Origin of the sequence: Rhodococcus gordoniae (assembly GCF_001646655.1) — a bacterium.
Lineage (GTDB): Bacteria > Actinomycetota > Actinomycetes > Mycobacteriales > Mycobacteriaceae > Rhodococcus > Rhodococcus gordoniae.
On sequence record NZ_LPZN01000003.1, the window covers coordinates 115,344 to 226,245 of the forward strand.

Annotated in this window: 126 protein-coding genes, 4 tRNA genes and 1 pseudogene (2 of these 131 only partly in view); 43 read left to right on the forward strand and 88 right to left on the reverse strand. The window is 68.5% G+C overall.

Features of this window, described 5'->3' with window-relative positions; translation table 11 throughout:
• The 12 genes from rplJ to A8G18_RS02270 form a co-directional block, all read right to left on the reverse strand.
• Positions 1-21 carry the 5' portion of a 50S ribosomal protein L10 gene (gene rplJ / locus A8G18_RS02215; protein WP_016932672.1) on the reverse strand. It extends 507 nt beyond the left edge of the window, so 21 of the gene's 528 nt are visible here — the first part of the coding sequence; it begins with the start codon at positions 19-21; the stop codon falls past the left edge of the window.
• A gap of 398 nt (positions 22-419) precedes the next feature.
• Positions 420-1,133 carry a 50S ribosomal protein L1 gene (gene rplA, locus A8G18_RS02220; protein ID WP_016932671.1) on the reverse strand — a complete coding sequence of 238 codons (714 nt, stop codon included), beginning with the start codon at positions 1,131-1,133 and terminating at the stop codon, positions 420-422.
• 91 nt (positions 1,134-1,224) lie between these two features.
• Positions 1,225-1,659 (reverse strand): 50S ribosomal protein L11, encoded by a 435-nt coding sequence (gene rplK / locus A8G18_RS02225; RefSeq protein ID WP_016932670.1) that lies wholly within the window; start codon positions 1,657-1,659, stop codon positions 1,225-1,227.
• 95 nt (positions 1,660-1,754) lie between these two features.
• A complete protein-coding gene (nusG, locus tag A8G18_RS02230) occupies positions 1,755-2,588 on the reverse strand; it encodes a transcription termination/antitermination protein NusG (protein WP_064062581.1) in 834 nt (277 codons plus the stop codon).
• A 52-nt stretch (positions 2,589-2,640) separates the two neighbouring features.
• Positions 2,641-3,066 carry a preprotein translocase subunit SecE gene (secE, locus tag A8G18_RS02235; RefSeq protein WP_064062582.1) on the reverse strand — a complete coding sequence of 142 codons (426 nt, stop codon included), beginning with the start codon at positions 3,064-3,066 and terminating at the stop codon, positions 2,641-2,643.
• 32 nt (positions 3,067-3,098) lie between these two features.
• A tRNA-Trp gene (locus tag A8G18_RS02240) sits at positions 3,099-3,171 on the reverse strand.
• A gap of 179 nt (positions 3,172-3,350) precedes the next feature.
• On the reverse strand, positions 3,351-3,776 hold the full coding sequence (gene hadB, locus A8G18_RS02245; protein WP_016932668.1) for a (3R)-hydroxyacyl-ACP dehydratase subunit HadB: 426 nt from the start codon (positions 3,774-3,776) through the stop codon (positions 3,351-3,353).
• Complete coding sequence (hadA, locus tag A8G18_RS02250) at positions 3,763-4,338, reverse strand: (3R)-hydroxyacyl-ACP dehydratase subunit HadA (RefSeq protein WP_016932667.1); 576 nt, start codon at positions 4,336-4,338, stop codon at positions 3,763-3,765. The genes hadB and hadA overlap by 14 nt, the downstream gene beginning before the upstream one ends.
• 84 nt (positions 4,339-4,422) lie before the next feature.
• The gene (rpmG, locus tag A8G18_RS02255; protein WP_016932666.1) at positions 4,423-4,590 is read right to left on the reverse strand and encodes a 50S ribosomal protein L33; all 168 of its coding nucleotides are present in this window, start codon (positions 4,588-4,590) and stop codon (positions 4,423-4,425) included.
• A 59-nt stretch (positions 4,591-4,649) separates the two neighbouring features.
• Positions 4,650-4,725 (reverse strand) — tRNA-Met (locus tag A8G18_RS02260).
• A 43-nt stretch (positions 4,726-4,768) separates the two neighbouring features.
• Positions 4,769-4,841, reverse strand: a tRNA-Thr gene (locus tag A8G18_RS02265).
• Between the two features lie 289 nt (positions 4,842-5,130).
• A tRNA-Tyr gene (locus A8G18_RS02270) sits at positions 5,131-5,213 on the reverse strand.
• A 149-nt stretch (positions 5,214-5,362) separates the two neighbouring features.
• Between A8G18_RS02270 and A8G18_RS02275 the strand changes: the two genes are divergently transcribed.
• Complete coding sequence (locus A8G18_RS02275; protein WP_064062583.1) at positions 5,363-5,854, forward strand: YajQ family cyclic di-GMP-binding protein; 492 nt, start codon at positions 5,363-5,365, stop codon at positions 5,852-5,854.
• Positions 5,855-5,927: 73 nt separating this feature from the next.
• On the opposite strand, the gene htpX is transcribed toward A8G18_RS02275, so the two are convergent.
• Positions 5,928-6,788 carry a zinc metalloprotease HtpX gene (gene htpX, locus A8G18_RS02280; RefSeq protein WP_064062769.1) on the reverse strand — a complete coding sequence of 287 codons (861 nt, stop codon included), beginning with the start codon at positions 6,786-6,788 and terminating at the stop codon, positions 5,928-5,930.
• A 101-nt stretch (positions 6,789-6,889) separates the two neighbouring features.
• A complete protein-coding gene (locus A8G18_RS02285) occupies positions 6,890-7,936 on the reverse strand; it encodes a polyprenyl synthetase family protein (protein WP_064062584.1) in 1,047 nt (348 codons plus the stop codon).
• 111 nt (positions 7,937-8,047) lie between these two features.
• On the opposite strand from A8G18_RS02285, the gene A8G18_RS02290 reads away from it, so the two are divergent.
• A complete protein-coding gene (locus tag A8G18_RS02290; RefSeq protein ID WP_064062585.1) occupies positions 8,048-9,319 on the forward strand; it encodes a geranylgeranyl reductase family protein in 1,272 nt (423 codons plus the stop codon).
• A 62-nt stretch (positions 9,320-9,381) separates the two neighbouring features.
• On the opposite strand, the gene A8G18_RS02295 is transcribed toward A8G18_RS02290, so the two are convergent.
• The 4 genes from A8G18_RS02295 to menD all read right to left on the reverse strand — a co-directional run bounded on the left by A8G18_RS02295 (position 9,382) and on the right by menD (position 13,416).
• Positions 9,382-10,083 (reverse strand): demethylmenaquinone methyltransferase, encoded by a 702-nt coding sequence (locus A8G18_RS02295; protein WP_026002958.1) that lies wholly within the window; start codon positions 10,081-10,083, stop codon positions 9,382-9,384.
• Between the two features lie 39 nt (positions 10,084-10,122).
• Positions 10,123-11,265: a glycosyltransferase family 4 protein gene (locus tag A8G18_RS02300; protein ID WP_064062586.1), complete on the reverse strand. Its 1,143-nt coding sequence runs from the start codon at positions 11,263-11,265 to the stop codon at positions 10,123-10,125.
• Positions 11,266-11,347: 82 nt separating this feature from the next.
• Positions 11,348-11,800 carry a DUF3592 domain-containing protein gene (locus A8G18_RS02305; RefSeq protein ID WP_064062587.1) on the reverse strand — a complete coding sequence of 151 codons (453 nt, stop codon included), beginning with the start codon at positions 11,798-11,800 and terminating at the stop codon, positions 11,348-11,350.
• Positions 11,797-13,416, reverse strand: a complete 1,620-nt coding sequence (menD, locus tag A8G18_RS02310) for a 2-succinyl-5-enolpyruvyl-6-hydroxy-3-cyclohexene-1-carboxylic-acid synthase (protein ID WP_064062588.1) — start codon at positions 13,414-13,416, stop codon at positions 11,797-11,799. Before menD ends, A8G18_RS02305 begins: the two co-directional genes overlap by 4 nt.
• 52 nt (positions 13,417-13,468) lie before the next feature.
• On the opposite strand from menD, the gene A8G18_RS02315 reads away from it, so the two are divergent.
• Both A8G18_RS02315 and A8G18_RS02320 read left to right on the forward strand, forming a co-directional pair.
• Positions 13,469-14,098 carry a flavin reductase family protein gene (locus A8G18_RS02315; protein ID WP_084421375.1) on the forward strand — a complete coding sequence of 210 codons (630 nt, stop codon included), beginning with the start codon at positions 13,469-13,471 and terminating at the stop codon, positions 14,096-14,098.
• A gap of 66 nt (positions 14,099-14,164) precedes the next feature.
• Positions 14,165-15,025 (forward strand): siderophore-interacting protein, encoded by an 861-nt coding sequence (locus A8G18_RS02320; RefSeq protein ID WP_064062589.1) that lies wholly within the window; start codon positions 14,165-14,167, stop codon positions 15,023-15,025.
• A gap of 93 nt (positions 15,026-15,118) precedes the next feature.
• Here A8G18_RS02320 and A8G18_RS02325 read toward each other — a convergent pair whose 3' ends face one another.
• From A8G18_RS02325 to A8G18_RS02335, 3 genes are all read right to left on the reverse strand, one after another.
• Positions 15,119-15,559, reverse strand: coding sequence for a DUF6918 family protein (locus tag A8G18_RS02325; RefSeq protein ID WP_016933854.1), 441 nt, complete (start codon positions 15,557-15,559; stop codon positions 15,119-15,121).
• A 73-nt stretch (positions 15,560-15,632) separates the two neighbouring features.
• Positions 15,633-16,628: an o-succinylbenzoate synthase gene (locus A8G18_RS02330; RefSeq protein WP_064062590.1), complete on the reverse strand. Its 996-nt coding sequence runs from the start codon at positions 16,626-16,628 to the stop codon at positions 15,633-15,635.
• Positions 16,625-17,257 carry a PaaI family thioesterase gene (locus tag A8G18_RS02335; RefSeq protein ID WP_064062591.1) on the reverse strand — a complete coding sequence of 211 codons (633 nt, stop codon included), beginning with the start codon at positions 17,255-17,257 and terminating at the stop codon, positions 16,625-16,627. Before A8G18_RS02335 ends, A8G18_RS02330 begins: the two co-directional genes overlap by 4 nt.
• 64 nt (positions 17,258-17,321) lie before the next feature.
• Between A8G18_RS02335 and A8G18_RS02340 the strand changes: the two genes are divergently transcribed.
• A complete protein-coding gene (locus tag A8G18_RS02340) occupies positions 17,322-18,215 on the forward strand; it encodes a 1,4-dihydroxy-2-naphthoyl-CoA synthase (RefSeq protein ID WP_016933851.1) in 894 nt (297 codons plus the stop codon).
• Between the two features lie 77 nt (positions 18,216-18,292).
• On the opposite strand, the gene A8G18_RS02345 is transcribed toward A8G18_RS02340, so the two are convergent.
• The gene (locus tag A8G18_RS02345) at positions 18,293-18,589 is read right to left on the reverse strand and encodes a DUF4193 domain-containing protein (protein WP_016933850.1); all 297 of its coding nucleotides are present in this window, start codon (positions 18,587-18,589) and stop codon (positions 18,293-18,295) included.
• A 185-nt stretch (positions 18,590-18,774) separates the two neighbouring features.
• Between A8G18_RS02345 and A8G18_RS02350 the strand changes: the two genes are divergently transcribed.
• The 7 genes from A8G18_RS02350 (at position 18,775) to A8G18_RS02380 (ending at position 23,628) form a co-directional block, all read left to right on the forward strand.
• Complete coding sequence (locus A8G18_RS02350) at positions 18,775-19,221, forward strand: hypothetical protein (RefSeq protein WP_232284743.1); 447 nt, start codon at positions 18,775-18,777, stop codon at positions 19,219-19,221.
• A 1-nt stretch (position 19,222) separates the two neighbouring features.
• Complete coding sequence (locus tag A8G18_RS02355) at positions 19,223-19,606, forward strand: VOC family protein (RefSeq protein ID WP_064062592.1); 384 nt, start codon at positions 19,223-19,225, stop codon at positions 19,604-19,606.
• A 193-nt stretch (positions 19,607-19,799) separates the two neighbouring features.
• Complete coding sequence (locus tag A8G18_RS02360; protein WP_064062593.1) at positions 19,800-20,981, forward strand: inorganic phosphate transporter; 1,182 nt, start codon at positions 19,800-19,802, stop codon at positions 20,979-20,981.
• Positions 20,978-21,238, forward strand: coding sequence for a hypothetical protein (locus tag A8G18_RS02365; RefSeq protein WP_064062594.1), 261 nt, complete (start codon positions 20,978-20,980; stop codon positions 21,236-21,238). The genes A8G18_RS02360 and A8G18_RS02365 overlap by 4 nt, the downstream gene beginning before the upstream one ends.
• A 12-nt stretch (positions 21,239-21,250) precedes the next feature.
• Positions 21,251-21,550, forward strand: coding sequence for a DUF3349 domain-containing protein (locus A8G18_RS02370; protein WP_016934446.1), 300 nt, complete (start codon positions 21,251-21,253; stop codon positions 21,548-21,550).
• Complete coding sequence (gene menE / locus A8G18_RS02375; protein WP_064062595.1) at positions 21,523-22,692, forward strand: o-succinylbenzoate--CoA ligase; 1,170 nt, start codon at positions 21,523-21,525, stop codon at positions 22,690-22,692. The genes A8G18_RS02370 and menE overlap by 28 nt, the downstream gene beginning before the upstream one ends.
• A gap of 66 nt (positions 22,693-22,758) precedes the next feature.
• Positions 22,759-23,628, forward strand: coding sequence for a 1,4-dihydroxy-2-naphthoate polyprenyltransferase (locus tag A8G18_RS02380; RefSeq protein ID WP_064062596.1), 870 nt, complete (start codon positions 22,759-22,761; stop codon positions 23,626-23,628).
• Between the two features lie 27 nt (positions 23,629-23,655).
• On the opposite strand, the gene A8G18_RS02385 is transcribed toward A8G18_RS02380, so the two are convergent.
• A complete protein-coding gene (locus A8G18_RS02385) occupies positions 23,656-24,045 on the reverse strand; it encodes a phage holin family protein (protein ID WP_064062597.1) in 390 nt (129 codons plus the stop codon).
• 110 nt (positions 24,046-24,155) lie between these two features.
• Between A8G18_RS02385 and A8G18_RS02390 the strand changes: the two genes are divergently transcribed.
• A complete protein-coding gene (locus A8G18_RS02390; RefSeq protein ID WP_064062598.1) occupies positions 24,156-25,160 on the forward strand; it encodes a hypothetical protein in 1,005 nt (334 codons plus the stop codon).
• Between the two features lie 42 nt (positions 25,161-25,202).
• Here the strand turns inward: A8G18_RS02390 and A8G18_RS23565 are convergent, their stop codons facing one another.
• From A8G18_RS23565 to A8G18_RS02400, 3 genes are all read right to left on the reverse strand, one after another.
• The gene (locus tag A8G18_RS23565) at positions 25,203-25,325 is read right to left on the reverse strand and encodes a hypothetical protein (RefSeq protein ID WP_280746493.1); all 123 of its coding nucleotides are present in this window, start codon (positions 25,323-25,325) and stop codon (positions 25,203-25,205) included.
• A 133-nt stretch (positions 25,326-25,458) separates the two neighbouring features.
• A complete protein-coding gene (cds1, locus tag A8G18_RS02395; protein WP_064062599.1) occupies positions 25,459-26,556 on the reverse strand; it encodes an L-cysteine desulfhydrase Cds1 in 1,098 nt (365 codons plus the stop codon).
• The gene (locus A8G18_RS02400; RefSeq protein ID WP_064062600.1) at positions 26,553-26,936 is read right to left on the reverse strand and encodes a DUF4229 domain-containing protein; all 384 of its coding nucleotides are present in this window, start codon (positions 26,934-26,936) and stop codon (positions 26,553-26,555) included. The genes cds1 and A8G18_RS02400 overlap by 4 nt, the downstream gene beginning before the upstream one ends.
• Before the next feature lie 208 nt (positions 26,937-27,144).
• On the opposite strand from A8G18_RS02400, the gene A8G18_RS02405 reads away from it, so the two are divergent.
• Complete coding sequence (locus tag A8G18_RS02405) at positions 27,145-27,354, forward strand: BldC family transcriptional regulator (protein WP_006552323.1); 210 nt, start codon at positions 27,145-27,147, stop codon at positions 27,352-27,354.
• Positions 27,355-27,560: 206 nt separating this feature from the next.
• Positions 27,561-27,761 (forward strand): hypothetical protein, encoded by a 201-nt coding sequence (locus tag A8G18_RS02410; protein WP_016932633.1) that lies wholly within the window; start codon positions 27,561-27,563, stop codon positions 27,759-27,761.
• On the opposite strand, the gene A8G18_RS02415 is transcribed toward A8G18_RS02410, so the two are convergent.
• The 7 genes from A8G18_RS02415 to hemL form a co-directional block, all read right to left on the reverse strand.
• On the reverse strand, positions 27,743-28,798 hold the full coding sequence (locus tag A8G18_RS02415; protein WP_064062601.1) for a MinD/ParA family ATP-binding protein: 1,056 nt from the start codon (positions 28,796-28,798) through the stop codon (positions 27,743-27,745). The genes A8G18_RS02410 and A8G18_RS02415 overlap by 19 nt on opposite strands.
• Before the next feature lie 51 nt (positions 28,799-28,849).
• Positions 28,850-29,821 carry a c-type cytochrome biogenesis protein CcsB gene (gene ccsB, locus A8G18_RS02420; protein ID WP_064062602.1) on the reverse strand — a complete coding sequence of 324 codons (972 nt, stop codon included), beginning with the start codon at positions 29,819-29,821 and terminating at the stop codon, positions 28,850-28,852.
• Positions 29,821-31,488: a cytochrome c biogenesis protein ResB gene (gene resB, locus A8G18_RS02425; RefSeq protein WP_016932636.1), complete on the reverse strand. Its 1,668-nt coding sequence runs from the start codon at positions 31,486-31,488 to the stop codon at positions 29,821-29,823. The genes ccsB and resB overlap by 1 nt, the downstream gene beginning before the upstream one ends.
• Complete coding sequence (locus A8G18_RS02430) at positions 31,485-32,306, reverse strand: cytochrome c biogenesis CcdA family protein (RefSeq protein WP_064062603.1); 822 nt, start codon at positions 32,304-32,306, stop codon at positions 31,485-31,487. The genes resB and A8G18_RS02430 overlap by 4 nt, the downstream gene beginning before the upstream one ends.
• A complete protein-coding gene (locus tag A8G18_RS02435) occupies positions 32,306-32,911 on the reverse strand; it encodes a TlpA disulfide reductase family protein (RefSeq protein ID WP_026002952.1) in 606 nt (201 codons plus the stop codon). Before A8G18_RS02435 ends, A8G18_RS02430 begins: the two co-directional genes overlap by 1 nt.
• Positions 32,908-33,558 carry a histidine phosphatase family protein gene (locus A8G18_RS02440; RefSeq protein ID WP_016932639.1) on the reverse strand — a complete coding sequence of 217 codons (651 nt, stop codon included), beginning with the start codon at positions 33,556-33,558 and terminating at the stop codon, positions 32,908-32,910. Before A8G18_RS02440 ends, A8G18_RS02435 begins: the two co-directional genes overlap by 4 nt.
• A gap of 62 nt (positions 33,559-33,620) precedes the next feature.
• Positions 33,621-34,946, reverse strand: coding sequence for a glutamate-1-semialdehyde 2,1-aminomutase (gene hemL, locus A8G18_RS02445; RefSeq protein ID WP_064062604.1), 1,326 nt, complete (start codon positions 34,944-34,946; stop codon positions 33,621-33,623).
• Between the two features lie 126 nt (positions 34,947-35,072).
• Here hemL and A8G18_RS02450 point away from each other — a divergent pair, with 126 nt between their 5' ends.
• Positions 35,073-37,019 carry an acyl-CoA dehydrogenase family protein gene (locus A8G18_RS02450; protein WP_016932641.1) on the forward strand — a complete coding sequence of 649 codons (1,947 nt, stop codon included), beginning with the start codon at positions 35,073-35,075 and terminating at the stop codon, positions 37,017-37,019.
• Here the strand turns inward: A8G18_RS02450 and A8G18_RS02455 are convergent.
• The 8 genes from A8G18_RS02455 to A8G18_RS02490 form a co-directional block, all read right to left on the reverse strand.
• Positions 37,001-37,498, reverse strand: a complete 498-nt coding sequence (locus A8G18_RS02455) for a hypothetical protein (protein ID WP_064062605.1) — start codon at positions 37,496-37,498, stop codon at positions 37,001-37,003. The genes A8G18_RS02450 and A8G18_RS02455 overlap by 19 nt on opposite strands.
• A 209-nt stretch (positions 37,499-37,707) precedes the next feature.
• Positions 37,708-38,241: a hypothetical protein gene (locus A8G18_RS02460; RefSeq protein WP_016932644.1), complete on the reverse strand. Its 534-nt coding sequence runs from the start codon at positions 38,239-38,241 to the stop codon at positions 37,708-37,710.
• Positions 38,238-39,215 carry a porphobilinogen synthase gene (gene hemB, locus A8G18_RS02465; RefSeq protein WP_064062771.1) on the reverse strand — a complete coding sequence of 326 codons (978 nt, stop codon included), beginning with the start codon at positions 39,213-39,215 and terminating at the stop codon, positions 38,238-38,240. The genes A8G18_RS02460 and hemB overlap by 4 nt, the downstream gene beginning before the upstream one ends.
• A gap of 79 nt (positions 39,216-39,294) precedes the next feature.
• Positions 39,295-40,860: a bifunctional uroporphyrinogen-III C-methyltransferase/uroporphyrinogen-III synthase gene (locus A8G18_RS02470; protein ID WP_064062606.1), complete on the reverse strand. Its 1,566-nt coding sequence runs from the start codon at positions 40,858-40,860 to the stop codon at positions 39,295-39,297.
• Positions 40,861-40,923: 63 nt separating this feature from the next.
• Positions 40,924-41,934, reverse strand: a complete 1,011-nt coding sequence (gene hemC / locus A8G18_RS02475) for a hydroxymethylbilane synthase (protein WP_016934688.1) — start codon at positions 41,932-41,934, stop codon at positions 40,924-40,926.
• Positions 41,931-43,352, reverse strand: coding sequence for a glutamyl-tRNA reductase (locus A8G18_RS02480; RefSeq protein ID WP_064062607.1), 1,422 nt, complete (start codon positions 43,350-43,352; stop codon positions 41,931-41,933). Before A8G18_RS02480 ends, hemC begins: the two co-directional genes overlap by 4 nt.
• Positions 43,349-44,218, reverse strand: coding sequence for a redox-sensing transcriptional repressor Rex (locus A8G18_RS02485; RefSeq protein WP_084421384.1), 870 nt, complete (start codon positions 44,216-44,218; stop codon positions 43,349-43,351). Before A8G18_RS02485 ends, A8G18_RS02480 begins: the two co-directional genes overlap by 4 nt.
• A 159-nt stretch (positions 44,219-44,377) precedes the next feature.
• Positions 44,378-44,668 carry a glutaredoxin family protein gene (locus A8G18_RS02490; protein ID WP_016935629.1) on the reverse strand — a complete coding sequence of 97 codons (291 nt, stop codon included), beginning with the start codon at positions 44,666-44,668 and terminating at the stop codon, positions 44,378-44,380.
• A gap of 209 nt (positions 44,669-44,877) precedes the next feature.
• On the opposite strand from A8G18_RS02490, the gene A8G18_RS02495 reads away from it, so the two are divergent.
• Positions 44,878-45,834 (forward strand): HAD family hydrolase, encoded by a 957-nt coding sequence (locus A8G18_RS02495; protein WP_064062608.1) that lies wholly within the window; start codon positions 44,878-44,880, stop codon positions 45,832-45,834.
• 17 nt (positions 45,835-45,851) lie between these two features.
• Here A8G18_RS02495 and A8G18_RS02500 read toward each other — a convergent pair whose 3' ends face one another.
• The 10 genes and pseudogenes from A8G18_RS02500 to A8G18_RS02540 form a co-directional block, all read right to left on the reverse strand.
• Positions 45,852-46,835: a lysophospholipid acyltransferase family protein gene (locus tag A8G18_RS02500; protein ID WP_064062609.1), complete on the reverse strand. Its 984-nt coding sequence runs from the start codon at positions 46,833-46,835 to the stop codon at positions 45,852-45,854.
• Complete coding sequence (locus tag A8G18_RS02505; RefSeq protein WP_026003238.1) at positions 46,832-47,863, reverse strand: NAD-dependent epimerase/dehydratase family protein; 1,032 nt, start codon at positions 47,861-47,863, stop codon at positions 46,832-46,834. The genes A8G18_RS02500 and A8G18_RS02505 overlap by 4 nt, the downstream gene beginning before the upstream one ends.
• A 224-nt stretch (positions 47,864-48,087) precedes the next feature.
• Positions 48,088-48,189 (reverse strand): 30S ribosomal protein bS22, encoded by a 102-nt coding sequence (locus tag A8G18_RS22270; protein WP_003402602.1) that lies wholly within the window; start codon positions 48,187-48,189, stop codon positions 48,088-48,090.
• A 249-nt stretch (positions 48,190-48,438) separates the two neighbouring features.
• Positions 48,439-48,675 (reverse strand): helix-turn-helix domain-containing protein, encoded by a 237-nt coding sequence (locus A8G18_RS02510; RefSeq protein ID WP_006552345.1) that lies wholly within the window; start codon positions 48,673-48,675, stop codon positions 48,439-48,441.
• 167 nt (positions 48,676-48,842) lie between these two features.
• A complete protein-coding gene (gene proC, locus A8G18_RS02515; protein WP_016933934.1) occupies positions 48,843-49,703 on the reverse strand; it encodes a pyrroline-5-carboxylate reductase in 861 nt (286 codons plus the stop codon).
• A 102-nt stretch (positions 49,704-49,805) separates the two neighbouring features.
• Positions 49,806-50,663 carry a thioesterase family protein gene (locus A8G18_RS02520; protein ID WP_064062611.1) on the reverse strand — a complete coding sequence of 286 codons (858 nt, stop codon included), beginning with the start codon at positions 50,661-50,663 and terminating at the stop codon, positions 49,806-49,808.
• The gene (locus tag A8G18_RS02525; RefSeq protein ID WP_064062612.1) at positions 50,660-51,325 is read right to left on the reverse strand and encodes a MerR family transcriptional regulator; all 666 of its coding nucleotides are present in this window, start codon (positions 51,323-51,325) and stop codon (positions 50,660-50,662) included. Before A8G18_RS02525 ends, A8G18_RS02520 begins: the two co-directional genes overlap by 4 nt.
• 161 nt (positions 51,326-51,486) lie before the next feature.
• Positions 51,487-52,429, reverse strand: a pseudogene (locus A8G18_RS02530) (sugar phosphate isomerase/epimerase family protein).
• 4 nt (positions 52,430-52,433) lie between these two features.
• Complete coding sequence (locus tag A8G18_RS02535; protein ID WP_064062613.1) at positions 52,434-53,648, reverse strand: hypothetical protein; 1,215 nt, start codon at positions 53,646-53,648, stop codon at positions 52,434-52,436.
• Positions 53,645-54,598, reverse strand: a complete 954-nt coding sequence (locus A8G18_RS02540; RefSeq protein ID WP_081494135.1) for a Ppx/GppA family phosphatase — start codon at positions 54,596-54,598, stop codon at positions 53,645-53,647. The genes A8G18_RS02535 and A8G18_RS02540 overlap by 4 nt, the downstream gene beginning before the upstream one ends.
• 45 nt (positions 54,599-54,643) lie before the next feature.
• Here A8G18_RS02540 and A8G18_RS02545 point away from each other — a divergent pair, with 45 nt between their 5' ends.
• On the forward strand, positions 54,644-55,462 hold the full coding sequence (locus A8G18_RS02545) for a DUF3109 family protein (RefSeq protein ID WP_064062614.1): 819 nt from the start codon (positions 54,644-54,646) through the stop codon (positions 55,460-55,462).
• Here A8G18_RS02545 and A8G18_RS02550 read toward each other — a convergent pair.
• The 9 genes from A8G18_RS02550 to A8G18_RS02590 all read right to left on the reverse strand — a co-directional run bounded on the left by A8G18_RS02550 (position 55,444) and on the right by A8G18_RS02590 (position 65,007).
• Positions 55,444-56,133 (reverse strand): response regulator transcription factor, encoded by a 690-nt coding sequence (locus tag A8G18_RS02550; RefSeq protein ID WP_016933291.1) that lies wholly within the window; start codon positions 56,131-56,133, stop codon positions 55,444-55,446. The genes A8G18_RS02545 and A8G18_RS02550 overlap by 19 nt on opposite strands.
• 61 nt (positions 56,134-56,194) lie before the next feature.
• Entirely contained in the window at positions 56,195-57,367 is a 1,173-nt protein-coding gene (locus A8G18_RS02555) for a sensor histidine kinase (protein ID WP_026003098.1), read from the reverse strand.
• Positions 57,368-57,545: 178 nt separating this feature from the next.
• Positions 57,546-58,292, reverse strand: coding sequence for a phosphoglyceromutase (locus A8G18_RS02560; protein WP_016933293.1), 747 nt, complete (start codon positions 58,290-58,292; stop codon positions 57,546-57,548).
• A 175-nt stretch (positions 58,293-58,467) separates the two neighbouring features.
• Entirely contained in the window at positions 58,468-60,054 is a 1,587-nt protein-coding gene (locus A8G18_RS02565) for an AMP-binding protein (RefSeq protein ID WP_064062615.1), read from the reverse strand.
• Positions 60,055-60,255: 201 nt separating this feature from the next.
• Positions 60,256-60,585: a transglycosylase family protein gene (locus tag A8G18_RS02570; RefSeq protein WP_026003099.1), complete on the reverse strand. Its 330-nt coding sequence runs from the start codon at positions 60,583-60,585 to the stop codon at positions 60,256-60,258.
• A gap of 441 nt (positions 60,586-61,026) precedes the next feature.
• The gene (locus A8G18_RS02575; protein WP_064062616.1) at positions 61,027-61,581 is read right to left on the reverse strand and encodes a type III secretion system chaperone family protein; all 555 of its coding nucleotides are present in this window, start codon (positions 61,579-61,581) and stop codon (positions 61,027-61,029) included.
• Positions 61,578-62,912 carry a D-inositol-3-phosphate glycosyltransferase gene (gene mshA, locus A8G18_RS02580; protein ID WP_064062617.1) on the reverse strand — a complete coding sequence of 445 codons (1,335 nt, stop codon included), beginning with the start codon at positions 62,910-62,912 and terminating at the stop codon, positions 61,578-61,580. Before mshA ends, A8G18_RS02575 begins: the two co-directional genes overlap by 4 nt.
• On the reverse strand, positions 62,909-63,808 hold the full coding sequence (locus A8G18_RS02585; RefSeq protein WP_064062618.1) for an alpha/beta fold hydrolase: 900 nt from the start codon (positions 63,806-63,808) through the stop codon (positions 62,909-62,911). Before A8G18_RS02585 ends, mshA begins: the two co-directional genes overlap by 4 nt.
• A 5-nt stretch (positions 63,809-63,813) precedes the next feature.
• Positions 63,814-65,007, reverse strand: a complete 1,194-nt coding sequence (locus A8G18_RS02590; protein WP_064062619.1) for an MFS transporter — start codon at positions 65,005-65,007, stop codon at positions 63,814-63,816.
• A 183-nt stretch (positions 65,008-65,190) separates the two neighbouring features.
• On the opposite strand from A8G18_RS02590, the gene A8G18_RS02595 reads away from it, so the two are divergent.
• Entirely contained in the window at positions 65,191-66,285 is a 1,095-nt protein-coding gene (locus tag A8G18_RS02595) for a tocopherol cyclase family protein (protein ID WP_064062620.1), read from the forward strand.
• A 16-nt stretch (positions 66,286-66,301) separates the two neighbouring features.
• Here the strand turns inward: A8G18_RS02595 and A8G18_RS02600 are convergent, their stop codons facing one another.
• The gene (locus tag A8G18_RS02600) at positions 66,302-67,627 is read right to left on the reverse strand and encodes an ROK family transcriptional regulator (protein WP_064062621.1); all 1,326 of its coding nucleotides are present in this window, start codon (positions 67,625-67,627) and stop codon (positions 66,302-66,304) included.
• Between the two features lie 283 nt (positions 67,628-67,910).
• Positions 67,911-68,588 (reverse strand): TetR/AcrR family transcriptional regulator, encoded by a 678-nt coding sequence (locus A8G18_RS02605; RefSeq protein WP_016933511.1) that lies wholly within the window; start codon positions 68,586-68,588, stop codon positions 67,911-67,913.
• Positions 68,589-68,685: 97 nt separating this feature from the next.
• Here A8G18_RS02605 and A8G18_RS02610 point away from each other — a divergent pair, with 97 nt between their 5' ends.
• On the forward strand, positions 68,686-69,435 hold the full coding sequence (locus A8G18_RS02610) for an SDR family NAD(P)-dependent oxidoreductase (RefSeq protein WP_016933512.1): 750 nt from the start codon (positions 68,686-68,688) through the stop codon (positions 69,433-69,435).
• Between the two features lie 64 nt (positions 69,436-69,499).
• The gene (locus tag A8G18_RS02615) at positions 69,500-70,534 is read left to right on the forward strand and encodes a DUF2804 domain-containing protein (protein WP_064062622.1); all 1,035 of its coding nucleotides are present in this window, start codon (positions 69,500-69,502) and stop codon (positions 70,532-70,534) included.
• 31 nt (positions 70,535-70,565) lie between these two features.
• Here the strand turns inward: A8G18_RS02615 and A8G18_RS02620 are convergent, their stop codons facing one another.
• Positions 70,566-71,660: a UDP-N-acetylmuramate dehydrogenase gene (locus A8G18_RS02620; RefSeq protein ID WP_084421433.1), complete on the reverse strand. Its 1,095-nt coding sequence runs from the start codon at positions 71,658-71,660 to the stop codon at positions 70,566-70,568.
• A 23-nt stretch (positions 71,661-71,683) separates the two neighbouring features.
• On the opposite strand from A8G18_RS02620, the gene A8G18_RS02625 reads away from it, so the two are divergent.
• From A8G18_RS02625 to A8G18_RS02635, 3 genes are all read left to right on the forward strand, one after another.
• Positions 71,684-72,193: a DUF2505 domain-containing protein gene (locus tag A8G18_RS02625; protein WP_064062624.1), complete on the forward strand. Its 510-nt coding sequence runs from the start codon at positions 71,684-71,686 to the stop codon at positions 72,191-72,193.
• Positions 72,194-72,268: 75 nt separating this feature from the next.
• Positions 72,269-72,769: a DUF2505 domain-containing protein gene (locus A8G18_RS02630; protein WP_026003148.1), complete on the forward strand. Its 501-nt coding sequence runs from the start codon at positions 72,269-72,271 to the stop codon at positions 72,767-72,769.
• Positions 72,770-72,773: 4 nt separating this feature from the next.
• A complete protein-coding gene (locus tag A8G18_RS02635; protein ID WP_016933517.1) occupies positions 72,774-73,604 on the forward strand; it encodes a hypothetical protein in 831 nt (276 codons plus the stop codon).
• 22 nt (positions 73,605-73,626) lie between these two features.
• Here the strand turns inward: A8G18_RS02635 and A8G18_RS02640 are convergent, their stop codons facing one another.
• Complete coding sequence (locus tag A8G18_RS02640) at positions 73,627-74,244, reverse strand: type IV toxin-antitoxin system AbiEi family antitoxin domain-containing protein (RefSeq protein ID WP_064062625.1); 618 nt, start codon at positions 74,242-74,244, stop codon at positions 73,627-73,629.
• A 104-nt stretch (positions 74,245-74,348) separates the two neighbouring features.
• On the opposite strand from A8G18_RS02640, the gene A8G18_RS02645 reads away from it, so the two are divergent.
• Positions 74,349-75,110: an LmeA family phospholipid-binding protein gene (locus A8G18_RS02645; RefSeq protein ID WP_064062626.1), complete on the forward strand. Its 762-nt coding sequence runs from the start codon at positions 74,349-74,351 to the stop codon at positions 75,108-75,110.
• A 36-nt stretch (positions 75,111-75,146) separates the two neighbouring features.
• On the opposite strand, the gene deoC is transcribed toward A8G18_RS02645, so the two are convergent.
• On the reverse strand, positions 75,147-75,812 hold the full coding sequence (gene deoC, locus A8G18_RS02650; RefSeq protein ID WP_064062773.1) for a deoxyribose-phosphate aldolase: 666 nt from the start codon (positions 75,810-75,812) through the stop codon (positions 75,147-75,149).
• Between the two features lie 132 nt (positions 75,813-75,944).
• Here deoC and A8G18_RS02655 point away from each other — a divergent pair, with 132 nt between their 5' ends.
• From A8G18_RS02655 to purU, 3 genes are read left to right on the forward strand one after another with little or no spacing between them, the layout of a single operon-like run.
• Entirely contained in the window at positions 75,945-76,478 is a 534-nt protein-coding gene (locus A8G18_RS02655) for a GNAT family N-acetyltransferase (protein WP_064062627.1), read from the forward strand.
• Positions 76,475-77,359, forward strand: coding sequence for a class I SAM-dependent methyltransferase (locus A8G18_RS02660; RefSeq protein WP_064062628.1), 885 nt, complete (start codon positions 76,475-76,477; stop codon positions 77,357-77,359). Before A8G18_RS02655 ends, A8G18_RS02660 begins: the two co-directional genes overlap by 4 nt.
• 45 nt (positions 77,360-77,404) lie before the next feature.
• Positions 77,405-78,292, forward strand: coding sequence for a formyltetrahydrofolate deformylase (gene purU / locus A8G18_RS02665; RefSeq protein ID WP_016935297.1), 888 nt, complete (start codon positions 77,405-77,407; stop codon positions 78,290-78,292).
• Between the two features lie 27 nt (positions 78,293-78,319).
• On the opposite strand, the gene A8G18_RS02670 is transcribed toward purU, so the two are convergent.
• From A8G18_RS02670 to A8G18_RS02695, 6 genes are all read right to left on the reverse strand, one after another.
• A complete protein-coding gene (locus A8G18_RS02670; protein ID WP_064062629.1) occupies positions 78,320-79,357 on the reverse strand; it encodes an alpha/beta fold hydrolase in 1,038 nt (345 codons plus the stop codon).
• Positions 79,358-79,397: 40 nt separating this feature from the next.
• The gene (locus A8G18_RS02675; RefSeq protein ID WP_016934517.1) at positions 79,398-80,321 is read right to left on the reverse strand and encodes an AurF N-oxygenase family protein; all 924 of its coding nucleotides are present in this window, start codon (positions 80,319-80,321) and stop codon (positions 79,398-79,400) included.
• Positions 80,322-80,439: 118 nt separating this feature from the next.
• Positions 80,440-80,730, reverse strand: coding sequence for a DUF2516 family protein (locus tag A8G18_RS02680; protein WP_016934518.1), 291 nt, complete (start codon positions 80,728-80,730; stop codon positions 80,440-80,442).
• Between the two features lie 64 nt (positions 80,731-80,794).
• Complete coding sequence (locus A8G18_RS02685; RefSeq protein WP_016934519.1) at positions 80,795-81,709, reverse strand: hypothetical protein; 915 nt, start codon at positions 81,707-81,709, stop codon at positions 80,795-80,797.
• Positions 81,706-82,182, reverse strand: a complete 477-nt coding sequence (locus A8G18_RS02690; protein ID WP_026003373.1) for a helix-turn-helix domain-containing protein — start codon at positions 82,180-82,182, stop codon at positions 81,706-81,708. The genes A8G18_RS02685 and A8G18_RS02690 overlap by 4 nt, the downstream gene beginning before the upstream one ends.
• A 61-nt stretch (positions 82,183-82,243) precedes the next feature.
• On the reverse strand, positions 82,244-83,455 hold the full coding sequence (locus A8G18_RS02695; RefSeq protein WP_425337685.1) for a DUF445 domain-containing protein: 1,212 nt from the start codon (positions 83,453-83,455) through the stop codon (positions 82,244-82,246).
• A gap of 156 nt (positions 83,456-83,611) precedes the next feature.
• Here A8G18_RS02695 and A8G18_RS02700 point away from each other — a divergent pair, with 156 nt between their 5' ends.
• From A8G18_RS02700 to A8G18_RS02710, 3 genes are read left to right on the forward strand one after another with little or no spacing between them, the layout of a single operon-like run.
• Entirely contained in the window at positions 83,612-84,355 is a 744-nt protein-coding gene (locus tag A8G18_RS02700) for a TetR/AcrR family transcriptional regulator (RefSeq protein WP_115311496.1), read from the forward strand.
• A gap of 44 nt (positions 84,356-84,399) precedes the next feature.
• Positions 84,400-84,780 (forward strand): DUF4873 domain-containing protein, encoded by a 381-nt coding sequence (locus tag A8G18_RS02705; RefSeq protein WP_016932926.1) that lies wholly within the window; start codon positions 84,400-84,402, stop codon positions 84,778-84,780.
• A 28-nt stretch (positions 84,781-84,808) separates the two neighbouring features.
• On the forward strand, positions 84,809-85,666 hold the full coding sequence (locus tag A8G18_RS02710) for a polyphosphate kinase 2 family protein (RefSeq protein WP_016932925.1): 858 nt from the start codon (positions 84,809-84,811) through the stop codon (positions 85,664-85,666).
• 108 nt (positions 85,667-85,774) lie between these two features.
• On the opposite strand, the gene A8G18_RS02715 is transcribed toward A8G18_RS02710, so the two are convergent.
• The 4 genes from A8G18_RS02715 to A8G18_RS02730 form a co-directional block, all read right to left on the reverse strand.
• Complete coding sequence (locus A8G18_RS02715) at positions 85,775-85,996, reverse strand: hypothetical protein (protein ID WP_016932924.1); 222 nt, start codon at positions 85,994-85,996, stop codon at positions 85,775-85,777.
• Positions 85,997-86,059: 63 nt separating this feature from the next.
• Positions 86,060-86,623 carry a dihydrofolate reductase family protein gene (locus A8G18_RS02720; RefSeq protein WP_016932923.1) on the reverse strand — a complete coding sequence of 188 codons (564 nt, stop codon included), beginning with the start codon at positions 86,621-86,623 and terminating at the stop codon, positions 86,060-86,062.
• Complete coding sequence (locus A8G18_RS02725) at positions 86,620-87,555, reverse strand: helix-turn-helix transcriptional regulator (RefSeq protein ID WP_064062630.1); 936 nt, start codon at positions 87,553-87,555, stop codon at positions 86,620-86,622. The genes A8G18_RS02720 and A8G18_RS02725 overlap by 4 nt, the downstream gene beginning before the upstream one ends.
• Positions 87,556-87,626: 71 nt before the next feature.
• Entirely contained in the window at positions 87,627-88,484 is an 858-nt protein-coding gene (locus A8G18_RS02730; protein WP_016932921.1) for an SDR family oxidoreductase, read from the reverse strand.
• Positions 88,485-88,610: 126 nt separating this feature from the next.
• Between A8G18_RS02730 and A8G18_RS02735 the strand changes: the two genes are divergently transcribed.
• Entirely contained in the window at positions 88,611-89,630 is a 1,020-nt protein-coding gene (locus A8G18_RS02735) for an iron-containing redox enzyme family protein (RefSeq protein WP_016932920.1), read from the forward strand.
• A 79-nt stretch (positions 89,631-89,709) separates the two neighbouring features.
• On the opposite strand, the gene A8G18_RS02740 is transcribed toward A8G18_RS02735, so the two are convergent.
• The 3 genes from A8G18_RS02740 to A8G18_RS02750 all read right to left on the reverse strand — a co-directional run bounded on the left by A8G18_RS02740 (position 89,710) and on the right by A8G18_RS02750 (position 91,749).
• Positions 89,710-89,982: a hypothetical protein gene (locus tag A8G18_RS02740; protein ID WP_026003012.1), complete on the reverse strand. Its 273-nt coding sequence runs from the start codon at positions 89,980-89,982 to the stop codon at positions 89,710-89,712.
• An 80-nt stretch (positions 89,983-90,062) separates the two neighbouring features.
• Entirely contained in the window at positions 90,063-91,163 is a 1,101-nt protein-coding gene (locus A8G18_RS02745; protein ID WP_016932918.1) for an NAD-dependent epimerase/dehydratase family protein, read from the reverse strand.
• A 40-nt stretch (positions 91,164-91,203) separates the two neighbouring features.
• The gene (locus A8G18_RS02750) at positions 91,204-91,749 is read right to left on the reverse strand and encodes a Dps family protein (RefSeq protein WP_016932917.1); all 546 of its coding nucleotides are present in this window, start codon (positions 91,747-91,749) and stop codon (positions 91,204-91,206) included.
• 216 nt (positions 91,750-91,965) lie between these two features.
• Here A8G18_RS02750 and A8G18_RS22955 point away from each other — a divergent pair, with 216 nt between their 5' ends.
• A complete protein-coding gene (locus A8G18_RS22955) occupies positions 91,966-92,121 on the forward strand; it encodes a DUF6131 family protein (RefSeq protein WP_006552398.1) in 156 nt (51 codons plus the stop codon).
• A gap of 228 nt (positions 92,122-92,349) precedes the next feature.
• Here A8G18_RS22955 and A8G18_RS02760 read toward each other — a convergent pair whose 3' ends face one another.
• From A8G18_RS02760 to A8G18_RS02775, 4 genes are all read right to left on the reverse strand, one after another.
• Entirely contained in the window at positions 92,350-92,616 is a 267-nt protein-coding gene (locus tag A8G18_RS02760) for a CDGSH iron-sulfur domain-containing protein (protein WP_051017500.1), read from the reverse strand.
• 4 nt (positions 92,617-92,620) lie between these two features.
• On the reverse strand, positions 92,621-93,247 hold the full coding sequence (locus A8G18_RS02765; protein WP_016932914.1) for a HemK2/MTQ2 family protein methyltransferase: 627 nt from the start codon (positions 93,245-93,247) through the stop codon (positions 92,621-92,623).
• Positions 93,248-93,445: 198 nt separating this feature from the next.
• Positions 93,446-95,038: a phytoene desaturase family protein gene (locus A8G18_RS02770; protein WP_064062632.1), complete on the reverse strand. Its 1,593-nt coding sequence runs from the start codon at positions 95,036-95,038 to the stop codon at positions 93,446-93,448.
• Entirely contained in the window at positions 95,035-95,478 is a 444-nt protein-coding gene (locus tag A8G18_RS02775) for an SRPBCC family protein (RefSeq protein ID WP_016932912.1), read from the reverse strand. The genes A8G18_RS02770 and A8G18_RS02775 overlap by 4 nt, the downstream gene beginning before the upstream one ends.
• 116 nt (positions 95,479-95,594) lie before the next feature.
• On the opposite strand from A8G18_RS02775, the gene A8G18_RS02780 reads away from it, so the two are divergent.
• Together A8G18_RS02780 and surE are read left to right on the forward strand one after the other, a co-directional pair.
• Positions 95,595-96,551: a 1-phosphofructokinase family hexose kinase gene (locus tag A8G18_RS02780; RefSeq protein ID WP_064062633.1), complete on the forward strand. Its 957-nt coding sequence runs from the start codon at positions 95,595-95,597 to the stop codon at positions 96,549-96,551.
• Positions 96,548-97,339, forward strand: a complete 792-nt coding sequence (gene surE / locus A8G18_RS02785; RefSeq protein ID WP_016931997.1) for a 5'/3'-nucleotidase SurE — start codon at positions 96,548-96,550, stop codon at positions 97,337-97,339. The genes A8G18_RS02780 and surE overlap by 4 nt, the downstream gene beginning before the upstream one ends.
• Before the next feature lie 56 nt (positions 97,340-97,395).
• Here the strand turns inward: surE and A8G18_RS02790 are convergent, their stop codons facing one another.
• Positions 97,396-98,382, reverse strand: a complete 987-nt coding sequence (locus tag A8G18_RS02790) for an alpha/beta hydrolase (protein WP_245207761.1) — start codon at positions 98,380-98,382, stop codon at positions 97,396-97,398.
• 258 nt (positions 98,383-98,640) lie between these two features.
• Between A8G18_RS02790 and A8G18_RS02795 the strand changes: the two genes are divergently transcribed.
• The 4 genes from A8G18_RS02795 (at position 98,641) to A8G18_RS02805 (ending at position 102,623) form a co-directional block, all read left to right on the forward strand.
• A complete protein-coding gene (locus A8G18_RS02795; protein WP_064062635.1) occupies positions 98,641-100,167 on the forward strand; it encodes an FAD-dependent oxidoreductase in 1,527 nt (508 codons plus the stop codon).
• A gap of 88 nt (positions 100,168-100,255) precedes the next feature.
• On the forward strand, positions 100,256-100,822 hold the full coding sequence (locus A8G18_RS02800) for a type 1 glutamine amidotransferase domain-containing protein (RefSeq protein ID WP_064062636.1): 567 nt from the start codon (positions 100,256-100,258) through the stop codon (positions 100,820-100,822).
• Between the two features lie 74 nt (positions 100,823-100,896).
• Positions 100,897-101,043, forward strand: coding sequence for a hypothetical protein (locus A8G18_RS22960; RefSeq protein ID WP_016931993.1), 147 nt, complete (start codon positions 100,897-100,899; stop codon positions 101,041-101,043).
• Between the two features lie 137 nt (positions 101,044-101,180).
• Positions 101,181-102,623: an alpha,alpha-trehalose-phosphate synthase (UDP-forming) gene (locus tag A8G18_RS02805; RefSeq protein ID WP_016931992.1), complete on the forward strand. Its 1,443-nt coding sequence runs from the start codon at positions 101,181-101,183 to the stop codon at positions 102,621-102,623.
• Between the two features lie 71 nt (positions 102,624-102,694).
• On the opposite strand, the gene A8G18_RS02810 is transcribed toward A8G18_RS02805, so the two are convergent.
• Positions 102,695-102,895 (reverse strand): hypothetical protein, encoded by a 201-nt coding sequence (locus A8G18_RS02810; RefSeq protein WP_064062637.1) that lies wholly within the window; start codon positions 102,893-102,895, stop codon positions 102,695-102,697.
• A 278-nt stretch (positions 102,896-103,173) separates the two neighbouring features.
• Between A8G18_RS02810 and A8G18_RS02815 the strand changes: the two genes are divergently transcribed.
• Together A8G18_RS02815 and A8G18_RS02820 are read left to right on the forward strand one after the other, a co-directional pair.
• A complete protein-coding gene (locus A8G18_RS02815) occupies positions 103,174-103,530 on the forward strand; it encodes a hypothetical protein (protein ID WP_016931990.1) in 357 nt (118 codons plus the stop codon).
• A 131-nt stretch (positions 103,531-103,661) separates the two neighbouring features.
• On the forward strand, positions 103,662-104,915 hold the full coding sequence (locus A8G18_RS02820) for a glycosyltransferase (protein WP_084421389.1): 1,254 nt from the start codon (positions 103,662-103,664) through the stop codon (positions 104,913-104,915).
• A gap of 24 nt (positions 104,916-104,939) precedes the next feature.
• On the opposite strand, the gene A8G18_RS02825 is transcribed toward A8G18_RS02820, so the two are convergent.
• Both A8G18_RS02825 and A8G18_RS02830 read right to left on the reverse strand, forming a co-directional pair.
• Positions 104,940-105,446 carry a hypothetical protein gene (locus A8G18_RS02825; protein ID WP_026002809.1) on the reverse strand — a complete coding sequence of 169 codons (507 nt, stop codon included), beginning with the start codon at positions 105,444-105,446 and terminating at the stop codon, positions 104,940-104,942.
• A 188-nt stretch (positions 105,447-105,634) separates the two neighbouring features.
• Positions 105,635-106,093, reverse strand: coding sequence for an STAS domain-containing protein (locus A8G18_RS02830; protein ID WP_342434916.1), 459 nt, complete (start codon positions 106,091-106,093; stop codon positions 105,635-105,637).
• 297 nt (positions 106,094-106,390) lie between these two features.
• On the opposite strand from A8G18_RS02830, the gene A8G18_RS02835 reads away from it, so the two are divergent.
• Together A8G18_RS02835 and A8G18_RS02840 are read left to right on the forward strand one after the other, a co-directional pair.
• The gene (locus tag A8G18_RS02835) at positions 106,391-106,810 is read left to right on the forward strand and encodes an ATP-binding protein (protein ID WP_026002807.1); all 420 of its coding nucleotides are present in this window, start codon (positions 106,391-106,393) and stop codon (positions 106,808-106,810) included.
• Positions 106,807-107,589 carry a SigB/SigF/SigG family RNA polymerase sigma factor gene (locus A8G18_RS02840; protein ID WP_016931985.1) on the forward strand — a complete coding sequence of 261 codons (783 nt, stop codon included), beginning with the start codon at positions 106,807-106,809 and terminating at the stop codon, positions 107,587-107,589. Before A8G18_RS02835 ends, A8G18_RS02840 begins: the two co-directional genes overlap by 4 nt.
• 57 nt (positions 107,590-107,646) lie before the next feature.
• Here A8G18_RS02840 and A8G18_RS02845 read toward each other — a convergent pair whose 3' ends face one another.
• Together A8G18_RS02845 and metE are read right to left on the reverse strand one after the other, a co-directional pair.
• The gene (locus A8G18_RS02845) at positions 107,647-108,705 is read right to left on the reverse strand and encodes an NAD(P)-dependent alcohol dehydrogenase (protein ID WP_064062638.1); all 1,059 of its coding nucleotides are present in this window, start codon (positions 108,703-108,705) and stop codon (positions 107,647-107,649) included.
• Between the two features lie 107 nt (positions 108,706-108,812).
• On the reverse strand, positions 108,813-110,902 hold the 3' portion of the coding sequence (metE, locus tag A8G18_RS02850) for a 5-methyltetrahydropteroyltriglutamate--homocysteine S-methyltransferase (RefSeq protein ID WP_026002806.1). Its footprint extends 202 nt past the window's final position; the window shows 2,090 of its 2,292 coding nt (coding positions 203-2,292); the start codon falls outside the window, past its right edge; its stop codon occupies positions 108,813-108,815.

Here is a 110,902-nt window from a genome sequence, read left to right on the forward strand (position 1 = left end):
AACCTTCTCGGGCTTTGCCATACTTCGCCTCCTCTCAGTAACAGTCGTTTTCCCGGTGTCCCGACTGGGACGCCCCACCGGGGGACCGCGGTGGCCGGAAACGACGAACGCCCCGGCGCAGGGCACACGGGGCGTACAGGAGGAGGAACATCGATCGCGCGCGGAGCACGTTCGCGGTTCGCATCTTTCCTGACCTCGTCCTCCTGCGTGGGCCGCCGGACAACTCCGGACCTTCAACCGATCCGCACGCGGATTCGGTGACCAACGGTCTTGGGTAGAACATGATCGGGGTGAAGATCGGCACACGCCGAACTACCCGACCACTGTAGCGGACGAGCTCCTTCGAATGCAAAACGGCCGGCACAGCGATGCTGTGCCGGCCGTTCCGGATGCAAGATCTGCGCTGCCTGCAGGGCGAATTACTCCGCGGTCTCGAGGAGGTTGCGGGTGCGCTGCGGATCCACCGGGATGCCCGGTCCGGTGGTCGTAGCGATCGTGACCTTCTTGATGTAGCGGCCCTTCGCGCTGGACGGCTTGGCGCGGAGCACCTCGTCCAGAGCAGCAGCGTAGTTCTCGACCAGCTTGGTCTCGTCGAACGAGGCCTTGCCGATCACGAAGTGCAGGTTGGCGTTCTTGTCGACGCGGAAGCTGATCTTGCCACCCTTGATGTCGGTGACGGCCTTCGCGACGTCCGGGGTGACCGTACCCGTCTTCGGGTTCGGCATCAGACCACGGGGACCGAGGACGCGGGCGATACGACCGACCTTCGCCATCTGATCGGGAGTCGCGATGGCGGCGTCGAAGTCCAGCCAGCCGCCCTGGATGCGCTCGATCAGATCCTCGGCGCCGACCACATCGGCACCGGCGGCCTCTGCCTCGGCAGCCTTCTCGCCCACCGCGAAGACGATGACGCGAGCGGTCTTACCCGTGCCGTGCGGCAGGTTGACCGTGCCGCGCACCATCTGGTCCGCCTTACGGGGATCCACACCGAGTCGCATGGCGACCTCGACGGTGGCGTCGTAGTTCTTCGAGGTGGTCTCCTTCGCGAGCTTGGCAGCTGCGAGGGGGCTGTACAGGTTGTCCGAGTCGATCTTCTCGGCCGCGGCGAGGTATGCCTTGCTGCGCTTTGCCATGTTCTTTCCTAACTTCTCACCGACAGGTGAATGGTTCGGGCGTGGTAGCGGGCCTGGCCGGCCCTCCCACGAGTACTACTTGGGGTGGGACTCAGCCCTCGACCGTGATGCCCATCGACCGAGCGGTGCCGGCGATGATCTTCGCGGCGGCCTCGATGTCGTTGGCGTTCAGGTCTTCCTGCTTGGTCTTGGCGATCTCGCGCACCTGATCCATGGTCACCTTGGCGACCTTGGTCTTGTGCGGCTCGCCGGAGCCCTTCTGCACGCCCGCAGCCTTGAGCAGCAGCTTGGCGGCCGGAGGCGTCTTCAGCTTGAAGTCGAACGAGCGGTCCTCGTAGACCGTGATCTCGACCGGCACGACGTTTCCGCGCTGCGACTCGGTCGCGGCGTTGTACGCCTTGCAGAACTCCATGATGTTGACGCCGTGCTGGCCCAGTGCGGGGCCGACCGGCGGAGCCGGGTTGGCCGCGCCGGCCTGGATCTGGAGCTTGATGAGCCCGGCGATCTTCTTCTTCTTGGGGGGCATCTCTATTCCTAGTTTCTTGCTCGGTGTGGTTCTTGCGTACTGCTACTGCAAGTCTGTGCGCGCCGGATGCCGGCGCCGTCGGGTCCTGGGGACCGTCAGATCTTCGACACCTGGTTGAACGACAACTCCACGGGAGTCTCACGGCCGAAGATCGACACCAGGACCTTGAGCTTCTGCTGCTCGGCGTTGACCTCGCTGATGGAGGCGGGCAGCGTGGCGAACGGACCGTCCATCACGGTGACGGACTCGCCGACCTCGAAGTCCACCTCGATGGCGGGCTTCGCAGCTGCGGCGGGAGCCTGCTCGCCTGCGGCCGGGGCGCCTGCCGCCGGCTTCTTCTTCGCCTGCTGCGGAAGGAGGAACTTCACGACCTCCTTGATCGTCAGCGGCGACGGACGCGAGGTGGCTCCGACGAAACCGGTGACGCCGGGCGTGTTCCGGACGGCACCCCACGACTCGTCGTTGAGTTCCATCCGCACCAGGATGTAACCGGGCAGGACCTTGCGGTTGACCTGCTTGCGCTGGCCGTTCTTGATCTCGGTGACCTCTTCGGTCGGCACCTCGACCTGGAAGATGTACTCGGTGAGGTCGAGGTTCTGCACGCGGGTCTCGAGATTGGTCTTGACCTTGTTCTCGTAGCCGGCGTAGGAGTGCACGACGTACCAGTCGCCGGGCTCGCGCCGCAGCTGCTTCTCGAGGGCCTCGGCCGGGTCGACCTCGTCCTCGGCGGCGTCGGCTTCGGCGCCATCCGTTGCGTCGGATACATCGGCATCGGACTCGGCAGCAGTGTCGGACTCGGCAGCAGTGTCGGACTCGGAGACCTCGGTGTCCGCATCCGCCGACTCGGCCGTCACGTCGTCAACCAAGGCCTCGTCCGAAACGTGCTCCTCGGCCGAAGCCTCGTACGAGTCGTTCTCGGGGGTGCTCACCGGGCACTTTCCTCTCGTCGATCACATTTTTCGTCTCGCGCGCGGACAGGCGCTAACCGAACAACCAGCTGACGCCCTGCACGAACGCCAGATCCAATCCGAAGATGAACGCCGTCATGACGGTCACGAACGCAATGACCACGAGCGTGTAGGTGGTCAACTGCTTGCGATTGGGCCAGATCACCTTGCGGAGCTCGGCGACGACCTCACGGAAGAAGCGCGCGAGACGCTTGAAGATGTTCTCGGACTTCGCGGCGGGACGATCGCTCACGGCCGTGGCCGCACGCGACGTCTTGTTCGTGGACACCGCGCTCGTCGTGGACGCCGAGGAACCGGCTGCACCACGGCGGGTGACCCGCTTACCGGTAGGCCGAGCGACCGCGGAGGAACCGTCGGGGGTTGCGCCGGTAGCCGTTCCAGCGTCGCCGGGAGTGTTCCCTGCGGTGCCGCTGTGGCGCTGACCGCGCTCCTCGCTCACATCGTTCCTCTCGGTCGCTGGCAGTCCGGGGGCAGGGGCGACAGGACTTGAACCTGCAACCTGCGGTTTTGGAGACCGCTGCTCTGCCAATTGAGCTACGCCCCTCTGGTCGGACATCCACACTCGTACGAAGCGAGTGTCCGGAACCGACCCATCTGCGACCACATGACACGCGCGCTACTCCGTCGGGCCGTGACGGCCTTCGAAGAGCAGCGCGCTGCTATGCGATCCCAGAAGCCTAAGTGTACTGCATTGCCCCGGGACAAACCCAATCCGCTCGGCCGTCAGGCCAAACGGACCGTTGCCGTGGCCCGCCCGAAGATCTTCCGACCGTCGGACTTCGCCACGATAGCGACCACTGCTGTCTTGCTCTCCTCGTCCACCGACTTGATCCTGCCGGTGAACTCGATCTCGGCGGCCTTGTCGGCCTCCACATACACCGGGCTGGTGAAACGAACGTTGTATTCGGTCACCGCGCCGGGGTCTCCCAGCCACTCCGTGACGAAGCCGGCCGCGATGCCCATCGAGAGCATGCCGTGCCCGACGACATCACGCAAGCCGGCCAGTTCGGCCACCTTGTCGCTCCAGTGGATCGGGTTGGGATCACCCGACACACCTGCATAGTTGACCAGATTTCCGCGCGTGAGTGTGACGACCTTCGACGGAAGCTCGTCCCCCACCGCGACATCCGCGAAGCTACGGAGTGTCACTGTGCATCACCACATCCTTGACCGCGTGTGCGATGTTGTCGTCGACCTCGCCACCGGATCGGGCCACGAGCGTCGTCCAGGACGTGAGCACGAGGTTGTCGTACTGGTCCGTGATCACGTTCTTCGTGGTGATGATGTCGCTGCCGGCCGCCTGACGGAAATCGTCGAGGTAGACGTCGCAGAAGAGCCGGTCGCCGGCCTGGATCGGGCGGTGGTAGACCATCCGCTGATCGGTCTGCATGATCTGGCTCAGGTCGTATCCGGTGACGACCTCTTCGAACAGCTTTCGCTGCGCGATCATGCCGACGATGGACACGAAGGTCAGCGGGGCGATCACCCCGTCGTAACCCAGTCCGCGGGCAGCGTCGTCGTCGTGATGCGCCGGATGCGCATCGCGCACGGCCCGGGCGTACTCGCGGATCTTCTCGCGACCCACCTCGTAGTAGTCGTCCACCCGGTAGTGGTGCCCGACCATGGACTTGGCGTGCGCGGCGGCATCGAACGGGATCCCGGCCTGTTCGGTCGCGTCCACCGATTCCTGGTTCTCGAGTACGTTCGTCATACGCAAAACCTCCGCAATCCCGACGACGCCAACTGGCACGGTCGGTATTGCGGAGACCTTATGCGTCGACGTCGTTCCGACCGGCTACTTGGACTCGCGGTGCGACTGGTGCGTACCGCAGTTCGGGCAGAACTTCTTCAGTGCGAGCCGGTCGGGGTCGTTGCGACGGTTCTTCTTGGTGATGTAGTTGCGGTGCTTGCACACCTCGCAGGCCAAGGTGATCTTCGGCCGAACGTCAGTAGAGGAGGCCACGGGATGCCTTCTTTCGCGTCAATCCGATCAGTATCGATCAGGGTGGATCAATGAACTTTTGGTAGCGGTGACCGGACTTGAACCGGCGACGCAACGATTATGAGTCGTTTGCTCTACCAACTGAGCTACACCGCCTCGGTGCCGAGTGTCGCTACGAAGGCGGCACCTCAATCCAGCGAGCCCCCTGACGGAATCGAACCGTCGACCTTTTCCTTACCATGGAAACGCTCTGCCGACTGAGCTAAGGGGGCGTGGCCTCCGGAGCATCTCTGCTCGCTGCGGCCTCCAAAAGATTACACACACTCGGTCCCGGTGCAAAATCCGCAGGTAGAGACACATAAACGGGCACTGCTCGTCGGGCACTGCCCGTCGGGCTGCGCCTGCCGAGTCCTTGCGTCGGTGGGCGTACACGCGTTCACCGCCGGCGGTGAACACCCGAAGGGTGGCCACCGAGGACGACGCGACGTCGAAGAGACCGGCATGCGAGACGACCCGGAAATGCAGAACGGCCCCGGTTCCGAAGAACCGGGGCCGTTCCGGTGGCAGGTGTAGGATTCGAACCTACGTAGGCGTAAGCCGACGGATTTACAGTCCGCTCCCATTGGCCGCTCGGGCAACCTGCCGGGTGCTATCGGGACCGCGTCCTCGATGCGTTTGGAAGAATACAACGCATACCCCCCCGAAACGCAAACCGAGTGGTCACAGCTCCGCGCGACCCGATAGCGTCGGGTGGACAGAACCCTTACAGATCGACCCGGAAGTGGAGTGAGACGTGGCTGATTCGTCGTTCGATGTGGTGAGCAAGGTCGACCGCCAGGAAGTGGACAATGCGCTGAACCAGGCGGCGAAGGAGATCGCCAACCGCTTCGATTTCCGGAACACCGGGGCGCACATCGAGTGGTCGGGCGACGAGGCGATCACGATCTCGGCCGAGACCGAGGACCGCGCGCTCGCGGCGCTGGAGGTCTTCAAGGAGAAGCTGATCCGTCGCGATCTGTCGCTGAAGTCGTTCGACGCCGGCGAGCCGGCGCAGTCCGGCAAGGTGTACAAGATCACCGGCACCCTGGTGCAGGGCATCAGTCAGGAGAACGCCAAGAAGATCTCCAAGCTGATCCGCGACGAGGGCCCCAAGGGCGTCAAGGCGCAGATCCAGGGCGAGGAGCTGCGCGTGACCAGCAAGAAGCGCGACGACCTGCAGGCCGTCATCGCTCTGCTCAAGAACGCCGATCTCGACATCGCCCTGCAGTTCGTCAACTACCGCTGACGCACTCCCGTCCTACGACTCGGCCCGCGACGATCGTCGCGGGCGGAGTCGTCCCGGTCGTGGAGTTCCCGGATCAGCGCATCCCCGCCATGCGTTCGAGACGCTCGATGCGATCGGCCATCGGCGGGTGGGTGGAGAACAACCGGCTCATCTTGTCGCCCGCGCGGAACGGTTCGGCGATCATCAGGTGCGACTGCGCCGCGAGTTTCGGTTCGGGCGGTAGCGGCGCGGCCTGCGTGCCGAGCGCGAGCTTCCGCAGCGCCGACGCGAGAGCCAGCGGATCACCCGTGAGCTCGGCGCCCGACTGGTCGGCCTGGTATTCGCGCGACCTCGACACGGCGAGTTTCACCACCGACGCCGCGATCGGGCCGAGCAGGGAAACCAGTAGCAGCGCCAGCGGATTCGCACCGCCCTCCCGGTTACCGAAGGCCGACGCGAAGAAGGCGAAGTTCGCCAGACCCGAGATGACGGCGGCCATCGCGCCGGCAACCGACGAGATGAGGATGTCGCGGTTGTAGACATGGGCGAGTTCGTGTCCGAGCACCGCGCGCAGTTCCCGCTCGTTCAGGATCTCGAGGATGCCCGTCGTGCAGCACACGGCGGCATTGCGAGGATTACGCCCCGTCGCGAACGCATTGGGAGCGTTGGTGGGACTGATGTACAGCCGCGGCATGGGCTGGTGCGCCGCGGTCGCCAACTCCCGCACGATCCGGTACATCGCCGGTGCCTGCACCTCGGTGACCGGCTGGGCGTGCATCGCCCGCAACGCGAGCTTGTCGCTGTTGAAGTACGCGTAGCCGTTCATGCCGACCGCGAGGACGATCGACATCAGCAGGACGGTCGAGTTCTGGAACAACGACCCGACGAACACGATCAGCGCGGACATTCCGACCAACAGACCGGCCGTCTTGAGACGGTTCGAGTATCCGTGCACGTCGCACCCCTTCCGCACCACGATTCCCCACTCGTTCGTCCAACGAACGAGCAGGCGGTGCGGTTCCCGCCCCGAAGGGGGCGGGAGTGCGCGACGGTCCGTCAGCCGACCCGGGCGACCGTGAAGTCCACGAGACGCCGCAGCGCCTCGTTCGCCGGGCCCTGAGGTAGGGCGTCGAGCTCGGCGTGAGCGCGGGCCGCGTAGGTCGCGAGGGTCGCTTTCGCCGCGTTCATGCCGGGCGAGCGGACGAGCAACTCGAGTGCTTCGGCGACCAGCGCTTCGTCCTCGATGGGACCGACGAGCAGTTCGCGGAGGCGATCCGCCTCGGGCCCGCTCTCCTGCAGCGCGTACAGCACCGGCAGGGTGTACACACCCTCGCGAAGATCGGTTCCCGGCGTCTTGCCCGACTCCGAGGTGTCCGACGCGATGTCGATGATGTCGTCGACGATCTGGAAGGCGGTGCCGACGGCGTCGCCGAGCCGTTCGAGACGCTCGACGTGTTCCGGAGCGGCTCCCGAGAACGTTCCCCCGAACCGCCCGCTGGCGGCGATCAGAGAACCGGTCTTCTCCCAGATCACCCGCAGGTAGTGCTCGATGGGGTCGTCGTTGGTACGCACACCGATGGTCTCGCGCATCTGGCCGGTGACCAGCTCGGCGAAGGTCTCCGCGATGATCTGCACTGCCGACGGACCGAGAGTCGACACCAGCCGGGAGGCATGGGCGAACAGATAGTCGCCGGCGAGGATCGCGACGCTGTTACCCCAGCGCACGTTGGCGCTCGGTGCTCCACGTCGCATCGTCGCCTCGTCCATGACGTCGTCGTGGTACAGCGTCGCGAGGTGCACGAGCTCGACGACGGTCGCCGCCGTCACCACGGCGGGATCGGTCGGTTTCGGCCCGAGCTGTGCGGTGAGGATCGTGAACAGCGGCCGGAACCGCTTGCCGCCCGCCTTCGCCAGGTGCAGCGCGGCCTCCGTCAAGAAGTCCTCACCGTCGGACAGTTCCTCGACCAGGAGTTTCTCGACGCTCGCGAGGCCGTCCCCGACAGTCGCGGCGAGGATCGGATCGCCGAGTTCCACACCGGCCACGACGGTGCTCGGCGTCGCATCGGCCGAACCGGCGGTCCGAGCCGCCCCCTCAGTGCTCACGATGACGTACCCATCCTGTCTGTCGCCTCGACTTCACCGTAGTGAACCTAGCCGTTCGTTCCCCGATCCACCTCGTCGAGGCGGCAGATCGCGGCCTGAGAAGATGGAACGGTGGTGGCCGAACACTCCGCGCGAGATCCGCGGCAATCCCAGTCCTGCGTTCCCGACAGTACCGATGTTCTCGTCGTCGGTGCCGGTCCAGCCGGTTCCGCCGCTGCCGCATGGGCTGCCCGCGCCGGTCGAGACGTCCTGCTCGTCGATGCCGCGACCTTCCCTCGCGACAAGACCTGCGGCGACGGACTGACGCCGCGTGCCGTCGCCGAACTCGACCGACTCGGGCTGGGCGACTGGCTGCGCACCCGCACCGTCAACCGCGGTCTGCGCCTCGAAGGCTTCGGTGGACGCTTCGAACTCCCGTGGCCCGACTCGTCGTTCCCCACCGTGGGCAGTGCCGTGCCGCGCACCGAACTCGACGCGCGGATCCGGCAGGTCGCGCTCGACTCGGGAGCCCGCGCCGTGGACGGAACGAAAGCCGTCGACGCCGAACGCGACGGCGACCGGGTCTCGGCCGTGCTCTTCCGCACCGCCGACGGGCCGCGGACCGTCGCGTGCCGCACCCTGATCGTGGCCGACGGGGTGCGATCACCCCTCGGCAAGGTTCTCGGTCGCCGCTGGCACCGCGACACCACCTACGGCGTGGCCGCTCGCGCCTACGCCACCTCCCCGCGCAGCGACGATCCGTGGATCACCTCGCACCTCGAACTGCGCGACGACGCCGGGGCCGTCCAGCCGGGCTACGGCTGGGTGTTCCCGCTCGGCACCGGCGAGGTGAACCTGGGGGTGGGCACCCTCGCGACCGCCTCGCGACCGGCGAACGGATCGTTGCGCCCACTCATCGATCTGTACGCGCGGCAGCGCCGCGCCGAGTGGGAACTCGGCGAGGTGACACGGGTGGCGTCGGCGCTGCTTCCCATGGGCGGAGCGGTGTCGGGAGTCGCGGGCAGGAACTGGGCGCTGATCGGCGATGCCGCGGCGTGCGTCAACCCGCTCAACGGCGAGGGCATCGACTACGGACTCGAAGGCGGTCGGCTGGTCGCCGGACTGCTCGACGCCGACGACCTCACCGACCTGTGGCCGACGACTCTGCGCTCCCATTACGGTCGCGCGTTCTCGACCGCACGTCGCCTCGCGAGCCTGCTCACGATCCCGAAGTTCCTGCCGACGACGGGCCCTGTCGCGATGCGGTCGCGGGCGATGATGTCGGTCGCAGTGCGGGTGATGGGCAATCTCGTCACCGACGAGGACGCCGATCTCGTCGCCCGCGTGTGGCGCACGAGCGGTCACCTCTCGATGCGATGGGATCGGCAACCACTCTTCGCCTGAGCAGTGCACGGCAGCGCTACCGCACACCAGCGCTACCGCACTACAGCGGTACCGACGCGCGGCTACGTGCGCACCGCGCGGTGCAGCGCCGTGATGCCACCGGTGAGATTGCGCCACTTCACGTCGCTCCATCCCGCGGCCTCGATGCGCCGGGCGAGCTGTTCCTGATCGGGCCAGGCCCGGATCGATTCGGCGAGGTAGACGTAGGCGTCGGGATTGCTGCTGACCGCCCGCGCGACCCGCGGCAGCGTCCGCATCAGGTACTCCATGTACACCGTGCGCAGCGGTTCCCGCACGGGCGTGGAGAACTCGCACACCACCAGGCGCCCGCCCGGCTTGACCACGCGGGCGATCTCGCGCAGCCCCTCGTCCGGGTCGGCGACGTTGCGCAGTCCGAAGGAGATGGTCGCGGCGTCGAAGACCGCGTCGGCGAACGGCAGTCGCATCGCGTCGCCGGCGACCATCGGGACGTTGCGGAACTCGCCGGCGTGCAACATGCCCTTCGAGAAGTCGGTGGCGACGACCCACGCGCCGGAGCGTCCCAGTTCGACGGTGGACACCCCGGTGCCCGCGGCGAGGTCGAGTACGCGCTCGCCCGGCTTCAGATCGAGTGCCGCCCGGGTCGCGCGACGCCACCCGCGGTCCTGCCCGAACGACAGGACGGTGTTGGTCAGGTCGTAGCGTGCAGCCACCCCGTCGAACATGGACGCGACCTCACGCGGGTCCTTGTCGAGCGACGCGCGTGATCCCTGAGTTGTTGCCACGGCCGAAACGTTACCCGCTCCCCTGCCGGGCCTCGGCCGTCACGCCGCCCCGTGGAGAGAGTGCACGGGCAGGCCCTGAACGCGGTTGTAGTGTGCAAGAAGCTGCTCGCACACCACCGGCCAGGTGCGTCCGAGCACTCCACGGCGCGCCGCACGCCCGAATTCGTCCCGGACCCCGGGAGCGAGCAGTGCGTCGACGGCTCCGGGCAGCAACTCGGCGAACCGGTCCACGGGCAGGCGGTAACCGTTGCGGCAGTGGGCGACGAGGTCTCGGGGGCCACCTGCGTCCGGCACGATCGCCGGGACTCCGCTCGCCAGTGCTTCCTGCACGGCCTGGCAGAAGGTCTCGTGTTCGCCGGGGTGGACGAACACGTCGAGGCTCGCGTAGGCACGGGCCAGTTCCTCTCCCCCGAGCTGTCCGGTGAACACGGCCGACGGCAGGTGCCGTTCGAGCCGCGACCGTTCGGGACCGTCGCCGACCACGACGAGCTGCAACCGCGGGTCGTGGGCGAGGGTCGCGAGCCGTTCGACATGCTTCTCGGGCGCGAGGCGCCCCACGAAACCCACGATCGGGCGGCCCTCCGGCGCCCAGCGGGCGCGCAGATCCTCGTCCCGCCGGGACGGCGCGAAACGATCGGTGTCGATGCCCCGCGACCAGCGCTGCACGCGCGGGATGCCGTGGGCGACGAGGGCATCCACAGCGGCTGTCGAGGGCGCGAGGGTGAGATCGCAACCGCGGTGCAGGCGCCGCGTCCATCGCCAGGACGCACGCGCCGCGAGGCCGAGCCCGTAGCTGGAGGCGAATCCGGCCACATCCGTCTGGTAGACCGCGACCGCCGGAACGTCGAGGCGTCCCGCGGCGGCGAGACCGCCGGCACCGAGCACGAACGGGGACGCGAGGTGCACCACGTCCGGTGCGAAATTCCGCAGGACCGGTAGGAGCTCCGGGCCGGGCACGCCGATCGGGAGGGAGCTGATCCTCGGTACCCGCACGGCCGGTAGGCGGTGGACGGGTGTCCCGTGATGGTCGGACGGAGCGGGCGGACCACCGGCGACCGTGTCGGGCGCGACGACCAGCGCATCGTGGCCGGTGCGGTCGAGGTGCTCGAGGATGCGGAGCACCGAGTTGGTGACACCGTTGACGTTCGGAAGGAAGGATTCCGCGACGATGGCTACTCGCACCCCGCCAGCGTGGCGAGGTTCCGGGTCGAGCAGGTGCGCCCTCGGTGACCGGCGAGCGAAGTCGCGGCGAACGTTCCGTTCGTCACATCCGCAGCCGCCGATCCTGCCTTCCGCGAGCGGGAGCGGGAGCGACGCCGCCCTTCCGCCCGAGCCGGATCAGCAGGGGCGTGGCGATCATCCATGTGACGACGATCACGGATCCGGTGGGGATCAATGCGACGCGGGCATCGCGTCCGGTCACTCGCACGAGATCGGGATCGCTGCGGGCGTACTCGACGGCGATCCGCTGACCGGCGGTCAACCCCGTCGGGTACAGGACCCCGAGTTCGGGATTGTGCGTGACGCCGTCGGGGGTGACGAAACTCACCGCCGAGCGGAGGGATCCGGCCGAGAGCACCTCCGCGACGGCCGTCCCGGTGTCGGACCGGATGGTGAGGTCGTTGCGGAGTGCGCCGAGGAACAGGATCACCGCGAGACCGGAGATCGCCACCGCGACGACGAGAACCGCGCGCCGCGCGCGCTCGGATCCGCTCACAGCTGCGCTCGCACCGCCGCGTGGAGTTCGCGCAGCCCTGCCCGGTCGGTGGTGACCTCGACGACGCGAACGCCTGCGGGCGGCGGCGCCGTATCGGCGAGGGCCAGAGCGAGTCCCTGCAGATCCACCCGCTCGTGCGGAATTCGGTAGGCCGCGCACAGCGCCGCGAGGTCCATGCCGTGCGGAGTGCCGAAGACACGCTCGAAGACACCCGCGTACTGCGGGTCGCCCTGTTCGAGCAGTTCGAAGATTCCGCCGCCGTCGTCGTTGGCGACGACGATGGTGAGATTCTGCGGACGCGGTTCGGACGGCCCGATGAGCAGACCCGACGCGTCGTGCAGGAAGGTCAGGTCGCCGAGCAGCGCGACGGTCCGTCCCTGCTCGTAGGCCAATGCGGCACCGAGCGCGGTGGACACGGTGCCGTCGATCCCCGCGACACCGCGGTTCGACAGCACCTTCACCTCCGGCTTCGGGTAGCCGACGAGCGCAGCGTCGCGCACCGGATTCGACGCGCCGAGCAGCAGCTGGTCGCCGGGCTTCAAGGCGTCCGTCACGATCGCGGCGACGTGCAGCCCGGTGGGCTTCGGATGCCCGTCGAGCTGGGCGCGCACGGCCTTGTCGGTGTGCGCCGACAGCTGGCGGCACCGTTCGAGCCACGCCTCGTCGGGTGTTCCCGACACCACCGCGCGGGTGCCGGTCGCGATGACGTTGCCCGAGACGTCGGGCCAGCGCGGACCGGTGGTCAGCGCGTACACCGCGACGGCGGGGTCGGCGAGCAGGTTCGACACCGGCCGGTGCAGTGTGGGCCGGCCGGTGATGATCGCCTGCCGCGGCTTCAGGTGCGGCAGCGCCATCGGATGCAGCGGAATGCCGTGCAGCGGGGCAGTGGGTTCGGCGACGGTCGGCAGCCCGGACAGTTCGGAGCGGAGCGCCGAGCCGTGACCGGAGATCACGACCGTGTCGGGGGTCAGGTCGATCTCGAGTGGGACGTCGAGCGTGGCGTGCACCGTCGTGGTCCAGGCCTTGCCGCCGGGACGTCCCTCGGGCACCGGGCCCTTCGCGTCGAGCTCGGGCACGAGCGGTTCGCGCAGCGGGATGTCGAAGTGGACCGGGCCCGCGTTGCCCGATCGGGTCCCCCGGGCAGCGGCGAGGACGCGCGACACCGCCGAACGCCACTGACTGTTCTGCTCGATGCCTTCGGCGAGACCGAGGCTGATGGTCGCGCGCACCTGGCTGCCGAACAATCCGAGCTGCTCGACGGTCTGGTTCGCGCCGGATCCGAGCAACTCGTAAGGACGGTTGGCGCTGAGCACGACCAGCGGCACGCGGGCGTAATTCGCCTCGAGCACGGCCGGCGCGAGGTTGGCCACGGCGGTACCCGAGGTCATGACGACGGGAACGGGACGACCCGAGGCCAGTGCCAGACCGATCGCGAGGAATCCGGCGGTGCGCTCGTCGATACGCATGTGCAGGCGCAGACGCCCCGCGCTGTCGGCGGCCTGGAGCGCGAAGGCGAGTGGCGCGTTGCGCGAGCCCGGGCACAGCACGACGTCCCGGACACCACCCCGGGCGAGTTCGTCGACGACAGCGGTGGCCTGGGCAGTGGACGGATTCACGAAGTCCAGGGTAATTGCGCCGCAAGTGTGGCCGGGGGCAGGTGCGGTCAGAATGGAGCGCGTGCGCACAGTCTTCGATCCCGCCGAGTCGAGCCCGGGCCGCTTCTATCGCCTCCTCACCGCGACAATCGTGCCGAGACCCATCGCGTGGGTGTCCACGGAGGCGGAGGACGGTGTGTTCAATCTCGCGCCGTACAGCTTCTTCACCGTCGCCAGTACCTCACCGCCGGTCGTGCAGTTCACCTCCGTGGGGCGTAAGGACAGTCTGCGGAACATCGAGCAGACGGGCGAGTTCGTGATCAACATCGCGACCGTGCCGTTGATGGAGAAGGTCAACGCCTCGTCGGCGGCGTTCCCGCACGATATCGACGAGTTCACGGAAGTGGGCCTGCACGCCGAGCCGAGCGAGCGGGTGCGGCCGCCGCGGGTCGCGGAGGCGCCCGCGTCGATCGAGTGCCGGCTGCACCGCGTGATCGAGATCGGCGACTCGTTCGTCGTGATGGGTGACGTGCTGGCCGTGACGGTCGATCCGGCGGTGCTGGCGGAGGACGGTGCACCCGACTTCGCGGCCCTCGGCGCGGTGAGTCGGCTGGGACGGGCGGAATGGGGACTGACACCCGAGGTGCGGAGACTCGAACGCCCCGGCACTCCCCGAGGTCGCTCCGAGCCGGAGCGAACATAGGTTAGGCTTCGCTGAACGATTGTCGGGATGCCGTGTGGCGCATCCGTACAACCCACGGAGGGTCGCATGGCGAAGAGCACGGGAACCGCGCGGCGCAATCCGTACATCAAGCCGGCCTCCCGGCGCATGGTGCGCGCGCAGGTACTCGCCGCCGAACGGATCAGCCCGACCTTCGTCCGCATCACCGTGGGGGGCGAGGACGTCGACTCGATCGCACCCATGGGTTTCGACCACTGGTTCCGCATGTTCCTCCCCGCCCCGGGCCGGCAGGAACCGACTCTTCCCCGTGCGACCGACGACCGCTGGTGGCCCGAATATCAGGAACTGCCCGAGGAGCGCCGCCCGGTACTGCGGAACTACACCATCCGCCGCGTGCGACCTGCGGGCGCGGGACTGTTCGGCACGACCTCCGAGATCGAGATCGACTTCGCGTCGCACGGGGATCTGGGTCCGGCATCGGCGTGGGCGGAACGGGCGAAGCCCGGCGACGAGATCGGCATCCTCGACGAGGGCATCAGCACTCTGCCCCTCGACGAAGCACATTCGTGGCTGCTCGTCGGTGACGAGAGCGCGGTGCCCGCCGTCGCCGGCATCCTCGGGTCGATTCTCGCCGCCGATCCCCTCGCGGCCGTGGAGGTGTTCGTCGAAGTTCCGCACCCCGACGATCTCACCGCCCAGGACCTGCCGACGGGCGAGAACGTGCAAGTGCATCCGGTGATCAGAACGGATGCGCAGGCCGTCCCGGGCAGTCTGGTCGCCGATGCGGTGCGGGAGGCGGCCCCGTCGCCGGATTCCACCCATGCGTTCGTCGCGGGCGAGTCGTCGCTCGCGACCGGCGTGCGCCGCCATCTCGTGCGTGAGTGCGGCTGGGACCGGTCGGCGGTGACCTTCATCGGATATTGGAAGTACGGCGAGCCCGTCTACTGAAGGCCCGAATCCCCTCGAAACGACGAACGCCGCGGCACCGACCGGCGAACCGGTTCGGGACCGCGACGTTCTGGTGTCGCTGGTGTCGGCGGGTCAGCCCGCGTGCTTCTGGATGAGATCACCCAAGCGCGGCAGCGCCTCGACGACGTGCTTCTTGGCCGAGGGACGCAGCGAGTCGTAGACCTTCTTGACGCCGGCCTTCGACGTGCCGGCGATGCGCTCGTCCGTCACTCCGAGAAGAGCGTCGGCGACGACCTCGCCGCGGGCGACCAGGTAGTCCGAGAACGAACCGTTGCCTGCGTACTCCACCCAGAACGGCTGGAGCTTCTCGACGAATTCGGGCAGAAGACCTTCGACCGCGCCCGGCACGATGCCCGGGCCGACCTTCTTCACTGCTGCGTAGCCACCCTTGAGGGCGAGACCGGACGCACCCTTCTTGTCCGACACCTCAGCATCGATCAGGGCTTCGACGTCTGCCTTGACCGCCGGGAACTTGTCGGCGCCGAGGAGGGCATCGCCCAGAGCTGCAACCACTTTCACTGCCTCCGTAGATGTGACACTTGTGACCGTTGGGACGCGGGGAACGATATACGACGATTCCGCCGCATCACAGTCCGCGTCCGGCGAGCACCGTACGGCAACGCCGCAGCCGTTCGCACCACCACTCGACGCGGTCGGGATCGGCTCGCAGCGCATCGAGCATGTCCGGTTCGGGCGCGACGGGGACGACGTCGAGCGCGCCCTCGGACAGGTGCAGAGCGGGGGCGACATCGGCCTCGAAGAATCCTCCCGTGCCGAGTCCGCAGGCGTAGGGAAGCTCCGGCAGGGCCGCTGCCGCGGCGAGGCCGGTGGCGATGCCCACCGCGGAGTCGAGGGCACTCGAGACGACCACCTCGACGCCGTGACCGGCCAGTTCGCCGGCGAGCGCGACCAGACGTCGGACCCCGCCGAGCGGCGCGACCTTCACGATCGCGACGTCCGCTCCCCCGGCGTGCACGACACGCAGCGGGTCCTCGGCCCGGCGGATGCTCTCGTCCGCGGCGATGCGCACGCCGGGCAGGCGCCGGCGCACCTCGACGAGTTCGGGCACGGTCGCGCACGGCTGCTCGGCGTATTCGAGCGGGGCATCGGCGGTGAGCGCCGTGAGCGCTCGGACGGCCTCGTCCACGCTCCAGCCGCCGTTGGCGTCGATCCGCACGTTCGGTAGGTGTTCGCGCACGGCGCGGACGCGGGCGAGGTCCTGCGCGAGGTCCTGCCCCGGCTCCGCGACCTTCACCTTCGCGGTGCTCGCACCGGGGAAACGGGCGAGCACGTCCGCGACCCGCTCCGGGCCCACGGCGGGCACGGTGGCGTTCACGGCGATCCGGGAACGCCGCGCGGGCGGATACCCCTGCCAGGCGGCCTCCATCGCCGACTGCAACCAATATGCCGCCTCGTCGTCGCCGTACTCGGGGAACGGACCGAATTCTCCCCACCCCGCGGGTCCGCGCAGCAGCAGGACTTCGCGCTCGGTGATACCGCGGAAGCGGACACGCATGGGCAGCGAGACGACGACGGCTCCGTCGAGGAGTTCGTCGGCGGACGGCAGCGGACGGGGGGTCACGGCTGGCCCGGCAGCAGCTGGATCATGAGGGCCTCGCAGTCGGCGAGGAGCGTGCCGTCGGTTTCGCGCAATTCGGCCGCACAGAAGATCTTGCGGCCCTCGACGCGCTCGACTCTCCCCTCGACGACGAGTTCGGTCCCGAGCGGCGTGATCTTGCGATAGTTGATGTGGAGATAGCCGGTGCGCGCGATGGGATGCCCCGAGGCGTGGACGACCATGCCGAACAGGTCGTCGAAGAGCAGCGGCAGGGTTCCACCGTGCGCCGCTCCGTTGCCGCCGCGGTGATAGAGCCGGAAGACGCCTCGGGAGCGGACCGATTCCTCGTCGAACTTTTCGATCTGCCAGGGCAGCATCAGCAGGCTGCCGCGACCCGGAAGGTCGGGATTGAAACCGGCCGGGGACCTGCCCTCCGGAACGCGATGGGGAGCGAGCAGATCACCGAGCGCCTCGGCCTGCTCGATCGCGCGGTCGATCACCTCGTCGGGTGCGTGGGTGGACACCGCCAGGTCCTGCAGCCGTCGCAGCGCTTCGACGAATCGACCGTAGTTCGGCCCCGCCTTCACCGGTTCGTAGACCGGGAATCCGCCGTGATGCTCGTAGTCGTCGCGGGGGTCGGTCTGCTCGCTCATGCCTGTGCACGTTATCGGGCCGCAGGTCGCGGCGGACCGGTGCCCGGCCCTTTATGGTGGCGAGGTGACCTTCGATCCAGAACTGTGGCGCCCGGTACCCGGGTTCGAGAACCTCACCGACATCACCTATCACCGACACGTCACGCAGGGCACCGTCCGCGTCGCGTTCGACCGCCCCGAGGTGCGCAACGCGTTCCGTCCGCACACGGTGGACGAGCTCTACCGCACACTCGACCACGCGCGGACCACCTCCGACGTCGGCGTCGTGCTGTTCACGGGCAACGGCCCGAGCCCGAAGGACGGCGGATGGGCGTTCTGCTCCGGCGGCGACCAGCGGATCCGCGGACGCAGCGGCTACCAGTACGCGAGCGGCGAGACCGCCGACACGGTCGACAAGGCCCGTGCCGGCCGCCTGCACATCCTCGAGGTCCAGCGACTGATCCGGTTCATGCCGAAGGTCGTCATCGCGCTGGTCAACGGCTGGGCCGCCGGTGGCGGGCACAGCCTGCACGTCACGTGCGACCTGACACTCGCCTCCCGCGAGCACGCCCGCTTCAAGCAGACCGACGCCGACGTGGGCAGCTTCGACGGCGGCTACGGCAGCGCCTACCTCGCCAAGATGGTCGGCCAGAAGTTCGCGCGCGAGATCTTCTTCCTCGGCGACACCTACACGGCCGAGGAGATGCACCACATGGGTGCGGTCAACAAGGTCGTCGACCACGACGAACTCGAGAACGTCGCGCTGGAGTGGGCACAGAAGATCAACGGCAAGTCGCCGCAGGCCCAGCGCATGCTCAAGTACGCCTTCAACCTGCAGGACGACGGTCTCGTCGGCCAGCAGTTGTTCGCGGGCGAGGCCACGCGTCTGGCGTACATGACGGACGAAGCGATCGAGGGTCGCGATGCCTTCCTCGAGAAGCGCGACCCGGATTGGTCGCCCTATCCGCACTACTACTGATCCTGACGCGGTGAATCGGGCTTCGCCCCTGCTACAGCAGGCGCACGGCCCGGTTCACCGCGTGAGGCGTGTGATCGTCAGACGCAGTCGCCGCAGAATGCCTGCTCGCCGTCACCCGTGGCGCGACGGCTGTGGTGCTGGACGAGGAAGCAGCCCATGCAGGTGAACTCGTCCGACTGCTTGGGCAGGACCTGGACCGAGAGCTCTTCCGCCGACAGCGCCGACAGGTCGGCGCCGGGCAGATCGAGGGTCTCGAGGATCTCGCCTTCGTCGGTGTCGGCGGCCGCGGTGGGCTTCAGGTCCAGCTCGTCCAGGGCAGTGCCACCGCCGCCCAGGATGTCGGTGGTGCGGGGAGCGTCGTAGTCGGTCGCCATGGCAGTTCTCCTCACTCGATGTCAGCGGTGCCGCGCAGCCACGGCGTGCGGCTGCGACGGACCCGCTGTGGCAGGCCGGCGCTGTCACGGGCACCGTTGCCGTCAGTAATGTCCCAACCGAAGCTTCGTCAAACACATATGTCCAGTTACGTTCGAACCGTGTGCTCTCGGGCACACTGTGGGTCATGACCGACCGCCAGAGTCCGCGAACCGCCCACACCCGCCCGCACGGCGTCTCCGACGCCACCGTCGAAGCGACCGGCAAACTGTCCGAGGCCCTCGAGACCGTCGAGCAGGCGCGGGGCCATCTCTACGCCTTCCACCAGCTGATGGGCCGCGCCGATCTGCTCACCGGCGACGCCGAGGAGCTGATGCGCAAGGCCGGGCACGACGACATCGCCGAGCGACTCGGCACCGAGATCATCGGACGCAACATCGCCGAGGGACGCTGGACCTTCCAGCTCGTCGAGGAGTTCGACGACGGCTACTGGTCGGATTTCCGGAATTTCGAGAAGCAGGTACGCGACGAACTCGTGCAGGGCCGCCGTCACCTGTTCGAAGCCGAGATGAAGGAGTCGCGGCGCACGCACGGCCGCCGGCATCACGAGGCCCGCCCGGCCGAGGAGCAGTGACGTGGAGATCCTCAGCAGCCGCACGATCCTCCGCCCGCGCGATTACGAGGCCGCCCTCGAGTTCTACGGCTCGACGCTCGGACTGGCCGTCGCGCGGGAGTATCCCGGCGGAACGGTCTTCTTCGCGGGGCAGTCGCTCATCGAGATCGCCGCGCACGGTCGGCCCGACGACACCGGCGAGGTCTTCCACGGTGCCCTGTGGCTCCAGGTGCGCGACGTCCACGACGCGGAGGCCGAGCTCGCGCGCAAAGGTGTGCACATCGTCCGCGGCGCGAAACAGGAGCCGTGGGGGCTGCACGAGCTGTGGGTCGCGGATCCCGACGGGATTCCGATCGTCCTGGTGCACATCCCCGAGGACCATCCGCTGCGCCGCGACCTCCGCTGACGGATCGAGTTACCCGGCTGCGTCCGGAAGCAGTCCCGCAGCGCCGGTGATCTTGCACACAAGCCATGTGGTCTGCTCTCGACTCCGCGCATGGTCGGAGTCCGAAAGAACCACGGCGGCGCGACGACGCGACACAGAATTCACACCCCCGTCGCTGTACATTCACCTGCCCGCTACCCCACAATCGACAGACGTGACCGCAGAGTTCGTCGTGCTCCTGGTGGTGGTCGTCACTGCCCTCGCATTCGATTTCACCAACGGCTTCCACGACACCGGCAATGCCATGGCGACATCCATCGCCACCGGCGCCCTCAAACCGAAAATCGCGGTCACTTTGTCCGCGACCCTCAACCTCGTCGGCGCCTTCCTGTCCGTGGAAGTCGCCGCGACCGTCGCGAAGGGTGTCGTCGACCTCGACACCGTCGGCGGTAGCGATCTGTTGCTCATCGTCTTCGCCGGTCTGGTGGGCGCGATCCTCTGGAATATCGCGACCTGGTTGTTCGGCTTGCCGTCCAGTTCGTCGCACGCCCTGTTCGGCGGTCTCATCGGTGCCGCGCTCGCGTCGATCGGTGTCCAGGGTGTGGTGTGGGACGGCGTACTGGGCAAGGTCCTGCTCCCGGCTGTGCTCGCGCCCGTCATCGCCGCACTCGTGTCGACGGTGGGTATCTGGTCGATGCACCGCCTCACGCGTCCGGTCTCCATCGAGAACCGCGACCGGGGATTCCGGATGGGCCAGATCGGCACCGCCTCCCTGATGTCGCTCGCTCACGGCACCAACGACGCGCAGAAGACCATGGGCGTGATCTTCCTGGCCCTCGTCGCGCACGGCAGCATCACCGCCGACACCGAGATGCCGTTCTGGGTCAAGGTCGCGTGTGCCGTGGCGATCGCGCTGGGCACCTATCTCGGCGGTTGGCGCATCATCCGGACGCTGGGTAAGGGCCTCGTCGAGATCGCCCCGCCGCAGGGCCTGGCCGCCGAGTCGTCCTCGGCGGCGATCATCCTCACCTCGAGCCACTTCGGGCTGCCACTGTCGACCACGCATGTCGCCACGGGATCGATCCTGGGTACGGGCCTGGGAACGAAGGGCGCCGAGGTGCGCTGGTCGGTGGCACGGCGGATGGTCGTCGCGTGGCTGATCACCCTGCCGTGTGCCGCGGTCGTCGGAGCCGTCTGCTGGGCGATCGCTCATATGATCGGCGGGATGCCCGGTGTTCTCGTGGTCTTCGCCATCCTGTGCGGTCTGGCCCTGTTCATGTGGCTCCGCTCGCGCCGGCAGCCCATCGACGCCTCCAACGTCACCGCCGAGTGGGACGACTCGCTCGCCCCGACGCCGGGTGCCTCCGAAGCGGTCACCGGGGAAGGACGCTCGTGAACCTGCTGACGCACACCCTCGACTCGTTGTGGCAGGTGGTTCTCGTGGGCCTGCTCCTCGGCGCGGGCCTGCCCTGCCTCTTCGCGCTGGGGGTCCGCGCGCTCGACACCGGTCGCGGCAGCGACGGCACCCCGAATCCCGCGGCCAAGACCGCGGCCGTGCTGTGCTTCGCCGTGGTGGCCTGTGCAGTCCTGGCAGGAATCCTCCTGCTGGCCGACGACTTCCTCGCCGGAACGTTCGGCATCGACATCTTCTGATCGGAGTGACGGGTGGCCCTCCCGCCGTTTCTCGCTTCCATCGTCGAGTGGCTCCGCGCCGGTTACCCCGAAGGGGTGCCGGAGCAGGACTACGTACCCTTGTTCGCGCTGCTCGCGCGGCGCCTGTCCGACGAGGAGGTCGCCCAGGTCGCGGACACGCTGATCGAGGACGGCGACCTCTCGATCACCCGCATCGACATCGCAGTCCTGATCAGCAAGATCACCAACAACATGCCGTCGCCCGACGACGTGGACCGGGTCCGCCGCCAACTCGAGGCGGGCGGATGGGACACGACACAATACGATCTGTGACCACACTCGATCTTCTTCCCGTCCCGGCCGGGGCCGCCGTCCGCTCCGTGCTGCCCGGCCTCCGGCGGATGCTCGACGGTGACGGACCGGCACTGCTCCCCGTCCCTGCCGGGGACGAACGGGAGACACTCCGGCTCACCGACGCGCTGCACCCGGGTGAGCCTGTCGCGGACGGCGTCGGCCTGGTGGTCGCAACCTCCGGCACGACCGGCACCCCGAAAGGCGCCCTGCTCTCCGCGGACGCACTGCGTGCGAGCGGCGACGCCACCCACGCCCGGCTGGGCGGAACGGGCTCGTGGCTGCTGGCGCTGCCCGCCCATCACATCGCGGGCATGCAGGTGCTGCTGCGCAGCCTCCTCGCGGGAACCGAACCCGTCGTCGTCGACGTGTCCGCCGGTTTCGATCCCGAGGTTCTGCCGGAAGCGGTGGACGCCGTGCCGGGCCCTCGCCGGTACAGCTCGATGGTCCCCACCCAGCTGATCAAGGCTCTCGACCATCCCGACGCGACCGCGGCGCTCGCCCGCCTCGACGCGATCCTGCTGGGCGGTGCCGCGACTCCCGTGCCGGTCCTGGAACGCGCCCGTGCGGCCGGAATCACGGTGGTCCGTACCTACGGCATGAGCGAGACCTGCGGCGGCTGCGTCTACGACGGCGTGCCCCTCGACGGGGTGCAGGTGCGGGTCGACACCGACTCGCGCGTGTGGCTCGGCGGCGCGACCCTCGCCTCGGGTTACCGGAACCTGCCCGACCATCCGGCCTTCGCCGAACCCGGCTGGTTCCGCACCGACGACGCGGGCACGTTCGAGAACGGGGTCCTGCACATTCTGGGACGACTCGACGAAGCCATCTCGACCGGTGGTCTCACGGTGGTCCCGCAGGTGATCGAGGCCGTACTCGTCGAGCACCCGGCCGTACGGGAGGTCGCGGTGGTGGGTCTGCCCGACACCCGGCTCGGTCAGCGCGTCGCGGCGGTCGTCGTGCCCGTTCCCGGCGCCGTACCGACGCTCGCGGAGCTCCGCGACCACGTCACGGCGACGCTCGACGCGACCGCTGCGCCGCGTGAGCTGCAGGTCGTGGACGCACTGCCCCTGCGCGGACCGGGCAAGGTGGATCGCCGGGCACTGGTCTCGCGATTCTCCTGACAGGTGCGCTCGAGGCCGACGGGTGTGCTCGACGCGGTGGCCGGGCCCGGGTGCGAAGATCGACCCATGGCAACGGCTGGTCAATGGCTCGAAGGCGCTCGTCCGCGCACCCTCCCCAACGCGATAGCGCCCGTCCTGGCAGGAACGGGAGCAGCGGCGTGGCTCGGCGAGGCCGTGTGGTGGAAGGCGCTGCTCGCGCTGGTCGTCGCGCTCGGGCTGATCATCGGCGTGAACTTCGCCAACGACTACTCCGACGGTATCCGCGGCACCGACGACGAGCGGGTCGGCCCGATGCGGCTGGTCGGCTCGGGCGCAGCGAGCCCCGGTGCCGTCAAGCGCGCGGCGTTCGTGTGCTTCGGTATCGCGGCGGTCGCGGGACTCGCCCTCGCTGTCACCACCGCGTGGTGGCTCGTCCTCGTCGGCGCGGTCTGCATCGCCGGTGCCTGGTACTACACCGGCGGAAAGAACCCCTACGGCTACAGCGGCTTCGGGGAGATCGGCGTGTTCGTCTTCTTCGGGCTCGTCGCAGTGCTGGGCACACAGTTCGTCCAGGCCGGTCGCATGGACCGGGTGGGCCTGGCGTGCGCGATCGCTGTCGGCTCGATCTCGACGGCCGTGCTGGTCACGAACAATCTCCGCGACATCGCCACGGACACGGAGACCGGCAAGCGGACCCTCGCGGTCAAGCTGGGCGACCCGAGGACCCGCACACTGCACCTGGTGCTGGTCGTCGTGCCGTTCGTGATGTCGCTCGTGCTGGTCGCGGCGACGCCCTGGGCGCTCGCCGGCTTCCTCGCCGCGCCGTTCGCGATCCGCGCGCACAAGCCGGTCCGGGCCGGTGCTCTCGGTCTCGCGCTGATTCCGGCGTTGAGCGATTCGGGTGTCGCGATGCTGGTGTGGGCGGTGGCCACCGCACCCGCGCTGGCCTTCGGCTGACCGTGACGCGGGCGCGGAGACGGGAGGTCAGTCCCCGTCGGGCACGACCAGTCCGAGGACGAAGTTGACGATCGCGATGATCACGCCGCCCCACAGGGCGGCCCAGAACCCGTCGATCGTGAGCCCGTACTCGGTGAATCCGCTCAGCCACGCGGTGAGCAGCAGCATCAACGCGTTGACGACCAGCAGGAACAACCCGAGGGTGAGAATCACCAGCGGCAGCGACAGCAGCTTCACCAGTGGTTTCACGAGTGCGTTGACGATCGTGAAGATGAGTGCGAGGACGACGAGGGTGACGACCTTTCGGGTCGTGTCGGATGTGCCCGCGGCATCGGTGTAATCGATCCCGTCGACCAGCTCGACCGCGAGCCACAATCCGACCGCGTTGATGATCAACCGCAGTATCAGAGAAATCATGGTGCCACTGTGGCACACGGCGCCCGGTCCCGGAACGGGCGAATCGGGCGGGTGCAGGAGTCCCCCTCCCCTCAGGGGTCTCTCAGCGACGCTCGGTAGCGTCGACGAGCGTGCGTTCACGTCTTCTCCCCCTGTTCCTCGCCGTGGCCGGACTGCTCCTCGTGGGCACGGGTGCGGTGTTTGCCTGGACCGATCACCCCGAGCCGGCGGTCGCGGCCGCTGCGGACCAACCGGCCCCCTCGGCGGACGGCGTCGACGAGGCCCGGAGCAATCTGCAGCGGGCCGGACTGCCGTTGTCGGTGCTCGGCGGCGGGGTCGGGCAGCTGACGGAGGGCAGTACCCAGCTCGACGACGGCGCCCGGCAACTGTCGGACGGCCTCCGGCAGGCACGCGCCGGCGGTGAGCAGCTGGCCGACGGCCTCGGGCAGCTCGACGGCGGTGTCGACATGCTCGGCGACGGTGCTCGTCAGGTCAGCGGCGGCGTCGACGAGGTCGTCGACCGGCTCTCCGGTTTCGGAGAGATGCAAGGGGACGTGACCGCCCGGCTCACCTCCGTCGCCGCCACGCTCGGCGCGTCACCGGATCCGATCTCCCGGAACGCGGCCGCCCAGCTCCGCGGGCTCGTCGAGACCCTGGACACGCAGGGCCTCGGACCGGACACCCTCGACCAGCTCGGACAGTTGCGCGACGGCGCGCAGCAGCTCGCCTACGAACTCACCGATCCGAACGCGCAGTTCGTCGCGGGTATGGCGCAGGCGGCCGACGGGTCGAGGCAGCTACGCGACGGTCTCGTCCTCCTCGACGACGGCGGACGGGCCCTCACGGACGGCACAGGCCAGCTCGTCGACGGTGTCGGCCCTGTGGCCGATGTCGTCGGCGGCATCGCGGACAACGTCCGGTCGGCGACGGAAGCACTGCCGCGCACCGCGGCAGATGATTCCGCGGCCACGCAGGCCACGGCCGTGCAGGCCGAAGCGGCGGCCGTGCCGGCCGATCGTCTCCGGTGGCCGTTCGCAATGATCGCGATCGGCACCCTCCTGCTCGTCGCGGCGACGGTCGTTCCGCTCGTCGCCGCCCGCCCCGTCGCTGTCGTGCCGGCGCAGGCCGGCCGGTAGCACCGTCCGGAAGTCGGCGTCAGGCGGCGTCGAGGTGCGTGTTCAGCAGTTGCCGTAGCTCGTCGCGCGGAATCCGCGATTCGACGAGAGCGGTGGTCGGCGGATCGCCTCTTGCCGGGCTGCCACGACGCCGGATCCGGCACCGTCGGCGAATCGTTCGAACATGTCGATCACCTGCGCTTCCGGGTGTGTTTCTGATGCACCGCCTGGCGGCTGACCCCGAGTTCGTCGGCGAGGTTGACAACCGGGGTGCGTCAACGAAAAGTGACAACCGCCCGGTGCGCGGGTCGCAGAGGCTCTACCGGGGCCAACGGCCGGTAGCCGTGAACTTCTCCAGCACCGCGAGCGGCCCGGCGAGGTCCATCCCTTCGGCGGCGACCCACTCGTCGGAGAAGTAGGTGTCGGCGTAACGCTCACCGCCGTCGCACAGCAACGTCACGACACTGCCCTCGCGGCCCGCGGCGAGCATCTCGGCGATCAGGCCGAAGGCTCCCCACAGGTTCGTGCCCGTCGAGCCGCCCACGCGACGTCCGAGCGCGGCACTCGCGTGCCGCATGGCAGCGATCGATGCCGCATCGGGCACCCGCACCATCCGGTCGACGACCTCGGGCACGAAGGACGGCTCGACGCGCGGACGTCCGATCCCTTCGATGCGCGAGGACATCCCGGTGGTGTAGTCGGCCGATCCCGTCTCGTATCCGCCGAAGAACGCCGAGTTCTCCGGATCGACGACGGCCAACCGCGTCCGATGCCGGCGGTAGCGGATGTATCGGCCCAGGGTCGCGCTCGTGCCGCCGGTCCCGGCGCCGACGACGATCCACTCCGGCACGGGATGACGCTCGAGGCGCATCTGCGAGTAGATGCTCTCGGCGATGTTGTTGTTGCCGCGCCAGTCGGTGACCCGCTCGGCGTTCGTGAACTGGTCCATGAAGCATCCGCCGAGCTCGTCGGCGAGCCGCTGCGCCTCGGTGTAGATCTCCGGCGGCCGATCGATGTAGTGGCACCGGCCGCCCTGAGCCTCGATGAGCGCCACCTTCGCAGGCGACGTGCGACGCGGCACGACCGCCACGAAGTCGAGGCCGAGGAGGCGCGCGAAGTACGCCTCACTCACGGCCGTGGAACCGGACGATGCCTCGATGATCGGAGTTCCCTCTCGGATCCAGCCGTTGCACAGGGCATAGAGGAACAGCGAGCGCGCCAGACGATGCTTGAGGCTGCCCGTGATGTGCGTCGACTCGTCCTTGAGATAGAGAGCGATGCCCCAGTCCCCCGGGAGCGGATAGCGGAGGAGGTGGGTGTCGGCGCTGCGCTGGGCGTCGGCCTCGATGAGCCGGACGGCGTTGTCGACCCAGTCCCGGGCTGCGCTGCGGTCGACGACCGCTCCGGGCGTGGTCACCGCCCGTTCTCGCCGCGCATGCGCTTCTCGAGGTCGGCTCGGTCGGTGCGGCGACGCTCGTCGACCGCGGCGATGCCCTCGTTGACACGACGGCGGAGCGCGGAGAACAGCACGAGCGAGACGGGCAGCGCGATGAGCACGCCGAACAGGGCGGCGACGAGGAGCGGGATTTCCACCCCGAACGCACGGGGAACGTAGAGAATGAGCAGAGTGAGCACGACCACGAGGGCGAGCCGGGCCACCGAGTACAACGCGACGTCCCGGATCAGGGACCCGGTCCCCGTCCGGCGGCCGTCGGCCGTGGCGCCCCCGCCCCGAGGGTATGGGGTGCGCTGGGAAGGGGTATCCGAGGGTTCGTTCCGGCGTTCGTCGTTCACCAGTCCAGGTTAACCGGCCGCCGGGACCACGAGTTCGGAGACGATTGCCGGAAGTCGGACATCCGTCCGTTTTGTCTATTACTTCCGCTTTACCAACCGTAGACCGTTCGAGCAACCAGGGGTGTCGGTGCCACCATGGGCTTGGACATCCCGATCGAACAACTCGATCGCGTCGAACAACTCGATCACGACAACCGGGAGGACATTCGCAATGAGCGCACCCACTTTCAACGGCGCGAAGGAATCCCTGCTGACCCCGGGTCAGGTGGCGGCCCTGTTCCATGTGGATCCCAAGACCGTCACCCGATGGGCCCACGCCGGCCGACTGGGCTCGCTGCGGACCCCGGGCGGGCACCGCCGCTTCCGTGAGTCGGAGGTCCTGGCACTCCTCCGCTCGCTCACCACCGAAGCAACGCGCTGATCGGAGCACGCACGACTCTTCGAGTCGGCACATCGCACTTCCGGCGTGCACCTACCGGGCCTCGTCCGCCCACTCGCGGAACCCACGTGCCGGACCCGGTTCCGCACACATAGACTGTGGACGAACCGTGCTGCGCGCGCCGCAGCCCGGAGGTGCACGGCGAGGGCGCATCCTCGTCCGGCACTGCCACGGTCAGGAGGTGCAACGTGCTCTATCTGTTGGCACTCATCGGTGCGGTGACCCTCGCCGTCCTGCTGTGGAAGGCGTACGGTCCCGCATCTCGTCCGCCGACCCGCGTGGTCGGCCCGGACGACGATCCCGACTTCCTGTGGAAGGTCGATCGCGAGGTGCACCGCCGCCGCAGCGGCGACGGCACGACCGAGTCCGATCAGGAGCGGGGCGACTGACCGCTCGCACTGCGGACCGAACCACCGGCCGAACCGTCGCGTCCCTGCGCGTCGCGCCACCGGCCTTCGTTCCGCTGGGCGCCGAAACCGTCTGCGATATCCGCGGCGAGTCCGAGGAGGGCCCGCCGCGTTCTCCTGTGCACCCGCTCCAGGTCGATCTCCGCGCCTTCTTCGAGGTGGGGATCGAAAGGTAGGACGTGTACCGTGCGGCAACGCTGTTCGAAATGCCGCACCACGAGGTCGAGATCGACCTTGCCCGATCCCGGCCGCACCGCGTTGACCACGGCCACCGATCGCTCGACGAGTTCGCGGTAACCGTGTGCGTCGAGCCAGTCGAGCGTCGCCGAGGCGCTGCGGGCGCCGTCCACCGAACCCGAACTGATCACGACCAGCGTGTCGGCGTTCTCGAGGATCGCGCTCATGGCCGAGTGCATGAGTCCGGTCCCGCAATCCGTGAGCACGATGCTGTAGAACCGGTCGAGCAGGCCCAGCGTCCGCTCGTAGTCGCCGGCGCTGAACGCCTCGGAGACCGCCGGGTCGGTGTCCGAGGCGAGCACCTCGAGACGGTGCGTGTTCTGCGAGGTGTAGGCGCGGACGTCCGCATACGTCTCGAGCAGTGCCTGGTCGCGCAGCAGTGTGCGCACGGTGGCCGGAGTCTGGTCGGCCACCTTCTGGCTCAGCGTGCCCCGGTCCGGATTCGCGTCGACCGCGACGACCCGATCACCGCGCAGCTCTGCGAAGGTCGAGCCGAGGGTGACCGTCGTGGTCGTCTTCCCCACCCCGCCCTTGAGGCTCAGCAGGGCGATCCGATGGCAGCCGTACAACGGTGCACGGACCCGCTCGGCCAGCTCGTCCTTGCGTTGCTGCCGGAAACTCTCCCCGACGTGGACGCGACCACCGGTCGCCCGGTGGACCACCCGCCGCCAGCCCTTCCGCGGCGGGGCTGCGACCGGCCGTACCAACAGCGACGAATCCAGCGCTGTCGCATCCAGAGCGTTCCCGTCGAGCCCCCACGACTCGATACCGGACCCATCCACCGCGTTCTCCCCCCGTCGACTGTCACGGACGACGGGGGGACGATAGCAGCCTCAGTTGAGCCCGGCGTACGAGTGCAGGCCCGAGACCACCATGTTGATGATGAACAGGTTGAACAGCATCGCGACGAACCCGACGACGTTGATCCAGGCCGCACGGGTGTTACGCCATCCGGAGGTCGCGCGGGCGTGCAGATAGGCGGCGTAGACCACCCATGTGATGAACGAGACCGTCTCCTTCGGGTCCCATCCCCAGAACCGTCCCCATGCCGCCTCGGCCCAGATCGCACCGAGGATGATGCCGACACCGAAGAGCGGGAACCCGATGATCGTGGTGCGGTAGGCGAGCCGATCGAGGGTCTGGGCGTCCGGCAGACGCTCCGCGAGCGCTGCGAACACTCCGCTGTGCTCCTCGCCCTTCGGGAAGCGGATCCGCAGAAGGAACAGCAGACTCGCCACGCCCGAGACGAGGAAGATGCCGCTGCCGACACTGATGATCGTCACGTGGATCGGCAACCAGAACGACTGCAGGGCGGGAACCACGGGAGCAGCGTCGGCGTACAGCACCGTCGCCGCGAGGAACATGAGGATCAGGACGGGGGCCAGCAGGTAGACCCACATCGTGCGGTAGGCCGGCCTGCGCAGGACGACCAGGCCGAAGATCACAGCGGCGGCGCACGCCATCGCCACGAACTCGTACATGTTGCCCAGCGGGAACCGCTCGGTGGCCAGGCCGCGCAGCACGATGGAAGCGACCTGCAGTCCGGCGACCACGACGACCAGTGCGCGTCCCATGTTGCCGACACGCTGCGACAGGGTGCGCCCGGGGGTCTGGTCGATCCGTCCCGGTCCGGCAGGGGCCGATCGGGTGCCGGCGGCCACGAGTTCGCGTTCCCGCTGCGCCACCAGGTCGGCCCGGTGGGTCGCGTACTCGGCGACGAGCAGCACCAGCGCCAGCACGAGCACCGCGAACGCCGATTCGAAGGCCCAGTCGCTGTACCGCGCGAGGGTGTCGTTCTGTGTCATCAGTTCTTCTTCTCCTGTGCCGCCGGGGCGGAAGGTGCGTTGTCGCCGAGAAGGCGCTCGACCAGACGGTCGAACTCGTCTCCCCATCCGGCCTGATCGGTTCGTGCGAGGCCGCCGAGCTCTACTACGGTTCGTCGTTCACCGTCGATCACTGTACCGTCCGGGTACGCGCGTGCCCACACTCTGCGTCGTTTGACCAGCAGCGATACGAGCAGGCCGATCATCATGGAGATCGCCGCGACCAGCACCCACTGCTGAACCGGGTCGTGGGAGACCTGCAGGTTGACGAAGTCGGTGGCCTTGTCGAACCGCACCTCGGTGCCGTCGGCAAGTGTCACGCTCTCCCCCGGACGCAGGTTGACGCGGTCCTGTTTCACGAGGCGTCCCTGATTGATCAGTTCCTTGCTGAGCGAGAACAGCGACTGCGGGCTGCCGGTGTCGAGACCGGAGTCGCCCTTGTAGATGTCGATGGCGACGGCCGGGTCCGTCATCGCCGGGAAGATCGATGTGAGCAGTGTGCCGTGGAACGACGCCGTCGGCGCGAACAGTCCCTCGATGGCGATCTGGTTCTTCCGGCGCTCGTCGGCGTCGGGGAACATGCCGCCGGGCGGGTCGAAGCGCATCGCGCCGCTGCTGAGGAAGGTCGTCGCGTCGTCCGGTGCCCACTGCAGCGTCTCGGTACGGGTCTCACCGTTCGGCCAGGTGACCGTGAAGGTCGGGGCGTAGCCGTGGCCCTGCAGGTACACACGGTCGCTGCCGACCCGCAGCGGATGATTGACCTTCAACTGCGCGTCGCGCCAGGTGTTCGTGACGAGATCGTCGCCGTACTGGTACTCGATGTCGGAGGTGAACATCTCCGCCTGCCCGTTGTCGAGATAGTCGGCGGCGAAGGTGTGCACCCGTACGCACATCGGGTTCAGTCCGGTCCCGTCGAGCGTGAGACCGGCCCGGAAGGAGTCGAAGGACGCCGGTGATGTCGTGCAGAACTCCTGACCGTTCGCCACGAGGATGCGCTGACCCTCGTAGCCGAGAAGCTTGCCTGCGGCGACCGCGACGAGCAGTCCGACGAGGGAGATGTGGAAGACCAGGTTGCCGGCCTCGCGCAGATAGCCCTTCTCGGCGGAGAGGGTCATCTCGCCGTCGCGCTCCCGGGCACCGCCCTCGCGACGCGCGATCTTCCATCCGCGCAACTGCCCCTGGATGTGCTCGAGGACCGCCTCGGGGGTCTCGGCCACTGTGGTCTGCACATGATGCGGAAGACGCTTCAGGTTGCGGGGTGCGGGGACCGGCGGTGTCCGCAGGGCGCGCAGATGCTCGACGCAACGCGGCAGGATGCAGCCGACCAGCGAGACGAACAGCAGCACGTAGATCGCGGTGAACCAGAAGCTGCCGAAGACGTCGAACAGCTCGAGCCGGTCCATGATCGGGCCGAGGGCCGGACGTGCCGCGATGTACTCGTCGACCTTCTGGTTGTTGAGGCTGCGCTGCGGCAGGAGCGCGCCGGGGATCGCGGCGAGGGCGAGCAGGAACAACAGGACCAGGGCGGTCCGCATCGACGTCAGGCCGCGCCAGGTGTTCCGGACGAGCGCGGCGGCACGTCCGGCCGTGCTCTGCCGGGGCGGAGGCGAGGGTTGCGGGGCGGGCGTCGGGGTGTGTGTCGCGGTCATACGGGCAGAGTCACTTCCGAGATGAACGAGTCACGGATCCAGGACACGAACAGGTCCCATGCGCCGGTGACGAGAGCGATACCGACGGCCACGAGCATCAGGCCGCCGACGATTTGCACGGTACGCGCGTGCGTCCGCAGCCAGCCGACTCCCCGCAATGCCCGCGCCGAACCGAGGGCGAGCACGACGAACGGCAGTCCCAGACCGAGGCAGTACGCGACGATCAACGCGACCCCACGGGCTGCGGTCGTACCCTCCGTACCCGCCGCGAGCGAGATCACCCCCGCGAGGGTGGGGCCGAGACAGGGGGTCCACCCGAGCGCGAACACCGCGCCGAGCAGCGGCGCTCCTGCCAGATTGGAGATGCGGCGCGGGGTCGGCCGGGTGTCGCGCTGCAGAGCCGGCACGAGGCCGAGGAAGACCAGACCCATGACGATCGTGATCACACCACCGACCCGCATGAGCAGTTCACGGTTGACGGCGAGCGCGGAGATCGCACCGAAGATCGAGACCGTCGCGAGGACGAACACCACCGTGAAACCCGCGACGAACAGTCCGGCAGCACCGGCGACCCGGAGCCGTCCGTCGCTGCGGAGCGTCGTCGTACGGGTACCGGCCTGCTCCGCGGTCACGGCCGGAGCCTCGGCTCCCACCACCCCGGCGAGATAGGACAGATAACCGGGAACGAGCGGCACCACACAGGGCGACGCGAAGGAGACGAGACCGGCGAGCAGGCACGCGCCCATCGCCAGCAGCAACGGACCCGACAGGGCCGCGTTCTGGAAGGTCTCGCCGATACCCGACGCCAGGATCGTCATCACCGCTCCGTCTCCGGCTCTGCCGCGACCCGCTCGACGACCGGCTGCAGGTCCTCGGCGAGCAACTCCGTCAGGTACACCGCGGCCACCCGGTGCTCCCGGTCGAGCACGACCGTCGTCGGCACCACCGAGGTCGGATAGTTCCGTCCGAGCGCGAGAAGCGAGCGCATCGGCGGGTCGTAGATCGACGGATAGCCGATCCGCTGATCGGTCACGAAGTCCTGGGCCTTGTCGCGCTGGCTGTCGCGCACGTTGATGCCGAGGAACTGCACCCCGAGATCCTTGGTGGCCTCGTAGACCCGTTCGAGATCGTCGGCTTCGCTGCGGCAGGGGGCGCACCACTGGCCCCACACGTTGAGCACGACCACCTGTCCCTCGTAATCGTCGAGGGAGAGGGTCTCGCCCTCGTTCATGAGGTCTTCCCCGGACAGTTCCCCGAGGGTGCCGCGCTCGGCCGGGGGGTCGTAGAAGATGCGGGTCTGCCCACCGGGCGAGACGAAGTCGAACGTTCCGCCGGTGGCGACGGCGTCGTCGCCGGTGGCACAGGAGGTGAGAAGAACGGCGCCGCAGAGCGCAACGACGGCCGCCCGGAGCACTCTTCTCATGCGCCGTGGACGTTGGGGTCGGAGGCGCCGGCCGGTTCGGAGTACACCAGGTCGACGAGGGTGTCGCCCTCGTAGACCAGGGAGGTCAGCGACGCGAGGCTGCACTGGCGGCGGCGCGGATCGTGCCACAGGCGCTCGCCCTCGAGGAACCGGCGCAGCGTCCACACCGGAAGCTGGTGACTCACGCACACCGCTTCGCGTCCCGCCGCGGCCACGCGCGCGGCGTTGACGGCGGCGAGCATGCGGTGGGCGATCTGCAGGTAGGGCTCCCCCCACGACGGCGTGAACGGATCGCGCAGCTTCCACCAGTGCCGGGGCCGGGCGAGCGCACCGTCGCCGACCGAGACCTTGAGGCCCTCGAAGTCGTTGGCCGCCTCGATGAGGTTCTCGTCGGTGCGGATCTGCAGTCCGTGCTTCTCCGCGATCGGAGCGGCCGTCTGCTGCGCCCGGTCGAGCGGCGATGCGACCACGTGCGCGATGTCGTGGTCGGCCAGCGAGGCCGCGACCGCTCGTGCCTGCGCTTCGCCGGTCACCGACAACCGGAATCCGGCCAGGCGACCGTAGAGGATGCCGGAGGGGTTGTGTACCTCTCCGTGGCGGAGCACGTGCACGATCGTGCGGGTCTCGGACGGGGCGGCGTCGGTCACGTCGATTGTTCCTCGAGGGGTGTGGAAGGGGCGGGAGTTCGTCGGCAGGGAACGCGGTGGGGTTACGGCGCGGTCGCCGCCGCAGCCGCGCGGGCGGCGTGCGGCAGGGCATCGGCGATCCGCGAGAACGCGTCGTCGTCGAGCGCGGACGAGACGAACCACGTCTCGAAGGCGCTCGGGGGCGCGTAGACGCCACGCTGGAGCAGAGAGTGGAAGAAGGCCGGGAACCGCCAGGTCTGCGCAGCCTTGGCCTGGTCGTAGTTCGTCACCGGCTCATCGGTGAAGAAGACGCTCAGCAGAGTGCCGGCGTTCTGGACGCGGTGCGGCACACCTTCGGCGGCCAGAGCCTCGCCGAGCAGGCGACCGAGGGTCTCGGCGTTGCGGTCCAGTGCGGCGTAGACGTCGGCGTCGGCGGCCCGCAGGCTCGCGAGGCCGGCGGCGACGGCGACAGGATTACCGGAGAGGGTGCCGGCCTGGTAGACCGGGCCGCTCGGGGCGAGATGGGCCATCACGTCGGCGCGACCGCCGAAGGCCGCGGCAGGCAGACCACCGCTCATGACCTTGCCGAAGGTCATGAGGTCGCCGGAGACGCCGTCGATGCCGTGCCAGCCGGTCGGGCTCGCACGGAAGCCGGTCATCACCTCGTCCATGATCAGCAGCGCGCCGTGCTCGCGGGTGAGCCCGCGGAGCCCCTCGTTGAAGCCGGGCACCGGCGGAACCGTTCCCATGTTGCCGGCGGCAGCCTCGGTGATGACCGCCGCGATCTCGCCGGGGTTCGCTTCGAAGGCGTCGCGTACGGCGTCGAGGTCGTTGTAGGGGACGACGATGGTGTCACCGGCCTGGGCACCGGTGACCCCCGGCGAGGTGGGCAGACCGAAGGTCGCGAGACCGGAACCGGCGTCGGCGAGCAGGGCGTCGACGTGACCGTGATAACAGCCGGCGAACTTCACGATCTTCGATCGTCCGGTGAATCCGCGCGCGAGGCGGACCGCACTCATGGTCGCCTCGGTGCCGGAATTGACGAGCCGGACCTGCTCGACGGGCGCGATGCGAGCGACGATCTCCTCGGCGAGTTCGACCTCACCTTCGGTGGGTGCACCGAACGACAGACCGGCGACGGCGGTGGACCGGACCGCCTCGACGACGGCGGGATGAGCGTGCCCGAGAATCATCGGACCCCAGGAACACACCAGGTCGACATAGGTATTGCCGTCGACGTCGGTGAGCAGCGGACCCGATCCCGACGCGAAGAAGGGGGGATTGCCGCCGACCGATCCGAACGCGCGGACCGGAGAGTTGACGCCCCCCGGTGTCACCTTCGATGCCCGGTGGAAGAGTGCGGCGGATCGAGTGTCGTGGGTGGACGAAGCATCGGGGGTCGCAGTCACGACTTCCAGTGTCCGTAGTTTCGCGAGATTTGCCAAAAACACGGGTGATCAAACCTGATGTGTTTTTTCTCCCGTACCAGGAAAAAGGGACACCGTGAGTGACATGCCGCACCTATCGTCTGAGGCATGCCGACCACAGCCGAACATCTGCGCATTGCTCTCGACGGTGCGTGGCACGAAGCCCGCGAACGCGCACGCACGGATCTCGCGCACGAGAAGTTCGCACCGCACTACACCCCCGAGACCGACAAGGCCCGCGCCATCGCACTCGAGCAGATGCGCCTCCTGGCCGAGCACGGGTACGCCGCGGCAGGCTTCTCCGTCGAATCCGGCGGCACGGGCGACGCGGGCAGTGCGGTGGCCTCCATCGAGATGCTCGCGATGTCCGACCTGTCGCTGATGGTCAAGGCCGGCGTGCAGTGGGGGCTGTTCGGCGGTGCCATCGAGAACCTCGGCACCGAGCGGCACCACGAGAAGTACGTCAGACGACTCATCGATCTCGACGTCCTCGGCTGCTTCGCGATGACCGAGACCGGCCACGGCAGCGACGTCCAGTCGCTTGAGACCACGGCGACCTACGATCCGGACACCCAGGAGTTCGTGATCCACTCCCCCACCCCGTCGTCCCGCAAGGATTACATCGGTGGCGCAGCGCAGCACGCCCGGTTCGCGGCGGTCTTCGCCCAGCTCGTCACGCAGGGCGAGACCCACGGCGTGCACTGTTTCGTCGTCCCGATCCGCGACGAGGACGGCCACGACCTGCCGGGGGTGACGACCTCCGATTGCGGATACAAGGGCGGTCTGCCGGGTGTCGACAACGGCCGCATCGTCTTCGATCGGGTGCGCGTCCCGCGGGAGAACCTGCTCGACAAGTACGCGGACGTCGAACCGGACGGGACGTACGTCTCCGATATCGACAACCCGAGCCGGCGGTTCTTCACGATGCTCGGCACCCTCGTCCGCGGCCGGATCACCGTCGGCGGGTCGGCGGGGGCTGCCGCGCGGGTCGCGCTGTCCATCGCCACCCGCTACGCCGAGAAGCGTCGTCAGTTCGACGCCCCGGGGCGCGAGGGCGAGGTTCCGATCATGGACTATCTCGTCCACCAGCGGCGCTTGCTCCCCCTGATCGCCCGCTCGTACGCGCTCGGTTTCGCGCAGAACGAGCTGCTCACGACGATGCACCGGTTGCAGTCGACGTCCTTGCAGGAACTCGACGCGCAGGAGCAGCGCGAACTCGAGGGCCGCGCGGCCGGTCTGAAGGTCGCCAACACCTGGCACGCGTCGCGGGCGATCCAGGAGTGCCGCGAGGCCTGCGGTGGTGCCGGGTACATGGCCGAGAACCGGCTCACGGCGCTGCGCGCGGATGTGGACGTGTTCACCACCTTCGAGGGCGACAACCACGTCCTGACCCAGCTGGTCGCGAAGGAACTGCTCACGGCCTACGCCGACGAGGTGCAGGGCATGAGCCCGGTGGAGTGGATGCGGTTCGCCGCCACCACGATCTCCGACATCGTCAAGAAGCGCACGGCGGCGCAGCAGATCATCCAGACGATCGTCGACACCCGCCAGGACAACGAGGAGGACGGCAGCCTCTTCGACCGTGGCACGCAGGTGACGATGTTCGAGGACCGTGAGCAGTACCTGCTGTCCACCGCCGCCCGCCGCCTGCAGGGCGCGATGAAGCGCGAGGACAATCCGTTCGACGCTTTCAACTTCGTGCAGGACCACGTGCTGCACGCCGCCCGCGCGCACATCGACCGGGTCGTGCTCGAGGCGTTCGTCGCCGCGATCGAGGACTGCACGGACGAGACCGCCCGCGACCTGCTGTCGGAACTGTGCGATCTCTACGCGCTGACGATCATCGACGAGGACAAGGCGTGGTTCATGGAACACCGCCTGCTGTCGGTCGAACGGGCCAAGGCGGTCACGCGCGGGATCAACGAACGGTGCCGCAGCCTGCGCCCGCACGCGCTGACGCTCGTGGAGGGTCTGGGTGTGCCCGAGTACCTGCTCGGCTCGGCCATGCTCGAACGTGAGGGAGCGGTCGTTCCGCCTCAGGACGTCTCGGTCTGACCGGGATCGCCGACGAGCTCGCCGAGCCGAGCTCGAAGCTCGTCGGCGTCCTTCGCCCACGCTCGCACGAATGTCCCTCCGGTCAGGCGCAGTCCGACGGCCTTGCGTCCGCGTGGCACGTCGGACAGTTCGCCGAGGCTACGGGCGGTTTCCCATCGTTTCGGTTCCCCGCGGTCGGCGGGCGGCGGCAGCACCGCCTCGATCTCGGCGACCGGCAGTTCCTCGGTGCCCTGCCGCAGGGCCGTGGACGTGAGTTCGACGCTGACGTGCCGGCGGGCCGCCACGACCATGACGTAGGAGAAACCGGCGAGCACGATCGCGAGGATCGGCAACGCGGCCCAGTGCACGACCGGGCCGGTGAGCAGTTCGACGACGAGGGCCACCATGCAGAAGACCGGGCCGATGGCGACGGTGCGCCATCGCGCGCCGGGTTCGTGGAACAGCGGCTCGGCTGCCTCGAACGGGGACGGACCGGTCAAGCGGCGAACGCGCCGGGGATCACGAGCAGCACCGTGGTCACCAGGCCGAGGACGGCGATGAGAGCGATCAACACCAATTCGCGACGGCGCCCATAGGGCCGCGGTTCCAGCTGCATGACGTCCTTTTCGCTCGACGGGAAGGGCCTTCGGACCCACATGGTGAGCCCACCGTACTCTTCCGCCGCGCGCGACGAAACCGAGTGGTACGTCTATTCTTCCGGCAGCCGCAGGAAGAATCGGTTGGCGTCGCGCCGGTGCATCAGCACGATCGCTCCGACGGTCGCGACGGCTTGCAGAATGCCCACCACACCGAGTATCCAGCCCGCGCCACCCTCTCCGACGCCCACACCGAACACGGTGGGCAGGGTCGACAGCGACATGAACACACCGAGCAGGGTCAGTAGCATCCGCGCCCAGTTCTTGGCCTTCAGCAGCTGCCGGACCACCAGGTACAACAGTCCGACGATCACCAGCCCGATGCCCGCGGTCAGCACGACCAGCACCGGGATTGCCGACTCCAGTTGCTCCGTCGTGATGCCCTCGACGGCCTGATCGGCGGCCATCGTGGACATGAGATCGAGCAGTTCGTCGCGTCGGCTCAGCAGATCGGCGAGACTTGCCGCCAAACTCACGACGGCGAGAGCGAGTACCCCACACCACAATTGGTAGGCGGTGGTGACGTCTCCGGGGACGGGACGGTTCGCCGCGGGACCGGGCCCGACGGGCGGAGCGGGAAAACTCATGACAGGCGACCCGCGACCTCGGCGGCCCAGTAGGTGAGGACGATGTCGGCGCCGGCACGCCGGATCCCCACCAGCGATTCGAGGATCGCGGCGTCGCGGTCGATCCAGCCCTTCTGCGCGGCCGCGCTGATCATCGAGTACTCCCCGGAGATCTGATAGGCGGCCACCGGGACGGGCGAACGGTCGGCGACCTCGCGCAGCACGTCGAGATACGACATCGCCGGCTTGACCATCACCATGTCGGCGCCCTCGGCGAGATCGAGATCCACCTCGTGCATCGACTCCCGGCGGTTCGCCGGATCCTGCTGATAGGTGCGGCGGTCGCCTTCGAGGGACGAGCCGACGGCGTCGCGGAAGGGGCCGTAGAACGCCGAGGCGTACTTCGCGGAGTAGGCGAGCTGCCCGACTTCGGTGTGTCCGGCCTCGTCGAGAGCGGACCGGAGGAAACCGATCTGCCCGTCCATCATTCCGCTCGGCCCCAGCAGGTGGGCTCCGGCCTCGGCCTGCGCGACGGCCATCTCGGCGTAGCGCTCGAGCGTCGCGTCGTTGTCGACGACACCGGAACCTGTGAGCACGCCGCAGTGACCGTGGTCGGTGAACTCGTCGAGGCAGGTGTCGGCCATGATCACCGTGGAGTCGCCGAGTTCGCTGCGCAACGAACGCAGTGCGCGGTTGAGCACACCGTCGGGATCGCTCGCCGCGGAGCCGCGGGCGTCCTTGTCCTCGGGCCGGGGCACACCGAAGAGCATCAGTCCGCCGACACCGGCGGCCACGGCCTCGGTCGCGGCCTTGCGCAGCGAATCGGCGGTGTGCTGGTACACCCCGGGCATCGACACGATCTCGCGCGGTTCGTCGAGGCCGTCGGCCACGAACATCGGGAGCACGAGATGGCGGGGTTCGAGGGAGGTCTCTGCCACCAGCCGTCGGATGGCAGGGGTGCTGCGCAGCCGGCGGGGACGGATGTCGGGGAACATGGGGAGAACACCTTCCATACGGGTCGTGCGCGGTTCCGGTAGCGGTGACTACCGGAACCGCGCACGAGTCATCGGAACATCAGCGGCGGGCGCGGGACTTCTTCCGCGGCGGGGGCAATGCGCCCTCGGCACGGAGCCGGGCAGCGTGCTCGGCGAGCGCGTCGACCAGCGGACCGATCTGCGCGGTCTCGGGCTGCACGTCCACCCGCAGGCCGAACTCGATCGCGGTCTCGGCCGTCTTCGGGCCGATGCACGCGACGATCGTGCGGGCGTGCGGCTTGCCGGCGATACCCACGAGATTGCGGACGGTCGACGACGACGTGAAGCACACCGCGTCGAAACCACCGGTCTTGATCATCTCGCGGGTCGCGGCCGGCGGCGGAGCGGCACGCACGGTGCGGTAGGCAGTGACGTCGTCGATCTCCCAGCCCCGTTCGCGCAGGCCTTCGGCGAGGGTCTCGGTGGCGATGTCGGCGCGCGGCAACAGCACCCGGTTGACCGGGTCGAAGACGTCGTCGTACGGGGCGAACTCGGCGAGCAGGCCCAGGCTGGACTGTTCGCCGCTGGGCACGAGTTCGGGGATGATTCCGAACGAGCGCACCTTCGCGGCCGTGGCCTCACCGACACACGCGATCTTGACGCCGGAGAACGCCCGCGCGTCGAGACCGAACGCCTCGAACTTCTCCCACACCGCACGCACGGCGTTGGTGGAGGTGAACACCACCCACTGGTAGCGGCCGTCGACCAGACCCTTGACCGCACGTTCCATCTGGGCGGGGCTGCGCGGCGGCTCGACCGCGATCGTCGGCACCTCCATGGGGATCGCGCCGTGCGTGACGAGTCGTTCGCTCATCTCGCCGGCCTGATCCTTGGTGCGGGGCACGAGGACGGTCCAGCCGTACAGGGCGCGCGACTCCCACCACGACATCTTGTTGCGGTGCGAGACGACCTTGCCCACGGTGACGACGAGCGGCCCGACGAGTTCGGAGCCCGCGTCGTTCAGGGTCGCGAGCGTGGCCTCGACGGTGCGCTGCTGACGGGTGGTTCCACGCACGGTGATCGCTGCGGGGGTCTGCGGCGCGAGACCGTGCTCGACCAGCGCGCTGGCGGTCTCGGCGAGGTGACCGGAGGTCGCGTGGAGGACGAGGGGTCCGGGGGCTGCGGCGAGCGCGGCCCAGTCGACCTCTCCGCGCACGTCGACCTCGGTGTGGCACGAGCCGAGTGCCATGCCGGCGTAGCTCGGCACCGACGATCCGGCGGGCAGACCGGGGAGGACCTCGAAGACCACCTGGGTGCGGGCGACGGCGTTGACCTCGGCGATCACCGAGTCGGTCGTGAGGGGATCACCGGCGACGAGGCGCACCACGTCGTGTCCGGTCTTCGCCTCCGCGACGAGCGTCTTGGCTACCTCGGAGGGCTCGCCGAGTGCGGGACGGACCTCGGCGACGGGTTCACCGGTCTCCGGGTCGGCACCGTGGTCGGAACCGACGAGGGCAACGACACCCTTGTCGACATCGGGGTCGGTGAAGGCGATCGTGGCGCCCGCCAGCACGTCACGCGCGCGCACGGTGAGCAACGCAGGATCGCCCGGCCCCGATCCCACGAACAGGATGCGCCCGGGGTTGTGCTTACGGACTCGGCTCATCGGTCATTCTCCAGTGCGGTCAAATCAGTGATAAGGGCAAATCGGGTGACGGTCACGGCTGGGTCAATCATCGGCAGGTCTCGTCTCGGGAACGATCCCGTGCTCGACCATGAGTTCGCGCGCACCGAGATCGAGCAGTTCGCGCGCGATACGACGGCCGAGTTCCTCGGCCGTCTCCGGCGCCCCCACCGCGCTCGCTCGCAGCACATCCGATCCGTCCAGGGCGGCGGCACACCCGCGCACCGACAACTCCTCGATCACGCGGCCGTCGTCGTCGAGGGATTCGACGACCTCGGCGATCGCCCCGACCGGTGCGGTGCATCCGGCTTCGAGTTCGGCGAGCAGCGACCGCTCGGCGACGACCGCGGCGCGGCTCGGGGCGTGGTCGAGACCCGCGAGCAGTTCGATCATCTCGGGATCGTCCGACCGGCACTCGACGGCGAGCGCACCCTGCGACGGCGCCGGCAGCATCTGCACCGGTTCGAGGGACTCGGTGACGCGGTCGAGGCGCCCGATGCGCGACAGTCCGGCGCGCGCGATGACGATCGCGTCGAGTTCTCCGGAGTCGACCTTGCCGATGCGGGTGTCGATGTTGCCGCGCAGCGGTTCGATCTGCAGTCCCAGTCCGAGCGCGGCGAGCTGTGCCCGCCGGCGCGGTGCCGAGGTGCCGACCTTCGAACCGGGCGGAAGTTCGCCGAGGACGAGTCCGTCGCGGGCGACGAGCGCGTCGCGCGGATCCTCCCGTTCGGGGACGGCCGCGATGACGAGGCGCGGGTCCTGGAAGGTGGGCAGGTCCTTGTAGGAGTGCACGGCGACGTCCACCTCACCGGCGAGCAGCGCCTCGCGCAGCTCGGCGGTGAACACGCCGACACCGATGCGCTGCACGGGGCCGGGGGTGACATCGCCCTTGGTGGTGATGATGACGAGCTCTGCCGGGCGACCGGCGGCGATGAGTGCGTCGCGCACGGTGCCGGCCTGGGTCGTGGCGAGCACGCTGCCACGGGTACCGATCCGCAGTGGGCGGTCCTGCCGAGCAACGTCGTCGCGGGAAACCGATGCGGCTTCGGTGCTCATGCGGTGCCGTCCTTTCGTGAGACCTGGAGTTCGGTGGTGACAGCGGGGTCCAGTGCGGCGGACAGATCCACCGCGAGGGTCGGATCGGTCAGCGAGCCCAGGTCCTTGGTGGGGGTCGCGACCGCCTCGACCGAACCCGGCCTCAGCTCGAACAGCTCCCGCAGGGCCTCGGCGTACTGGTCGCCTCCCGGCGTCGACGCGAGCTGCTTGACGCGCACCGTCGGCGCGTGGAGGAGCTTGTCGACGACCCGACGCACCGTGCGGGCGACCTCACCGCGCTGGCCGTCGTCGAGATCGGGCAGTCGCGATTCGAGGCGCATCAGCTCGGCCTCGACCACTTCGGCGGCACGCTGACGCAGTGCCGTCACCGTGGGGGTGACCTCCGCGAGGCGCTGCGCGGTGAGGTACTGCGACAACTCGGCGGCGACGATCGTGCGGGCGGCGTCCGCGTCGTTCGCCGCGGCGCCGGCCGACGGGTCGCGCTGCAGCGACTCCATGTCGAAGACCTGCACGCCGGGAAGACCCGCGACGGCGGGATCGACGTCGCGCGGCAGGCCGAGATCGCAGATCGCGAGGGGGCGTTCGCCGCGCCCGGGCTGTGCGAGCGCACGGTGCGCGTCGGCGAGAGTGACGACGGCGCCCACGGCCCCGGTGCAGGTGACGGCGACATCGGCGCGGCTCAGTGCGGCCGCGAGGTCGTCGAACGCGACGACCTCGGCCTCGACACCGGCGGCCCGCGCGGTCTCGGCGAGTCGCTCGGCGCGATCGCGGGTGCGGTTGGCGACGACGATCGAGCCGATCTCCGCCCGGACGAGGTGTGCGACGGCGAGACCGCCCATGGCACCGGCCCCGATCACTGCGGCGGTGCGGCCCCGGAGGTCGCCGCCGAGGAAGTTCGCGGCCTTGTCGAGCGCAACGGAGACGACGGAGGCACCGGCGGCGTCGATGCCGGTCTCCGAGTGCACCCGCTTGCCGACACGCAGCGCCTGCTGGGCGAGTTCGTGCAGTGTGCGGCCTGCGGCCTGCTGGGCGTCGGCGGCGGCGTAGGCCGTGCGGATCTGCCCGAGGATCTGCTGCTCCCCCACGACCATCGAGTCGAGACCGCTCGCGACGGAGAAGAGGTGTTCGGCCGCCGCCTCGCTGTATCGGACGTAGGCGTGCTTGTGCAGTTCGGTGACGGGAAGACCCGAGTGCTCGGCGAGCAGATTGCTGACCGCGGCCAGCGCACCGTGGAAGGCGTCGACCACCGCGTAGATCTCCACCCTGTTGCAGGTGGAGACGATCATCGCTTCGGAGATCTTGTCCGACGCCAGCATCTTGTCGGTGAGCTTGGGACGGTCGGTGTCCGTGACCGCAACCTTCTCGAGCACCGGGACCGGTGCGCTCCTATGCGATATCCCGACGAGGAGAACACTCACGGTGCGATCACCGATCCGTTTCTGGTCGCGGCCGATCCCATCGGACCCGCCTTTCCTGTTGTGGTACGCCGTGCAGAGCTTCGGGTGGAGACCCGCGGGATGCCGGCGGGGCGGACGTCGCCGGCTGCCGGACGGACGTCGGCGCTCGCGGAACGGGCGGTCTCGTCGTTGCGCGTGCTGTTGAAGGACAGGACCTGCATCTCGACGGACAGGTCGACGCGGCGGATCTCGACATGCTCGGGCACCTCGAGTTCGACGGGCGCGAAGCTCAGGATGCTGCGCACCCCTGCGAGCACGAGCAGGTCGCACACCTGCTGCGCGGCGTCGTCGGGGGTGGCGACGACACCGATGGTCGCGCCGAGTTCGCGGGCGCCGCTCTCGAGATCGTCGACGGGCCGGACGACGAGGTCGCCCACACGGGTGCCCACCACGGCGGGATCGGAATCGAAGAGTCCGGCCATGGTGAAACCGCGGCGGTCGAAACCGGGATACCGGGCGAGCGCCCGTCCGAGATTGCCCACTCCCACGAGTACGACGCGGTGACCCCGGTCGAGCCCGAGGGCGGCTTCGATGCGGGACTGCAGGCGCAGGACGTCGTAGCCGACGCCGCGCACTCCGTTGGGCCCGAGGAAGGACAGATCCTTGCGCAGCTTGGCGGAACCGACCCCGGCCGCGGCCGCGAGTTCCTCACTGGAGACGATGAGCGTGCCCGCTTCCGCGAACGCACCGAGGACCCGGAGATAGGTCGCGAGACGCGTCACAGTAGCCTGGGGGATATCGCGGACCGGAGGGGTGGAAGTGGCACCCTCGCCGGACTCGGCGGTGCCGCGAGCGTCCTCGCCCTGCGGTGGGTGCAACTGCGTCACGGTACGTGGCTCCTCGTCCGGCCGGTGGATACACGCCTGGCCTCACGGTGATCCGGGAATTCGTTCACACCACGGTAACCGCTTGTGAAGCCATGCACAAAGTTGCTCGAAGCACCCCGAATGTGCTTCCCACCTGCTGTACGACGAGGGCCTGTCGCGTCAGCGAGCGAGATCGGCGCGCAAGCGCGGCTCGTCGACCTCCCAGTAACTGTGTTCGCGTCCGTCGAGCAGGACGACGGGCAGGCGGTCCCCGAATTCGGCTCGCAGATCGGGATCGGTTGCGGCAGCAAGATCCACGTCGATGCAGGTGACCTCGACGCCGAGCTCCTCGGCGAGCGCCTCCAACTGTTCGCGTGCCGGCCCGCACGCGCCGCATCCGGCACGGACGAGAAGTGTCAGATGATGACGGCGCGCGGAACCGTCCGTTGCCGAAGACGAATGCTCACTCATACCTCCACTGTGCGGCACGGCCCGTCGAGATGAACGTCACACCCGGTCACGGGGGCGACGGCCTCCCCGTGACGAACGGCATCGCGGGCTAGGCTTGGCGCGGGTCGCCCGCGGACGCGCCGGGCACGACCCCGCCCGTTTCGACAGCCCCGCCCGTCACGACACCGGAGGTGCGAGTGCCAGGACGTTCGTTCCCCTACAGCTGGGGCATGGGTGAGACGTGGGCGCGCATCATCCGTCCCGGACGCCGGCTCTTCTCCCGCAAGTTCGGACCCAGCGAGGAAGAGGTCCGCGCCAATCTCGCAGGTGAGGCAAGCGCCGACGCCGCCCTCGCCCTGCAGGAATCCCGCGTCGAACCCGAGCCCTCGCCCGACACCACGCCCGTTCCGCGCGATCTGACCGCGGCGGCCTTCTTCGACGTCGACAACACGATGGTGCAGGGTGCGTCGATCATCCACTTCGCCCGCGGCCTCGTGGCACGGAACTATTTCGACAAGTCCGACCTGTTCGAGTTCGCCTGGCAGCAGGTCAAGTTCCGCCTGACCGGCAAGGAGAACATGAACGACGTCGCGTCCGGTCGCGACAAGGCCCTGTCGTTCGTGCAGGGCCGCTCCACCGAGGAGCTGCGCCGGCTCGGCGCGGAGATCTACGACGAGATCATCGCCGACAAGATCTGGCCGGGCACCCGCGCTCTCGCGCAGATGCACCTCGACGCCGGGCAGCAGGTGTGGCTCGTGACCGCGACGCCGGTCGAACTGGCCGACGTCATCGCCGAACGCCTCGGCCTCACCGGTGCGCTGGGGACCGTCGCCGAGTCGGAGAACGGGGTGTTCACGGGCCGTCTGGTCGGCGACATCCTGCACGGTCTCGGCAAGGCGCACGCGGTACGCGCCCTCGCGATCCGTGAGGGTCTCAATCTCAAGCGGTGCACGGCATACTCCGACAGCCACAACGACGTGCCGATGCTGTCGGTGGCGGGCACGGCCGTCGCGATCAACCCCGATCCGGATCTGCGGCAGGTCGCCCGTACGCGCGGGTGGGAGATCCGCGATTTCCGGACGGCGCGCAAGGCCGCGAAGGTCGGGGTGCCGACGGCGCTCGGCCTCGGGGCCGCAGGTGGTGCGGTCGCGGTCCTCGTGGGCCGCCGCCGCGATCGAGCGGCATAGGCCGGAGGCGGCGGCACTCAGCCGAGGAAGACGTTGCGGCGGCGCGTGAGCAGCTTGTAGAGGGTCTGTTGGATCGTCTCACGTACGTGGTCGGTGACCTCGAACAACACCATCGGATCTTCCGCCGCCGCGTCGTCGTACACGTCGGTGACGATCGGTGTGCCGAACTCGATGTACCACTTGGAGGGCAGCGGCACGATCCCCAGCGGCCCGAGCGCCGGGAACTGCGGGGTGATCGGGAAGTAGGGCAGGCCGAGCAGACGGGCGAGCGAGGTGAGGTCGGCGAGATTCGGGTAGATCTCCTCCGAGCCGACGATCGAGCACGGCACGATGGGCGCCTGGGTGCGCAGCGCCGCCGACACGAAACCACCGCGTCCGAACCGCTGCAGTTTGTAGCGTTCCTTGAACGGTTTGCCGAGCCCCTTGTAGCCCTCGGGGAAGACCGCGACCACCTGGTCCTGGGCGAGCAGGCGTTCGGCGTCGGGATGGCACGCGAGGGTGTGGCCCGCCTTGCGGGCGACCGTCCCGACCACGGGCAGACCGAAGGCGAGGTCGGCGGCGAGCATCCGCAGCGGGCGGTCGGCGTGGTCGTGCACGGCGACGGAGGTCATCAGCGCGTCGACGGGGAGCGTGCCGGCGTGGTTGGCGACGACGAGCGCGCGGCCTTCGGCGGGGATGTTCTCGATGCCGCGGACCTCGACGCGGAACCACTTGTCGAACAGCGGGCGCAGCACCGGCAGGACGACGTTGTCGGTGAAGTGCGGGTCGAAGCCGAAGTCGTCGACCTCGTAGTCGCCGGTCATGCGGCGGCGGACGAACTCGGCGGTAGCGGCGACCTGCTGTGCGAGGGTTCCGCGCAGGTCGTCGAGGAACTGATCGGTGCGGCTCTTCCGTTCGGGGGTGGACGGTGGCCCCATCGACGGATGGGGTGTGCGTGCGACCCGTTCGCCGGGACGGCGGTTGCCGGCGTGCAACGGGATGACCTTCGCGACCTCCGTCATCGCGTCTCCCTCGTCTCTCCGAGCACGGAGAGCGCCATCGACTCGGCCTTGTCCACCCATTCGGTCTTCACGAGGCGGGTGAGGGCGAGGCCCCGGGCGAAATCGTCGAGCGCTTCTCTCGTGGTCCAGCGTGGCTCGAATCCGAACTCGTCGCACATGCGCGTGGTGTCGAGTCCGCATCCGAAATGGAAATAGTCGAGTTCTTCCTTGGTGAACGAGTTCATCACGGAACCCATGAGTGCGTGCCCGACGGTACGGAACAGCGCGTAGGGCATCGGCACGATAACGCCTCCGGCCCGGCGCACGGCCTGGGTCATCATGACGATGCCCTCACCGGCGATGTTGTACGTCCCGGGTGGCCCGGCGACGACCGCGTGTTCGAGCGCACCGAGCGCGTCCTCCTCGTGGAGCAACTGGAGGCGCGCGTCGCGGCCGAGCACGTTCGGGACCAGCGAGGAGGTGAGATAACTCGACACCGAGCCGGGCAGCCGGTTCCCGACGGTGGGTGCGAGCCGGAGGATGGTGGTCGCGATGTCGCTGCGCCGCCGGGCGACTCCGCGCAGATACCCCTCGACCTCCAGCATGTCGCGGGCGAAGGCACCGGTGGGCCGGCGGCGGGCACTCATCTCCTCGGTGAACTTCGCGGGATCCTTGGCGCTCGAGCCGTAGACGACGGACGAGGACCGCAGCACGATCCGGCGCACCGACGGCGCCTTCTGGCACACCGCGAACAACTGCATCGCGCCGAGGACGTTCATGTCCTTCATCGCGGTGCGGCTACCCGACTTCGGGGCCTTGGTGACGGCGGACGCGTGGACGACGGTGTCGACGTCCATGTTGCGGATGATCTTGCCGATGAGCGGATTGCGGATGTCGGCGAGCACGAACTCGGCCCGGCCCATGCGTCGGAGCATGTCCTTCGACGGTGACTGCGTGTCGACGCCGATCACCCGCTCGATATCCGGATTCTGGGCAAGCCTGGTGACGAGGAAACCACCCAGGAACCGACTTGCTCCGGTGACCAGCACGACTCGCGGACGTGCCACCTCGTGCCCCTGCGAAACCACTCGTGAACCCCCTGCTGCACCACACGCGTCATCGGTCACATTCGCCCCGGCGCGGTATGCCGTCCCACAATACGGCCACTTCGCTGCCGTCGCACGACAGGTCGGTGAATTTTCGGGTGCCGGGATGCGGAGACGAACGATGCCCGTCACCATGGATGGTGACGGGCATCGGACAGGCGCAATGCTTACTTGCCGAGTTTACGACGCTGCACTCGGGTGCGGCGGAGCAGCTTGCGGTGCTTCTTCTTCGACATGCGCTTACGGCGCTTCTTGATCACAGATCCCATGTGGGCATCCCTCACGTTCCTTGTAGCGTTCCTGCGCACGCCGGTGACGTACGCCTGATGTATGTCGACGCTGGGCCTCGTGGCGACGAGTAACAGCGCCTCACGACACCGGCTGGCCGGTACGACGTCAAGCAATCCTACCGGGGCGGCCCACCGGCGTGAAACCGAGGTCCGCCCCGGGACGCGACTTCCCTCGCGCACCGGATCCGTTCGCCGAACCGCCGTCCCCGACGACGCGCCGACCGTCCCTTATCCGACGTCGAAGTACGACGTCTCCAGATAGTCGTGGACGGCCTTCGCGTGCACGCGGAACGACCGTCCCACCCGCACTGCGGGTAGTTCGCCGCTGTGCACCAGCCTGTACACGGTCATCTTCGACACCCTCATGAGAGCTGCCACTTCGGCAACCGTCAGGAACTGGGTACCGGCGAGAACCGACTGTCCGTCTTGAGGTTGACCCTTCGACGGCGTGTTTCCTGAAACCATTACACACCTCCGGCACGCCCGCGCCGCCGGCTTCCCCTCCGGCGGAACAGACACGCACGTGCTGATTCGAGCTTAGCGTGACAAATGGTTCGTGTGCGACGATGCAGCCGGGGAATTTCCGGCGAGCGAGCCGTTCGTCGTCACGCTACGCCTCACCTGGGCCTCTGTCAGGCGGTCCCGGAGAGCCCTTCCCGGGCCACGGGCGACACCTGATCGGATGCCGCTCCGAGTTGCGCGGAACGACGCTTCGCGGCGTCGAGCGCCTCGTAGAAGGCAGTGCGCACCCCTCCACGCTCGAGTTCGCGGATCGCTGCTGCGGTGGTTCCTCCCGGCGAGGTGACCGCCGCGCGCAGGTCGGCGGCGTTGTCTCCGGAACGCGCGAGCATGGCCGCCGAACCGGTCATCGTCTGCACCACCAGGTCGGTGGCGACCGCTCGGGTCAGACCGAGCGCGACACCGGCATCGATCATCGCCTCCGCGACGAGGAAGAAGTAGGCGGGACCGGATCCGGACACCGCGGTGACCGCATCGATCTGCGACTCCGGGACCACCGAGACCGTCCCCACGCTCGCGAGGATCTCGCGGACCGTGTCGAGATGCTGCTGCTTGACGTACCGGCCCGCGGACAGCACGCTCGCACCCTCCCCGACCAGCATCGGGGTGTTCGGCATCACGCGCACGACGGGGAATCCCGCCGGGAGCTTGGTCTCGTAGCGGACCGTCGGGATGCCGGCCGCGAGCGACACCAGGATCTGCTCGTCGTCGTTCCCGGCGTCGACCGCCGCGAGGGCGGTGACGACGGCGTCCACATCGTTGGGCTTGACGGCCACGACGACCACGTCGGCGCCTTCCGCGGCGTCGGCGGTGCTGTCGGTGACCCGGATCGAGTAGGTCCGTGACAGTTCGTCACGTCGTTCCTCGAACTTCTCGGCGACCACGAGATCCTTGGTCGCGAAACCGTTCTTCAGCAGACCCGAGACCAGCGCCTCGCCGATCCTGCCGCCACCGATCACTGCGATTCTCGTCATGGGGACAGACTGCCACGACGGCTCGTGCGGTCCACACCACGGTGACGGTCGTGCGGTCACACCGCACGACCCGCCTGCCGGGACCGACCTCGGTGGAGTGCGTCAGCGCGGCATCATGGCCAGCTGACGCGACTGCACGACGACCTGACCGGTCGAGTCGACGACGGTGTGGTCCTCCTCGAACCAGGTGTTGCCGAGGACGCTGCTCTCGGCGATGACGCGCAGCCATCCCGGAGCCGGCACCCGGCGCAGATATGCGGTGAGCTGCACCGTCGGCGCCCACCCGAATCGGCCGAGGTTCATCGCCACGGGAGCCGACACGTCGCCGCACATGAGCGCGAACAGTACCGAGGTGTCGACGTCGGCCTCGTCGCCCGGTGACGGCCGCGTCCACATCGACACGAGCGGTTCGCCCTGCTCCCCGTCGAGGAAGCGCGCGGTGGAGGCGTCGATCCGGAGCCGGGAGGTGGAGGCGAACTTCACGATCTGCCCCATGGGGTGCTCGGGGGTGACGAGCACCGACCCGTCCGGCGGGTCGGCGGGCATGGTGGTCGCGCGGTGCGGCACCGTGTGGAACGGCTGCTCGGTGTCCGGTGCGCCGAGGGTGACGCTCGCCCGCACCGCCACGCGACCGGCCTGGGACAGCTCGACGTCCACGACACCGATCTGTTTGCCCTGCTTGCGCAGGACGGTGGTGAGCTCGACGTCGCCGGGATCGGGCGCGGAGACGAACGAGGCGCTGACGGCGAGGGGCTGGGTGAGGGGGTCGACGCCGGCGTCGAGCACAGACCTGCGGGCCACGGACGCGCAGACCGCGAGCAAGCAGCCGCCGTGCACCTTGGGTCCGATGGTCCACACCGGAGCGATGTGGGCCTGCCATGCGGCGGTGCCGTCGGGGTGGCCGCCCGGCACCCGGGTGACCGAAGTCAGGTCGCGGAAGGGCTGGTCGGTGGGGGTCACTGCTGCTCCTGGTGGTCGTTCGGGGCCGGATCGTCGCCGGTCGTGGGGAGATCGCCGGACCCGAACATGCGGGCGGCGAGATGCTGGTGGGCCAGTCGGCGCATGGCGGTGAGCACCGGTTCGTACAGTGCGGTCCCGAGCACGGCCGCCTCCACGGTGATCTCCCGGGAGTCCGTCGGCAGCAGCTCGAGGTCGAGCTCGGCGATGGCGCGGACGTGTCGGCCGTAGGCATCGATCCGGCGATGTCCCATCCGCAGACCGGCCGTCTCGAGTGCCGCGAGCGCATGTTCGAGTTGTGCCACGGCCGCGAACCGCGGGTCGTAGATCTGGCCGAGGTGTTCGAGCAGCCGACGGGCCCGGGGGTAGTCGGGACCCGTCGAGCCCTCGACGTAGGGAGGCAGCGCGGCAATGGCGTGGCCGAGTTCGACGAACAGGTCGTCGCGGGGGTTGTCGACGAGCTCCACGACGGTCTTGATCTTCTCGAGGGGCAGGCCCTGGGCGGCGAGAGCCCGGACGAGACCGAGGCGGCGGACGTGCCGGTCGTCGTAGGTCGCCGAGGTAGCGCTCGTCGCCACCCCGGGCATGAGCAGCCCTTCCCGCAGGTAGTACTTCACCGTCGGCAGCGGCATGCCGCAGCGCTCGGCGAGTTCCGAGATACGCACGGACCACCTCCCGTCCTCGACACCGGATACTACAACTATCCAGTTACGTGGATCCTGGTGAGCAGGTGTGGAAAGGACTTCCGCGCCGGAGCGACTCGGCAGGATGTTCGTGGCGGTTCGGCGGTTCCGCTCGCCGGCATCCCTCACCGCGGGTGCTGATCTCAGGCGTCGCCGTGTTCGCCGCCGGAATCGGTGCGCTCCGATTCGGGGATGCGCGCGATCTCCGTGTGCCGGGGACTCTCGGGACCGGCCGTGAGCGCGCGCGTCGCCGAACGATCCAGATGCGTCCGCGCGAAGGCCAGCGACCGGGCCAGCATCCCGGCACGCTCGGCACGTGTGCGCGCGCTCTGGGTGCTGATCTCGAGCACGACGTGACCGCCGAAATCGCTCGCCGCGATTCGGCGGCAGACCTCCGCGCACGGCTGCGTGCCCGTTCCTGGGACGAGGTGCTCGTCGAGCGAGGACCCCCTGCCGTCGGCGAGGTGGAGGTGGGCCAACCCCTCCCCCATCCGATCCGCCAGTGCGAGAGCGTCTGCTCCTGCCGTCGCGGTGTGCGACAGGTCGAGCGTGTAATGCGCGAAACCGGTGTCGGTCGGGTCGAGCGACGGGCTGTAGGCAGAGACCGCGCGGCCCGGACCGCGTCTGCGCAGACGTTCGGCGCCGCGATCACGACCACCGAAGACGACGTCGGCCCTCATGGGATACATGTTCTCGACCGCGACCGCCACGCGACTGTCGGCCTCCAGCGCCGCGACCTGATCGGAGAAGCCCTCCGCATAGCGGCGCTGCCACCGGAAGGGTGGATGGACCACCACGGTCTCCGCCCCGAGGATCTCTGCGACACGCACCGAACGGTCGAGCTTGGCGGCGGGATCCGCTCCCCACACGCGCTGCGAGATCAGCAGGCACGGCACGTGCACGGCGAGCACCGGCACCCCGTACTCGCGGACGAGACGCTCCACCGAGGTGGGATCCTGGCTCACCGGTTCCGCCCACACCATCAGCTCGACCCCGTCGAAGCCGAGGTCGGCCGCGAACCGGAACGCCGCTTCGGTAGTCCGAAGCGGTGGACAGCCCTACCCGGATTCCCTGCGCGGTCGGCATCGGCTCACCCGCCGGGAAGCAGGAACAGGAGCGGCCCGAAGGACACGAAGGCTCCCACGGCGAGTGCGATGAGCTGGCTCGTGATGTCGTCGGTGCGCCGCAGTACGCGCACGAGCGCGACCAGGCCGACGATCACCAGCAGGGCGAGCGCGAAGGCGACCCAGGGCATGAGATCCCACAGACGCTCGAAGCCCTTGAACAGCAACCCACCCGCGACGATCGCCGCGACGCTCTCAACGATCAGCAACGCCCACTGCTTGAGGCTGCTGCCTTGATCCGCGTCGCCGGAACTCTTCCGTGCCGAGTCGTCGGCCGCGGCGGCCGACGATCCCGTGCCTCGGGACTTCCGCGAACGCGTCGCCGGCGATGTCTTCTCCGCAGGCGCATCGGAGGTCCCGGCCGCAGCACCGATGGTGTCGGTCGAGTCGTCGAGGTCGGAGCCGGTGCCCTGCAGGTCGCTCGCAGGGCCGGACAGCAGTCGCGGTTCCGCGACATCGGCCTTACGCGCCGATACCGCCGGCGCACTCGCCTTCTCGGACTTCTTGTCGGGGACCGCCTCACCGGGCTGCGCACCCGTTGCGGCAACCGCGCCGAGATGCGCCCGCGCGCGGCGCGGAAGCGCTTCGGGACGAATGATCTCGGTCGGCGACTCGACCTTCGGCGGAGCCGACACGGACGCCTTCGATACGGTCGCATTCGCCTCGGGGGAGGGCGGTGTCTCGGCCGGAGGTGTCGTCGATCCGGTCTTCACGGAAGGTGTCTTCGCGGGAGCCTTCACCGGAGGCGTCTTCGCGGCAGCCTTCACGGGAGGCGTCTTCGCGGGAGCCTTCACGGGGGGCATCTTCGCGGGAGCCTTCACCGGAGGCGTCTTCGCGGGAGCCGTCTTCGATTCGGCAGCGACCCGCGGCGTCACGGTGGTCTTCTCGACATCGGACAGCGCGAAGGTCGCCGTCTTCGGCGTCTCGGCCGTGCGGTCCACCGGTGTCGCCGGTTCGCGGGTCTCCGTCTCGGCGGGAGCGACCGGATCCGTCTGCTCGGCAGTCTTGTCGTCGGCTGCACGCGTGATCGGGATCTCACCCGTCAATTCGGCGACCGAGATGCCGCCGCTCGCACCTCGTCGGCGTCGTCCCCCGGCCCGCGTTCCCACCTTCTGGCCGTTACGCGCCAACAGCTCGGCCACGGAGATCTGGCCCGTGTCGTTGCTGCGATTCTCGCTCATCCGGTTGCCACCACCAGTTCGCCACCCATATCCGTATCGAGCTTCCGAAGAATCAGGCCTTCGCGCAACGCCCAGGGGCAGATCTGCAGCGTTTCCACTCCGAGGGCACGCATACTCGCCTCCGCGACGAGGGCGCCGGCGACGAGCTGCTCGGATCGGTCGGAACTGACCCCTTCGAGTTCTGCCCGGTCGGCCGTGGTCATTCGCGAGATGAAGGCGATGAGCTGACGCAGTCCGCTCGCCGTCAGGGTCCGTTGTACCCGCAGGCCCGCCGACGAAGGAGCCGCGCCCGTCAGGCGCGCCAGGGTCCGGAAGGTCTTCGACGTGCCCACGCACAGATCCGGGTCGCCCGCGCTGCTCAGAATCTTCGCCGGTTCGGCGAGTTCCGCGTCGAGCCAGTCGCGCAGAGCCGATATCCGGCGCTTCCCGGGCGGGTCCTCACGGAACCAGTCGCGTGTGAGTCGCCCGGCACCGAGCTGGAGGGAGTAGGCGATCTCGGGATCTTCGTCGCCGCCGAACGTGAGCTCGAGCGAGCCACCCCCGATGTCGAGGTCGAGGATGTTTCCGGCGCTCCAGCCGTACCAGCGACGCACCGCCAGGAATGTCAGCCGGGCCTCGTCTTCACCGGAGAGCACGTCCAGCGACACCCCGGCTTCCCGGCGCACGCGTTGGAGGACCGCCTCGGAGTTCCCGGCGTCGCGCACCGCGGACGTGGCGAACGCCATGAGTTCCCCGCATCCCGACGTGCGGGCGATGCTGGCGAACTCGGCGGTGGTCTCGACGAGCCGGTCGGCGCCCCTGGTGGTGATGTCTCCGTTGTCGTCCGTGTTCTCGGACAGCCGCAGGGTGGCCTTCGTCGAACTCATCGGCGTGGGGTGCCCACCACGATGGGCGTCCACCACCAACAGGTGGACGGTGTTGCTTCCGACGTCGAGTACCCCTAAGCGCACATCAACACGGTACTGGGTCTACCGTCGGGACCTGTGACAGCAGGTATGTCCCATGCCCCACACAAACTCGACCCGGCCCCCGAAGTCCCTCTCGACTTCCCTCGGGAATGGGTGGAGTTCATCGACCCCGACAACGACGAACACGTCATCGCCGCAGACATGACATGGTTGCTCTCGCGGTGGACCTGCGTGTTCGGCACCCCGGCGTGCCAAGGCATCATCGCCGACCGGCCCGACGACGGGTGCTGTTCGCACGGCGCATTCCTGTCCGACGACGACGACCGCACGAAGCTCGCGAAAGCAGTGAAACACCTCACGCCGGCCGATTGGCAGTTCATGGACAAGGGCCTGGGCAAGAAGGGCTATCTCGAAGAGGACGAGATCGACGACGAGCCCGCCCTGCGCACCCGCCGGTACAAGGGCGCGTGCATCTTCCTCAACCGCCCCGGATTCGAGGGCGGCCAGGGATGCGCCCTCCACACCATGGCGTTGCGACGCGGCATCGAACCGCTCGAGATGAAGCCCGACGTGTGCTGGCAGCTTCCGATCCGGCGCACCCAGGACTGGGTCGAACGGCCCGACGGCACCGAGGTGCTGCGCACCGTCATCACCGAGTACGACCGGCGCGGCTGGGGCGAGGGCGGTCACGACCTCGACTGGTACTGCTCCGGCTCACCCGACGCACACGTCGGCGAGCGTCCGGTCTGGCAGTCGTACGCCCCCGAACTCACCGAACTCCTCGGAGCGGCGGCCTACGACGAGCTCGCGCGCCTGTGCCGGCGACGCCAGGGACTCGGCCTCGTCGCGATCCATCCCGCGACGTCGGCAGCACAAGCGGGCGACGGTCAGGCCTCGAGCTTGTAACCGAGGCCGCGCACCGTCACGAGGTGGCGCGGCTTGGCCGGGTCCTGCTCGATCTTCGAGCGCAGTCGCTTGACGTGGACGTCGAGGGTCTTGGTGTCGCCGACGTAGTCGGCGCCCCAGACCCGGTCGATGAGCTGGCCTCGGGTGAGCACCCGTCCCGAATTGCGCAGGAGGTATTCGAGCAGGTCGAATTCCTTGAGCGGCAGGGCGATCGGTTCTCCGTCGACGTGGACGACATGACGGTCGACGTCCATCCGCACCGGGCCGGCCTCGAGCAGTCCGTCGTCCGGCGCGGTCTCGCTCTCGGTGTCGGCCCCACGCCGCAGGACCGCCCTGATCCGTGCGATGAGCTCGCGGGCCGAGTACGGCTTGGTGACGTAGTCGTCGGCACCGAGTTCGAGCCCGACGACCTTGTCGATCTCGCTGTCGCGAGCCGTGACCATGATGACCGGAACACCCGAGCGGGTCCGTAGTTGTTTGCACACGTCGGTGCCGCTCATTCCGGGGAGCATCAGATCGAGCAGGACGATATCGGCGCCCTGCCGGTCGAACTCGGCGAGGGCCGAGGGACCGTCGCCTGCGATCGTCGTCTCGAACCCTTCCTTGCGCAGCAGGAAGGCGAGCGGATCCGCCAACGATTCCTCGTCCTCGACGATCAGCACACGCGTCACGAACTGGTCCTCCGTCTGTTTCTCGATATCCGTCCGCCCGGGAGCCCGGGTGGGGTCTGTGTCACGATCCGACCGCCTTCTCGGTGCGTTCGACGGTCTCGTCGTCGCTGTCCTCGACATGGGCGGGAACGAGCAGGGTGAAGGTGGAGCCGGTGCCCGGCTTGCTCCACAGGGTGATCTCGCCGTGGTGGTTCGCGGCCACGTGCTTGACGATGGCCAGCCCGAGGCCGGTGCCACCGGTGGCCCGCGAGCGGGCCTTGTCGACGCGGAAGAAACGCTCGAAGACCCGTTCCTGGTCTTCCTTCGCGATACCGATCCCCCGGTCGGTGACGGCCATCGCGACCTTGCCGTCGCGCAGCGACCTGCTGATCGACACCGGTGAGCCCGCCGGCGAATAGGCGATGGCGTTCTCGATGAGATTGGTCAGGGCGCTGACGAGCAGTGTCCGGTCGCCGAGCACCTCGTACCCGCTCGGCCGGTCGGTGCTGATCGTGATGGAGGCGTTCTCGGCGGTCAGGTGTGTCCGCTCGAGGGCTTCGGTGACCACGGTGTCGACGTCCACGACTTCGAGGTCGGGCAGTTTCTCGGCGCCCTGCAGCCTGGACAGGGCGATCAGCTCGGTCACCATGTTGCCCAGGCGGGTCGCCTCGCGTTGCACCCGCTCGCCGAAGTGGCGGACGGTGTCGGGATCGTCGACCGATTCGAGCAGTGCCTCCGCGAGCAGCGCCATCGCCCCGACCGGCGTCTTGAGTTCGTGGCTGATGTTGGCGACGAAATCGCGGCGAGTCGCTTCCATCCGGACCTGTTCGGAGTCGTCGAAGGCGTAGAGCACGACGAAGCGCGGGTCGCGGTCGAGGAGTGGCCGCACCGTGCACCGCACGGCGAGGCGGTCCCGTCCGAGCGAGGATTTCGTGCCGAGGTCGAGTTCGAGAGGTTTGCGGCTCTCCAGAACCCGGGTGGCCGCGATCCAGGCACGATCGTCGATGAGACGGTTGCGTACGAGTCCGAGTTCCTCGGCCCTCGGATTGAACAGGATGACGTCGTGGAACTTGTCGACCACGGCGATCCCGGTCGACGACCCGTGGACGACGGCGTCGAGCACGTCGAGCATCGTGAGGTCGGCGTCGTCGCTGCCGTGCGCCCGGCGCTGCGCCAGCCTCCCGACGGCGACGGTGACGATCCCGCCGAGGACCGCCGCGACCACGGCCAGCATGACGGCCTGCGTAACACTCACACTTGGAATCGTAATGACACCGGTACCCCGCCGGACACCGGGTAGCCGGCATTTCCCGCACGTCACACCGCATTTTTCGGTTGTTCGAGCGTTGTTCACCGATTGTTCGCCCGGCACGGACGCAACCGACCCCGTCGCCGGCCGGCGACGGGGTCGGTTGTCGGTCCTGTCGGAACCGTTACTTGGCGCCCTGGTTCGCGACCGCGGCCGCTCCGGCAGCCGCGGCCTCGGGATCGAGGTACGTTCCGCCCGGGTTCAGCGGACGCAGGTTCTCGTCGAGGTCGTAGCGCAGCGGGATGCCCGTCGGGATGTTCAGGCCGGCGATGTCGTCGTCGGAGATCCCGTCGAGGTGCTTGACGAGTGCGCGCAGCGAGTTGCCGTGTGCGGTGACGAGCACGGTCTTGCCCGCGAGCAGGTCCTGGGAGATCGTCGACTCCCAGTACGGGATCAGACGGGTGACGACGTCCTTCAGGCACTCCGTGAGGGGAACCTCGTCGACGTCGGCGTAGCGCGGGTCGGCGTCCTGGCTGTACTTCGAACCCGGCTCGATCGGCGGCGGCGGGGTGTCGTAGCTGCGACGCCACAGCATGAACTGCTCCTCGCCGAACTCGTCCTTGATCTCGGACTTGTTCTTGCCCTGGAGCGCACCGTAGTGGCGCTCGTTGAGACGCCAGTCGCGGATGACGGGGATCCAGTGCCGGTCGGCGGCGTCGAGCGCGAAGTTGGCGGTGCTGATCGCGCGGCGCAGCAGGGAGGTGTAGGAGACGTCGGGAAGCACGTTGTGCTCGGCGAGGAGGGCACCGGCCCGCTTGCCCTCGGCGATCCCCTTGTCGGTCAGATGAACGTCCACCCAGCCGGTGAACAGGTTCATCGCATTCCATTCGCTCTCGCCGTGGCGGAGCAGAACAAGTGTTCCGATACTCATGGCCCAATCCTGACACGCGCGGATGGCGATTTCGCCACGGGCGCCCCCGATCGTCGGCTATATCCGACAACGTGCGTTGCCAGAAAGGCTGGTTCACAGTGCTCCGCGGTCCACGGGCATCGAAAACAGGTGTGGCTCCGATGCGGCGGGCACCGGAGCCACACCCCCGCAGATGTCAGGCGTTCAGTGCACGCAGATCCTTGCGGAGAATCTTGCCCGCAGAGGATTTCGGCACCGTGTCGATGAACTCCACCTGCCGGACCTTCTTGTGCGGCGCGACCCGCCCGGCCACGAACTCGATGACCTCGTCCTCGGTGATCGTCGAATCCTGCTGCCGGACGACGAAGGCCTTCGGGACCTCCTCACCCTCGTCGTCGCGGACCCCGATCACCGCGGCGTCCGCGATCTGCGGATGAGTGAGCAACAGCGCCTCGAGTTCGGCCGGCGGCACCTGGTAGCCCTTGTACTTGATGAGTTCCTTGAGCCTGTCGACGATCCGGACGGCGCCCTTCGCGTCGACGGTGGCGATATCACCGGTATGGAGGAAGCCGTCCTCGTCGAGGGTGTCGGACGTGGCCTCGGGGTTGCCGAGGTAGCCGACCATGACGTTCGGTCCCTTGCACCACAGTTCGCCGGGCGCCGAGACACCCTCACCGGTGGGGTACTCGACCTCCTCACCGGTCGCGGGATCGACGATCTTGCATTCCATGTTCGCGATCGTCGGACCGACCGAATCGAGTTCGGTGTCGTTGTCGTCGAAGGGGATTGCGTGCGACACCGGCGACATCTCCGACATGCCGTAGCCCTGCCGGACGTTGCAGCCGAGCCGGGCGGCGACGGCGCCGGCGAGCTCCTTGTCGAGCGGTGCGGCACCGGAGAACACCGTATGCACACTCGACAGGTCGTACCGGTCGACGAGGGGGTGCTTGGCGAGCGCGACCGCGACGGGCGGCGCGATGAACACGTACGTGCACTTGTGTTCCGAGATGTAGGTGAGGAAGTCGACGAGATCGAACTTCGGCATCGTCACCAGCGAGGCACGGTTGCAGAGGGCGGCGTTCAGCAGCACCGTCATGCCGTAGATGTGGAAGAAGGGCAGCAGTGCGAGCACGCGATCGTCGGCGCCGATCCCCATGCGCGGGTTGATCTGGGAGACGTTGGCCACGAGATTGCGGTGCGTGAGCATCACACCCTTGGGCCGGCCGGTCGTGCCCGAGGAGTACGGCAACACTGCGAGGTGAGTCGCCGGATCGAACTCGACGGCGGGGGCCGGTGCACCCTCGGTGAGCAGGTCGCGCAGGGAGGGATGCCCCTCGGCGCCGTCGAGCACGATGAGCAGCTCGTCGGGGATGCCGGCGGCCGCGGCGGCCTCCTTCGCCTGCGGCAGGAACAGGGAGACCGTGAACAGTGCGACGGCTCCCGAGTCGTCGAGCTGCTTCGAGATCTCACCGGCCGTGTAGAGGGCGTTGATCGTGGTCGCGGTGGCTCCGGACCGCAGGATGCCGTGGAAGACCGAGGCGAAGGCCGGCACGTTGGGCGCGAGCAGGCCGACCACCTTCCCGACACCGATGCCCCGGGCGGCCAGCGCCCCGGCCACAGCATCGATGTGGGCCACGAGCGTGCGGTAGTCCGTCACGGCGCCGGACGCGCCGTCGATCAGGGCGGGTCGCGCGAGGTCGGACTCGTCGAGCGAACCGAACAGGAAGTCGTAGACACTCGATGCCGGGATGTCGACGTCGGGAAAGGGACTACGGAAACTCATTCTCATCCTCCGAGCATTCTGTCCGGCACGCGGTGCCGACTTTCGGTCGAGGTCACACTACCGCAGTGATGTGAACCCGGTCACAGGCGTTGTGAGGATACCGGTTGCACCGGGCGCCCGGCCACGCCCGGCCTGCCGGGAGCGCACGAACCCCGCGTGCGACGAATCGCACGCGGGGTTCGGAAGCTGCTCGGGCTGCGCTCAGAGGTACTGACCGCACACCGGCCATGCACCGGCGCCCTGGCCGTCGAGGACGTTCTCGGCGACGCGGATCTGCTCCTCGCGCGAGGCGTTGTGGGCGTATCCGGAGCCGCCGTAACCCTCCCACGTGCTCTGCGAGAACTGCAGGCCGCCGTAGTAGCCGTTGCCGGTGTTGGTCGCCCAGTTTCCACCGCTCTCGCACTGTGCGACGGCATCCCAGTTGCCGGATGCGGCATTGGCGGTACCCGCACCCAGAGCGAACGGGGTCGCAACGAGTGCAGTGGAGGCAGCGAGGGTGCCCAGGGCGCGCTTGATCGTGAACTTTGCCATGTGGATGAATCCTTTCCGGCTGCTTGCGAGGCCCCCGACCCAGGGATCCGCCACACAGGCGGACGGTCGGTGCCGGCAACACGGTGCGGTGCTCGACGCACGCCCGGTTGCTCTCTCGCTCCACCCCTCGGCAGGTTGTGGATCCGGCAATCCCGCGGGGGTGGAACGAGCGGCTGCGGGGCCGGTGTGTAACGCCCGTCGGTATCGGGCCTACATCGACCGTAAGGGTTCATCACGGCGAGGTCACGGACCGATTTTCCGGTACGGCCGTCCGAGAACTCCCGGCGGCATTCGGGAAATCCCCAGGTCGACTCGCAGGAACACACCGTTTCCCGGGCGTTTCCGGGACATCGCACTTGTGGCGATGGTCACACGATGTGCCCGTACAGACCTCTCGAACCGGGCATGTTCACGGCGCGATAACGACGCCGAAGTGGGGTGTCACCCGTTCGCTTCGCGCGGAGCCTCGGGTTCGTCGTCGTCCGTCTCGGGGTCGAACGGCGTACCGGTCTCCCCCTCGATGAGGTGACGGAACGGCTCGAGATTGCGCAGCGGCTCGCCGCGCGAGACGCGCCACTCCCACTCACGCTTGATCGACGTGATGAACCCGATGCCGAGAATGATGTCGAAGTCGTGGTCGGCCGCCTCGAGCACCTGCCCGAGGACCGCGTCGATCTCCTCGGGGGTCACGGCGTGCGCGGCGATGCGTCCCACCAGGTAGATGTCGCCGACCTTGTCGAGGGTGTAGGCCACGCCGTAGAGGCGCCGATTGCGGCGCAGCAGATAGCGGTACACCGATTCGAAGTTCTCGTCCGGTTTGCGGCACACGAATGCCTCGACCCGCACACCGTGTCGTCCGACACTGAGCAGAGTGGTCGTCTCGAGCTTCTTCTCACCCGGAAGCTTGACGACGAAGTGCCCGCCCTCCTTGACAGAGAACTCGAGCCCGCGATCGCGCAGCGTCGATTCGATCGATTCGATGAGCCGGTCGCTCATGCGGTGACTCCCCTCGTCCGTCGCAACTTCCACACTCCCCGCTGCCGCCGCAGCGAATGCTCGCCGGTACCGAAGGCCCGGTTACGGCGCATCCCCGCCCGGCGGTAGCTGTCGAGCAGGCCTTCTGCGGTGTGTTCCCACGAGAAGGACTCCGCATGCACAGGCGCGGTCTCCGCGAATCGCGCGAGGCGATCGGGATCGCCCACCAGAGAACGCAGCGCGGTCGCCCAGTCGTCGATGCGGTGCCCGTCGACGAGCATGCCGGTCTCCCCGTCGCGCACCGCGACGCCGAGACCACCGACGTTCGCGGCCAGCACGGGCGTGCCGCATGCCTGCGCTTCGATCGCGACGAGACCGAACGACTCCGAATAGCTCGGCACCGCAACGAGATCGGCGGCCCGGTAGACCTGGGCCAGACGGTCCGGGGGTTGCGGCGGGAGGAAGGTGACCCGCGACGCGATGCCCAGCGCGGATGCGAGTTCGATGAGCGCATCGGGCCGCTCGAGGCCGGTTCCGGACGGGCCTCCCACGACCAGCACCCGCAACGGCATGCCGGGGTCGTCGGCGAGTGCTCGCGCGGCGGCCTCGAGCAACACGTCGGGGGCCTTGAGCGGCTGGATACGGCCCACGAACGCCACAACGGTCTCACGCGGGTCGAGTCCGAGTTCTGCGCGAGCGGCCGCACGGTCGCCGGGCCGGTAGCGATTGAGGTCGGCGCCCGGGGCGACGACGTCGATCTTCGCGGGATCGGCCCCGTAGATACGTTCGAGCTGCCCTGCCTCGTCGGCGGTGTTGGCCACCAGCCGATCGGATTCCGCGACGACCTGTTGCTCCCCGATCTGCCGGGCTGCGGGTTCGGGGGTGTCGCCCGCGGCGAGCGACGCGTTCTTCACCGCGGCGAGGGTGTGGGCGGTGTGCACCAGCGGCACACCCCAGCGGTCGCGTGCGAGCCAGCCGACCTGCCCGGACAGCCAGTAGTGCGAGTGCACGAGGTCGTAGTAGCCCTGCGGGTGCCGCGCTTCCTCGCGCAGCACACCGGCGGCGAAGGCGCACAGCTGCGTCGGCAGATCGTGTTTGTCGAGCCCTTCGAACGGGCCGGCCTCGATGTTGCGGACGAGAACCCCGGGTGCGGCCTGCTGCACGGCCGGGTCTGCCGACGAGGTCGCGCGGGTGAAGATCTCGACTTCCACGCCGCGACGCGCGAGCTCGACAGCGGTCTGCAGGACGTACACGTTCATGCCGCCTGCGTCCCCGGTTCCGGGCTGCGCCAGCGGCGAGGTGTGGACCGAGATCACGGCCACGCGGTGCGGGCGGCTGGGCTGGGACGTCACCCCTCCATACTGCCCTGCTGCCGATCTTCGCGTGTCGTCGACTCCGCCGTCGCGGCCCGAGCGAACTCTCCGACCTCGGCGACGAACCGGTCCGGATCCTCGACGAACGGACCGTGGTCGACGCCCTCCCAGATCGAGGTCGTGACGCGCCGCAGCAGTGACGCCGCATGGTGCGCCGCGGAGACGTCGACGACCGAGTCGGCGTCGCCGTGCAGGAGGAGAACCGGCACCTCCAGGTCCGCGAGCAGGTCGTCGTTGCCCACCGCGCGATCGAACAGGGCGGCACGTACCCGCGGCGGGGTGGACAGACTCGCACCGAACAGCGCCTGCGACACCGCGCCCTTGCCCTCGCGGAGACCACCGCCCTCGACAGGACCGGTGAGCGCGTTGCCGAACGAGCCGAGTGCGCGCACCGCCTCCTCGGGGTCCTCCGACATCGCAGCGGGGATCGCGGCGCGCATCGAGGCACCGACGCGTCCACCCTTCTCGCCGCGGCCGATGCTCGTGATGGCACCCACGAGAACCAGCCCCGCGACGGCTCCCGCGCCGTGCTCGGCGAGATAGTCGCAGATCACCAGGCCGCCGTACGACCAGCCGAGCAGCACCGCCGGGTTCGCCTCCGAGACGCTCTCGGCGGCAAGGACAGCGGCGAGATCACCGGCCCAGAGGGCACGGTCCGCGTATCCGGTCTCGGAAGCCTGCGAGTAACCGTGTCCGCGCAGGTCGACGGCGACCACCCGGAAGTCCCGGGCGAGCGCGTCCAGGACTCGGTCGCCCCAGCAGCGCGACGACTGCGCCCATCCGTGGACGAGCACGAGAACCGGTGCCGTGTCGGAGCCGAATACGCGATACACGAGGGAGGTGCCGTCGATGCCGGCCACTTCACGAACTGCCATGTGCGTCACTCTAACCGTGCCCGAATGTGGATCCCGCCCGCGCACGTGACCGCGAGGATGCCCGCCGCCACCGCCACGAGATATCCGGTGCCGGCACCGGCCCGGTCGATGACCTGACCCACCAGCGCAGAACCCGCCGCGACGCCGACGCCGAGCCCCGCAACCGTCCACGTGATGCTCTCGGTGAGCCGTTCGGGCGGCACGATCTGCTGGGTCAGCGACGTCGCGACGATCATGATGGGCGAGATCGCGCATCCGGCAACGAAGTACAGCACGGTCAGTATCGGCACCGAGCCGGCGAGCAGCAGCGGGCACAGCAGGACCGCGAGAATGCCGGTGGCGACGAACAACTGACGGGTGGGGGCGCCCGGGCCCACCCGGGTACCGAAGATCAGGCCGCTCACCGCCGAACCGGTCGCGAACAACGCCAGCGTCAGGGTGGCGGATCCCGGGGCGCCCTGTTCCGCGGTGAACGCGACGGCCGCCACGTCGATCACCCCGAAGATCACACCCATCGCGACCATCACGACGACGATCGACAGGAGGACGGGCATGCGCAGGATGTTCGTCCTCGCACGACCTTCGACGTGCGGTCGCACGGGTGGCTCGGTGCCGCGCTGGGCCGAGAGGGCCACGGTGCCGACGAGCAACAGCACCGCACCGAGCAGCGGACCGGCCTCGGGGAAGACCGCCACGCTCAGGCCCACCGACAGCACCGGGCCGACGATGAAGCACACCTCGTCGACCACCGCTTCGAGCGCGAAGGCGGTGCGGAGCCGCGGGGTACCGCCGTAGAGCTGTGTCCATCGGGCCCGCACCATCGCACCGACCGTGGGCATGAGTCCTGCCGGGATCCCACAGACGAACAACCACACGGTGGGCACGTCGAGACGGACGCCCGCGAGCATCGCGAGGGTGGAGACCGCACTGACGAGGGCGGCCGCGGGCAGGATTCTGTGCTGGCCGTACCGGTCGACCGCGCGGGAGACGAGCGGGGTGAGTGCGGCGTACGACAGGGCGAACACCGCTGACAATGCGCCGCCCACCGCGTAGTTGCCCTCGAGTTGCGAGAACATCGTGACGATGCCGATCCCGACCATCGCGATCGGCAGGCGCGCCACGAATCCTGCCAGGCAGAACGCGGTTGCGCCCGGTGCTGCGAACAACTCGCGGTACGAGCCGCCTTTCTGTCCTGTCACGTACTTCTCGCGTTCTCGTCGATCCGATCGGTCCGGTCAACGTTATGGCCGGCCGGCCGCGCGGGCGCAGGTACCTCCCCCATCCTGGGCATCGAGGCCCGAATCCGCACGCTCCGTGACGGGAGCGGCCATTCTGGGTACATCCGGAGAACGGACCGGACGGATCGACGGAACGGAGCGGGCATGGCGGTGCGCGGACGGCTGGGACGATTCTCTCCGAACGAACTCTCCCCGAGAAACCTATGGACCCGCTATCGCGCGTCGGGCGCCGATCTGCCTTTCGGGAATCCGCTCGCCGCCCACGGCGTCGCGATGGAGGGCTACTTCTGGCGTTTCACCCAGCCCGGAACCGGCCGCGTGGTCATCGCCCTGTGCGGGGTCAACCGTGCGGACGACTCGGCCGGGTCCGGTTCACAGTGGGCGACACTCGGCCTGGCCGCCCATCCGGGAGGTTTCCTGCGCACCGCCGCGCATCCGGTGGCCGCCGCCGATCCCGATCGGCTCGGCGCGTCGGCCGGCGATGTCTTCCGCGGCGACAGCGAGCGCGTGTGGATGGATCTCGGCGACGACGCCCGGCTCGACATCCGATTGTCCGACCTGCGGCCCTGGCCGCGACGGCGCTTCGGCGCATCGAGCGTCTTCCACTCCGTCCCGGCCCTGAACCAGTACTGGCATTCCTGGTTGCTCGGCGGCCGGGCGGAGGGATACGCAATCCTCGGTGACGAGAAGTGGGAGCTGACCGGATCCCAGGTCTACGGTGAGAAGAACTGGGGTAAGGGCGGCTTCCCCGATTCGTGGTGGTGGGGACAGGCACAGGGATTCGCCGATCCGCAGGCGTGCGTGGCCTTCGCCGGCGGGCAGGTGCACTCGGGTCCCCTGCGCACCGAGGTGACCGCGGTGGTCGTCGCGCTTCCGGACGTGCGCGTCGTGCGCCTGGGCAATCCCGTCACCTCGCCGGTACAGGCCACGGTCACCGACGAGAGCTGGCTGCTGCGCGGCCGCAACGCCCGGTGGAGCGTGGAGATCTCGGGGAGTTCGCCGATCGGAGCCGCACACGTCCTGCCGGTCCCGCTGCCCGCGGAACGACGGAACGTGGCCGGCTCGATCGAACATCTGGGCGGCCACATGACCGTGACGGTCCGCGAGCGCGGAAGACTGGTATGGGCGGACGAATCTCATTCGGCCGCACTCGAACACGGCGGGCTCGGCCGGGCCCGGGCCGAACTCGATCGGCGGGGCGCCGCCGCGGACGCGACGGACGCCCCACCGATCGTGTGACGACGACGGAAATCCGTCAGCGTTCGGTGCGCTTCATCGCCGCGATCGGATCCGAGAACAACGAGCTGAGCGAGACGACACCCGCAGCGTGGGCCTGCACCCGATTACCGAATCCGGTGATCCGGATGTCCTTGCGTGGCAGGGTGGTCGAGGCGGCGAACGCACGGGCGACGCGCGGAACCGCGGCCGGGTACTCGGTGAAGGCCTGGCCGCCGAGGATGACCCGGTCGGGGTTGAACAGGTCACGGAGCATTCCGACGGTGCGGCCGAGCACGGTGGCGCGCTCGACGAGCAGACCGTGGGCGGCCTCGGATCCGTTCCGCGCGAGGCGGTAGAGCGACCCGATGGTGTCGTCACCGGCGGTGAGGATGCCCTCGGACACCGCGCGCTGCACGACCGCCCGATCGCTCACGGTCGCTTCGAGGCAGCCCGTGCCGCCGCACGAGCACCGCGCAGACGAACCGGTGGGGACATGCGTCACCGAGCCCGGACCGCCGGCCGGGGTGTGCACCTTCCCGTCGAAAGTGATTGCCACACCCACGGTCTCGCGGACGTAGAAGTACAGCCCGGTGCCCTTGACCTCGGGAGCGTCGCGATCGGGGGTCAGGAGCAGCTCGGAGGCGGCCATCGCCTCGACGTGCGCGGCCACCGAGACCGGCAGGCCCATGCCACCACCGACGATCGTGCCGACGCGGGCGTCGACCCAGCCCAGTCGCGGATGCGTCACTACGGCGGTGTTCGAATCCACCCGACCGCCGAGTGCGACGCCGACCCACAGCGGGGTGCGGCGGTGCCACCGTCCCGCGAAAGCCTTGGCGCTCGCGGTGATCGACGCGAGCGCGGCGTCCTGGTGGCCGGCCGGGGTGGGAACCTCGACGGCGCCGATGATGCGACCGCGCAGGTCGGTCGCGACGATGCCGGTGGTGACGGCACCGATGTGGATGCCGACCGTCAGGTAACGCTCGTGGTCGACCTCGACGGGTACGCGCGGCCGGCCGACCGCACCCGGCTCGGTCAGGTCGGCGCGCTCGCGCAGCAGACCTGCCGAGAGCAGGGCCGAGACCTGACGATTGACGGTGGCGATGCTCGCCCCGGTGACCTTCGCGATCACGTCACGCGAGACCGGACCACGATTGGCGGCGACACGGAAGACCGACGCCCCGGTGCCGTCGGCGATACGCAGGTCGGGGGGAACGATCCTGACCTGGCTCGACACGCGCGAGGTTCGAGACCGGACCACGGTCGCACGCGTGGCTCCGCGGACACCGGAGGCGACGGCACGAGGGGGCGCGGACGATCGGGAGGGAAGGGAAACGGACGGCGGAAGAGTGGGAACCGACACGGCGCTGATCCTTGGCTGCTGATCCGGACGTGATGACCGGAGAACGGGCGGGAGACGATCGACGCACCGAATCCCCGGCGTGGAAGCACGATCGGAGGACGGACCCGCCCGAAAGAGGGGGGAATCGGTGCGGAGTTACTTTCCGCAGCAGCGACAACAGAGTTCGCGCGCCAGAGGCAGCCGTGATCCCAGCGCGGCGGTCACATAGGTGACCGGCGGTGCGGAGGTGTGGCCGACTGACATGCCGATCAAACTATCGCCCGAACCGGGTCGTGTCCAATCCTCACCGCTCCGGTGGGGAATCCCTCCGCGCATCCCCGCGCACCCGGGCGGTCTCCGCCGACACCGGCGCGAGCAGCAACCCTTCCCACGCGTCGACGAGCGCCGCCAACTCTGCGGTGGTGGGTGATTCACCTGCACGGTGACATCGCGCGAGGGCACCGACGGTACCGGAATACACCAGCCGCAGACGCTGTCCGGCGATGTCGTCGGGCAGTTGCCCGAGCAGCGCCCGCAGCGCGGTGTCGGACCGGCGGCCGCTCTCGGTTCCCGTCGGTCCGGTGACCCGGAAGCATTCGGCGAACCGCTCGTGGTTCGAGAGCCGGTCGAGGAAGGCGACGTAGTGGTTGTTGCGGCCGAGCGTGCCCGCCAGTGGCCGGATGATCGCCCACAGCAGGTCGCGGACCGTGAGCGTGTCCCGCGTCCGAAGCATCTCGGCGACGAGCGCTTCACGCTGGGCGTTCACAGCGGGCAACCGATGGGAGAAGACCGCCTCGAGCAGTCCCTCCTTGGTCCCGAAGTAGTAGCCGATCACCGACGAGTTGTGCTGCCCGGCGGCCTTGCGGATGTCGGCGAGGGTGACTCCGTCGTAACCACCGCGGGCGAAGAGTCGCTCGGCGGCTTCGACGAGCCTGATCCGGGTTTGCTCTCCCGAGCTGTATCGACCGCGGGTGGTGGTCATATGCCGCAGGGTAGCCGCACGGAGGGGACTTCGCAGGGGAGGACTCGGCGGGCGGGGACGTACGGCGTCATCCGGTGCCCGACACTACGATTGCCCCATGAGCATCTCTCCCGATTCCCGCGTCGCCGTCGTCACCGGAGCGTCCTCCGGTATCGGCGAGGCGACCGCCCGTACGCTCGCCGCGCAGGGTTTCCATGTCGTGGTGGGCGCACGGCGCCTCGACCGCCTGCAGAAACTCGCCGACGAGATCGGCGGCACCGCGCTCGAGCTCGACGTCACCGACGAGGATTCGGTGGAGGCCTTCACCACGGTACTTCCCCGGGTGGACGTGCTGGTCAACAACGCCGGAGGCGCCAAGGGACTCGCGCCGGTCGCCGAGGCCGTCGAGGACGACTGGCGGTGGATGTGGGAGACCAACGTCGTCGGCACCATGCGCATCACCAAGGCGCTGATCCCCAAGCTCATCGCGTCGGGCGACGGCCTGATCGTCACCATCACCTCGGTCGCGGCCTTCGAGGCCTACGACAACGGCGCCGGTTACACCTCCGCCAAGCACGCGCAGGCCGTGCTGCACCGCACGTTGCGAGGCGAACTGCTCGGGCAGCCCGTCAGGCTCACCGAGATCGCTCCGGGCGCGGTCGAGACCGAGTTCTCGCTCGTGCGGTTCGAAGGCGACAAGGATCGTGCCGACAAGGTGTACGAGGGCATCACCCCGCTCGTCGCCCAGGACATCGCCGACATCATCGGATTCGTCGCGTCCCGCCCGTCGCACGTCAACCTCGACCAGATCGTCGTCAAGCCGCGCGACCAGGCGAGCGCAGGCCGCTTCCACCGCGTGACCGACTGAGTCCGCTGCGGTGGTGGGAGCGGCAGGAGCGTCACTCCCACCATCGTCGGTACCGTCACGGGATATGCGCCGACCACGCCTCGTGCCCGGACCGCTGCTCGGCGACGACGGAACACTCGCCGAGGCCGGCTGGAGCACCACGGAGACCCGCACCTACGACCGGCAGCGGGTCGCGGCGTCGCGGTTCCGCATCAAGGAATGGGATTACTACTGCGTCCTCTCCGACGGGGACGACGGACCGTTCGGAATCGCCCTGACCGTCGCCGACAACGGCTACGTGGGTCTGCTCGGGGTGAGCGTGCTCGACCTCGCCGGTCGTTCCGAGACCACCGAGAACGCCCTCGTTCCCTTCCCGCTCGGCCGGATGCGCCTGCCACGGAGCGCCGACCGCGGTGATGCCGTCGTCGGCCGTCGCGGCCTCCGGATCGAGTACCACCACGAAGGGCAGGCCCGGCGGCTGGTCGTCGACCATCCTCGCTTCGGAGGTGGGCGCGGCCTGTCCGGCGAATTGCTGCTCGCGCAGCCGCCCGACGACCGGATGGTCGTCGCGACACCCTTTCCCCGGGCGCCGAAGGCCTTCTACTACAACCAGAAGATCAACTGTCTGCCCGCGCAGGGCACGCTCACCGTCGGCGGACGGGAGCTGGTCTTCGACCCCGCCACCGCGTTCGGCGTGTTCGACTGGGGTCGCGGCGTATGGACCTACGACAACACCTGGTACTGGGGTTCCGCGTCGGGAATCCACGACGGGGTGCGCTTCGGATTCAACATCGGCCACGGATTCGGCGACACCACCGCGGCGAGCGAGAACATGCTCTTCCACGACGGTGTGGCGCACAAGCTCGACCGCGTGCACTTCCACCTGCCCCGCGACACCTACGACGGGGCGCCGTGGCGGTTCACCAGCAACGACACGCGCTTCGAGATGGAGTTCGAGCCGATCCTCGACCGCGCGGCCGACGTGAACGCCCTGCTCGTGCGCTCCACGCAGCACCAGGTCTTCGGACGGTTCACCGGCAGCGCCGTGCTCGACGACGGCACCCGGCTCGAGGTCGAGAACCTGCTCGGCTTCGCGGAGCAGGTCCGCAACCGCTGGTGACCGGCGATCTGCCGCTCCGGTGTGCGCCCGGTCAGATCGCGCAGTTGACGGTGACGGGTTCGGGATGCAGACGAACCCCGAAGGCGTCCTCGACACCGTCGCGCACCCTGCGCGCCAGGGCCACGAGATCCGCCGTCGATGCCGTTCCCCGGTTGGTGAGCGCCAGCGTGTGCTTCGTCGACAGCCGCGCCGGCGCGTCGGCGGCGGGAAATCCCTTCCCGAAACCGGCCCGCTCGATCAGCCACCCGGCCGACAACTTGGTTCCGCCGTCCGCCGGGAACTGCGGGACCCGCACGTCCTCGCCCACCTTCGCCGCGATGGCCGCCAGCACGTCCGGCAACCGATCGTCGGGCACGACGGGATTGGTGAAGAACGACCCGGCGCTCCACGTGTCGGGATCGCCCGAGTCGAGCACCATGCCTTTGCTCCGGCGCAACCCGAGGACGTGCTCGCGCACCTGTGCCGTCGGCCTGCGCTCGCCTTCCTCCGCGCCGAGCGCCACCGCGAGCTCGCGGTACGCCAGCGGTGCGCTGGAGCCGTCGTCCCGCACGTCCAGTTCCACCTCGAGGACCACGGCCGTGTCGGTGTGCTTGAGGACGCTGGTCCGGTAGCCGAGACCGAGAGCTTCGGGCCCCACCCACGAATCCCGTCCGGTGCCGCGGTCGAGCAGACGAACGCGGCGCAGGATCGAGCCCACCTCGACGCCGTAGGCCCCGACGTTCTGCACCGGCGTCGCTCCCGCGGAGCCCGGGATGCCCGACAGGCATTCGAGCCCGCCGAGTCCGGCGTCCACGGTGGTCGCGACCACCGCGTCCCATTCGGCTCCCGCATCCACCCGGATGTGATCGTCGCGGAGGTCGACACCGGTGGTCGCGACGCGGACCACGACCCCGTCGAAGCCGTCGTCCCCGATGACGAGGTTGGAGCCGCCCGCGAGGAGCAGGAGCGGGACGCGCTGCTCGTCGAGCAGCCGCACGACCTCGATCAACGACGAGGTGGACGCGCATTCGACGAGATACCGGGCGGGGCCGCCGAGCCGGAGGGTCGTGAAATCCGACAGCGACACCTGCTCGGACACCGTGGCTCCCGTTTCGGCGAGCCGGGCCCTGGTACGTGGATCAAGCACCAGCAAACGGTAGCGTGCCCCGTATGGGCAGCCCTATCGACCACACTGCGAACTACTCGTCCCCGCCTGCCGCGGTCCACGCGGCGTTCGTCGATCCGCAGTACTGGCAGACCCGGCTGCGTGAGGTCGGCGGTCCGGGCGCGGCGGTCGAGCGGGCCGACAGCGGCGACGGCACGATCGAACTCGATCTCCATCAGGCCATCCCTGCCGAGCACCTGCCGAGCATGGTCACGAGCATCCGCCCGGGCGATCTCGTCATCCGGCGACACGAGGCGTGGGGTGCATTCGCCGACGGTCGCGCCGAGGGCAGGTTCTCGGCGCACGTCGACGGGATGCCGGGTGAGGTCACCGGCGGGATGACGCTGATCGCCGACGGCGCGGGTTCGTCCGTCGTCGTCGAGGGCACCGTCGAAGTGAAGATCCCGTTCCTCGGCTCCAAGATCGAAGGGATGATCGTCGAGCAGCTGATCGAACTGTTCGACGCGGAGCGCACCTTCACCGAGCAGTGGTGCCGCGGCGATCATTCCGCCTGATCACCCCCCGCCGGGGCGTCCCACGGCGACCCGCGATTTCCGGACGGGCCACCCGGCGCGGTAACCTGGCCGGTCGTGGCACGGCGTATCGATTACTCTGCCCGCTTCCCCTACCCACCGGAGCGGGTGTACGAGGCGCTCGCCGATCCCGGGCACTGGGAAGCGCGGATGACCGAGATGCGCAAGTACTCGGAGAACCACGTCCGCGAGTTCACGACCTCCGAATCGGGCATCGCGCTGGTGCTGCACCACGTCCTCCCCCGCTCCGACCTGCCGGAGATCGCCCGCACGGTGATCAAGAAGGACATGGTCATCACGCGCGAGGAGACCTACGGGCCGTTCACCGACCGCGCGACCGGCACCTACCGGGCGTCGATCCCCGGCGGCCCGGGCAGTCTGACGGGCACGATGGAACTCTTCGCCGACGACCACGGCGCCACGCTCCGCACCACCTCCGAGGCCAAGGTGCACATCCCGTTCGTCGGCGGCAAGCTCGAAGAACTCATCCTCACCAATCTCGTCGACGTGTTCCGCACCGAAGCGGCCATCACCGCCGACTGGCTCGCGCGACGGTAACCGAGTGCCGAATCGAGGACCCGTCGGTGTCGTCACGCGCGGCACCACCGGCATCAACCGGCTGCGCCGCAGCGACCGTTGGGCGATGCACGACCCCCACATCGCGAAGGCGCTGACGCACGCCGTCGACCCTCTGGTGGTCGATCTGGGTTACGGCGCCATGCCGGTGACGACCCTCGAACTGGCTACGCGACTGCGGCGGGTACGCGGCGATCTGCGTGTGATCGGCCTCGAGATCGATCCGGAACGGGTGGTTCCGGGCCGCGACGGCGTCGAGTTCGCTCGAGGCGGTTTCGAACTGGCGGGCCTGCGCCCGACCCTGGTGCGGGCGTTCAACGTGCTCCGGCAGTATCCGGAGGAGGCCGTCGAACCGGCATGGGCGCGTCTGCGGTCCGGTCTCGCTCCCGGAGGGCTGCTCATCGACGGCACGTGCGACGAGCTGGGCCGGCGTTGCGCGTGGGTGCTGCTCGACGAGTACGGCCCCCGATCGCTGACGTTGGCGTGGAGCCCGTTCCATGTGGACAGACCATCCGACCTCGCCGAACGGCTACCCAAGGCACTGATCCACCGGAACGTTCCGGGCGAGCCGATCCACGCGCTGCTCCGCGCGGCCGACCGAGCGTGGGCGACGAGCGCCCCGCACGCGGCGTTCGGACCGCGGATCCGGTGGCAGGCGACGCTCGAACTGTTGCGCGATCAGGGCTTCCCCGTGCGCCCTCCCCGTCGCCGTCTCCGCGACTGCGTCCTGACGGTGCCGTGGGACGCGGTCGCACCCACGGACGAACCTGCCGCATCCGAGCGAACCGGCCGAGGAACTGCGCTCGTCGCGGTCTGAGAACCGTCGCGGCCCCGGCCGTTCAGCCTGCGGCCAGGAGTGCCAGCTCGATCCGGTCGGCCACCGCAGCCGGCTGATTCGCCACCGCGGCGTGCAGCTGATCGGAGTCGACCCGCCCGAGCGCGAGGGCGTCGCCGACGAGTTCGTCGAGCACTTCCTGGGACACACCGCCCGCGGCCAGATCGACCGCGGTGCGTGCCGGCGTGGTGATCCGGAATGCGCCGGCGATCTCGCAGTCCTCGTCCGCCAACGTCCGGTGATGGAGCGCGAGCCGGTTGCTCGGCACGGTGCGCTGGTCGGGAGTGGACAGGTGGAGGAAGCGGGGCTGCAGGTGCCCCATGCCGTGCAGGTCGGCGGCGCTCTGGTGCGAGACGACCGCTTCGCCCTCGTACCAGGTGCACCACTGGGCGAACTCGTCGAACTTGGTCCGCGGGCTGTCGCCGAGGCGATACAACTCGGTCTCGACGCGGATCCACAGACCCGCCTCGATGCGTTCCGCGAAGTCGTGCGCTGCTATCCCGTGGCCGACGGCCTGGCGTGCGGTGAAGAACCCGGCTTGCGTGGCGGCGAGGCGCCGCAGCGAGTCGTCGGCATCGGCCCGCCCGGTTGCGTCGTAACCTGAATCCGTCCACCCTGTCATGGCGCCCAGCGTAGCCGACGAATGTGGTACACCTCACATATTTTCCTCATCCTGCGGCCGCGTGTTCAGTCGATCCTCAGAGTTCTCCGGAAGAATCGACACTCATGACGCAACGGAAGCGCAACCGCACCGTCACGATCGCCGTCGTTCTCGTCGCGGCGCTGGTCGCCGTCCTGGTGGGCGCGGAGGTCTACGTCCGCAACCGCGCGACCACCTGTCTCGCCCAATCCTTCGAGAGCGAGCTCGGTACCGGAGTCGACGTTGACCTGAGCTGGAAACCGGTACTGCTGCAACTGCTCGACCGGCGGGTACCCTCGGTGTCCCTCGACAGCGACGACACCGCCTTCGGCCCCGCCCAGCAGATGCAGGTGCACGCCGAGGTCGAGGATGTCGACCTGCGTGATTCCGCAGAGGGTGCCGGCACCATCGGCAGCTCGAGCGCCGATGTGTCGTGGCCCGTCTCCGGGATCCTCGCGACCGTGCAGAGCCAGTCGGTGGGAGCGCTCGTCACCGACGTCACGGCCGACGAGAACGCGGGCACCCTCACATTCACCGTCGGCGGGCAGGGTCTTGCGGAGTTCACCGCGCGGCCGGTGGTGAACGGCGGCGTGGTGACGGTCGAGACGACCGACGCGACGATCCTCGGCATCGGGCTCCCGACGGCCCTCGTCGACGGCGTCGTGGAGATCCTCGCCTCGGGTCTGCAGCAGTACCCGCTGGGCATGCAGGCCACCGAAGTGGGCGTCACCGACTCGGGCGTCGAACTCCGCCTCGAAGGGGGCCGCTTCGTGCTGCCGGAGAACCCGCAGGGACAGCCGGGACAACAGCAAACGCAACAGCAGAGCAGCTGCGGCCTGCTGTCGTGACCGGCAAGGTCGGCCCTGCGGACCGTCCAGCACTGCTCAGCCCTGCAGACCGTCCAGCACGGCGCGGCTGCCGGACAACCCGAGGCGTGTGGCCCCGGCCTCGATCATCGCGACCGCGTCCTCCGCGGTGCGGATACCGCCGCTCGCCTTGATGCCGAGCCGGCCGCCCACCGTCTCCGCCATGAGCGCGACCGCGTGGGTGGTGGCGCCGCCCGCGGGATGGAAGCCGGTGGAGGTCTTCACGAAGTTCGCGCCGGCTTTCTCCGCCGCGCGGCACACCTCCACGATCGCCTCGTCGGAGAGGACCGCGGACTCGATGATGACCTTGAGGACCGGGCCGAATCCGATCGATTCGCGCACCGTGAGGATGTCGGCGAGAACGGCGTTGTAGTCGCCGCTCACGGCAGCACCCACGTCGATCACCATGTCGATCTCGCGCGCACCCTCGTCCACGGCGAGTCGCGCCTCGGCGCCCTTGATGAGCGAATGGTGCTTGCCCGACGGGAATCCGACGACCGTCGCGACCGTGACCCCCTCGGCCCGCAGGGGCAGCATCGACGGCGACACGCACACCGCGTACACGCCGAGATCGACAGCTTCGTCGACGAGGGCCCGCACGTCCTGCGAGGACGCTTCGGGCTTGAGGAGGGTGTGGTCGATCATCGACGCGACCTGCGCGCGGGTCAGCGGGGTTCCGGACATGAGTGCAGCTTCCCACACGACGGGCCCGACGGTTCGGCACCGCATGTCGTTCGGCCGCATGTTCTCCGGCACCGCACCCTGCCTTCGGTAATCCACTCGCGCAGGAGGCCTCCGGCCACCCACAATGATCGCGTGCTGATCCGTCGAGAGCTTCCTGCCGACATCCGTGCGATCGCGGACGTGCACCGCGCCGCCTTCGCTCCGTTCGCCGCGCCGGGCCACGAGCCGGTCGAGCCCGGTCTCGTCGCGTCGCTGCGCGCGAGCGACGCGTGGCTGCCACCCTTGTCGCTCGTCGCCGAGGACGGCGCGGGCGCGATCGTCGGGCACGTCGTCGCTACCCGTGGACACGTCGGCAGCACGCCCGCGTTGGGTCTGGGTCCGCTCGGTGTCCGACCCGACCTGCAGCGTTCCGGTGTGGGCAGCGCACTCGTCCACGCCGTGCTCGGTGCGGCGGACGCGCTGGACGAGTCGCTCGTGCTCCTGCTCGGACACCCCGGCTACTACCCCCGTTTCGGTTTCGTGCCCGCCGCCGAGCTCGGGATCTCCCCGGACGTCGAGGAGTGGGCCTCCCACTTCCAGGCCCGGGCGCTCACGGCACACGACCCCGCGCTTCGGGGCACCTTCCGGTATGCCGAACCGTTCTACGATCTCGAGGACCAGGGATGAACGACGAACGACGGGTCGAGCCCGAGAATCCGTGGACCGACTCCACCGAGACCGCCCGCACCTTCGACGCGGCGAGTGGTGATTTCGACGACCTCACCCCGGCGGTGTGGGGTCCGGCCGGACAGGCACTGGTCTTCCAGCTGGGCGTCTCCCCGGGCGAAGCGGTGCTCGACGCGTGCTGCGGAACGGGATCGTCCGCGCTTCCCGCCGCCGCGGCCGTCGGGCCCGACGGACTCGTCCACGGCGTCGACATCGCCGACGAGATGCTCGAACGCGGCCGCCTGAGCGCGGAACGCCGCGGCCTGAAGAACATCGAATTCGTCTGCGCGGACGCCTCGAGGTGGGAACCGCCCTCGGACGTACCCGCTCCCGGCTACGACGTGCTGGCGGTCTCCTACGGGGTGTTCTTCCTCCCGGACATGGACCGCGCCTTCTGGCGCCTCGTCTCCCTCGTGCGGCAGGGCGGACGCGCCGGTGTGACGGTGTGGCGACGCGGGGCGATGGAGGAGTTCTCGTCGATCGTGTTCGACGTCGCGGCCCGCCACTCCCCCGAGCCGCGCGACCGCGGCGCTCTGCGCGATCGCATGCCGCTGCACCGGATCGACACTCCGCGGACTCTCGAGGCATGGCTCACCGATGCCGGAACGGATTCCGTGGAGGTCCGCACCCTGTCGAATCTGCTTCCCGCGACCGACGAGCTGTGCTGGTCGCTCGTGACGGGTACGGGTCTGCGTGCGGCACTGACAGGGCTCGACTCCGAGCAGGTGGCAGCGGTACGGCACCGGATCGCCGACGAGGTCACGGCACGCGGCCTGCACACGATCGACGCCACCACTCTCGTGGCGACGGCCACGGTGCGGCGTCCTCCGGTCTCGGGCTGACGACCGGCGGACGCGCCCTGCGCAGCACCTGAGACAATCGGAGTCATGACGCTCGCCTCCTCCGCCGACGATCGACGTTACGTTCTGACCCTGGGCTGCCCGGACACCACCGGGATCGTCGCCCGCATCTCGACCTTTCTCGCGGAGGTCGGGGGTTCGATCGTCGAAGCGGCCTACCACGCCGACCAGGACACCGGCTGGTTCTTCACCCGTCAGGCCGTCCGGGCGTCGTCGATTCCGTTCGGCCTCGACGAACTGCGCGAGAAGTTCGCGGGCGTCGCAGCCGACATCGGTCCGCAGACCGAATGGACGCTCTCCGACACCGGCAAGCGCAAGCGCATCGTGCTGCTCGTCAGCAAGGAGGCGCATTGCCTGCACGACATCCTCGGGCGGGTCGCAGCAGGCGAACTCGACGCCGAGGTGTGCGCCGTCATCGGCAACCATCGCGATCTCGAACCGGTCGCGCAGCGGCACGGCATCGAATTCCACTACGTGTCGTTCCCGAAGGATCCCGCCGAGCGCGGCCCGGCCTTCGAACAGGTGCGCAAGCTCGTCGACGCCTACGACCCGCACGCGGTGGTCCTCGCCCGGTTCATGCAGGTACTCCCGGAGGCGCTGTGCGAGCACTGGGCCGGACGGGCGATCAACATCCACCACAGCTTCCTGCCCTCGTTCATCGGCGCACGGCCCTACCACCAGGCATTCACGCGTGGTGTGAAGCTCATCGGCGCGACCTGCCACTACGTCACCGCCGAACTCGACGCCGGACCGATCATCGAGCAGGACGTCATCCGGGTCAGTCACAGCGACAGCGTCAGCGACATGGTCCGCCAGGGCCGCGACGTCGAGAAGCTGGTGCTCTCGCGCGGCCTGCGCTGGCACCTCGAGGATCGCGTGCTGGTGCACGACAGCAAGACCGTCGTCTTCCGGTAGAACACCGGCCGGCGCCGGCGAACCGACTCAGCCGACGGGCACTCCGGCTCGTTCGACGAGGTGCGCGAGCTCCTCGTCGAACCTGTCGATCGCTTCGACCGAGCTCATGTGCCCGATGCCGTCGAGCACCACGAGACGTTCGAGATTGCCCGCGCGCTCGAGTTCCTCGGCCAGGCGCCGAGCGTGTACGGGCGGGGTGAGACGGTCTGCCGTGCCGACGAGCACCGTCGTCGGCACGGTGAGATTCTGCAGGCCCTCCCGGATGTCGAGAGCGCTCAGTGCCCTGCCCCAGCCACCCCGCGTGCGCGGCGGGCACCCGAGCACGATCCGTTCGCAGAACGCCACCTCCGCGGCGCTCGCACCGGGCGAGAGAGCCACGTAGCGCAGTGCCCGGGTCGTCACGGCGGACGACGCCAACGGGACCGTCGCACCCATGAGCCGGCTCGCCACAGGTGCCGGTACCCGCGGGAAGCGTTGCGGCAGAGGCACGATTGCCGAGTCGGCGACCAGCCGGTCGGTGCCGGTGCTCGCGAGCAGCACACCCGCGACCGTGCGATCGACGTTCTCCGGGTACTTCTCGGCCCACGCGATGATGCTCATCCCGCCCATGCTGTGGCCGGTGAGAACTGCTTTCGAACCGGGACGCACCACGGCGTCGAGAACCGCCTGGAGATCGTCGGCGAGTACGTCCGCTCCCAGCGACCGCGCCCCGGCCTCGCTGTCGCCGTGCCCACGCTGGTCGTACACCACGACGCGGTAGTTCTCCGCGAACGCGTTGATCTGCGGCGTCCAGTAGGCGGCATTGCACGTCCAACCGTGGCAGAACACCAGCACGGGGGCATCCGCGTCGCCGTACGCGAGCACGTTGAGGCGAGCACCGTCCTCGGTGCGCACGTCGACAACCTCGGGTTCGATCTCCGGCTCCCGCAGCAGGGCGTGCGGCGCGACATCCTCGGCACGCACGACCGCCCGGCGACGTCGGCGAACGAGGACGGCGGTGGACGCCGCGGCGGCAAGGACGATCGATCCCGCGACGATCGACGCGGTCGGGGACGGCTTTCTCACGGGTGCAGATCTCCTGTCGGTTCGGTGGAGCGGCGCGGTGTCACAGGACGTGCGCGCGACGCAGCAGCAGGGTGGACGGACCGCCGACCAGTCCCACCTCGTCGAGGAACTCGATGGTGCGGCGGGTGCCCTGACGGAGCCTGTCGTGATAGTGCTTGTTCTCCCGCGCGGCCTTCTTCGCTTCGTCGACGTCGAGTCCGGCCGCGGCGTACACCTGGTCGTTCACCAGACTGGTGACGACGAAGTAGGCGCTCACCCCGAGGTGGAGCCGGATCCATGCTCGTTCGAGGCGGCCGAGTCGCGCCGACCGCCTGCGGGTCTCCTCGCGGGCGTAACGGATATGCCGCGACTCCTCCACGACGTGGATGTGACTCACCGTCCGGGTGATCGGCTGCACCCGTTCGTCGCGCAGGAAGTCGCGCTGCATCATGTCGAGGATCTCCTCGGCGAACAGGGTGCCGCCGTAGGCGAGAGCGCCGCGAGCCACAGCCTTGAACACCCGGCCCGTCTCGCGGATCCAGCGCCGGGGACGATAGGACGGTATCCCGTACCGCTGCGCCGACCGGGCGAACATGACCGAGTGCCTGCATTCGTCTGCGATCTCGGTGAGACCGAACTGCACGTAAGGGGTCGCCGGATCGCGCCGGTAGAGATCGCGGACGAGCATCTGCATGAGGATCATCTCGAACCAGATGCCGGTACCGGCGATGCTCGCGGCCTCGTGCTCGGTGAGGGTGATGCGCTGGTCCTCCGACATGCGTTCCCACAGGTCGGTGCCGTACAGGCTGCACCACTCCGGCGTCATGCCGTACTTGCCGTCCACGAGTGGCGCGTCCCAGTCGATCTCGAGCCCGGGATCGTAGGACAGCCGTGCCGCCGAATCGAGCAGGCGTTGCGCGGTCTCCTGCCGGGCGTCCGCGGAATGTTCACCCGGCAGGCTGTCGTGCTTTCGCAGGAGCGTCATCGCCGACCACCTCGTCTCGGAAATTATCCGTTACCCGAAGTGTCATTATCTGGATCACACTTGTCAAGCGAGCCGCACGCGCATGCGCCCTACCACCGAGGACGCCGAACCTCCCCGGTCACCACCGAGGACGCTGAACCTCCTCGACACGCGGACGGACGTCCACGAGGTACACGCACACCGCCACCACCGCGATGATGCCGAGCAGACCGACCGCGCCGAAGACGACGAGGACGAGCAGCGCGGCCACGAGGATGCCGAGCCAGATGGGTTTGCTCAGCTTGTCGACGGCCGGAAACGCCTCGGCGGGCTGACGCACCACGTGGAACAGCGCGAATCCCGCCCCGGCAATGGCGATGATCTGCAGCGCGAGGATGATCAGACCGGCAAGAGAATCGACATTCGTCACCTCACCAGTCTACGAGAATCGGCCCCCGCGCGAGTTCGCGCAGGGGCCGATCGATCGCCGCAGGTCAGGAGCCGCTGGTCTTGCGCGGCGCCGCCTTCTTGGCAGGGGTCTTCTTGGCCGGAGCCTTCGCCGCGGGCGTCTTGGCGGGGGCCTTGGCCGGGGTCTTGGCCGGAGCCTTCGCCGCGGGCGTCTTGGCGGGAGCCTTGGCCGGGGCCTTCGCGGGGGCCTTGGCGGGGGTCACCGCGACCGGCTCGACCGGGGTGGCCACCGATTCGACCTTCTCGGCAGCCTTGTCGGCCGCCTCGCGAACCTCGCCGCGCGCCGACTCGACCCGTCCCGCGGTCTCGGAGCCCGCCTCCTCGGCACGCTCACCGAGTGCGACGACACGCTCGGCGGCCTTGTCGCCGGCGCTCGACACGGCCTCGCTCACGTCGTCGCTCGCCTCCGAGATGCGGCCGGCCGCACGACCCGCGAGCTTCGCGGCCTGCTCGCCGACCTCGCGGGTCCGGCGGGCCACCGTCCCGAGGGCTTCCTCCGTGAGATCGGCGGCGTCGCCGAGCACCGCTTCGGCACGACCGATGCCGTCCTCGAGGCCCGGCTGGGTACGCAGGCGCTCGATGGTCTCCTCGCCGCGCTCGGCGAGAGCGGTGTAGAGGTCGGAGGCCACCTTCAGGTACGCCTCGGCCACCTTGCGCAGTTCGTCGGAGCTGAAACGCTCACGCAGTTCCGCGATCTCCTCGGGCAGCTCCGCCGGAAGTTCGGCGAGACGCTCGCGGAGGGATTCGACGGTCTCGGTGAGATCGGCGGGCAGGGCCGCGAAGCGGTCGCGGGCGGTTTCGACCCGGTCGGCGACCTCGTTGCGGTTGGTTTCCGCACGACGACGCGCCTGGGCCACGAGGTCGGCGACGGCCTGGACGACGGCGTCGCCGGCACCGACCGCGGCGTAGAGGGAGGTTCGGATGCTGGTGGGATCGGTCATGGAGATTTCTCCTCGTCGAAGTCTGTCGGATGGTCGGGCCGGGCATCGCCGGCGTCCTGCCGGTTCTCTCGGCAGAACGAGTCGTAGATGTCGAGCAGGACCTGCTTCTGCCGTTCGGTGAGAACGGTGTCGACGAGCACCGCATCGCGCACGGCGCTCTCCGCTCGATGCTCGAGGATCCCCGCTCGTACGTAGAGAACCTCTGCCGAGAGCCGCAGCCCCTTGGCGATCTGGGCGAGCACTTCTGCGGACGGCTTGCGCAGGCCGCGTTCGACCTGGCTCAGGTACGGGTTGCTGACACCGGCCAGTTTCGACAACTGACGGAGTGAGACCTGAGCAGCCTCGCGCTGGGACCGGATGAACGCACCGATGTCCTGGGCGGCGTTGTTGACCACCCGTGCGGCGATATCCCCCGGCCCGGCACTGTCGTCCGGCGTGTCCGAGCCCTCGATCGGATCTGGTTCCGTGGACACGAGACCCACTCTACGGACAGGTGCTAGCTACAGCAAGCACTCTGCTAGCACGTGACGGGTGTCACGCGAACAGCAGTTCGGACACCGTGTAGATCGCGAGTCCGGCGAGCGAGCCGACCACCGTGCCGTTGATGCGGATGAACTGCAGGTCGCGCCCCACCGCGAGCTCGATCTTGCGGCTGGCTTCCTCCGCGTCCCAGCGCTCGACGGTCTCGCGGATGACGGAGGTGATCTCGTCGGCGTAGTTGGCCGCGACGAAGCGCACCGCGTCGAGCAGCCAGCCGTCGATCTTGGTTCGCAATTCGGCGTCCTCGCGTACCCGGATACCGAACGCCATGACGTTCTCCGCGATCTTCGTGCGCAGCGTGCTGTTCGGGTCGTCCACCGAGTCCAGGATCATCCGCTTCGCCGTCCGCCAGGTCGCCGCGGCGAGCCCGGTGATCTCGTCCCGCCCCATGATCTCGGCCTTGACCTTCTCCGCCTTGGCGATGGTCACGGGATCGCTCTGCAGGTCGCGGGCGTAGTCGGCCAGGAACTTGTTGACCGCGAGGCGCACCTCGTGGTCGGGATTCGAACGGATCTTCCACGTGAACTCCACGAGTTCGCGGTGGATCTTCTCCCCGAGCAGCAGGTCGACGAACTTCGGCGACCACGACGGCGAGTCGCGGCTGATCACGCGATCGATGGTCTCCTGACTCCCGAGCGCCCACTGGTGCGCTCGTTCGGCGAGCATGTCGACGAGCGGGAGGTGCCGGTTCTCGGCGAGCAGCTCGGTGAGGACACGCCCGAGCGGCGGTCCCCACTCCGGTTCGGCGATGCGTTTGACGATGGTGTGGTCGATGATCTGCTGGATGTCGTCCTCCCGCAGGATCCCGACCACACCCCGCAGGACCGTCGACGTCTCCTTGGCGACCCGGGCGGCGTTGGCGGGTTCGGCGAGCCAGCTACCGACCCGCAGCGGGATCTGCGCCGACTCGACCTTGGCGGACACCACTTCGGGGGCGAGGAAGTTGCTGCCGACGAACGAGCTCAGGTTGGCACCGAGCTGGTCCTTCTTCCGCTTGATGATCGCCGTGTGCGGGACGGGAATCCGCAACGGGTGCCGGAACAGGGCGGTCACGGCGAACCAGTCGGCGAGCGCGCCGACCATGCCGGCCTCGGACGCCGCCCGCACGTAACCCACCCACGCCCCGGCGCCGCGGGTTTCCTGCCACCGGCAGAAGAGATAGATGATCGCGGCAACGACGAGGAACCCGGTCGCGACCGCCTTCATACGGCGGAGGTCTCGGCGTTTGATCTCGTCATCGGTCGTCAGGAGCTGCACCCGATCGATTGTGCCGAAAGTCGGCACTCGGCGGACGGATCGGCCTCGAGTTCTGAAGGACGGAAGGCCGGATCGTAGACTGAGCCGACGATCGACACCGAACGGATGTGCCACACAGTGTCCAGCAGACCGCAGACGACTCCGAACCCGACCTCGACCGAGGTCGTCCCGCCCGTCAAGCAGGACGGCCGCAAACGGCGCTGGCACGAACACAAGATCGCTCGCCGGGAAGAGCTCGTGGACGGCACCATCAACGCGATCCGCTCGCGCGGACACGAGATCGGCATGGACGAGATCGCCGCCGAGATCGGCGTGTCGAAGACGGTGCTCTACCGCTACTTCACCGACAAGAGCGACCTGACGACCGCCACGATGCTGCGGTACGTCGAGACGGTTCTCGCCCCCCGGATCTACGCGGCGGTGGCCGAGGATCTCGACGAGTACGACCTCACCCGGGAGGCGATCACGGCGTACGTCGAGACCGTCGCCGATGATCCCGAGGTCTATCTGTACGTGATGAGCAACAGCGCGTCGGCGGGACGCGACGTGGTGGCCGATTCCGAGCGGATGATCGCCGAACTCGTCGCGACCGTCCTGGGCGAGCGACTGCGACTGCTCGGGATGGATTCGGGTGGCGCCGTGCCCTGGGCGTACGGAATCGTCGGCGGCATCCAGCTCGCGACGCACTGGTGGATCTCGAACAAGTCGATGACCACCGAAGACCTCATCGATTACCTGACGATGATGATCTGGGGCGGCATGACCGGCATCGCCGGTGTCGCCGGATCGCCCATGCGCTTCAAGTCGCAGCCGCATCCGCTCCTGCCGGAGTCGTCGCCCGCTCCCTGATCGCCAGCTTTACCGTTACTCGGAGTAGCACGTATAGTGCGAGCATGAGCGACCACGCGGACGATCTGCACGACCAGGACGATCCCGGTTACCGCGGCCCTGCCGAGGTTGCCGTGGGAGACCGCACGGTCGGCGTCGATGTCGAGATCTCCGGCCGGTTCGATCCGCTGCTCGGCCGGCACGTGTGGCGGGGCCGGATCCGTAAGCTCGCCGAGGCTCTCGGCGGAGACCCCTCCCCCGCGCCGGGAACCACCGTGACCATCACGGTCCCGGGCGCGTCGGAGCCTGCGACCGCCCGCATCTCGGAGATCGATCTGTGGGGCAGCCACATGGTCGACGGCATCTCACGTCCGCCGTACCCGCTGCCGACCGACGCGAACGGCGTCCATTCGAGCGCCGACGCGAACGGTGTCGATCCCACCTGAGGCTCGTCGTGTGTGACACGCTTGGCCGATGACGAAGGACGATGTCTTCCGGCCGGCCTCGATCGTCGAAGCCCTCCGGGCAGGGCCCGACACGCGCGTCGCCGCCATCGACACGAACGCCACGCCGGGTTTCGACGGCGACAAGGCTCTCGGCGAGCGTCTGCTCACCGAACGCGGCGCCGTTCTCTCCGGACTCCAGGAGATGCTGTTCGCGGAGGGCCGGACCGGCGGTACCCGCTCGGTGCTGCTGATCCTGCAGGGCATGGATACCGCCGGAAAGGGCGGGATGGTGCGTCACGTCGTCGGTCACGTCGACCCGCAAGGCGTCGACCACACGGCCTTCGGTGTCCCGACCGCAGAGGAGAAGCGGCACCACTTCCTGTGGCGGATCTCGAAGGCACTCCCCCGCAACGGTCAGCTCGGCGTCTTCGACCGCTCACACTACGAGGACGTGCTCGTCGCCAGGGTGAGATCGCTGGTGCCGGAGAGCATCTGGCGCGGACGTTACGACGAGATCAACCGGTTCGAGAGCGAGATCGTCCGCGAGGGCACGACCATCGTGAAGGTGGCGATGTTCGTCTCGCTGGACGAGCAGAAGAAGCGCCTCGCCGAACGTCTCGAGCGCCGCGACAAGCATTGGAAGTACGACCCGAGCGACGTCTCGGAACGCGCCCTGTGGCCGCAGTACCAGCAGGCCTATCAGGACATGCTGGATCGGACGAACACCGACGAGGCGCCCTGGTACGTCATTCCGTGCGACCGCAAGTGGTACAGCCGTCTGGCGGTCACCGAACTGCTCATCGACGCGTTCGAGCGTCTCGACCTCGACTGGCCGGAGCCCACTTTCGACATCGAAACGGAGAAACGCCGACTCGCAGAGTCGTAGGATGACCGACTCGCAGAGTCGTAGGATGACCGACTCGCGGATCGTGAGGAGGCTGTGCGAGGTGAGTGACGCGAGCCGGCTCCCACCGACTCGCGTCGCGTACGGCCCTCAGAACAGGTGCGGTGTGTCGTAGTGCCGCTTGTGGTCGCGGCGAACGGTTCCGGTGACCATGCCGAATGCCGCTCCGAGCGCGACGACCGCAGCGAGCGCCGCGACGATCGCCCAGCCCTCGAATCCGTAACCGGCCGCGACGATCGTCAGGGCGATCATCAGGACCGAGGCCAGCGCGAGCGCGTAGGCGCTCCACGCCACGAAGAGATTGAGTTTCACGACCGGCCTCCTTGGACGAGGTGTGTCCCTCTCGGTGCCGACGGTACCTTCAGGTGACGCACATCACAACCGATTGGTGGCGTCCTTGCACACTTCGTAGCGCATGACGGCGAATTCCCCACTCTGCCCGATCTCGGTGAGACGCATCTCCACGTACCGCGGGAGCAGTGGTCGGCCGGATCCGATCGTCACCGGCGCGAACGAGACGACGAGTTCGTCGAGCAGGCCGTGCTCGGCGAACTGTCCGGCGAGGTCGCCGCCACCCACCATCCACAGGTCGCGGCCGTTCGCGGCTTCGGCCATCTCGGCGTAGACCTGCCGGACGTCCTTCTGCGTGAACCGGATGTCGCCGGGTTCGTCCCCCGCCCGGGCCACGGGCAGGTCGTCGCGATGCGTGAACACCCAGCAGGGCAGGTCGTACTCCCACTTGTCCGCACCCGCATGGTCGAGAACCCAGCGGTAGGTCGACGACCCCATCACGATGGCGCCGATACCGGCGATGAACTTCTCGTACCCGACGGGCCCGCCGTCCCCGGTCTCGCGGGTGAGCAGCCAGTCGAGCGAATGGTCCTCGGTCGCGAGAAATCCGTCCAGCGTGCTTGCGGTGTAGTAGATCATCCGGGTCATGAGCTGTTCCTGTTCCAGTCGAGTGGATCGCCGTGGTCGACGTCGAGGCCGGCCGCCCGCATCATGTGCCGAGCAAGTTGGCGGCGGTGCGCGGCGAAGGTGAGGACATGGGTGACCACTCCTGCGAGCACGAAGCTCTCGGGAGGGTCGCACAGGGCGTCGATGAGTACGTCGCCCCAGGCGCCACGGCGATGGATGTCGCGGATCGTCTCCACCCATCGCGGTGCGACATCGTCGAAACGTGCTGCCAGCGAGCCGATTCCACTGTCCGTTTCCACGGGCTGGTCGGCGCCGACCATCGACGCCAGCCAGACCTCCTTGGCGCGCACGAGGTTGCCGAGCACCCGCGACACGGACTCCTCGGGGCCGTCCCACTCGAGCACGACGAGGCCGGGGAACCGGATCCGCTCGCGTTCGTCGTCGTCGAGTTCCGCGGCACGGCCGAGGAGATAGCGGGTGTCCGCGAGATCGTGCTGCACCATCTGTGCCAGGACCTCGCGCTCCGGATGAGCGGGTGCCGCGGGCCGTTGCCCGTCCTCCTCGACCCAGAGATTGGTGGGCGGGTGGAAGTGGACACCGTTGGGGGCGGGGAGCCAGTGGTCGCTGCCGCCGGTGCCGAGCACCCGGGCGGTCACGCTCGGGGGATATCCGTAGGCGCGGGCGAATGCGCGTCCGAACCCTTCGACGCTGTCGTAACCGGCGGCGAACGCCGCATCCGTGACCGACCTGCCGTGGCGCAACTGCCAGGCGGCGCGTTCGAGCATCACCCGGCGGCGCAACGCCACCGGCGACTCGCCGGTACCGACCGCGAAGGTGCGGCTGAAATGCCACGGCGAGGCGTAGGCGTGCTGCGCCATCCGTTCGAGGGTTACGTTGTTCTCCTCGAGAACGGCGTCGAGCAGTTCCCGGAGTCGGTCACGGCCGAGGGTCATGCGTTCAGTGTCGCGTGCAGACCCCGGCCGCCGCCCGACCGTTCTTGCTCTCTCCCGACCCTACCTCGACGTCAGCCCGGCATGGTCTCGCCGCCGAGTGGGGCGAGCACTTCACCGCTGTAGTACGAGGACATCGTCTCCGACGCGAAGAATACGTAGGACGGGGCGATCTCGTCGGGCTGCGCGGCGCGCCCGAAGGGTGCCTGTTGCCCGAACTCGGACACCTTCTCGGCATCCATGGTCGCCGGGATCAACGGGGTCCACACCGGCCCGGGCGCCACGCAGTTCACCCGGATCCGCCTGTCCTGCAGTGCCTGCGCGAGCGAATAGGTCAACGCGATCACCGCACCCTTGGTGGCCGAGTAGTCGATGAGCGTCTTGTTGCCACGCAGCCCGTTGACCGAGGCAGTGTTGATGACGGACCCACCCGGCGTCAGATGCGGCAGCGCCGCCTTCGTCACGTGGAAGAAGCTGTCGATGTTCACGGCGAAGGTGTGCCGCCACTGTTCCTCGCTCAACTCGGCGAGGTCGTCGACGGGCTGCTGGGTGCCCACGTTGTTGACGAGAATGTCGAGTCCGTCGAGTTGCTCTACCGTCTCGGCCACCACCGACCGGCAGTGCTGCGCATCGCCGAGGTCGCCGGCGATGACGTGGCACGTGCGGCCCTCGCGTCGCACGAGGTCGGCGGTGTGCTCGGCGTCGCGGTGTTCTTCGAGGTACGCGATCGCGACGTCGGCGCCCTCCTTCGCGAAAGCGACCGCGACGGCACGTCCTATGCCGGAGTCGCCGCCCGTGACGAGCGCCTTGCGACCCGACAGCAATCCGCGTCCGACGTAGCCGCGCATCTCGTCGGCGGGACGCTCGGCCATGTCGTCGGTGTCACCGGGGTAATCGATGGTGTGGGGTTCTCGTTCGCGATCCTCGCTCATGGCCGCCGGATACCCACAGACCGTTGCGGTATTCACCGCCGGCATCGTTGTCCGGAGACCGGTATGCGCAGCTCTCGCCGCCCGCCCGGCCGTTTTTGCGAGCCTCCGAGCGGGTAACCCGGACTCATGGCCCACGAGACCCGGATGTGCGATGTGCACGACGCTCCGCTTCCCACGCCCCGCGGACCCATCTCCGCCGAGATCGTCGAACGTCTCGGCGGTCCGGTGGACGATGCCCCGTGGAATGTGACGACCGACGGCGCGGATGCCTACGGCGAGGACGTCCAACTCGCCCTCGCCGTTCTCTACGAGCTCCACTACCGTGGTTTCGCGGGTGTCGATCCCGCGTGGGAATGGGCACCGGCACTCCTCGGGGTCCGGGCACGCCTCGAGCGCGTCTTCCTCGATCGGTTGCGTGCCGACGTACCGGCCTCGGACGATCCGCAGAGCGTCCTCGAGGATCTGTGCTGCGAACCCGACGACTCGTGGGGTGTCTCCCACGAACTCGCCGCGAACGGCACGTGGGAGATGATGCGCGAGTTCTTCGTCCATCGCTCGATCTACCACCTCAAGGAGGCGGACCCGCACGCTCTCGCGATCCCCCGGTTGTCCGGTCGCGCGAAGGCCGCGCTGGTCGCCGTCGAGTTCGACGAGTACGGCGGCGGCCGTGCCGAGCGCATGCATTCGCGGCTGTTCGCCGACCTGTTGCTCGCTGCCGGCCTGAAGGACGACTATCTGGGATATCTCGACGTCGTCCCTGCCGTCACCCTCGCAACGGTGAACTTCATGTCGTTGTGCGGTCTGCACCGCGCGTACACACCGATGCTGGTCGGCATGTTCGCCGCCGCCGAGATCACCACCGCCCCGAGCGCCCGGCGCATGGTCGAGGCCCTCGAACGCCTGGATGCGGACGACGCCTGCATCCTGTTCTACTCCGAACACATCGAGGCCGACGCCGTCCACGAGCTCGTCCTGCGGCACGACGTGGTCGGTTACCTGCTCGAACAGGACCCGGCTCGGGCGCAGGACATCTCGTTCGGCGCGCAGGCCATCGAGTTCCTGGAGGGACGGCTCGGGAGCCATCTGCTGGGCAGCTGGGCCGCCGGCCGCAGTTCGCTCCTCACGTCGGCCGCGGCGCCGGCCTGATTGCCGGGTACGACGCAGCGAGGTGGAGCCTCGGGACGGTGCGTCCCGAGGCTCCACCTCGTTCGTGCCGGCATCCGGCTCAGTCGATGAGACCGGGTTCGTGTGTGGGGGTACCACCGGAGCCGCGGAGGCGGCGTCGACGGAGATTGACAGCGGACATCACGACACCGACGACGATGAGCACGGCCGCGGCGACGGCACCGACGAGCACCCATCCTTCGAAGCCGTCGCCCGCCGCGTAGAGGACGAGAGCGACGACGGCGATCCCCACGAGGATGCAGGCGTATCCGACCCAACCCGAAGCTCGGGACGCAGTGGTGGGAGCGTGAGCTCGATTCGATGGTTTCGTCATGCTCGTGGATACCGCATCCGGCCGTCCGTGAAACCCAGGGGTGACAAGAACGGGAACGGATGATTCTGCGCCGGAGAGTGTTACGACGGAATCCGCCGGCCGATCGGTCCGCGCTCGACGAGTGCGGCAAGGCGTTCCCGCGCGCTGCGCGGGGAGAGGACAGGACTGTCCGTGCCCGTCGCGCTGCGCATTCCGCGTACCGTCTCGGCCCACACATCAGGACCGTCGTGTTTCGGCGACCACCCGAGTTCGTCCCGGGCCCTGGTGCAGTCGAGCAGGGGGCAGGAGTACGCGAGATCGATCCAGCCGCCCTGCACCGGTTGCAACCGGAGGCGCCAGGTCGCTTCGGCGAGCACCGACAGCCCCCATCGCGGCACCGGAACCGTCGGGCAGTCGAACGGAGCGGCGAAATCCCGCGCTCCCACCGGAGTCGGCGCCGCCAGATTGAACGGACCGGGTACCCGACGTTCGAGGGCTGCGACCAGCGCATCGGCGACATCGTCGGAGTGCACGGCCGGAATGGTGAGACCGTGGTCGATCGGAATCACCGGCAGGTGGTTCGTGATGCCGGCGGGCACGAACTCGGGCAGCACGTAACGTTCGAGGCCCGAGCCGGAGACCAGTTGCCCGATGAATCCCGGTCGGAAACGCGTGAGGACGGGAACGTTCGTACCCGTCTCGTAGTCGTCGAGGAACTTCTCCGCCGCGACCTTGTCGACGCTGTACACGCAGGTGGGTACCCCGTCGCGACCCCACGACTCGTCCACTTCCCGGCCGTACGCACCGCCGGAGTAGACGGCGGCCGAGGACATGTGGACCACGTGCCGTACCCCCGCCTCGGCAGCGGCCGTCAGCACGGCGCGGGTGCCGTCCACGGCGACCCGGCGGAGGTAGTCGCGACGATGCGAGGGCTGGAATCCCCACGCGAGGTGGACGACGGCGTCGGCGCCCGCGAAGATCGGCGCCAGCACCCGTGCGGCGTCGGGATCGGCGAGGTCGACGGCACACCACGTCGCTGCCGCATACGGATCGCGCGCCGGAGGAATCCGGCGCGCGATCGCGACGATATCGAGTTGTGCGGGATGAGCGGCCAGCCGGCGCAGAAGCGCCGTGCCGACGTTCCCGCTCGCTCCGGTGACGACGATGCGTCGTGGCAGGCCGGTCCGTGAGGTCGAGGCCATCGGGATCGTCGGTGCCGTCCGTGTCGTCCGTGTGTTCCGGTCAGCGGGCCGAGTCCGCTGCGTCCTTCTCCGTCTGCGCATCCGCGTTCGGAAGAGCACCGGAGGCGTTCTCCAGGTGTGCGCGGACGAACCACTGGAACTTCTCGAGCTGGCCGGTCTGGCCGATCAGGACGTCCTCGGTGATCGGATCGAGCTTGCCGACCTCGTCGATGGCCTTGCGGTTGTCGGTGATCAGTCCGTCGTAGACGAGATCGAGGGCGGCGAGGTGCGCCTGCGCGGTGTCGCGGCCGACCGAGTAGTCGTCCCACGTGCGGTTCTTCTCGATGGCACCGGGCGTGCCCTTGGGGGAACCACCGAGCGCGGCGATCCGCTCGGCGACTTCGTCCGCGTATCCACGTACGAGCTCGACCTGCGGGTCGATCATCTCGTGGACGCCGATGAAGTTCGGGCCGACGACGTTCCAGTGGATGTGCTTCAGCGTGAGGTGCAGGTCGTTGTAGGCACTCAGGCGCTCCTGGAGAATCTGCGCGGTGCGCGAACCGTCGGCATCGCTCAGGCCGGGAACCGTGTAGCTCGACTTCGACATATCTACCTCCAGAATGCTCGGGTGTGTCGGCAGACGGATACCCGGGACACGGGGAGATCCAAACCTCCGGGCGTACTCGATGACCTTCGACCGGTGCGGAAGGACTTTCGTCCGAATTTCTCCTGTCACAAACGTTTGGAAACGGACCAACCCGGTTATTCGATCGCCGGGCTCCGAGGCTTCCAGGTCTCGGACATGACATCTGAGGTGGCGACAATGATCATTCTGGGTCTGATTCTGTTGGTGGTGGGGTTCTTCACGGGTATCTCCATCCTCACCACACTCGGAGTGATACTCCTGGTGATCGGCGTGATCCTTGCGATCCTGGGCGCGACGGGCCGGGCCATCGGCGGACGCGCACACTGGTACTGACCCCTTCGACAGTCCGTGCCGGGAGGAGACGTCCGGCACGAGACAGGACTCAGGATCCCGGGTGCTTCCGAGCACCCGGGATTCGTCGTTTCCGGCCTGTTCACCGCCGGGGGTTCACCCGCAGGTCGCCTCGACCGGCCGACCGGCTCCCCGGACACGGCATCCGGGCCGGCCCCGTACAGGGACCGGCCCGGATTCGCGGTGGCGTCTCGGTTTCGCGGTGTCGTCTCAGTGATGTTCGGTATCGGTGCGCGCAGCTGCCGTCTTCGGTTTCCGGAGGGCGCGATGACTGGTGTCGCACAGGGGGTACAGGGCGCTGCGGTGACAGCGGCATACGGCCACCACGAAGCGGTCCGACACCGTCTCGGCGCCGTCGTCGGCGACGATCCGGACCGGACCCTCCACGAGGGTCGGACCACCCCTCACCTGCCGCACCACCCGTGCTTCACATTCACCGTCCGCAGTGAGCTGTGTGATCTTCGGTGTACCACTCACGTTCTCAACCCCTCGTGCGGGGACGGTCGGCACGCACGACCACCACTTCTTCGGTCAGAGCCCCGGGTTCCGCCAGTTGTGTCGAATACAGATATCCCGCGCGGTTGCGCAGAACCGGCCCGAAGGGGATCCGGTTGCGGGCCACGACGGACGCCTCGAGATCCGCATCCCGCAGACGGGACAGCGTCGCATCCACACCGGTGAACTCCGAGTGCACGATCAACGCGAATCCGCCGGGAGCGAGCAGCGAGGGGAGACTGTCGCACAACGGATCGAGAACGCAGCGTCCGTCGGCGCCGGCATCCCAGCGGGCGTCACGGTTCTGTCCCTCACAGGGAACGTACGGCGGGTTCGACAGCACGACATCGAACGGACCGTGGAGCAACGCGTCGTCCAGGCTTCCCTGCCGGGCACGGATCGGCAGCCGGCGCGACCACGCGTTGAGGCGTGCGCTGAGCACCGCGCGTGGGTCGATATCGAAGGCCGTCACCGAGGAAGCGCCGAGCATGGCAGCATTCACCGCCAGAAATCCTGTCCCGGTACAGAAATCGAGTACGTTCGCACCTTCGGCACCGCCTGCGTCCGCAAGCGCGCCGGCCAGCAGATACGAATCCTCCTGAGGGCGGTACACCCCTGGAAGACGCCATACCCGCGGCGAATCCGATCCGTCCAGCGCCAGGGAAGCTGTCACGTCACACCACCTCGGTATCTCGAGCTCGACGGCATCTCCACCACACCGGGCCGAAAACCCGGATCCGTCCGTTCGCGGGCGGATACCCGTGTGACTTCCGTGTGAAACACGCCACCGACGCGCGAGTGGTGTCCGGTGTCACGAGAACAGCATCCGGCGAGCAGCATTTCGGACACGACGCGTCACCGGAGCAGTGCGTTTCCCGTCCGCGAGCGCGGCATGCGCGGCGTTCCAGCCACCCATCCCGTGGACTCCGCCGCCGGGATGCGCGGCCGCACCGGCGAGATACACACCGTCGACCGGAGTTCGCGGTCCGCCGAATCCGGGAGTGGGCCGAAGGAACAACTGCTGGTAGACCTGCGCGGTTCCACCGTTGACGGCACCGCCGACGAGATTCGCGTCGGCTGCTTCGAGGTCCCCGGGCCGCTGGACGTGTCGCCCGACCACACGTGCTCCGAATCCCGGTGCGTAGGCCTCGAGTTGCGCGTCGACACGCTCGGCGAGGCGGTCGGCTGACGCGTCGTCCGTGACGCCGCGCGGCAGATGTGTGTAGGCCCAGCAGCTTTCGGTGCCCTCCGGCGACCGCGTGGCATCGGTCGTGGTCATCTGCCCGAACAACAGGAAAGGCGATTCGGGGACAACGCCGGTGGACAGATCGGCCGACCACCTGATCATCGCGTTCGTGTCGGCGCCGACGTGCACGGTGCCGGCTCCGCTCAGCGAGGGCGAACGCCACGGCACACGGCCGTCGAGGGCATAGTTCACCTTCACCACCGGGGTGTCCCATTCGAACTTCCGGAGGTCGTCGAGCACGCGCGAACCGACGGCGGCGGCCGGGAGGAGACGCGTGTACAGGGCCGGAGCCGAGACGTCGGCAAGGACGGCACGTCGCACCTTCACCCGGTCGCCGCCCGCGGTGCGCACGGCGGACACCTTCCCGCCCTGCACCTCGATGCCCACCACAGGCGAAGTGCACCGCACCTCCGCACCTGCCGAGGTGCCGCGCCGGACCAATGCGTCGGTGAGCGCCCCCGCGCCACCGACCGGCGCGGGGAAGCCGACGTCCTGCGCGAGCATCGTGAGCATGTACCCCATGACGCCGCTTCCGGGCGCTTCGGGCGGGGTGTCGGCGTGCATCGCATTGCCCAGGAGCAACAGCCGCGCCGCCGAGCCACCGAACAGTTCGGCGGACATCCGGGTGACGGGCAACGCGAGCATGCGTGCGTAGCGCAGCAGGTCCCCCGTCTTCATGGTCCGCATCAGGTCGACGGAGCCCCGGACGGGTGGAAAAGGCCCGAGGAGCAGTTCGAGCAGTGGGCCGCGCACCTGCTTCCACTGTTCGAACAGGGCCAGCCACGCCGCACCGTCACCGACGCAGCGACGTTCGAGGTCCGCTGCCGTGTCCGCCGGATCCGGCGAGACGACGATCGCGTCCTCGTCGTGAGGGCCGAGCGGATGACCGAATGCCTTGGGCGATCGCGCCCACCGGAGGCCGTGCGACTCCAGATCGAGGGCCCGGAAGGCAGGTGAGGTCACACCGAGGGGATAGAACGCACTGAACAGATCGGCGCGGAATCCGGGATGGAGCTCGGCGCTGCGCACCGCTCCGCCGGGTTCGGGTTGCTCTTCGAGCACGAGGACGTCCCATCCCGCATCGGCGAGCACAGCGGCGGCCGTCAGGCCGTTCTGCCCGGCACCGATGACGACCGCATCCACCGTCGTGTCGCTCATTCGGTGGCGCCTTCGGCGAGCAGCACCAGTCGCCGCAGGCATTCCTGGTTCCGTGGCAACACCAGTTCCTCCTGCACACGATCGGGGACGTGTGCGTACGGTCCTTCGACGACGTGTTCGGCCATCGAGATGCGGGTGCCGCCGTCCCGAGTGGGTTCGAGGGAGATCGCGATCTCGGCCTTACCGAACAGCCAGGCGCGTGCCCGCAGCACGAGTTCCCGCTCGGGCACCATCGCGCAGACCTCGGTGTAGTCGTCGAGCAGGAACGGCCACAGGCCCACCGAATGGTGGATCCGGGTTTCCGGTCGGGGCCAGGCAGGGTCGACTGCTCGGATGCGGGACGCACCCACCACCCATCCCGCGTACCGCCAGCCGTCCGCGAGGATCTCCCAGACCTTCGACGGTGTCACCGGTGCCTCGATCGTCGCGATCCTGGCCATGCCCGCTCCTCATGTTTCTGGACGACAAATCGCTTGCGGCAGACGCATACCCCGCTACCGCAGGTGTCACACGAGATCGGGTGTCATCGCTGCTCGGAGGGGGTATACGGACCGGCATGGAACCCGAGAACACGTCCGTGAACCCGTACGCCTTCGTCTTCGCCCCCTCTCCCCTGCTCACGGTCACGCTCGAGAAGGCGCCGGACGGAAGCACCGAACTGCACGTCCACCCGGGCGGCCAGGGCTTCTGGATCGGGCGCATGGCCGCGACTCTGGGAATGGACGTGCATCTGTGCGGGCCCTTCGGTGGTGAATCGGGGTCGATCCTCGTGGACATGATCAACCGGGAGGGGCTGACGGTGCATCCGGTGCAGACCGCATCGGCCAACGGTTCCTACATCCACGACCGTCGGGAAGGCGAACGCAAGGAGATCGTGGAGATCGCCCCGCCGGCGCTCACCCGGCACGAGACCGACGACCTGTTCAGCGCGTCTCTGGCATCGGCAATGTGTGCGAAGGTCGCGATGCTGGGTGGGCCGCACTGCGACGAAGCCGTGCCCACGGAGGTGTACGAACGGCTGTGTGCCGACCTGGGAGCGCTGGGCATACCGGTCGTGGCCGACCTGTCCGGCCCCACCCTCGGTGCTGCCCTCGAAGGCGGGGTGACCGTGCTGAAGGTGAGCCACGAGGATCTCATCGAGGACGGTCGTGCCGAGTCCGACGACCTCGACGATCTCATCGAGGCCATGCACCGTCTCCACGACGACGGTGCCGCCTCGGTGGTGGTCTCCCGGGCCGGCGACCCGGCGATCGCATTCGACGACGGGAACCTCTGGGAGGTGGAGGCCCCCTCGGTGCAGACGGTGGATCATCACGGCGCCGGCGATTCGATGACCGCAGGTATCGCGTCGGCCTATGCCGCGGGCGCGACGTTCGAGGACGCGTTGCGTCTCGGCGCCGCTGCGGGCGCGGTCAACGTCACGCGTCGCGGTCTGGCCACGGGGCATCGTTCCGCGGTCGAGAAGATGGCCGAGAAAGTACAGGTCCGGAAGTTGAAGGGGAAGCGTTCATGAGAGCACTGATCGTCAACGACGACGGCATCGACAGCCCCGGTCTCGCACTGCTCGCCCGCATCGCCGTCGAAGCGGGATTCGACGTGCAGGTGGCGGCGCCCCATGTCGAGCGCAGCGGTGCGAGTGCATCGTTGACCGCTCTCCAGGACGAAGGAAAACTCCTGTTGAGCCACCGCCCCCTCGACGGTCTTCCCGACGTGGAATCCTATGCGGTGGAAGCTTCTCCGGCTCTGATCACCTTCCTCGCCTCGTACGGCGCGTTCGGGACCGCGCCGGACATCGTGTTGTCCGGGATCAACCTGGGCCCCAACACCGGTCACGCCATCCTGCACTCGGGCACCGTGGGCGCGGCCCTCACCGCGGCGAGCCACGGAGCCCGGGCGGTCGCACTGTCCCTCAACGGCACCGCTCCGTCCCAGTGGGAGACGGCCGAACTGGTGGCACGTCGGGCTCTGGAATGGGCGATCGAGAACACCCGTCCTGGTGCGGTGCTGAACGTCAACATCCCGGACATCCCGGTCGGCGAACTCCGCGGACTGCGCAGTGCTCCGCTCGCCGAGTTCGGTGCCGTCCAGGCGGAGATCGGGGAGGTCGAGAACGACGGCGACATCTCACGTGCCGTGCCCGTCACCTTCCGGGCGGTCGAACTCGACGAATCCCACGACAGCGACGCCGTTCTCGTGTGTCGGGGGTGGGCGACCGCCACCGTGCTGACGATGCCCTTCGAGGTGGCGGACGCCGACCTCGGCGCTCTGGAGTTCGCCCACTCGGACAGTTCGCAGCAATAGGTCCGGATCGCTCGGTCACGGAGGCCGTGACCGAGCGATCCGGCCCGCGAAAGATGTCAGGCCACTGCGGAATTCGACACGAAACCGGAGATCGGCGTCACCACGGGCTTCTCCGCACGACCGGCCGATTCCGTCACCGACCGCACGAAGTCACCGGCCTCGGCGATCGCACGCCGGCTCTCGGGAAGACTGTCGGCGAAGATCGGGAACGCGTGCACCTGGTGTCGCCACACGTGCAGGTCGCAGTTCACCCCGGCCTCCCGTACGGCCCGCGCCATGGATTCGGCGTCGCTGCGCAGCAATTCGTCGTGGCCGGCGTGGATCATCACCGGCGGAAGCACACTGAGGTCGTTGTCCAGCGGGCATATCAGCGGTCCGGGTTCCCCGTCGACGGTCAGCCGGGTGTGGGTGCCCTCGATGTACCGTACGAGCGACTGCACGGCCGATCCCGGGAACATCGGGCAGGCCGACCGCATGTCGTGTTCGGCGCGCCGATCCGAGTCGAGATCGACGAGCGGGGAGAGTGCGACGATCCCCGCCGGGCGGGGTAGATCGGACTCCGCGATCGCCAGGGCGGTCATGAATGCCAGATACCCACCGGCGGAATCGCCTGCGATGACGATGTCCTCCCCCCGGTAACCCTTCTCGCGCAACCACTCGTAACCGCGTACGGCATCGTCCACCGCATGGGCGATGGGAGCATTCGGCAGCATCCGGTAGTCGACGCTGAGAACCGCGCCGTCCGCGCGATCCGACAGGCTCACGGCGAGTGAGCGGTGGGTGTTCAGGCCGCACATGAGAAACGCGCCACCGTGCAGGTACAGCACCGCGCGCTTGGTCGACCGTCCCTCCGCTCGGATCCACTCGGCACTACACGAGCCCAGGTCGACGTTCACGTACTGCGCTCCGGAGGGCTTGGGGAGCAAGGACGCAGCGCCGTCGACGACCGACAGGGGCCACGCGAGGTCCGGCCGGGCCATCCATGCCCCCACGACCGGCTTCGCGAGTGCACGTACCGCGCCCCGCACGACCCGCGAGCGCACGCTACCTCCAAGATGGGTGCGGCTGATACCCCCACACTCACCGGCATCGTCGATCTCCGAAGACAGCACTGGAACCTCCTGTGGATCACCCCACGAAACTCGTCGATTTCTTTCGCCTTACTCAGCGTGGTACTGCGGTTTACCCACAGTTGTCCGGGATCGAAACACCCGACCGGGGCGACGAACCGGGAACCCGGTGGGCGACCGTACTCGGGTGAGGCCCGTTTACCTGCCCGGGCCGGGAGGTAACCAGCGCGTATGCCTACCGAGACCACGGTGTCCCTGTGGCGGGATCGCGCCCCGCAGACCGCGACGTACGACGACTGGACGACCCGCCGTGAGCGCTACGACGTCGTTGTCGTCGGCGCCGGGATCACGGGTACCGTGACAGCTCTGCTTCTCGCGGAGCGCGGACTGCGCGTCGCGGTCGTCGAGGCCCGCGACATCGGGGCCGTGACCACCGGAAACACCACCGGTAAGGTGAGCGTCCTGCAAGGAACGCGCCTGTCGCAGATCGGCCGCAGGCATTCCGGCGCGATACGCCAGGGTTATGTGGACGGCACTCTCGCGGCGCAACGGTGGGTCGTCGACTTCTGCACGCAGCACGGACTCGACTTCGACCGCGCGGACGCCTACACCTACGCGCAGGACCCGTCGAACGCGAGCATGATCGACGCGGAGCACCACCACTGCCGCGCCGCCGGACTGCCGGCAGAACGGGTCGGCGAGATCCCCCTCCCCTTCGATGTGGCCGCCGCGGTCATGATCCCCGATCAGGTCCAGGTCGACCCCATGCCCATCCTGTTCACGGCGGTCGACCGGGCACGCACGACCGGCGCGGAGGTGTTCGTCGGGCGTCGCGTGAAGACCGTGGACACCGAGAACGCGGGATGCATCGTCCGGACCGACGACGGCGATGTCCGCGCCGATCGCGTGGTACTCGCGACCGGCATCCCCATCCTGGACCGCGGCGCGTTCTTCGCCCGCATGGAACCCGACCGCTCGTACTCCATCGCGGTCGAGGTGCCCGGCGGTCCTCCGGAGGGAATGTTCCTGTCCGCCGACAGTCCCACCAGATCGCTCCGCACCGCCTCCGCGGCGGGCACGTCCGCGTCGGCGGATCGCCTGCTGCTCGTCGGCGGGAACGGGCACGTGGTGGGCCGGCACGATTCGGCCCGCACCGCCTACGACGACCTGCTGCGATGGAGCCAGCGGACGTTCCCCGGAGCCCGCGAGCTGTACCGCTGGTCGGCGCAGGACTACACGAACATGGACAGCCTGCCCGAGGTCGGGCCGATCCTGCCCGGCGCCGACAGGATCTGGGTGGCGACCGGCTTCGGCAAGTGGGGAATGACCGGCGGCGTCGCGGCGGCCCACATCATCGCGTCCCGGTTCTCGGAGTCGCCGGATCCCGAGGTCGAGGCGTGGGCTCCTGCCATGGCGGCCTGGCGCACCGAACTGGTGACCGGAGCTCCCACGGCCGCACGCCTCAACGCCACCGTCGCGCTGCACATGGCGAAGGGCTGGTGGCAGGCCGTGACGTCCTCGGAATCGGAACCCGAGGAAGGACAGGGGCGGGTGGTGCGCAGCTGCGGACGGCCCGTCGGAATCTCCACGGTCGACGGTCGGACCCACCGCGTGAGCGCGGTCTGCCCGCACCTCGGCGGCATCCTGCGGTGGAACGACGCAGAGTCGTCATGGGACTGCCCGCTCCACGGCTCCCGGTTCGCCGCCGACGGCGGCCGGTTGGAGGGTCCGGCGACCGGCGACCTCTCCCCCAGGTGAAGCCGAGGGTGAAAACGGAGGTGAACGCCCGCGTTTGGCTCCCCGACCGGCCGGGTATCCGACCGCACCGAGAAAGGACCACACGACCATGAATTCCGCCGATGGGGCACGACTGTCCGGACTGACCGTCGCAATTCTCGCGACGAACGGAGTCGAGGAGGTCGAGCTCGTCGAGCCACGCCAGGCACTCGAGAGCGAGGGCGCCACCGTCCGGCTCGTCTCTATCGAGCAGGGCGAGATCCAGTCCATGGAGAAGGACGTCCACGCCGCGGGGAAGTACACCGTCGATCGCCTCGTCTCCGAGGTGTCGCCCGGCGACTTCGACGGTCTGGTCCTTCCCGGGGGCACCACGAATCCCGACCACCTGCGGCAGGACGACAGTGCCGTCTCCTTCGTGCGGGAATTCGTCCTGTCCGGGCGTCCCGTCGGCGTGATCTGTCACGGACCGTGGACGCTCGTCGAGGCCGACGTGGTGCGCGACCGCACGCTCACGTCGTATCCGAGCGTGCGGACCGACATCCGCAACGCCGGCGGAAACGTCGTCGATCAGGAGGTGGTCGTCGATCGCAACCTCGTGTCGAGCCGCAATCCGGGCGACCTGCCGGCCTTCTGCAAGGCTCTGATCGATCTCTTCGCCGCGCGCCGCGCAGGCTGAATCCCCTTCCGTTCCCGGGCTGCGACCACGGAGGTCGCAGTCATTCCCCTCTGCCTTCCGAAAGGACCTCGACGATGCTCGAGCAGAACCCCGTTTCCGGCGTTACCATCTCTTCCTCCGCGACCCTCCCCCAGGGCGTGCGGTTCAGTACCGCAGAGATCAAGAAGCGTATCGACGAGATGTTCGACAACTCGGCGGCGCCCGTGGCGAGCGAGAACTGACATCTCGGAAACCTGCTGTCGGAAGGCTCGCATCCGCTGTCGCGGTTTGCGGTACCCGACCCGCCTTGATAGCAAGAAGTGGTCGATTTCGAAATGTGGGGTTGGTTCGCCGTGAGGCATTGCACGAAGGCGGGATTATGAACGAGCCGCACTCCGACGATTTCGTCGTGGTCGCCAATCGCTTGCCGGTCGATCTGGAGACGCCTGCCGATGGCAGCCCACCGGTGTGGCGGCGCAGCCCCGGTGGTCTGGTGACCGCGATGGAGACGGTCCTCCGTTCCAGCGGTGGCGCGTGGGTCGGATGGCCCGGCACCCCCGACGTAGCCCTCGAGCCCTTCGAGGAGGACGGGCTCTCCCTGTATCCGGTCGAGCTGTCCGCCCAGGAAGTGGAAGAGTACTACGAGGGCTTCTCGAACGACACCCTGTGGCCTCTCTACCACGATGCACTCATCCCCCCGACTTTCGATCGCCGCTGGTGGCGCACGTATCGCGACGTCAACAAGCGGTTCGCCGAGGCCGCGGCCCGCGCTGCGGCCCCCGGGGCGACGGTGTGGGTGCACGACTACCAGCTCCAGCTCGTCCCCAGGATGCTGCGCGACCTCCGGCCCGACCTCACCATCGGGTTCTTCCTCCACATCCCCTTCCCTCCCACCGAACTCTTCCTGCAGTTGCCGTGGCGCACGGCGATCGTCGACGGTTTGCTCGGCGCCGATCTGGTCGGCTTCCACCTTCCCGGTGGAGCACAGAACTTCGTCTATCTCGCGAACCGGCTCTTCGGGCTCCCGGCACCGCGCGGAACCTCGTCCGGCGGGACGATCGATCTCGGCGACCGGAAGGTTCGTGTCGGCGCCTACCCGATCTCCATCGATTCTGCTCACCTCCGGGATCGCTCGCGCGAGAAGGCCATCCGCGATCGTGCTGCGGAGATCCGCAGGGATCTGGGCGATCCGGAGGTCATGCTGCTCGGCGTCGACCGTCTCGACTACACCAAGGGGATCGACGTCCGCCTCGAAGCACTGCACGAACTCTTCGCCGAAGGCACCCTCGATCCAGAGAAGGTCGTGATGGTGCAGTTGGCCACTCCGAGTCGTGAACGGTTGACGGCGTACGCGCAACTCCGCGACCAGGTGGAGCGCGAAGTGGGCCGGATCAACGGCGAGTTCGCACGTCTCGGATCACCGGTGGTCCACTATCTCCACTCCTCGGTCGACCGCGACGAGTTGCTCGCGATGTACACCGGCGCCGACGTCATGCTCGTCACTCCTCTGCGCGACGGCATGAACCTCGTCGCGAAAGAGTTCATCGCCTGCCACGGCGACGGTAGCGGCTCGTTGGTCCTCAGCGAATTCGCCGGAGCCGCAGCGGAACTGCGTCGCGCCCTCCTCGTCAATCCGCACGACCTCGAAGGGGTCAAGCGCGCGATCGTGGAGGCGATCGAGGAGGATCCCGCCGAACGCATGCGGCGCATGAAGACCATGCACGCCCACGTGATGGAGCACGACGTCGCCCGATGGTCGCGCACTTTCCTCGAGGATCTCCAGGCCGCCTCGGGTGCCCGCGTCGGCGTCTCCGGCAGTTGATCGCGGTCCCTCTCCGGTGCGTACCGGAGAGGGACCCATACCCGGCTCCCGGGCCCGAAGGGTCGCAGGACCTACCGACTCGGCTGCGGCACCTCGCACTCGACCTCGGGGTTGACGCCCGCATAGTTGAGCGGCCCCGCCACGACCGTGACGGCCACCGTCGCAAGACTGCTGCAGTTCTGGTCCGAGTCGCCGAAGTAGCCGCGCTGACCGGCCGCCACCGCGCCGATGATCAACCAGACCAGGACCACGAGACTCAACAATCGCACGATCTCACCTCGATCCGTACCACACGCCGGACCGTCCGGCCGGGTAGCAATACCCGCGACGGAAACCGAACAAACGCACCGAGAACCACGATCCGGTCATACCGGACGTGCCGACGGGATTTCGGAAGGTTCCGGCGTGAATCCCGGACCGAGAGATCGCGTGATCGCTTCATGTCCGATTGAGCGGTGCGGTCCGGGGTACTCGAAGGTGCGAGTCGCACCCGGCGCTGCGGCGGCCCGGTGCGCGCACGTGTGCCTTTCGACGCGAGGAGAGCCGAACGATGACCCAGGATGTGGAGAAACGCTGGAACGACCCCCGCACGGCCCGTAAGGCGACGGGTTACGCGGTCGGCGTGATCGCAGTGGCACTCGCGCTCATGGGAGTCGCCATCCTCTGGGGTACGAATTCCGGGCAGGACTGCACGGACGCGGCCTTCGCGGTCTGCACCGATCCCGCCCGCCGGATCCTGGTCTTCGGCCCCACCCTCGTCCTGCTGCTCGGCGGACTCGGCGCACTGCTGACGGCCTACCGCACCTGGAAGCGTGGAGGGCGCTGGCCGATCTGGCAGGGCGCGGGATGGGCGCTTCTGGTCCTGATGGTCGCCTACGCCACCATCTCCGTCCGCGCCGTCATCTGAGTCCGCCCCGCCCCCTCCGAGCACCGGAGACCACGACTCCCACTGGAACGAACTCGCTGGACAACAGCATATTTCGGTCCACCCCTCCCACCGTGACGGGTTTATCCCCCTTCCCGCACGGGAATACCGCTGTGGTGAAGATCGCGATGGTTGCGGGACAAGTGAATCCCCTGCTCGGTCATGGTGCGCCCGCGAGCGCGCCGCCCGGAGGACTGCATGTCCATCTCGACGGGCTGTCCTCTGCCCTCTCCGCGGCCGGCCACGAGGTCGTGGTGTACACGCGCCGCGAGGACAGCACCGGTCCCGACCGGATCTCGGCCCCCGGCGGATACGAGGTGGTGCAGATACCGGCAGGGCCGCTGTCCCCGTTGCATCCTGACGAAACAGCGTCCGCCATGGGTGAATTCGGAACCTTCCTGGATCGGGAATGGCGCGTGCGGCCGCCGGACATCACGCACGCCCACTACTGGCTGTCGGGTCTGGCCACCCAGCTCGCCACCCGGTCACTGGGTATTCCCACGGTCCAGACGTTCCACTCGCTGGGCACGGTCGAACAACGGATCCGCGAGAAGACTCCGACGGATACACATTCACGGGATCGAATCCGCTTGGAGCGACTCATCGCCCGAGGCGCGACACGCATGATCGCGACAAGCTCGGACGAAGTCTTCGAACTGGCACGCATGGGGCTTCCGCGCACGCGCACCACGGTGGTCCCGAGCGGAGTGGACACCGCCCACTACTGCACCGCCGCCGCTCCCGACACCGCCCGGACCCGCCGACATCGGCTCGTCGCCGCAGGCCCTCTCGAACCGGGTTCCGGATTCGACACCGTCATCGAAGCTCTGGCCGGTGTTCCCGATACCGAACTGATCATCGCCGCAGATCCCGCTCCCGCCCACGTGTCCCGCCGATCCGACGAGCAGGAGAAGTCCCGTCTCACGAAGCTCGCGCGTGCGCGCGGAGTGCACGGACGCGTTCGGATCCGGCGCGACGTCGGCCGGGACGAGATGCCCGCACTGCTCCGCTCCGCCGATGCCGTGGTGTCCACCCCCTGGCACGACCCGTCCGGGATGCTCGCGCTGCAGGCGATGGCATGTGGTCGTCCGGTGATCGCGTCGGCCTCCGGAGGAATGCTCGATACGGTTCTCGACGACGCCACGGGCATCCTTGTGCCCACCCGCTCCCCCGAGGCCGTCGCTGCGGCCGCGCGCCGACTCCTCACCGATGCCACGACGCGCGCAACCTTCGGGATCGCCGGACGCGACCGCGTACTGGCCCGATACACCTGGGATCGTGTGGCCGAGGACACCCTTCGAGCCTACGAGCGGTGCGTACCTGTCCGGCGCACTGCACACCGGACCGCACGGACCGGTGTGCAGTAACGTCCGGTAGGGACGCCGGAACGATCAGCGACGGTGGTCCTGATCGTTCCGGTGGGCGCCCGCACGGCCGGCGTCGTCGATCCGGCCCTCACCTGTGGGCACAGCGTTCGGGACCTGGCCCGACGAACCGGCCGTGCGCGGCGTCGATTCCGCGCGGTGGTCGGCGGACCCGGCACGCTCTGTCGAACGGGGATCCAGCTCTTCCGCCCGGCGACGACGTTCGTCGAGTTCGGCCCGGGCGGCGTCAGCCGTGTGCCGCTCCTCTTCGGACCGGGCACGCAACCGCTCCGCTTCGGCCGCCTTCGCTTCGGCTTCCGCCGCGGCGCGACGAGCTTCCGCTTCGGTACGTTCGGCCGACGCGGCTCGCTGCTCGACTCCCGGCCTGTTCTCCTCGACGCTGCGACGCAGCCGCTCGGCTTCGGCGCGCCGACGCTCGGCCCGCCGGTTGCGGAGCGTCCACACCAGCACCGCCAGCAGCACCAACGCGACGACCACCGCTATCACCAGCAGAATCCAGTCGTTCGTGCTCATCTCGACCTCCTCGGGTTCATCAGCGGGTTCCCCGGGGTCGAAGCGACGAAACGGGCAGGTCGAGCCGAACGGCACAGGATGGACCGGCCTCGAACGGAACCGTTGCCGCCCGGGTGTCCCGAACGGCAACGGTATGGAGGGGCGTGGCGGATTATGGGCCACGCCGTGTGGTCGGCTCTCCCGATCTCTTACGTCACAGGAGCGACCGCAGCGAGCGCTGCTTCGCGTGTCCTACAGGCCTTGGCCGCGAGGTCCGCGTCGGCGATCCGGAGAAGCCGTTCCACGGGCCGCCCGCTCAGGAGAACCCAGCGGACGTTCAGAGCACGAGCGCGTTCGTCGAGATCGTCGAAGACCGACAGCCCGGCCGCACCGAAGAACTCGACGGCCGCGAGGTCCACGACCATACGGACCGCCTCTTCGAGCTGTCGATGCGTGAATGCGTGAAGAGCGTGTGCATTACGGATGTCGATCTCGCCTCGCACACCGACCCAGACCAGATCCGGTTCGACCCGCTGAGCACTGAACTCCGCCCCGACTACCCGCTCTGCAGGAATATCGGACCTGATCGGCCGAGCCGACCATCCGGATGTGACGGAATCTACTTGTGCGGCAATTCGCTGAGGAACTGTCATAGCACTTCCCAACATCGAAAATTTCAGGAAGCGCGACCGACGAGACAGGCACAGCCTGTGATCGATCGGAACCCTCCCGTTACGGGTGGCGCTTCCGGGTTCTCGGCTGTGTGCTCAACCTTCTTTCCCGACAGTAGTCCACCAACCGTCGGCGCTCAACAGGTCGATCGTGCATTTCGGGCGGATCGCCGGCACCTGCGCAGGTCACGGCAGATGGATTGAATTCGCGGTATCTGGGTAATCTCTCCGACGACGACCAGACAGACAGACACGACCCGCTCACCCCATCCCCGTACTGGAGACACAAGGCTCATGGCAAAATCCGCGTCGATCGAATCGGCACGCGACCACACTCCCCCGGTAGTCGAATTGCGAGTGGAAGCCCACCCCGATCAGCTCGCGGTCCTCCGCGCGGTAGCCGCCGCGATCGCGCTGCAGCACGACTTCGACCTCGATACCGTGGCGGACGTGAAGCTCGCCGTCGACGAAGCGGCCACGCGGCTGATCATGGGCGCGCCCGAGGACGCGATCCTGGCGTGCTCCTTCCGGGCGGCCCTCCCGCTACTGCACATCAGCCTGTCGGCACCGACGGAGGACGCCTCCGCTATCGGACAGCCGCGCTCCTTCGGATGGCACGTGCTCAATTCGTTGACCGAGTCCATCTCGGTGACCAGCAACGATTCGCGCGCCACGATCGACATGTCCATCGCCGAAGGCAGCGCCGATCGGTGACGCGCAACACGGGTAGGTCGAGCGACGAATACGCCGACGTCACCGAAACTCTCAGAACACTCCTTGCGCTCGACGAGGACGACCCCGGTCGTATCCGCATTCGCGACGAAGTGGTCGCCCGGTGCCTTCCGCTCGCCGAGCACATCGCCCGTCGTTTCGACGGCCGCGGTGAGGCGTTCGAAGACCTCTTGCAGGTCGCGCGTCTGGGCCTGGTCAACGCGGTCGACCGCTTCGACCCCGAACGAGGTTCGGATTTCGTCTCTTTCGCGGTACCCACGATCATGGGCGAGGTGCGTCGGCACTTTCGTGATGCCGGCTGGGCCGTTCGTGTGCCCAGGCGGATGAAGGAACTGCACCTGTCCCTGAGCAAGGCCACATCCGAGCTCTCCCAGCAGCTCGGCCGGGCGCCCACCGCCTCCGAACTCGCCGAGGAACTCGGCATCGAGCAGGAGGAGGTGCTGCAGGGTCTCGTCGCCGGCAACGCCTATCAGACGGTGTCGGTCGACCGGTCGTCCCCGTCCGGCGACGACGGGCTCACCCTCGCCGACACGCTGGGCGACTACGACGCCGCACTCGACGAGGTCGAGAACCACGAAGCGCTGAGACCACTGCTCGAGGCCCTTCCTGCAAGGGAGCGCACGGTCGTCCTGCTCCGCTTCTTCGGCAACATGACGCAGACGCAGATCGCCGAGCGAGTGGGTGTCTCGCAGATGCACGTGTCGCGTCTGCTCACGAAGACCCTCGCGCAGCTGCGCGAGCAACTCGGCGACAACTTCTGACGGGGTCGACGTCCCGGGTCTGCACCCGGGACGTCGACCGTCGCCCGAACGTGATGCTCAGAATGTCGAGGCGTCGATCACGAAGCGATAGCGCACGTCGCTGGCCACGACGCGGTCGTACGCCTCGTCGATCCGGTCCGCCGAGATCAGTTCGATCTCCGCACCGATGCCGTGTTCGGCGCAGAAGTCGAGCATCGCCTGCGTATCGGGAATGCCGCCGACATTCGATCCGGCCATCGCGCGATCGTTCATCGCCAGGGAGAATGCCCGCACCGACAGCGGCTTCTCCGGCAGCCCCAGGCCGACGAGGGTGCCGTGCAGCCGCAGCAACGACAGGTAGCGGTCGAGGTCGAGGTCGACCGAGACAGTGTTGAGGATCAGGTCGAACTTCCCGCGGAGCTCCGAGAACGTCTCCGGGACCTCGGTGGATCGATAGTCGACCGCACCGAATCGCAGGCCGTCCTCCCTCTTCGACAACGAATGGCCGAGCACGGTCACCTCCGCGCCCATCGCCGCCGCGATCTTCACACCGACGTGTCCGAGGCCGCCCATCCCGATGATCGCGACCCTGCTCCCCGGACCCGCATTCCACCGCTTCAGCGGCGAGTACAGGGTGATCCCCGCGCACAGCAACGGTGCTGCGGCAGCCGGATCGAGCCCGTCCGGGATCCGCAGGACGAAATGTTCGGTGACGACGATGTGCGTCGAGTAGCCGCCCTGGGTGACGGTGCCGTCGCGGTCGACGGAGTTGTAGGTCCCCATGACACGAGCGGTGCAGTGCTGTTCGAAACCCGTTCGGCAGGGGTCGCATTCGCCGCACGAATCGACGAAGCAGCCCACGCCCACCCGGTCGCCGACGGCGTGGCGAGTGACCTCGGGACCGACCGCGGCCACGGTGCCGACGATCTCGTGCCCCGGCACGATCGGGTACTTGGTTCCGCCCCACTCGTTCCGCGCGGTATGGATGTCCGAATGGCAGATGCCGGCGAACTCGATGGCGATGAGCACGTCGAGCGGGCCGAGGGCACGCCGTTCGACGGTGGTCTTCGACAGAGGCGAATCGGGCGCGGTGGCGGCGTAGGCGGCGACGGTGGTCGTACCGGTTGTGGACGTCATCCTTCCACAACTACTCCGCCTCACGACGACATGCACCCGCGGGAATTCCCGCGGGTGCATGTCCTCGACAGGGTTCCGCTCTCCGGCTTGTTGCGCCGCCCGGCGACCTAGTCGGCCTGCTGCGCCGCCCGGCGGCGCAGTCGACGAGCTGCCGCGACGAGATTGCGCAGCGACGGTTCGAGCTGCCAGTGGTGACGGGTCTTGAGGCCGCCGTCCGGGTTGGCCCACAACCGGTCCAGTTCCACCGATTCGGCCGCTTCGGTGAGCAACTCGTCCAGTTCGTCGATGTCCGGGATCCGCGCCGACCGCGACTCGTAGACGCCGGGGCCGACACCGTGGGACAGCGCGCGGTCCTTGATCGCCTCGAGCACCCAGCGGATCGAGCGCGTCGCCACGATCGCCGTGACGTCGGCATCGAGCCGTTCGATCGCGTCGACCACCGACGCCTGACCCGAGTAGGTCAGGTGCGTATGGATCTGCGTCTCCGGCTTCGCACCACCGGTCGCGAGACGGAAGGCATCGACCGCCCAGTCGAGGTATTCGGCGCGCCCGTCCTGCCGCAGCGGCAGCAGTTCACGAATGGCCGGTTCGTCGACCTGGATGATCGCGATACCCGCCCGCTCGAGATCGGCGATCTCGTCACGGATGGCCAGCGCGAGCTGGTCGGCCGTCTCGTGGAGCGGCTGATCCTGACGCACGTACGAGCGCGCCAGCATAGTCACCGGGCCGGTGAGCATGCCCTTGACCGGCTTGTCGGTCAGCGACTGCGCGAACGCGATCCACTCGACCGTCATCGACTTCGGGCGCACGATGTCGCCGTAGAGGATCGGCGGACGCGTGCACCGTGAACCGTAGGCCTGCACCCAGCCGAAGCGCGTGGTGGCGAAGCCCTCCATCAACTCCGCGAAGTACTGCACCATGTCGTTGCGTTCGTGCTCGCCGTGGACGAGGACGTCGAGACCGATGTTCTCCTGCAGACGGATGGTGGACTCGATCTCTTCCTGGATCCGCTTGACGTACTCGTCGTACGACATGCGACCACGACCGAGTTCTGCTCGCGCCCTGCGGATCTCCGCGGTCTGCGGAAACGACCCGAGGGTCGTCGCCGGCACCGGCGGAAGATTCAGGCGCTCGCTCTGCGCGACCTGCCGCTCCTCGTACGGCGCGCGCACCCGATGGGCGGGTGTGACCGCATTGAGGCGCGCACGCACGGTGTGCTTCTGCTTGAAGTGCACCGACACGGGCGGCTTGCGCCAACGCTCCTCTGCTCCGGTCGTGAGCGCCTTGGCGAGGGAGACCACCTCCCCCACCTTCTGCTTCGCGAAAGCGAGACGATCGGCGACGTCGCCGGGGATGTCGTACTCGACGAGCACGTCGTAGGGCACGTGCAGCAGCGAGCACGAGGTCGACACGACGAGATCCGGTGCGACGGCGGCGATCGACTTCAGGTACTCGAGCGTGCGGTGGCGGTCGGCCTTCCACACGTTGCGGCCGTCGACGACCCCGGCGTAGATGCGCTTGCGCTTCAACCCGGGAACGGCGGCCAGTTCGGCCGCGCCGATGCGTCCGTTGACCAGGTCCAGGCCGATCGCCTCGACCTTCGACGCGGCCAGGATCGGCAGCGCCTCACCGAGATGCCCGTACGGGCCGGTGACGAGCAGACGCGGCCGCAGCGGAGCGTGCGAGAGCACGTCGTAGGCCCGCGCGAGGGCTGCGAGCTCCTCTTCGCTGCGGTCCTCGGTGAACGACGGCTCGTCGAGCTGCACGCAGGTCGCGCCGGCCCGCGCGAGCTGTTCGAAGAGCTTCTCGTACTCGGGGAGCAGCGCATCGAGCAGGTCGAGGGTGCGGAAACCGTCCTTCGTCGAGGTCGGCGCGACCTTCGACAGCAACAGCAGCGAGACCGGCCCGAGCACCACCGGCCGCAGTTCGACGCCCTCGGCCTTCGCGCGCTCGAACTCGTCGAGCACGGCCGCCGAGTTCAACCCGAAGACGGTGTTCTCGTCGAGTTCGGGCTGGCGGTAGTGGTAGTTGCTGCCGAACCAGCGCACCAGCTCGAGCGGCGGGAAGTCCTCGCGTCCGCGGCAGAGTGTGAAGTACAGATCGAGCGGGTCGAGCTCGTCGACCAGCGGACGGAACCGCTCGGGCAGCGCTCCGAACAACAGGGCGTTGTCGAGGACGTGGTCGTAGTAGGAGAACG

Coding starts and splice junctions, on each gene's coding strand:
- rplA (WP_016932671.1), bottom strand. CDS start 1,133: ATGGCAAAGCGCAGCAAGGCATACCTCGCCGCGGCCGAGAAGATCGAC.
- rplK (WP_016932670.1), bottom strand. CDS start 1,659: ATGCCCCCCAAGAAGAAGAAGATCGCCGGGCTCATCAAGCTCCAGATC.
- hadA (WP_016932667.1), bottom strand. CDS start 4,338: ATGACGAACGTACTCGAGAACCAGGAATCGGTGGACGCGACCGAACAG.
- A8G18_RS02315 (WP_084421375.1), top strand. CDS start 13,469: ATGGAGCGCGTGCGCACAGTCTTCGATCCCGCCGAGTCGAGCCCGGGC.
- A8G18_RS02320 (WP_064062589.1), top strand. CDS start 14,165: ATGGCGAAGAGCACGGGAACCGCGCGGCGCAATCCGTACATCAAGCCG.
- A8G18_RS02335 (WP_064062591.1), bottom strand. CDS start 17,257: ATGAGCGAGCAGACCGACCCCCGCGACGACTACGAGCATCACGGCGGA.
- A8G18_RS02345 (WP_016933850.1), bottom strand. CDS start 18,589: ATGGCGACCGACTACGACGCTCCCCGCACCACCGACATCCTGGGCGGC.
- A8G18_RS02350 (WP_232284743.1), top strand. CDS start 18,775: ATGACCGACCGCCAGAGTCCGCGAACCGCCCACACCCGCCCGCACGGC.
- menE (WP_064062595.1), top strand. CDS start 21,523: ATGGGACACGACACAATACGATCTGTGACCACACTCGATCTTCTTCCC.
- A8G18_RS02380 (WP_064062596.1), top strand. CDS start 22,759: ATGGCAACGGCTGGTCAATGGCTCGAAGGCGCTCGTCCGCGCACCCTC.
- A8G18_RS02385 (WP_064062597.1), bottom strand. CDS start 24,045: ATGATTTCTCTGATACTGCGGTTGATCATCAACGCGGTCGGATTGTGG.
- A8G18_RS23565 (WP_280746493.1), bottom strand. CDS start 25,325: ATGTTCGAACGATTCGCCGACGGTGCCGGATCCGGCGTCGTGGCAGCC.
- A8G18_RS02405 (WP_006552323.1), top strand. CDS start 27,145: ATGAGCGCACCCACTTTCAACGGCGCGAAGGAATCCCTGCTGACCCCG.
- ccsB (WP_064062602.1), bottom strand. CDS start 29,821: ATGACACAGAACGACACCCTCGCGCGGTACAGCGACTGGGCCTTCGAA.
- resB (WP_016932636.1), bottom strand. CDS start 31,488: ATGACCGCGACACACACCCCGACGCCCGCCCCGCAACCCTCGCCTCCG.
- A8G18_RS02430 (WP_064062603.1), bottom strand. CDS start 32,306: ATGACGATCCTGGCGTCGGGTATCGGCGAGACCTTCCAGAACGCGGCC.
- A8G18_RS02435 (WP_026002952.1), bottom strand. CDS start 32,911: ATGAGAAGAGTGCTCCGGGCGGCCGTCGTTGCGCTCTGCGGCGCCGTT.
- A8G18_RS02450 (WP_016932641.1), top strand. CDS start 35,073: ATGCCGACCACAGCCGAACATCTGCGCATTGCTCTCGACGGTGCGTGG.
- A8G18_RS02460 (WP_016932644.1), bottom strand. CDS start 38,241: ATGAGTTTTCCCGCTCCGCCCGTCGGGCCCGGTCCCGCGGCGAACCGT.
- hemB (WP_064062771.1), bottom strand. CDS start 39,215: ATGTTCCCCGACATCCGTCCCCGCCGGCTGCGCAGCACCCCTGCCATC.
- A8G18_RS02470 (WP_064062606.1), bottom strand. CDS start 40,860: ATGAGCCGAGTCCGTAAGCACAACCCCGGGCGCATCCTGTTCGTGGGA.
- hemC (WP_016934688.1), bottom strand. CDS start 41,934: ATGAGCACCGAAGCCGCATCGGTTTCCCGCGACGACGTTGCTCGGCAG.
- A8G18_RS02490 (WP_016935629.1), bottom strand. CDS start 44,668: ATGAGTGAGCATTCGTCTTCGGCAACGGACGGTTCCGCGCGCCGTCAT.
- A8G18_RS02495 (WP_064062608.1), top strand. CDS start 44,878: ATGGGTGAGACGTGGGCGCGCATCATCCGTCCCGGACGCCGGCTCTTC.
- A8G18_RS02500 (WP_064062609.1), bottom strand. CDS start 46,835: ATGACGGAGGTCGCGAAGGTCATCCCGTTGCACGCCGGCAACCGCCGT.
- A8G18_RS22270 (WP_003402602.1), bottom strand. CDS start 48,189: ATGGGATCTGTGATCAAGAAGCGCCGTAAGCGCATGTCGAAGAAGAAG.
- A8G18_RS02510 (WP_006552345.1), bottom strand. CDS start 48,675: ATGGTTTCAGGAAACACGCCGTCGAAGGGTCAACCTCAAGACGGACAG.
- proC (WP_016933934.1), bottom strand. CDS start 49,703: ATGACGAGAATCGCAGTGATCGGTGGCGGCAGGATCGGCGAGGCGCTG.
- A8G18_RS02535 (WP_064062613.1), bottom strand. CDS start 53,648: ATGAGCGAGAATCGCAGCAACGACACGGGCCAGATCTCCGTGGCCGAG.
- A8G18_RS02545 (WP_064062614.1), top strand. CDS start 54,644: ATGTCCCATGCCCCACACAAACTCGACCCGGCCCCCGAAGTCCCTCTC.
- A8G18_RS02560 (WP_016933293.1), bottom strand. CDS start 58,292: ATGAGTATCGGAACACTTGTTCTGCTCCGCCACGGCGAGAGCGAATGG.
- A8G18_RS02565 (WP_064062615.1), bottom strand. CDS start 60,054: ATGAGTTTCCGTAGTCCCTTTCCCGACGTCGACATCCCGGCATCGAGT.
- A8G18_RS02570 (WP_026003099.1), bottom strand. CDS start 60,585: ATGGCAAAGTTCACGATCAAGCGCGCCCTGGGCACCCTCGCTGCCTCC.
- A8G18_RS02575 (WP_064062616.1), bottom strand. CDS start 61,581: ATGAGCGACCGGCTCATCGAATCGATCGAATCGACGCTGCGCGATCGC.
- A8G18_RS02585 (WP_064062618.1), bottom strand. CDS start 63,808: ATGGCAGTTCGTGAAGTGGCCGGCATCGACGGCACCTCCCTCGTGTAT.
- A8G18_RS02595 (WP_064062620.1), top strand. CDS start 65,191: ATGGCGGTGCGCGGACGGCTGGGACGATTCTCTCCGAACGAACTCTCC.
- A8G18_RS02605 (WP_016933511.1), bottom strand. CDS start 68,588: ATGACCACCACCCGCGGTCGATACAGCTCGGGAGAGCAAACCCGGATC.
- A8G18_RS02610 (WP_016933512.1), top strand. CDS start 68,686: ATGAGCATCTCTCCCGATTCCCGCGTCGCCGTCGTCACCGGAGCGTCC.
- A8G18_RS02615 (WP_064062622.1), top strand. CDS start 69,500: ATGCGCCGACCACGCCTCGTGCCCGGACCGCTGCTCGGCGACGACGGA.
- A8G18_RS02625 (WP_064062624.1), top strand. CDS start 71,684: ATGGGCAGCCCTATCGACCACACTGCGAACTACTCGTCCCCGCCTGCC.
- A8G18_RS02640 (WP_064062625.1), bottom strand. CDS start 74,244: ATGACAGGGTGGACGGATTCAGGTTACGACGCAACCGGGCGGGCCGAT.
- A8G18_RS02645 (WP_064062626.1), top strand. CDS start 74,349: ATGACGCAACGGAAGCGCAACCGCACCGTCACGATCGCCGTCGTTCTC.
- deoC (WP_064062773.1), bottom strand. CDS start 75,812: ATGTCCGGAACCCCGCTGACCCGCGCGCAGGTCGCGTCGATGATCGAC.
- A8G18_RS02660 (WP_064062628.1), top strand. CDS start 76,475: ATGAACGACGAACGACGGGTCGAGCCCGAGAATCCGTGGACCGACTCC.
- purU (WP_016935297.1), top strand. CDS start 77,405: ATGACGCTCGCCTCCTCCGCCGACGATCGACGTTACGTTCTGACCCTG.
- A8G18_RS02675 (WP_016934517.1), bottom strand. CDS start 80,321: ATGACGCTCCTGCGAAAGCACGACAGCCTGCCGGGTGAACATTCCGCG.
- A8G18_RS02685 (WP_016934519.1), bottom strand. CDS start 81,709: ATGACCGATCCCACCAGCATCCGAACCTCCCTCTACGCCGCGGTCGGT.
- A8G18_RS02695 (WP_425337685.1), bottom strand. CDS start 83,455: ATGAAGGCGGTCGCGACCGGGTTCCTCGTCGTTGCCGCGATCATCTAT.
- A8G18_RS02700 (WP_115311496.1), top strand. CDS start 83,612: ATGTGCCACACAGTGTCCAGCAGACCGCAGACGACTCCGAACCCGACC.
- A8G18_RS02705 (WP_016932926.1), top strand. CDS start 84,400: ATGAGCGACCACGCGGACGATCTGCACGACCAGGACGATCCCGGTTAC.
- A8G18_RS02710 (WP_016932925.1), top strand. CDS start 84,809: ATGACGAAGGACGATGTCTTCCGGCCGGCCTCGATCGTCGAAGCCCTC.
- A8G18_RS02720 (WP_016932923.1), bottom strand. CDS start 86,623: ATGACCCGGATGATCTACTACACCGCAAGCACGCTGGACGGATTTCTC.
- A8G18_RS02725 (WP_064062630.1), bottom strand. CDS start 87,555: ATGACCCTCGGCCGTGACCGACTCCGGGAACTGCTCGACGCCGTTCTC.
- A8G18_RS02730 (WP_016932921.1), bottom strand. CDS start 88,484: ATGAGCGAGGATCGCGAACGAGAACCCCACACCATCGATTACCCCGGT.
- A8G18_RS02735 (WP_016932920.1), top strand. CDS start 88,611: ATGGCCCACGAGACCCGGATGTGCGATGTGCACGACGCTCCGCTTCCC.
- A8G18_RS02740 (WP_026003012.1), bottom strand. CDS start 89,982: ATGACGAAACCATCGAATCGAGCTCACGCTCCCACCACTGCGTCCCGA.
- A8G18_RS02745 (WP_016932918.1), bottom strand. CDS start 91,163: ATGGCCTCGACCTCACGGACCGGCCTGCCACGACGCATCGTCGTCACC.
- A8G18_RS02750 (WP_016932917.1), bottom strand. CDS start 91,749: ATGTCGAAGTCGAGCTACACGGTTCCCGGCCTGAGCGATGCCGACGGT.
- A8G18_RS22955 (WP_006552398.1), top strand. CDS start 91,966: ATGATCATTCTGGGTCTGATTCTGTTGGTGGTGGGGTTCTTCACGGGT.
- A8G18_RS02770 (WP_064062632.1), bottom strand. CDS start 95,038: ATGAGCGACACGACGGTGGATGCGGTCGTCATCGGTGCCGGGCAGAAC.
- A8G18_RS02775 (WP_016932912.1), bottom strand. CDS start 95,478: ATGGCCAGGATCGCGACGATCGAGGCACCGGTGACACCGTCGAAGGTC.
- A8G18_RS02780 (WP_064062633.1), top strand. CDS start 95,595: ATGGAACCCGAGAACACGTCCGTGAACCCGTACGCCTTCGTCTTCGCC.
- surE (WP_016931997.1), top strand. CDS start 96,548: ATGAGAGCACTGATCGTCAACGACGACGGCATCGACAGCCCCGGTCTC.
- A8G18_RS02795 (WP_064062635.1), top strand. CDS start 98,641: ATGCCTACCGAGACCACGGTGTCCCTGTGGCGGGATCGCGCCCCGCAG.
- A8G18_RS02800 (WP_064062636.1), top strand. CDS start 100,256: ATGAATTCCGCCGATGGGGCACGACTGTCCGGACTGACCGTCGCAATT.
- A8G18_RS22960 (WP_016931993.1), top strand. CDS start 100,897: ATGCTCGAGCAGAACCCCGTTTCCGGCGTTACCATCTCTTCCTCCGCG.
- A8G18_RS02805 (WP_016931992.1), top strand. CDS start 101,181: ATGAACGAGCCGCACTCCGACGATTTCGTCGTGGTCGCCAATCGCTTG.
- A8G18_RS02815 (WP_016931990.1), top strand. CDS start 103,174: ATGACCCAGGATGTGGAGAAACGCTGGAACGACCCCCGCACGGCCCGT.
- A8G18_RS02825 (WP_026002809.1), bottom strand. CDS start 105,446: ATGAGCACGAACGACTGGATTCTGCTGGTGATAGCGGTGGTCGTCGCG.
- A8G18_RS02830 (WP_342434916.1), bottom strand. CDS start 106,093: ATGTTGGGAAGTGCTATGACAGTTCCTCAGCGAATTGCCGCACAAGTA.
- A8G18_RS02835 (WP_026002807.1), top strand. CDS start 106,391: ATGGCAAAATCCGCGTCGATCGAATCGGCACGCGACCACACTCCCCCG.
- A8G18_RS02845 (WP_064062638.1), bottom strand. CDS start 108,705: ATGACGTCCACAACCGGTACGACCACCGTCGCCGCCTACGCCGCCACC.